Raw genomic sequence first — 104,428 nt, 5'->3', positions numbered from 1 at the left:
GGGAGCGGAACTCGTCGACGACCTCTTCGGTCAACGAGGGACGCTGAGCAATCAGCATGTGTGGATCAGATCCTTCATTCGTGGACGCCCGCTATCTGACGCCGTGGTCCCCGAAGGGTACGGGTGGTGCGGGCCTCCTGCGAAGCCGAACCGCCCGGCCTCGCCCGTCTGCGGGCCGGACGGCCCGCAGGCTCGGCGCCTGCCGGAGTGGAATTCACCGACCAGGGAGGTAGCCACCAGCCCCGTTCGTAGGCGCATACTGGGGGCGATGACAAAGCCTGCTGCACCGAAGCGACACTTGCCCACCAGCCCCTTCAAAGCTCCGGCCACGCCGGCTCCCAAGCACTTCGCCGTGGGTGACCAGGTCACACACGACGTGTACGGCCTCGGCCGGGTGATCGGCATCGAGGACGGAATCGCGGTACTCGTGGATTTCGGCTCGGAGCAAATGCGGATCTTGAGCCCGTACGCCAAGATGACCAAGCTGTAGTACCACTGCGCCCGGTCCCGGCGCGCCAGTAGCGCGGTGACGTGCGAGCTGTCGAGTCGGACCATGGCGCTGCGGCGCTGCGGCGGTGTGGGACAGCGCGACTCCCCCTGCGGCCCGGCCCCCTGCGAGGGGTCGGCGTGGCGGGATTCCGCACGTCCACCGCGGACCGCGTCGACCTCGGCGTGGTCCCGCGTCCGGCGGTCGCTGTGGCCTGCGGCCTCGGCGTGGTCCCGTATCCGGCGGTCGCTGTGGCCTGCGGCCTCGGCGTGGTCCCGTATCCGGCGGTCGCTGTGGCCTGCGACCTCGGCGACGGGCCGTTCGCCGTCGACGACGGCACGGGCCGGCGGCAGAGCGGCAGTGTGGTCGTCGGACTCGCGCCGCCCTGCACTGCGACGAGCACGGACCGGAGAACATGTGGCCGCAGCCGCGGCAGGTGCGACCGTCGTGACCGGCAGGGCGGTGGAACCCCCTGGGGGCAGGGAGGCGCCGCCCGCGACCAGCAGGACCGTGGACGGCGCCAGCAGAGCCAGGCGGCGGGCGGTAGGCGACGCCCCGCGGGCTGCTTCCCGGCCGGCGCGGCCGGTCGGGGATGGCGTGCGCTCGGGAATTGCTCAGGGTACGTCGTCGCTGGGGCGGTGGGCTGCACGGCTTTGCCCGCCGTGCCGGAACTTGCGGCGCCATGATCACTCGCGTCGGAGCGGCTCCAGACCGGAGCGGCTCCAGACCGGAGCCGGTGCGCCGGAGGGCGCCGCTGCACCGGAGGGCGCCGGTGCCCTTTGCGGAGGGCGCCCGACCCCGTACTCCTGGTGAGTCGTACCGGCAGCGGTTCTGCGCGAGGGGGAATGTCAGGAATAGCCTGTAAAAGGCTACTTCGGGGTGGGATGGACCCTCACGAAGTGTTCCCATCGCCGAGGAGGATGCGAAACAGGGAGGAACCATGCCCTGGAATCTGAGCGGCACGTACTTGGAGAGCTGCAACTGCGACGTGGTGTGCCCCTGCACCACCTCTGGCCTCACCGCGCCGGCCGACCACGAACGCTGCCAGGTGACCTTCGCGTTCCACGTGGACAACGGGAGCGTGGACGGCGTGGACGTCTCCGACCGCAGCGTCGCCGTCTTCGTCGACGGACCCCGGGTGATGGCCGAAGGCGGCTGGCAGGTGGCGCTCTACGTCGATGCCTCGGCCGACGACAGTCAGGCGGAGGCGCTGGGCAAGGTCTTCTCCGGGCAGGCCGGCGGGCCGATGGCGGCGCTCACTCCGCTCATCGGCGAGGTCCTCGGCGTGGAGCGCGTCCCCATCGCATACCGTGACGACGGCCGCCGCCACGCCGCGCGGGTGGGCGACGCCATCGACATCGAGATCGAGGACCAGGTCGCCCCGCAGTTCGGCGAGGACGGTCCGGTGATGGGACTGACCGGCATGTTCCACCCGGCGAACAGCACCTTGACGATCGCCCGGTCCACGCGGGCGACGGGCGACAGCGTGTACGGCCGGTCCTGGAACTTCGCCGGCGGTAACGGGCACTCGGCGCCCTTCACGTGGTCCGCATGACCGATGGGCCGGTCACCGGCCGCCGCAGGGCGCGCCCCGCCGTGCTCCTGCTGGTCGCCGCGGCCGTCGCCTGGGGCTGGATGGTGACGGGCTGGGGCGGTATGCGGACGACGACCGCCACCATGGGCCTCGGACTGCCCGCTTTCCTGGTCGTGTGGACGCTGATGATGGCCGCGATGATGCTGCCCTCCACGGCGCCCGTCGCCGCGCTGTACGCGCGCACCATCACCGTGCGCCGGTCGAGGCGCATGGTCGTTTTCACTGTTGCCTACCTGCTCGTCTGGGCCGTGGCCGGGCTGCCGGCGTACGTGCTGGCCGTGGGCCTGGGCCGGGTGGCGGCCCTCCCCGCCGAGGCAGGGGCGGCAGTGGCCGCGGCCGTGTTCGCGGTCAGCGGCGTCTACCAGCTCACGCCCCTCAAGGACCGCTGTCTGGCGAGGTGCCGCTCGCCGGTCGGGCTGATGCTGCGCTACGCCTCGTACCCGGGGCCCTCCCGGGATCTGCGTGCCGGAGCCCACCACGGTGCCTTCTGCCTGGGCTGCTGCTGGTCGCTGATGCTGCTGCTGGCGGCGTTCGGTCTGATGAACCTGTGGGCCATGGTGGCACTGGCCGCCGTGATCACCGCCGAGAAGATCGCTCCGGCCGGCCGCCTGGTGGCCCGTACGGTGGGTGTCGCCTCGATCGCTCTGGCCGTCGCCGTCTTCTGGGTCCCGGCGCTGGCTCCGGGGCTCACCGGTGGCGGTATGGCCGGTATGTAAGGAATTCTGCTCGCTGCGGCGGGATGACACGTCCTGCGGGGTCTGTCCGCCTTCCCGGCACCGGACCGGCGTGCAGGTGAAGACCCGGAGCAACCGGTGCGGTGCAACCTCGGGCCGGGGGAGATCATTTGCCGGGCGTCGTGGCGGCACGGGGGCGTGTGGCCCGGTCCTGGTCGCGGTACGGAGCCAGGAACGGGGTCAGCGCCGCGAGCACTTCCTGGCGAGCCTCCTCGGCCACCCAGTGGCCGGTGCCGGGAATGACTTCGCTCAGCACCAGCGTGACGACGCAGGCGTGCACCAGCGTGACGACGGTGCCCTGCACCACCTCAGGGAGGTGCCGGCGTGCTCGGTCCAGTTCGGCACGGACCTGACGTCGTCCGCGCCCGGTTCGGGCAAGGGGTGTCTGATCGTCTCCGACATCGAGGCCGCCCGTACCGCGATGGTCGGCGCCGGCATCGAGGTGAGTGCGGTCTTTCACCTCGGGCCGGACGGTCCGGTCGAGGGCCTGGACCCGGAGCGGCGCAGCTACTTCTCGCGCGCCACGTTCGCAGATCCCGACGGCAACACCTGGCTGTTGCAGGAGGTCACGACCCGGCTCCCCGGGCGCGTCGATCCCGGGCCGACGTCCTTCGGCTCCACGACCGATCTGGCGAGTGCGCTGCGACGTGCGGCCGCCGCCCACGGTGAACACGAGAAGCGCATCGGCCAGGAGGATCCGGACTGGCCCGACTGGTACGCCCAGTACATGGTCGGCGAGCAGACCGGCGCCGAACCGCCCGAGTAGGGCCGGTGCAGGGAGGAGCCATGGCGGAGACCTACGATCCCCGCCGCACGGCCGTTCTGCTGATCGACCCCTACAACGACTTCCTCGCGGAGGGCGGCAAGGTCTGGCCGCGGCTGGAGCCCGTGGCCGGCAAGGTCGGTCTGCTGGACCATCTGCGTGCTGTGATCGCCTCGGCCCGTGCGATCGGTGTGCGGGTGGTGTTCGTGCCGCACCGTCGCTGGGAGCCGGGTGACTACGAGACGTGGGACCATCCGACCCCCTCGCAGCAAAAGATCCAGGAGTTCCACCACTTCGCCAGGGGTTCCTGGGGCGGGGAGTTCCACCCCGACTTCCAGCCGCAGCCGGGCGAGTCGTCGCGCAGGAGCACTGGGGGTCGAGCGGGTTCGCCAACACGGACCTGGACATGCAGCTCAAGCAGCACGGCATCACCCATGTGGTTCTCGTCGGCGTGCTGGCCAGCACCTGCGTCGAGGCCACCGCCCGTTTCGCCATGGAGCTCGGCTACCACGTGACGCTGGTCCGCGACGCCACTGCTGCTCTCAGTGCGGAGATGATGCACGCCGCTCACGAACTCAACGGCCCCACCTACGCCCAGGCCATCGTCACCACCGACCAACTTGTCGCCGCTTTCCACGGATCCCGGCGATGACAGCCCGGACGGCCCACCGGCTGCCTGCGACGGGGGAGCGGGTCCGAGGCCGGTCCGGCGCTTCTGGCTGCCTGCGTTGCCAGTTGAGCCCCTTCCCTGGCTTGGGAAGGGGCTCAGAAGTCCGTGGTGAGCCGGAGCCGTGGGCGGGTCAGGGCAGCAGGACGGCCTTGCCGCGGTTGCGGTGGGCTTCCAGGTCGGTGTGCGCCTGTGCTGCTTCCGCCAGGAGGTAGGTGCGCCAGATGGGCAGGGTGAGCTTGCCGGCTGCGGCCAGCCGGACCAGTTCCGGCAGGGAGTCGGCGGCCTGCTCGGCGCTGCCGGCGCTGAAGCGGACGCCGTGTTGCGCGGCGGACATGTCGGCGATGGTGATGACGTGTGAGCTGTCACCGGTCAGAGCGACGGAGTCGGCGAGCACCCCGGCGCCGGAGGCGTCGAAGACGAAGTCGACCCCCTGCGGAGCCCGGGCCTTCACCCGCTCCGTCCAGCCGTCGCCGTAGCGCACCGCGGTGGCTCCGAGTGCGGTGACCCGCTCGAGGTCGTGCTCACCGGCCGTTGCGACGACGGTGATCCCCCGGGCGGCGGCCAGTTGCACCGCGATGGTGCCCACGCTGCCGCCCGCGCCGTGGACGAGCAGGGTCCGGCCCGCCTGCACGCCCAGCTCGTCAAGGACACGGAACGCGGTCTGGCCGACGGTGACCAGCGAGGCGGCGGCTTCCCACGACAGGTCCTCGGGCTTGGCCACCGGCCGCTCCAGCAGGGCGTACTCGCTGTAGCTGCCGCCGACGGCGAAACCGAGGACCTCGTCCCCCACGGCCGCGGCCGCTCCCTCGCCGACGGCGTCGACGACACCGGCGGCGTCCAGGCCGGGGGTCACGGGGAAGCGGGCGGGGATGGCGCGGGCCATCAGACCGGACCGGACCTTCACGTCGAGAGGGTTCACGGAGGCGGCCCGTACCCGGATCCGGACCTGGCCCGGGCCGGGCTCCGGCGCGGTGACCTCCGTCAGCCGCAGCACCTCGGGCGCGCCGTACTCGGAGAATGTGATTGCTTGGGACATCGGGAACTCCCTGGTGGAGGCGGGTGAAGAAGGGGACCGCGGGGGGCTCTGACTCAGCGTGCGGTCATGGCGGCGGCTTCGCCGCTCAGGCGGTGAGGGCGGGGTAGTCGGTGTAGCCACGGTGGTCGCCGCCGTAGAAGGTGGCCTGGTCCGGGGCGTTGAACGGACCGCCGGCGGCCAGGCGCCGGGGCAGGTCGGGGTTGGCCAGGAACAGCGCCCCGTAGGCGATCATGTCCGCGCTGCCGTCCTCGATCAGCTTGAGCGCGTCGGGGCCGGTGACGTCGGGGTGGGTGAACGGGTTGAGGACGAAGGTGCCGGGCCATGCCCTGCGCAGCTTTGCGGTCAGGTCGCGGTCCGGGCCCTCCAGCAGGTGCAGGTAGGCCAGTTCCAGGTCTACGAGCCGCTCCAGCAGCGCCTCGTAGACCTCGCCCGGGTTGTCCTCGGAGATGTCGTTGTACGGGTTTCCGGGCGAGATCCGCAGGCCGACCCGGTGGCTGCCGATCGCCTCGGCCACGGCCGTGACGACCTCCGCCGCGAAGCGGATCCTGCCCTCGGTGGTGTCGCCCCAGGCGTCGGTGCGCCGGTTGGTGCCGGGGGCCAGGAACTGGTGGATCAGATAGCCGTTGGCGCCGTGGATCTCCACGCCGTCGAACCCGGCGTCGACGGCGTTGCGGGCCGCGTCCGCGAAGTCGGCGATCGTCTGCCGGATCTCCGCCTCGCTCAGCTCCTTCGGCGTGACGAAGTCCTTCGGCCCCTCGTGGGTGAAGACCTGGCCCTGGGCGGCCACCGCCGACGGGCCCACCGGTACCAGACCGTCGGGCAGCAGGCTGGGGTGGCTGATCCGGCCGGTGTGCATCAGCTGGGCGAAGATCGCGCCGCCCTCGCGGTGCACGGCATCGGTCACCGTCCGCCATGCCCGGACCTGCCCGGGCGTGTGCAGGCCGGGGGTGTCGGGGTAGCCCTGGCCGACCGGTGAGGGCTGGATCCCCTCGGTGACGATCAGCCCGGCGCCGGCGCGCTGCGCGTAGTACGTCGCCATCAGCTCGGTCGGCTCGGCGCCGGGCCCGAAGGCACGGCTGCGGGTCATCGGCGCCATCGCGACGCGGTTGGCCAGGCGCCGGCCGCCCAGGTCGATCGGATCGAAAGCAGTGGTCATGGCTTCTTCCTCTGGATGAGTGCGGCCGAGCGGCCCGGGCGCCCCATGGCCCGTATCCGCGATTGCCTGTCCGAACAAGTAAATCACCTGTCCGAACAGGTAAATCCGGTGTACTCATTCCCGAGGGTCGATGTGAACCACGTCACATGCTCCGGCCTGGCGTTCTCTCTGTTGATGTCGGACGACCGGCCCGGCCGGCCTACTGAGAGGTAGGATTAAGTTGCTCGGGCAGGGAAGTGAGGAAGAGATGACGCAGTCCACACCGGAAGCCGGATGGGGTCCCACGGGGCAGGAGGTCCCGGTGCCCGCCGCGGCCGGTGCCGGTCCGATCAGCCACGCGATCTTCCGCCTGGCCCGCCTGCACCGCATGTTCGCGGGCCAGCTGCTGCGCCGCATCGGCCTTCACCCGGGCCAGGAGCTGGTCATGATGCACCTGTGGGAACTCGGCCCCCAGCGGCAGGCCGACCTGGTGCGGCTGATGGACTCCGACGCTGCCACCATGACCCGCACCGTCCGCCGCCTGGAACAGGCCGGCTTCGTCCGCCGCCGCCCCTCACCCACCGACAGGCGCGCATCCCTCATCGAACCCACGGCGGCCAGCCACGCCCTGCGCCGCGAGGTCGAGCGCGTCTGGAGTCAGCTGGAGGACATCTCGACGGCGGGCCTCTCGGGCGACGAATGTGCCGCGGCCCTGCGCACTCTGGAGCGCCTGGAGCAGAACCTCGTGCAGGCGGCCGCCGGTTGCGCGGGTGCGGGCCCGGAGTGGTGACGCCTGCTCCCGGGGGGCGACGAGTCCGCGGTCTCTTCGGTAACGGCGGTAGTCGCTGCCGGTGGTGGGGTGCGGCGCTGCGAGTCCGGGGCCGAGGGGTGGTCCTCGGACCTCCCGCCGAGTTGCGGGATCCGCTTCGTTCGAGTCGCAGAGTGCTCCGCCTCGTTCAAGATCTGCATGCGGCGCAGGCGCACATCGCCATGTAATCGCCTAGATTGATGCGATTAGTATGTGCGTGTCGGATGTAGACCGCCGCAGGTCCACATCCGATCGCATGGCCCAGCGGGTGCCCGGGCGGTGAGCGGAGGTGACGGTCGGCAGTGGTGAATGCCAGAGGCGACGAAGTGGACACCGCCAAACCTTCCAGGCCCCACGCCCCCGGTCCGCTGCATCAGCCGCAGGGCCTGGGGACCATACGGACCGCACAGCCCCTGGAGCGGCACCGCATGCGGATGCGGCTGCTCGACGCCGTGGACGAGGACCGGCGCGATGTCGAGGTGTTGCTGACCGCGCTCCAGCAGGCGGTGGCCGAGGTGCACGGCCTGGGCGGCATGGTCCATCTCCCGGGCGGCGGCATGAGCGGCATCCTCTACCTGGTCGCCGACAGCGGCCTGCCGGAGTCGATGACCCGCCCCTGGCTGATCATCCCGGTGCGGGGCACGGCGCCGCCCAGCAGGGCCGCCCACGGCGACACCGTCACCTGGCAGCCCGACCTGGCTCCGCCCGACCCGGTGCCCGGCCGGGACCCCGCCGCCCTGTGGCCCTCCCGGCTCCCCTCCGGCATCGGTCACCTGGCCGTTCCCATTCCGGGCGGTGGCGGGCGGCGCGGCGCTCTCTCCGTCCTCTTCGCCCCGGGTGCCGAGCCCGGCGCGCCGGAGCACGCGTTCCTGAACGAGGTGGCGGTCTGGATGTCCGGGAGGCTCAAGTCGTCCGGGATCCTCAATCCGTCCCCCACCCTGCTGCGCGCCCTGGAGAACGGGCCGGGACCGGGGGACGCCGCCCCCCTGTGGGACGTGGACGGGGCGCCGTCCCTCACGTACACCTGGGACCTGCGCACCGGTGGGCTGACCTCCGACCGGTCCGTCGAGGAGGTGCTGGCCGGCATCGATCCGCAGGTGATGAGCGGCGGCATCGAGGCGTGGGCAGCGCTGATCCACCCGGACGACCTGCCCGCGGCGGTGGCCGGCTTCGACACGGGCATCCAGCTGCGCGGCGGCTTCCAGAGCGAGTACCGGATCCGGCGTCAGGACGGCACGTACCTCTGGATCGAGGCCCGGGCCCGGACGATCACGGACGACGAGGGAACGCCGGTGCAGGTGATGGGCACCCTCCGGGACAGCAGCGAGACGCATGCCGCCGCCGAGTCGGTGGGGCGCGCGCTGCGACACATGAGCGACGGCTTCGTCTCCCTGGACGCGGACTGGCGCATCGGATTTCTCAATCAGGCCGCCGAGCGGCTCCTGGGCCCGGCGGGAGACGTGGCCGGATCGCTGCTGTGGAACATTCCCGCAGTGCGTGCCGTGCCGGAGCTGGAGCACCAGTGCCGGGCCACGGCGGCCGAGGGCCGGCCGGCCGAATTCGACGTACCGGGGCCGGACGGGACCTCCTGGTACCACCTGCGGCTGGTACCGGTGCCGAAGGGCCTCACCCTCTACATCACCGACACCACCGAGCGGCATCTGCGGGAGGCCGAGCGGGCCGCCGCGGAGCGGGCGGGCGCGGAGCGGGCGGCTCTGGTGCAGCGGATCACGCGGGAGCTGGCCGAGGCCGTCACGGCCCAGGACGTGATGGCGGCGGTGGCCGCCGGTGTGATGACACCCCTCGGAGCCACCGGACTCATCATGCTCGGCGTGGTCGGCGACCGGCTGGCCGTGGTCGGCTCCCGGGGATACGCGGAGCACTTCACCCGGCTGCTGGACGGGCGCTGGACGGTGCGGGACACCCGGAACCCGGTGGGAGACGCCCTGCACACCCGCACTCCCCTGTGCATCTCCTCCCCGGAGGAGTTCCTGGGGCGGTACCCGGGGACCGAGGACCTGATCCGGACGAGCGGCAAGCAGGCATGGGCCTTTCTGCCGCTGGCTGTGTCGGGGCGCGAGATCGGCGCGGCGGTGATCTCCTTCGGCCGGCCGTGGGTGCTGGACGACGACGAACGAACGCTGCTGACCGCGCTCAGCGGACTGATCGCGCAGGCCCTGGAGCGGGCCGGGCTCTACGACGAGGCGACGACCCGGGCCCGCACCCTCCAGCACAGCCTGCTGCCGCAGGCACTGCCCGAGCTGCCCGAGGTGACGACGGCGGCGCGCTACCAGCCGGCCACGCAGGGAGCCGACGTCGGCGGCGACTGGTACGACGTGATCCCGCTCTCCGCGGCCCGAGTGGCGCTCGTAATCGGAGACGTCATGGGTCACGGCATGGCCGAGGCCGCCACCATGGGCGGGCTCCGCACCGCCGTCCGCACCCTCTCGGAGCTGGAGCTGCCGCCCGACGAGATCCTCGGCCACCTCAACGAGATCGTCGGCGAGCTGGGCACCGACGCCTTCGCAACCTGTTTCTACGGCATCTACGACCCGGTGAGCCGACGGCTGTCGTACGCCAGCGCAGGTCAGCCGCCCCCGGCGGTGGCCCACCCCGACGGCACCGTCACCTTCCTGCCCATGGCTCCGGACCCGCCGCTGGGGGTGGCCGCGCCGCCCTTCGAAACCCTGGAGACCCTGCTGCCCGCCGACAGCCTGCTCGCCCTCTACAGCGACGGCCTGGTCGAGAGCAAGGACAGGGATGTCACCGCCGGTATGAACCGCCTCGCCGAGCTCCTCCTCCAGTCCGTGAACGCGATGCCGGCCTCACCGGCCGACGCGTCCGGCCTGGACGACCTCTGCGCCACCCTCACCTCCGCCCTGCTTCCCGCCCACGGCGCGCTGACCGACGACGCCGCCCTGCTGCTGGCCCGCATCCACCCGCTGGGCGCGGAGAACGTCGCCGAGTGGCCGTTGCCGGAGGACCCGGTGGCGGCGGGCCGGGCCCGCGACCTGGTCCGGACCCAGCTCGCCGACTGGGGCCTGGCCGACGAGGACCTGGTCATGACCACCGAACTCCTGGTCAGCGAGCTGGTCGGGAACGTCGTGCGGCATGCCTGCGGTCCGATCCGGCTGCGCATGCTCCGCAGCCGCGCACTGATCTGCGAGGTCTCCGACGCCAGCCCGACCACGCCGCACATCCGCCACACCTCCGCCACCGACGAGGGCGGCCGCGGCCTGCAGCTCATCTCCGCACTCTGCCAGCGCTGGGGCACCCGCCACACCCGCACCGGCAAGTCGATCTGGACCGAGCAGCCTCTCCCCGCCGCCGCGGCCTGATCCTCGGCCTCGCACGTCACGGTGCCTGCGGGTGAGCGCCAGGACCGGCCGCGCGGTCGTCACGTCGCGATGTGCCATCCGGGTTCCAGGGCGTCCAGGAGGGCCCGGAAGGTCTGGTCGGCCCGGTCCCAGTCGCCGTCCGCCAGCGGGGCGATCAGGAGGCCGAGGGAGGCGTCGGTCAGCAGGTCGGCCTGTGTCCGCGCCCGGTCCTCGGTCATGCCGAGGTCCCGGAAGACGGAGGTGAGCAGGGTCGTCCACTCGGTGACGATGTCGCGCATGACGGGCCCGTAGCGGTCCGGGTGCAGCACGCTGGCGCTCATGATCTCGAAGAAGAGGGGGAGCGTGGCGCGTACGCCGGGGTCGCTGAACCGTCGCCATGTCCCTTCCATGAAGCGGCGCAGGCCCGCGGGGTCCGTGGGTGGTCCGATGGTCTCCAGCAGTTCGCGGGCGTGCAGGAGGGGCCGGCGCTCGTAGATGTCGAGGGCCTCGGCGACCATCCGTTCCTTGGCGCCGAAGTAGTACAGGAGCATGCGGTCACTGGTGCCCAGGGACTTGGCCAGCGGGCGCAGGGACAGGTCCGCGAGGCCGTTGCGCATCACGTACTCGCGGATCCGGTCGAGAAGATCGCGTCGCTTGGCCGGATCGGGCGGGCGAGGCATGGGGGCTCCTCGGTGCATGAGGTTCCAGGACTCCGACTCCCGGCTGTGAGTCCCGGCTGTCCGTAAAGTCTGTTTTGGTCGGGTCTTTACCGTAGCAGTTGTTACATCTATATTTGAGGTGTAGCAACTGCTACGCACAAGGGGCCTGGCGCGTGCCGGGCGCGCTCGCGGCGGATCGCACGACCGCCCGCTCGGAAGGGACTGATCCCCATGGCCACCCAGGCCATCGGCCACTCCGTCGCCCATCGCCGTGGAGGTCGGTTCGCCCGTGCCACCGGGCCCTCCTGGTTCGCCAGGCAGTGGGCTCTGTGGTCCCGCATGCTCGCGCCGCTGCGACCGCTGGACGCGCCGCGCGGCCGGGTCACCGCCTGGGACGCCTCCTGGCCCCTGGAGCGGGAGCTGACCTCGGTGCGCCGGGCCCGGCGCCTGGTGACCGCACAGCTGGGCGAGTGGGCTCTGGAGGACCTGGTCGACACCGCGGAACTGCTGGTCAGTGAACTGGTCACCAATGCCCTGCGGCACACGCGCGGCCCGCTCAGGCTCAACCTGCGACTGCTCCATTCGCAGCTGCTGTGCGAGGTCGAGGACACCGAGCCCGCCTGCCCCTCGCGCAACGCCGTGGACGCGGACGCGGAGAGCGGCCGGGGCATCGAGCTCCTCGACCTGCTCGCCGACGCCTGGGGCGGCACACGGACGGCCACCGGCAAGACCATGTGGTTCGAGCTGCGGGCCGAGGCCCACGCGCAGGGGGCGCAGACGCCGCGGACGCCGTGACGGCTGCCGTGCAGGGGCGGGGTGAGCGGGACCGCTCGCCCCGCGGGATCGCGAAAGCCGCAGGTCTCGGCGCTACCGTGGAGCCACGTGTCGACTGCCTGACCGTACCGAGGAGCAAGTGGCATGGAGATCGTGACGTCGCAGAAGATCACCACGTTCCTGATGTTCGAGGGCAACGCCGAAGAAGCCATGACCTTCTACGTCTCGCTCTTCGACGACGCCGAGATCGTCAGCATCACCCACTACGGCTCCGACGGTCCCGGCGAGGAGGGCAGCGTGCAGCACGCGACGTTCTCGCTCGCCGGCGGGCACTACATGTGCATCGACAGCCCTGCGAAACACGGCTTCACCTTCACACCCGCGATCTCGTTCTTCGTGCAGTGCGACAACGAGGCCGAGATCGACCGCCTCTACACGGCCCTCGTCGATCGGGGCACGGAACTCATGCCGCTCGGGGAGTACGGCTTCAGCCCCAGGTTCGGCTGGGTCAACGACCGGTTCGGGGTCTCCTGGCAACTGAACCTGCCCGCGTGACCCGGAAAGCCGACGAGGCCTACGCCGGCCGCTGCGGTCGGCGCGGGCCGCAGTGGTCGGCGCGGGCCTCAGTGCAGTACGGACTCGCCGCTGCGGACGGCACGCATGGCCCGCTCGACGGTTTCCCGGTTCTCGCCGACCGGAGCCACGTAGTCGACGACTGCGCGGGCGGCATCCTCCCCGAGCGTGCGGGTGATCACCCACGCGGCGAGATACTGGGACGCAAGGCAGCCGCCCGCCGTGGCGATGTTCCCCTCGGCATGGAACGGCGCGTCCAGCACGGTGACGTCGCAGGCCTCGACGAAGGGCCGGCTCTTCCTGTCCGTGCAGGCGGGCATGCCGTCCAGCAGCCCGAGCCGGGCAAGCACCAGCGCGCCGGAGCACTGCGCACCGATCAGCTGTCGCGACGGGTCCAGCGTCAGCCTGGAGATCAGCCGGTCGTCGGCGACCACGTCGCGCGTCCGCACCCCGCTGCCGACCAGCACGACGTCGGCCTCGGTCACGAACTCCATCGGGCGCTGCCCGGTCACCTCGACGCCGTTCATGGACGTGACCACCGGCGCGGGCGTCGTGATGAACGCCTCCAGGCCGTCCTTCCGGCACCGGTTGATCAGCGAGGAGGCGATGAAGCTGTCGAGTTCGTTGAATCCGTCGAAGGTGAGCACCGCTACCTGCATGGGATCTCCTCACAACACGGCACCAGGGGTCCTCACACCAATGGCACCGGGGTTCCCACGACACGGCACCAGGGATCGGAGTGTCCCAGACGCGCTGTGCCCGGGGCGATGGCCAATCCATGAGCGGTGGCTCATCGGTCGGCGCACCCGGAGACCCCGGTGGCGACGTCGTCCGCCGTCCGGGACGAGGAGGGCCTGCCGCACCGGCACGGCAGGCCCGGGCGGTCGGCTGCCCGGGGTGTCAGTCGAGCAGGTTGGCCGTATCGCGCAGGGCGGCCAGGACCGAGGCGTAGGCGCGTGCCTTGATGGTGCCCAGGGTGTCGCCGGCCTTGCTCGTCTGCGCCTCGGCGATCTCCACGGCCCTGGAGCGTACGGCCTCCTGGTCCACCGCCCGGTCGACGATGCCGACGGCCGCGGCGTCCGACCCGCCGTAGCGACGGGCGGTGACCATGGCCTCGTGCGCGGTCTGCGGCGACAGCCGGGACCTGATCAGGGCGGCCATGCCGGGCGTGAACGGGATGCCGATGTCGGCCTCGGGCAGACAGAGGAAGCCGCGGTCGGCGCGCATGACGCGGAAGTCGTGCGCGAGGGAGAGCATCGCGCCGGCGGCGAAGGTGTGCCCCTGCAGGGCGGCCACGGTGATCATCGGCAGGGACAGCACACGGGCGAAGAGTTCGTGGACGGAGCGGCGATAACTCCGGCGCTGGTCGCCGTGGGAGCCCAGCCACTCCAGGTCGAGGCCGTTGGAGAAGAACTTGCCCGTCGCGGCGGTCACCAGGGCGCGCGGCCCCTCTGCCTTCTCCACCTCGTCCAGTGCCGCGTCGACCGCGGCGATCCAGTCGGGGTGGAAGCGGTTCTCACCGTCTCCGAGATCGAGCACGAAGACGTTGTCCTGGCGGTCGAGGGTAGGCATGTGCACTCCCGGGAGTCGTGCTGTCCATCCGGGTACGGGTGGACCTCGACTCATTCGGCGACGGCCACCTGGGCCGGTGCGGAGCCGGACCGGCAGGGTCCCGACGGTGTTGCCGGCGGCGGGACATCGCCGGGCCGTGGCAGGCACCCACTCCTCCACTGTGGCACCGCACCGGCGAGCGCTCGACAGCAGGAGTCCGGGCCCGCACGCCTGCGGCCTCGCCGGACGCGTTCCGCGAGGCGAAGGAGCGGCGCACAGCGGCCGGGAGCAGGCTGGACAGTGGAGGTGGGTTGCCGTGGCGGAAAACGAAGTCGCCTCACACGCCGGCGACGCTGCAGTACTCGAAGCCCTGTTCCACCAGTCCCCTACGAACCTGCTGGTCCTGGACACGGAACTGCGGATCCTGCGGATCAGCCTCGCCGGGCCGGTCCTGTACGAAGCGCCCCCCGAACGGATCGCGGGCCGGCACATCACCGAGGTGTTCGACCTTTCCGCACCCGGTGAGGTGGAGGCCATGCTGGAGAGCGTGCTGGAGAGCGGCGCTCCCGCACGGGGGCAGCTGGTGGGGGTCCGTGCGAAAGGGACGCCGGGGCCCGAGTACCGGTTCTCCGTCTCGGCATCCCGGCTGCAGGGCACGCAGGGCAAGGTGTGGGGGGTTCTCGCGGAAATGCTCGATGTCACCGAACGCGAAAAGGTGGACGCGCGTCTGCGCATCCTCGGCGCGGTGCGCAACAACGTGGGACAGACCCTCGACGTGGTGGCCACCTGCGAGGAACTCGTGCGGGAGGTGGTGCCCTGCCTCGCCGACATCGCCGTGGTGGAGGTGGTGGACGCAGTGGTACGCGGCGATAACCCCCCACCGAGCCCGCTGGGGCCCGAGGTGCCGCTGCGCCGGGCCGCCTTCGGCCACAGCGGCGGCGAGGGGCAGGTCGAGGCCCATCCGCTGGGTGACGTGCGCGCCCTGCCCTTCACGACGCCCTACGCCCAGTCGCTGGCCGACCTCAAACCCCGCCTCGTCGCCCTGGGCCCCGACACACCCTGGCTGGCGGCCGACCCGCCGCGCGGCGAGGCGATCCGCGCATCCGGTGCCCACAGCCTGATCACCGCACCGCTGACACTGCGCGGCACCGTACTGGGACTGCTGAGCCTGTACCGCACCGACCACGCGGACGCCTACGACAGCGGCGATGTCACCCTCGCCCTCTCGGTGGCCGCTCACACCGCGCTGTGCATCGACAACGCCCGCCGCTTCACCCGTGAACACACCATCGCCCTGACCATCCAGCGCCACGTGCTGCTGCCCCGCCCCGCGACCCGGACCACCGTGGAGACCGCGCACCTGCACATTCCCTCCGAGGCGGGCGGAGGCGGCGGGTTCGACACCTTCGCCCTGTCCGGCGCCCGCACCGCACTGACGGTCGGCGAAGTCGCCGGCGAGGGCATCCACGCGGCCACCACCCTGGGACAGATACGGACCGCGACCCACTCCCTGGCCGCCTTCGACCTGGAACCCGACGAACTGCTCGCGCGCCTCAACGACACCGCCATCAGCCTGGCCCAGGAACGCGCGGCTCTGCCGCCCGGCGACCCCATGCCGCTCACGGGAAGCTGCGTGTACGCGGTCTGCGATCCGCTCGCCCAGACCTGCACCGTCGCCCTGGCCGGACATCCCCCGCCCGTCATCGCCCATCCCGACGGGAGGACGGAGATCCTCCACCTGCCCGCCGGACCTCCGCTCGGCAGCGCCGAGGGCCCTCCCTTCGCCGCCACCACCTTCTCCGTCGCCGACGGCAGCGTCCTCGCCTTCTACACCTCGTCCCTCCTGCGCACCTCCCCGTCCCCGGACACCCTCCAGAGCGTGCTGGCCCAGCCCGGCCGGCCCCTGCAGGATCTCTGCGACGACATGCTCTACCGGCTGCGGAACACCACCCACCGCGGCGACATCCTCTTGCTGCTGGCCCGTACCCGCACGTTCCCCGCCGACCAGGTCGCCGTGTGGCCGCTCGACCGCCATCCCAAGGCTGTCGCCGCCGCACGCACGCGCGCCCAGCATCAGCTGACCCGTTGGGGAGTGGACGAGGAGACCGCCTACACCACCGAGATGATCGTCAGCGAACTGGTCACCAACGCCGTCCGTTACGGCGCCCCGCCCCTGCAGCTGAAACTCATCAAGGACTGCACACTCACCTGCGAGGTCCACGACGGCAATGCCCTCGCGCCGCGCCTGCGCCACGCGAAGACCGTCGACGAAGGAGGGCGGGGGCTGTTCATCGTCGCCCAACTCGCACAGAACTGGGGCGTCCGCTACTCCCTGGGCGGCAAGACCGTCTGGGCCGAGCAGGCTCTGCCGGCCGCAGCCTTGCCCGGACGGTCCGGCGGCCCGGCGGACACGCCGTTCAGGGCGAGGACGTGAACCCGTCGGACCGGTCGAGGCGGAACGGAGAGCCCAAGGCCGCCGGCGTCCAGCCCCTGCCGAGAGCGAACTCGATGGCACCGGCAACGTCGGCCGGCCGTACGGGCTCGGCTTCGTGTCCGAGCCAGTTGCCCGGATGCGGCCGGCCGGTGGTGACCACGAGCGTCGTTATTTCAACCACCCTTCAGCACGCCTGAGTTCATCTGAATTCGGGTGAACGGCCCCGCGCGGCGCTCGATACTCCTGCCGACAGTGGCACGCCCGAGGCGCAGCTCAAAAAGGTCCATGCGGACATTCGGAGGAAACTTGCTGCCGTGGGGAGGGAACTGGACCCCGGCGCATCGTATTGCCTCCCTCGCACGGAGTGCTCCCATCCCGCACGGTGTCGCCCCGGCAGTGCCGAGCAGGACCGGCCCGTGGTGTCCGGGCCGCCGTTCGTGCAGTGGCGTGCTCCGTGTGCGCGCCGTGGACACGCCTGCTCCACGGTGCGCGGGACGACGGCGTACGGGATGGGAGCTGGGGGGTGGGGGACCGCTTGGCCTAGCCGGCGAAGTGGTCGATCACGTTGCCGTTTCCGCACTTGTTGGCGGAGACGGGGAAGTAGGCGCTCAGGATGGGAACCCCGAGCGATCCCGAAAGGCAGGCGGGCGCCGGTGAGAAGGTCCAGTTGTTCCCGCCGGTGACGCCGCCGCCGAAGTTGGTGCCGGTGTCGGCGTTTGCGGGAGCGGCCATGGCCATGGTGGCCAAAGCGACCGCGGCAGTGATGATGATCTTTCGCATGTTCGCTGTAACGACCGGAATGATCAAAGGGTGCGCCCGGTCATAGCCATGTCCCCCGCTTGACCGAAGAAATGAGCACCAACGGGGAAGGGGGAACCGAGAAGGGGGAACCGAGAACGGGGAACCGAGAACGAGGGGCCTGAAGGGGAGCGAGAAGCGGCCGCCCTGCGGATATCGGCGGCCTTCCCGATGGGAATTCCCTGAATTCCGGCTGTTTTCGACGCGGTTCCGGCCGCGGCCGGAACATTCGTTGCGATTTCCTCGGGTAGTCGTGCGAGTGCCGTGGGTGCCCGCATCGGGTTGCGGCGCACGGACGGAGAGTCGCGGACGGAGACCAGGGGGAGGACCATCGAAGGCACGGAGGCAAGGTGGTGGCTATGGGGACACCTGCGACGCTGTTCAGCGAGAGTCCGGAGGATCCGTTCGCCCTCGGGCACGGCGGTTCGGCCGTCCTCGACGATCACGGCACCGTGGTCGGCTGGAGCACACGGGCGCAGGAACTCCTGGGCTATCCGGCCAAGGAAGTGATCGGACGGGCGTGGCCGGACCTCCTGATCGACGCGCGTGACCTGCCTCTCGCACGAGCCGCCGTCGCCGTCGCCATGAGGACCGGGGGCTGGTTCGGGGTCCTGCCCGTCCGGCACCGGGACGGGCGGCGTGTGGAGCTGGGCTTCCGGGCCCGTGCGATCACCCGGGAAGGAGAGCACCGGGAGTGGGTCCTGGTCGGTGCCCCCGCCGCGGACGTCGTCGCCTGGCAGCGGGACCGTGCGCTGCTGGACGGCCTGTACCGAAGGTCTCCGATCGGTCTGGTCATCCACGGACCGGACAGAAGGGTGATCCGGATCAATCGTGCGGTGGAGAAGGCGAGCGGCGTCCCGGCCGATCTGCCGGTGGGCCACCGGCCCGGCGAATTCCTGGTCGACGAGGACGCGGGCCCGGCGGAGGAGCGGGTGCGGCACGTCCTGGAGACCGGAGAGCCGTTGATCTTCACGGAGCAGTCCGCCCGGGCGCGCCACGATCCGGGCCGGGAGCGAATGGTGTCCGTCTCGGCGTTCCGCATGGAGGACGCGGCGGGGCGGGTCCTCGGGGTGGCCGAGACGATCGAGGACGTCACCGCCCGCTACCAGGCCCAACGTCGGCTAGCCCTGCTGAACGAGGCGAGCGCCAGGATCGGAACCTCACTGGACGTGAGGCAGACCGCGCACGAACTCGCCGATGTCGGCGTCCACGGCCTGGCCGACTACTGCTCGGTGGACCTTCTGCGGCCGGTCACGCTCGGTGACGAACCGGCTCCCGGTGCTTCAGGCCCACTGATCCGCGTGGCCTTCTCGCCCCCGGAACGACGGATCCCCTTCCACGAGGGCGAGGTGATTCCCCTCCTTCCGGAATCTCCGCAGGCGCGGTGCCTGGCCGAGTGCCGTCCGATCGCCGAACGGCGGCTGTCCCTGCGCCCCGAGTGGTACGCCATGGACCGGCGGCGGGTCGAGATCGCCCTGGGCCTCGGCGTCCATTCGCTGATCGTGCTGCCCCTGGTGGCGCGCGGCCTGGTGCTGGGCATCGTGAGCCTGTGGCGGGCGCGCCATTCGGAGCCCTTCGAGGAGGACGACGTCGCGGTGGCCCAGGAGTTCTCCTCGCGTGCGGCCGTCTGCATCGACAACGCGCGCCGCTTCACCCAGCAGCAGAACGCCGCTCTGACGCTGCAGCGCAGCCTGCTGCCGGGCGTGGCCTCCGACCTGCCGGCCGTCGACGTGGCCTGCCGCTACTTTCCGGCCAGCGGTGAGCCGGGCATAGGCGGTGACTGGTTCGACGTGATCCCGTTGTCCGGGGCCCGGGTCGCCCTCGTGGTGGGGGACGTCGTCGGCCACGGGATCCATGCCGCTGCCTCGATGGGCCGTCTGCGCGCGGCCGTACGCACCCTGGCCAGCCTCGATCTCGAACCCGACGAGATCGTGGCCCGGCTGGACGACCTGGTCAGCCTGCTGGCCGGCGAGCTGGAGGCGACCGCCGACGACAACGAGTCCACGGTCGAGCAGGTGCTCGGGGCCACCTGCCTCTACGCGGTCTACGATCCGGTCTCCCGGCACTGCTCCATGGCACGCGCCGGTCACCCGGCACCGGTGGTCTCCACGCGGGACGGTCAGGTGGACGTGGTCGACCTGCCCGCAGGGCCACCGCTCGGCCTGGGCGGTCTGCCGTTCGAGACGTACGACCTCGACCTCCCCGAGGGCAGCCTGCTCACGCTCTACACCAATGGCCTCCTGGAGGCACGCGACGGTGACATCGACGTCGCGCTGGAGAGTCTGCGCGCATGTCTCGCCCGCCCCGAAGACTCCCTCGACAGCACCTGTCACGCCGTGGTCGAGGCGCTGCTGCCCAAGGACTATCTCCCCAGCGACGACGTCGCGCTGCTCGTCGCCCGTACCCGGGTGCTGCCGCCGGAGAACGTCGCCTCGTGGCAGCTGCCCCTGGAGCCGACCGCCGCCGCCCGCGCCAGGGAGCTGACCACGGCGAAGCTGGCGGAATGGGGTCTGACGGACCTGGCCTTCACCACCGAGCTGGTCGCCAGCGAACTCGTCACCAACGCCTACCGGTACGCGGCCGGCCCCGTCGTCCTGCGCCTCATCCGTACGCACTGCCTGATCTGCGAGGTCTCCGACTCCAGCCACACGTCCCCGCATCTGCGGCGGGCCCTGACCACGGACGAGGGCGGGCGCGGGCTCTTTCTGGTCGCGCAGCTCACGGAGCGCTGGGGCACCCGCTACAGCCACGACGGCAAGACCGTGTGGACGGAACAGGCTCTGCCGTCCGCGTGACCTCTCGGGCGAATCCCTGCCGCCCGCGTGCCTCCTTGGGCAATGTGCGCCTCGGGCGACGCGTTCCTCGGTTGATGCGTTCCTCGGGCGATGCACTCCTCGGGCGATGTGCGCCTCAGGTGATGCGCGGGGCCTCCTGGCGTGTGCCGGTGCCCCTGGGCTGCGCCATGCACAGCGCCCAGACGACGACTCCCGAGAACGCGATCATCAGGGTGGACCACACGGGGGAGTACGGCAGGGACAGGAAGTTGGCGATGATGACCAGCCCGGCGATGACGATGCCGGCAACCCGTGCCCACTTCGCCGTCTGGAACAGGCCCAGGCTCACCAGCACGGCGACCGCGCCCAGGATCAGGTTGACCCAGCCCCAGCCGGTCAGGTCGAACTGGAAGATGTAGCCGTGTGTCACGAGGAACACGTCGTCCTGGGCGATTCCCATGATGCCGCGGAAGATGTCGATCACCCCGGCGACCAACAGCATGACGGCGCCGAAGAGCATCAGCCCGCTCGCCCACTGCTGTTTGCGGGTGCGTGTCGTGTGTGTCGTGGTCATCTCTCTGCCTCGATCGGTTGTCTCCGACGGACGGTCGTCTCCGATGAACAGCGGTTTCGTCCGATGAACGGCGAGAGCCCGGTGGGGCGGGGCTCGGTGGGGCGGGGCCCAGTGGGCGGGGCGCCGCGAGGGTGGTCAGGTGTGGGGGACCGAGGCGGCACGGCCCACGGGGGCGTTGTCGGTCAGGACCAGGTTCTTCGCCCTCTGGAACTCCTCCTGGGTGATCTCGCCGCGGGCCCGCATCTCGGACAGTCTGACCAGTTCGTCGGTGGGGCTGGGGCGACCGCCGCCGCTCGCCGTCTCACGGACGTAGGAGTCGAACATCTGCTGCCGCGCCCGGACCTGTTCCGCGTCTCGGCGGCCCATGTCCTTGCCGCGGGCGATCAGATAGACGAGGACCCCGAGGAACGGCAGCACGATCACGAACAGCAGCCAGCCGGTCTTGCCCCAGCCGCTGAGAGAGTCGTCGCGGAAGATATCGAAGACGATCTTGAAGAGCAGGAAGAACCACATGACCCACAGGAAGATCCACAACATGGTCCAGAAGGCGCTCAGCAGGGGATAGTCGTACGCGAGAGGCATCTGCGTCTTCCCTTCTTCTCCCTCCCGGGCCCACACCCGGACGGCGTTCTGCCTCCACTGTGCGCAGGGCGGGGGCGGGCCGCCTCACACGGTCCGGGTGAGCTTGCGGGCGATGGGCGGACGCGCGCACGAGCGGCGCGGAGGAAGCGGCGGGCACACCTGCCCCGGTCCGGCGACGGGCGTGCCCGGTCCGGTGACGGCGTGCCCGGCCCGGCCGTCCGGCTCGACGCGCGCCACCGGCCGAGCGCCCCTACGCTTGACTGGCAACCGCCGTACACGCAGGGGGATTCCGCGTTCAGCGGGTGGCGGTTCGCTCCCTACCGCACCGGAAGGCGGACCCATCATGGCCACTGCATCCGACGCTCCCGTGCTCGAGACGATCGCCGCCATGACCATCGACTCCATCGAGCACTGTCACATGGACGAGCGGACGCTCATCCTCACCCGCATCGCCGCGCTGGTGGCCATGGACGCACCGTCGATCTCCTATCTGGCGCACATCAACCCCGCGATCAAGGCCGACTTCACGGTCGAGCAGCTGCAGGACCTCCTGGTCGCCATCGCCCCCGTCGTGGGCACCGCGCGGGTCATGTCCGCCGCAGGCCACATCGCCCAGGCGTTCGGCGTCGCGATCGCACTCGCCGACAGCGAGGCGGTGGCCATCGCCCAGGCCGAGGCCGAGAGCCGCAGCACCTCCTGAGCACCCGCCCTGCCGGCCGGGGAGGGCCCGCGGGCGCGAGGCTCCTCCCCGGCCGGGTGACCGGCTGCTCCGGTGCCGCGGCCGCGCTGTTGCGGAGGGGAGTGGCCCCGCGTTGGAATCAAGTGTGAGGCACTTTGGCGGCGCCGTGACTGCCGACCGTCCCGCTCCAGGAACGGGGCCCGGCCGGAAAGGGCTCAAGAACAACGCCCTGGGCATGTTCTCCTCGGTCGCCATGGGGCTGGCCTCCACCGGCCCGGCGTACAGCCTCGCCGCCACGCTGGGCATCATCGTGGCCGGGGTCGGACTGCAGGCCCCGATCGTCACCATGCTGGCGTTCATCCCGATGCTGCTGGTCGCGTACGCCTTCCGGGAGCTCAACGCGAGCAACGCCGACTGCGGGACCACCTTCACCTGGGCCACCCGCGCCTTCGGACCGCGCACCGGCTGGATGGGCGGCTGGGGCCTCATCGTCGCCAACATCATCGTCATGGTGAGCCTCGCCCAGATCGCCGCCTCCTACGGCTTCCGGCTGGTCGGCCAGGTCGGTCTGGCGGAGAGCCGGCTGTGGACCACCGTGGCGGGCGTCGTCTGGATCGTCCTGCTGACCGTGATCTGCTACGTCGGCATCGAGTTCTCGGCCGCCGTCCAGCGCTGGCTGCTGTGCCTGGAAGTGCTGATGCTGGTCGTTTTCGCCGTCGCCGCGCTGGTCAGGGTCTACACCGACCCGCCCCCGACGGCGATCCACGTCTCCGCCTCCTGGTTCAACCCCTTCGAGGTGCCCTCGGTGAACGCTCTGACCTCGGGCGTCCTCGCGGGGGTCTTCATCTACTGGGGCTGGGACACGGCGTTCTCGGTCAACGAGGAGACCGTCGACAGCACGTGCGTCCCCGGGCGTGCCGCGATCCTTTCCACCGTGCTGCTCCTGGTCATGTACGGGCTGGTGTCCACCTCGGCGCAGGCCTTCGCGGGAGTCGGCGCCTCGGGCATCGGGCTCGGCAACACGAACAACTCCGACAATGTGTTCTCCGGGCTGGGCGAAGCCGTGTTCGGGGCCGACCAGACGGGGCTGGTCCTGTCGAGACTGCTGATCCTGATGGTGCTGACCTCCGCGCTGGCCTCCGCCGAGACGACCATCCTGCCCATGGCCAGGACCGTCTTCTCCATGGCGGTCCACAAGGCCCTCCCCTCCCGGTTCGCCCGGGTCCACCGCAGGTTCCTCACCCCGACCTGGGGGACGGTGGGCATGGGAGTGGCCTCGATCGCCCTGTTCCTCCTGCTGACGTCGTTCAGCCGGAACGTCCTGGCCGACTCGATCGACTCGGTCGGTCTCGCGATCGCCTTCCAGTACGGACTGGCCGGCTTCGCCTGCGTCTGGTACCACCGCAAGGTCCTCACCCGCAGCACCAGGGACCTGGTCTTCAAGGGCGTGCTGCCGGGGCTCGGCGGGTTGTTCATGCTCCTGCTGTTCCTCTACGCCACCTTCGTCGTCTACGCGAACCCCAACTACGGCACGACCAGCGTCGACCTGCCGCTGATCGGAAGGACGGGCGGGGTCACCGTCCTGGGCCTGGGAGCCCTGCTGATCGGTCTCCTGCTGATGCCGGTGGTCACCCGTGGCCACAGCGTGGCCCTCAAGCTCCAGCGGAGCCTGCTGCCGGGCCGCCTGCCGCCGCACGCCGCCGTCTACTCGGCGAGCCGCTACATGCCCGCCGACAGCGGGTCCGGGGTGGGCGGCGACTGGTACGACGTCATCCCCCTGTCGGGCACCCGGGTCGGCCTGGTCGTCGGGGACGTGCTCGGGCACGGACTGCGCGCCGCGGCCACGATGGGAAGCCTGCGCACGGGGGTGCGCGTCCTGGCCCGGCTGGACCTGAGCCCCGACGAACTGCTGTCCCGCCTGGACGACCTGGTCGAGCACACCGCGAACGAGGGACGGGTCGGCCACGGCCCGGGCCGCAGGAAGCCGCGGGCCGACGAGGCGCTGGGGGTGACCTGCCTGTACGCGGTGTACGACCCCGTCTCGGGCAGATGCAGCCTGGCCCGGGCCGGGGAGCCGGTGCTGGCTGTCGTCGAACCGCACACGGGCGTCGTCGACTATCCGGAGCTGCCCACCGGGCCGCCGCTGGGCATCGGCGGCCCGCCCTACCAGAGCATGGAGCTGGAGCTCGCGCCGGGCAGTCTCCTCGCCCTCTTCACGGGGGGCCTCCTGCAGGCGACCGACGGCCGTGACGCCGGGCTCGCACAGCTGTCCCAGGTCCTCGCCGGCGACCGGAGCTCTCTGGAGGACCTGTGCGACCGGGCGGTGACCAGGCTGCTGCCCGGCCCGGTGGACGTGGACGCGACGCTGCTCGTGGTCCGCACACGCCTGCTCGACCAGAACCAGTTCGCCGAGTGGGCGCTGCTCCCCGACCCGGCGGCGGTGGCCACCATCCGCTCCGCCGTCAGCAAGCAGCTGCACGAGTGGGGCGTGGACGACCTGTCCTTCACCAGCGAGCTCATCGTCAGCGAACTGGTCACCAACGCCATCCGCTACGTCGGTGGCCCGATCCAAGTGCGCCTGATCCGCGACCGGACCTTGATCTGCGAGGTCTCCGACACCGGCCACACCACACCCAACCTGCGGCACGCCGCGAGCGACGACGAGGGCGGCCGGGGCCTGTTCATCATCGCCCAGATGACCCACCACTGGGGTACGCGCTACACCTCCACCGGCAAGACCATCTGGACCGAGCAGGACCTGCCGCCGCCGGACGGCGGGTAGGAGCTCCCGTGCGGTCAGGAGCTGCGGAGGGCGGAGGTGGTCTTGCCGGTGCGGTCGCGCAGCAGCACGCGCAGGGTGTTGGCATGCTCGTAACCGACTTTCCGGGAGATCGTCTCCAGCGACAGGCCGGTGGTGCGCAGCAGGTGGGCGGCGTGTTCGACCCTCAGGTCCTGGACGAAGCGGACGGGGGAGGTGCCGAGCACGCGCTGGACGGTGCGTTGCAGGGTCCGCTCGCTGACGCCGAGGGCCTTGGCCGCTTCCGGGATGCTGATCGGCTCGGCCAGGTGCGCACGCACCCAGCGCTCGAAGGCCGCGACGGTCGGGTCGCTCTGCGCCAGCGCGCTCGGGATGGTGTAGGCGGACTGCGAGGGGCGTTCGTCGACGACCAGGTAGCGGGCGATCAGGTCGGCCAGGGCGGGACTGCTCGCGCGCACGATCGCCAGGGCGAGGTCGACATGACCGAAGGCCGCGCCCGCCGTGGTGATGTCGCCGCAGGCGACGACCATCCTGCTCTGGTCGAGCTCGACCGCCGGATACCGGGTGCGGAAGACCGGCGCCAGCCACCAACTGGTGGTCGCCCGGCGGCCGTTCAGTGCTCCCGCCTCGGCGAGCAGGAACGTGCCGGTGCACGCCGAGGCGATCGGAGTGCCGCGTGCGCACGTCCTGGCGATCAGCTCCCGCACGGGAAGCGACGCCTCCCCGGCGACGTGGTCGACGAGGGCCTCGGGCCGGCGTTCGGCCAGCGCGGGAACGATCAGCAGATCCGCCGAACGCGCACGGTCGGCCGGCCGGGCCGTCACGAGATGCCCGGCTCCCGTGCGGATCTGCGGGCGGAAGCCGACCTTCGTCACGTTCCAGGTCGGCGGGTGGGCGATCTCCCCGCTCATCGCGTTCGCGCCTTCGAGCACGTCGAGGATGGCCGAGAGCCCGGAGTCGAACACTCCGTCGTACACGAGAACCGCAACGTCCATGACGGAAACCATATCAATGGAGTCGTTTCTGCCACTGATGGGCTGATCGGCCGACGGCATACGTTCGCCGTGTGCCGGAAGCCCGGCACTTCGCGACCAGAGGAGTCATCACGATGAAGATCGGTCTGTTGGCGCGCATCGAGGCCAAGGCGGAACACGCCGACGAGGTCGAGGCGATGCTGCGCGGCGCGGTGAAGCTGGCCGAGGAGGAACAGCACACGGTCACCTGGTTCGCCTTCCGCCAGGACGCCACCACCTTCGGTGTCTTCGACACCTTCGAGGACGAGGCGGGACGTGAGGCGCATCTGCACGGTCGGATCGCCGCGGCGCTCAGGGGCGCCGCGGAGACCCTGCTCAGCTCGCCTCCCGTCATCACGCCCGTGGAACTGCTCGGCGCCAAGGTCTCCTGACGGGGCCGGCCCGAGCGGTCGGAGACAGAAGGACGAAGAGAGGGAGAACCGACGTGACAGCGACCACGGACCCCCACGACATACGCTCCCGCACCCACACCTGGCGGCGGCCGGTCCCCTGGGCCGAGGCCGGCGACGCGTCCGGTCTGGAACTGCTCCAGAAGATCCTCAAGGGTGAGCTGCCCGATCCGCCCATCGGGGGGACGCTCGGCTTCCGCCTGGTGGAGGCCGACGAGGGACGGGCGGTGTTCGAGGGTGATCCCGGCGAGCATCTGCTGAACCCGATGGGGACCGTGCACGGCGGGTTCGTGGCCACGCTGCTCGACTCCGCCCTGGGCAGTGCGATCGCGGCCGCCCTGCCCAGGGGCCGCGTCTACACCACGATGCAGCTCAACATCCACCTGGTCCGGCCGGTCTTCGCAGGAACGCCGGCACTGCGCTGCGAGGGCCGCACCGTCCATGTGGGCCGCACGACGGCCACAGCCGAGGCCCGCGTCGTGGGCACGGCCGACGGCAAGCTCTACGCCCACGGCACCACCACGTGCGCGGTCATGGGACCCGGGCGCACGGGCCCGCCCTCGGCGACCGGCGGCCCGACGCCGCAGGAGGAGGCAGGCGGGGAGGGGGAGGGGAGCGCGCCGCAGGGGAGGGGAGCGGCGGAGGGGGCGGCGGAGGGGGAGGGGATCACACCGTCTTGACCTGGCCGCCGTCGATCGTGAACTCGGCCCCCGTGATGTTCCCGGCGAGCGGGGAGGCGAGGAAGAGGGCCAGATCGGCGACTTCACGGGCTTCGGTGACCCGCCCGGTGGAGATGCCCATGCTCTGCGGCACGACCACGTCGATGGCTTCCTGCGCGGTGGTGCCGGCCTGGGCCGCCGTCGCATCGGCGAAGCCGCCGGGAGCCGTCCAGAAAGGGGTGCGGACCGGGCCCGGGGCGATCGAGTTGACCCGGACGCCCCGCGGTGCGAACTCCTCGGACAGCGACTTGGTCAGGCTGGTCAGCCCGGCCTTGGCCGCGGAGTAGTCCACGACCATGGGGAAGGGAAGACGGGCGTTGATGGAGCTGATGTTGACGATGGCACCGCCGTCCCCGTCCAGCAGGTGGGGCAGCGCCGCGCGACTGCTCCGCACCGCGCTGAACAGGGTCATGTCGAAGATCCGCTGCCACTCGGCGTCGTCGACGTCCAGGAAGCTCGGCCGGGACGTCGCGGTGCCCAGGTTGTTGACCAGGACGTCGACCCTGCCGTACTGCTCCACGGCGAGCCGGACGAGCGTGTCCGGCCCCTCGGGGGTGGACAGGTCGACCGGGACCGCGGTGACGCCGTGGTCCGCGTGGAGCGCCTCCAGTTCGGCAGTGATGCTCCGGCTGCCGGTGACGACCCGTGCGCCTTCGCGGGCGAACGCGTCGGCGATGGCGAGGCCGATGCCCTTGCTCGCCCCGGTGACGACGGCGACCCGGTCGGTGAGCTGGAGGTCCATGGCGCCCCTTTTCGTCGTTGATCACCGGATATGTCGAGCGTACGCGGAGCCGGTGACTCCGGCTCAGGGAGCAGGACGGCCGCCCACGGCCGGCCCCGGAGGGTGCATCCGTTCACCGGTGGGCGAGTTGGACCGCCGGGACCGAGGCGATCTCCTAGGCTGAGCAGGCCGTTTTGGGACAGGGACAGTCAAGGAAAGGACCCGCGCCGTGTCGGCTCAGCTCTCGGACGACCTCAAGGCTCTCCTCGACGACCATCCGCTCTTCGTGTGCCTGGCCACCGTCCAGCCCGACGGCAGTCCCCAGCAGACGATCACCTGGGTCAAGCGCGACGGCGACGACCTGCTCGTCTCCACGACCGTCGGACGCCGCAAGGAGAAGAACCTCCGCCGGGACCCCCGCGTGACCGTCATGATCAACCCGCCGGACGCGCCGTACACCTACGCCGAGATCCGGGGCACGGCCACCATGACCACCGAGGGCGGCCCGCAGCTGATCGACGAGCTGTCCCGCAAGTACACGGGCAAGGCCTACGCGGAGTTCAACCCGGCGTCGAAGGACGACGCGGAACGAGTCGTCGTCCGCATCACCCCGCGCAAGGTCGTCGGTTCCCTCTGAGGCGCACCCGAGACCGGTCGGCCCGCCGTGAGCGGCCCCCGTGCGGCCGGAGTGAGGGCCGAGGTGCCCCGGCCGGGTCAGCCCAGGATCGCGCGCTTCTGGGCGGCGAACTCCTCGTCCGTCAGGATGCCCTGGGCACGGAGGTCGCCCAGCTCCTTCAGCTGGTTGATCTTGGCGGTCATGTCGTCCTCGGTGGACGGCGGCGGGGGCGGCGGTGCGGGTGGCGGCGGGGCCTCCTGGGACGGGGCCGGCTGGTAAGCGGCCTGTTGTTCGGCCTGGGCGGCCCAGCGGCCGGCCTGACGGCGTGAGACGCGGTTGGACACGGCCGTGGCCGTTCCCGCGACGACCGCGGTACGGGCGACACCGCGCAGCAGTCCGGGCATGTTCTCACCTCCTGGGTGACGCCGGCGTGTGCTCGGCGTTGCGGGACTCGACGGCTTCCAGGGACGCGAGCAGCGCCTGCACCGGTATGCGGCCGGCCGCCACGAGCTGGGCGCCACCGCGTCGCAGGGCGACCGCCAGGGGAGCCGCCCAGAGGTTCTCGTAGACGATGATCGCGGCGGAGTTGCCGGGCTCCAGTGCCGTACCGGCGTCGTCGATGTCGGACTGGTCCAGCAGCCCGGAGGAGGCGCCCTCGAACACGGTCAGGTCGACGTCTCCCTCCAGATCGCCCAGGTCCAGCGCGATGACCGTGCCGTCGCTGTCCTTGCGCACGAACAGGAGGTCGAGGACGCGGATGATCCCGCGGTCGACCAGATCCAGGAGCAGCGGGAAGCCCTCGCCCGTCAGGCGGTGGCCCGGGAACTCCACGACCAGGTAGTCGACGGGCCCCATCTCGTCCAGGTTTTCGCTGTGTTCGCTCATGGCTGTCAACTCGCTAGGGGTGGGTGGTGGTGGACGTGCCCGGTGGGCAACCGGCCGGTTCGGTGTCCGTCTTCGGCAGGCGGGCCGCGGCGGCGAGCCCCAGGAGCCCGATGACCGCCAGGGTGATCATCGCCGCGGCGTAGGCGCCGGTGGTGAGGCCGGAGACGAGGATGGTGCCGGCGATGGCGGTGCCGAAGGAGGAGCCGAGGTTCGACACGCTGCGGGACAGGCCCGAGATCTCGCCCTGCCGTTGTTCGGGGAAGCTCGACTGGACCACGTTGACCGACGGGGTGAGCATCACGCCCAGGCCCAGTCCGATCAGGAGCAGCCCGGGGACGAAGGCCCAGCCGGACGAGAAGGCCGCGACCAGGGCGATCAGTACCACCACGCCCGCGTCGGCGGCGACGAAGCCCGTCATGATCAGCGTCCGCTGGGAGCGGCGCGCGGCGAGGCGGGCGGCGACCAGTGACGTGGCGAGCAGCCCGAGGGTCGCCGCCGTGAAGACGACGCCGGTCTCGATGGCGTCGTAGTGCCGCACGACCTGCAGATAGGCCGCCACGGTGAACGACGTGCCCATGAGCATCAGCCACTGGACGTTCTGGGTGACGAGCCCGAGGTTCGAGGTGCGGTTGCGGAAGAGGCTCAGCGAGAGCAGCGGCTCCTCGCCACAGGCCTCCTTCGCGCGCGCCGAACGCAGGAACCACACGAGCACGAGCACACCGAGGGCGAGCAGGACGACCGTCAGCCACAGGCTGTTGTCGGCCGCGAGGATGCCCATGACGACGAGCACGAGGCCGACCGCCGACAGGATCGCTCCGCCGGTGTCGAAGGAGCGGTCCGGATCGGGGGGCAGCGGGTCCTCGATGCGCCGGCTGAGCATGACGATCACCGCGATGACCAGGGCCTGGAACACGAAGGCCGCCCGCCAGCTGATGCCCGTCGTGATGAGTCCGCCGATCAGCGGTCCCGCGGCCGCCCCGATGCCGCCCAGCGCCATGATGATCCCGAACGCGCGGGCCCGTGCGGTCAGGTCGGTGAACATCAGCGTGGTGAGGATGTAGACGGGCGGGATGAGCAGGGCCGTGCCGACGCCCTCCAGGATCGAGTTGCCGAGGATGAGGACCCCGAGCCCCGGGGCCGCCGCGCTCAGCAGGGCGCCGACGGCGTAGACGACCAGGCCGGTCAGGAAGCAGCGCTTGCGGCCGTAACGGTCGGTCAGTTTGCCGCCGGGGATCATCAGGGCCGCCATCACCAGCAGGAAGACCGTGATCGCCACCTGTACGCCCTGGACGGTGGTGTCCAGGTCCCGGCTGATGTCGTTGATCATCACGTTCATGTTGGAGCCGGCGAAGCTGCAGATGAACTGGGCGAGGGCCAGGGCCGCCAGCGCTCGTCGCGTTCCCGGCGGCTCGGCCGAAGCGGTCCGCTCAGCCACCGTCACGCCTGCCCAGCTCCTCGTCGAGGGCCATGGCCGCGGTGACCAGCGCGAGATGGGTGAACGCCTGCGGGAAGTTGCCGAGCTGCTCGCCCGAGGGCCCGATCTCCTCGGCGAACAGGCCCACGGGGTTGGCGTAGGTGAGCATCTTGTCGAAGGCGTACCGGGCCTGGTTGAGCCGGCCGGCGCGGGCGAGCGCCTCGACATAGAGGAAGCTGCACAGGTTGAAGGTGCCCTCGGAGCCGCGCAGTCCGTCGGGGGAGGCCGCCGGGTCGTACCGGTAGACGAGGCTGTCGCTGACCAGTTCCTCGTCCATGGCGTCGAGGGTGCTGATCCAGTCCGGGTCGTGCGGGGACAGGAAGCCGACACGCGGCATGAGCAGCAGCGAGGCGTCCAGGACGTCGGTGTCGTAGTGCTGCACGAAGGCCTGGCGCTTGTCGTGCCAGCCGCGTTCGACGATCTGCTGGAAGACGGCGTCCCGGGCGGCGGTCCAGCGCGCGACGTCCGCGGGGCGGGCGAAGCGGGTGGCCGCGCGGACGCCGCGCTCGAACGCCACCCAGGTCATCAGCCGGCTGTAGGTGAAGTTCTGCCGGCCTCCGCGGGTCTCCCAGATGCCCTCGTCCGGCTCGTCCCAGTGGTCGGCGAGCCAGTCCAGCACTTTGGACAGCGCCTTCCAGCCGCGGAGCGCGCCGATGTCCCCGCCGACCAGCAGCGCGTCGGAGGCCTCGCCGTAGATGTCCAGCTGGAGCTGGTCGGCGGCGGCGTTGCCGGCGCGCACCGGCCGTGAACCGGCGTAGCCCTCCAGGTGGTCGAGGATCTCCTCGGTGAGATGGGGTTCGCCGTCGACGCGGTACATGATCTGCAGGGGGTCCCCGGAGGCGGTTCCGCCGGCCTCGACGCGTTCGCGCAGCCAGTGCCGGAAGGCGTGCGCCTCCTCCGCGAAACCGAGGTCGATGAGCACGCGGACGGACAGCGAGGCGTCGCGGACCCAGGTGTACCGGTAGTCCCAGTTGCGCTCGCCGCCGATCTGTTCGGGCAGCCCCATGGTGGCGGCGGCGACGGGGGCTCCGGTGGGCGCGTAGGTGAGGAGCTTGAGGGTGATCGCCGACCGGTTGACCATGTCCTGCCAGCGTCCGCGGTAGTTGCTGGACCTCAGCCACGACTGCCAGAAGTCCCGGCATCTCTCCCCTGCGTCGTAGATGTCCGCCATGGAGGGCTGCGGCGCAACGGCCGAGCCGCTCGCCGCGCTGGTCAGCGTCATGGCGGCCATCTGCCCGGCGGTCAGGGTGAAGCGCGCGGTGACGTCGTCGCCGTCGGGCCGCAGCACCACGTCGTCGGTGGTCTGCAGGTGGAGGTCGGTGCCGGGACCCTGGAAGACGGCGGTGTGGCCGTCGGGCAGGTCCAGGGTGTGCCGGGCCCGTCCGTAGTCGAACCGCGGCCGGCAGGTCAGGGCGAAGGGCAGGCTGCCCCGCACGACCCGGGCGATCCTCGTCAGACGGTGCCGGTCCGTCGGGGTCCGTGCGGTGAGGGGTTCCATGAAGTCGGCGACCTCGCCGACGCCGTCGGGGGTCATGAACCGGGTGACCAGGATGGCCGTGTCGGACAGATAGAGCTGCCGGACCGTCACCCCGCTCCCGTCCGGCATGTCCGCCGCCACCTGCCAGTGTCCGCCGCGCTCGGCGTCGAGCAGCGAGGCGAAGACGCTCGGGCTGTCGAAGCGGGGGGTGCACCACCAGTCGACGGTGCCGTCGGACGAGACGAGCGCGGCCGTCTGCAGATCGCCGATCATGCCGTGCTCTGCGATCGCTGGGTACCGGGTCACGGGAACTCCCTCCGCCGCACCGGGGGGCCGGGACATGCCGGATGCCGCACCTGTGCCCGTCCACGCTCGCCGAAACGGCACCCCCGGGGCCTCACCCGGAGTGGGTGACATCCGGGGCGACGTCCGGGCTGACATCGGGGGGACATACGGGGCCCCACCCGGACGGGACGACTCACTCCTTCAGGGACAGCTTCAGGGCGACGATCAGCAGTCCGAGCAGGAGGTTGACCGCATCGCTGAGGATCACCTGGGACCGGGTGGCGCCCGCGCGCAACGCGGCGGCCGTCGACCAGCCCACCTGGCCGGCCAGGGCGACGGCGAGGGCGAGCCAGGCCGCGCCCGCGGCGTCGAGCCCCAGCAACGGGCTGACGAGCACCGCGACCGCGGGCGGAACGGCCGCCTCCACGATCGGCCACTCCTCGCGGCACACCTCCACCACGACCCCGCGATCCAGGGCGCGCTGCGCCATGCGCGCACCGAACAGCTGGGCATGCACGTGCGCGAGCCAGAAGATCACCCCGGTCGCCAGCAGCAACAGCGCCAGTTCCAGCCGGGGGAAGGGGCCGTGCGCACCCGCTCCGACCACGACGGAGGCGGCCAGGAGCGAGCCGTACAGCCCCCCGGTGTAGTCCGCGTGGGCCCGGCGCGCAGACCGGCGCGCGCGTGCCTGTGTCCGGGTCTGCTTCGGCATCCTCGCTCCAGGGGCCCTCGGGGCGTTCCGCGCCCGCCCCTCCAGGCTGTGCCGCCGGGCGGCGGGACGCCTCGCCTGCTCCGGGTGACCCGGGTACGGCGCAGCCCGGGCCGGGGGAGTGACGCGGGCTCGGGCCGGGGAGTCGCACGGGCTCGGGCCGGGGGAGTCACGCAGGCCTGGGACGCAGGAGCGACGCCGGGCCGCGCTCCGCTCAGCGGTCGTTCTGGTCCTCGGCCCGGTGCCGGGACACCTGCTGCCGTACGGTGCGCCAGCGCGACCGGGTCTGCTCGACCAGGTCGTCCCACTGACGGCGCACCTCGTCGTCCGGGGTGCGCTGTCCCCGGGCGATCCGGTACAGCTCGTCCTGCACCTCGCGCCCCAGCGCGGCGGACCCGACGACGATGAGCATGACGCCGAACAGCGCCGAGATCATCGCGAAGACCGCGCCGACCACTCCGTACCGCTCGGCGGAGGTGTTGAACAGATGCGGCAGATAGACGGACGCGGCCACGGAGTAGACCGCCGTCACCACGGCCGTCGTGACGCCGAAGGGGATCAGGTCCCGCCAGGCGATCCTGCGGGCGGACAGCAGATGACCGCTCCAGACCAGGAAGACGGCGCTGACCGGTACCTCGCAGACCACGGCGGCAAGGCCGGTCCTGCCCCCGCCGAGGAGGGCGCTCAGCCACCCGCTGACCAGCGCGTAGCCGAGGCCGGACAGCAGCCACCACAGGCCGTTGCGTGTGTTGCGCACGCTGAGGGGCTTGAGTTCCCAGACCTGTTCGAACAGGCGCTGCAGGGTCCGGGTGAAGCTCAGGGCCGAGATCGCCAGGAACAGCACACCGAACACGCTCACGCTCGTGCTGCCGCCCTCGGCGGGCGAGAAGAGGGCACTCACCGCCTCGGCCCCCGCCCCGCTGAGGCCGTACCGCTTGATGATCCGCTGCGCGGCGTCGTACGAGGTGAGGCTGCCCAGCAGGGTGCCGCCCAGGATCGCGGCCGGGACCAGCGCGGTCAGGGCGCTGGACGCCAGGGCCATCGAGCGGTCGAACCCCGCGACCCGCTGGAAGCGGTTGAGTGCCCGCAGCGCGAAGGTGGGACGCAGCCAGAACGTCAGCGCTCTGACCAGGTGCCGACGACTGATCTCCGCCGTTGTGCCCTCCTGACGGCCGTTCAGGACGCTGGTGAAGACTGGTGGATATGCGAGGAAAGCTGGTGAAGTGACCCTATCCGACCTGGGGATGGAGCGGCGAAGAGGCCCGCCGGGGAACCCCGGCGGGCCTCTCGGGACGTGCCGCGGGCTCAGACGGCCGGCGCGTACTTCGGGTTGGGGCCGTGCTGGTTCGGCTCCGCCTTGCCCTCGCTGGCGAGGAAGACGATGAGGATGATCGTGCCGATCAGGGGGATCAGCGCGATGAGGATCCACCAGCCGGTCCGGTCGGTGTCGTGCAACCGGCGGACGGCGACACCGAGCCCGGGCAGCAGGGTGGCGAGGCCGTAGAGGATGCCCAGGATGCTGGATCCGATGGCGTAGTCGACGATCGCCAGCACGATGCTGATGATCAGGTTGAACAGGAAGAACATCCAGTATTCCTGCCGACGTGCGCGGCCGGTGAACACCGCGTACTTCTTCAGCACGTCCACGTACCAGTGCATGCGCCCCCCAAGGGTTGTGATGTACGTCACCCCATCGAATCAGTAGGCGTGGCCGGAAGCCATCACTCTGGCGTGCACAGTTCAAGGCGTTACCGTCCTGCGGCCGTTCGGTGACCAGGACGTCCCACAGCAGCACCATCCGGCGCCTGCGACGGGGTGCGCCCCAGGCGGTATGCGGCCCGCGCCGGCCGGCAGGACGATGGGAGGGGGCGGCCGCGACACCCGACGGGAGGCGCGCCCATGGCTCAGCAGGCGAAGGCGACGGCCCAGGCCCGGAAAGCCGTCAGCACGGGAAGCGTGTTCTTCTCCTTCGCCCCGTGGATCGTCTTCGGAGTGGTCGCCAGTCCCAGCACCTGGGAGTACGCGGCGCTCGCCGCGCTGATCGCCGCCATCGCCCTGTCGGGCCAGGACCTCCTGCACGGAAAGCTCCGCATCCTCGACATGACCGGCATCGTGTTCTTCGCCGTCCTCTCGGTCCTCGCCCTGGCCGTGCACCGCGGACAGCTCGTCTGGGTGGAGACGTACGCGCAGGTCATCTCCAACGGGCTGGTCGCCGCCGTGGCGCTCGGATCACTGTTCTTCGACCCCTTCACCGCGCAGTACGCGCGGGAGTCGACGCCGCCGGACGTCTGGGACACACCCGTCTTCACACACATCAACAAGGTGCTGACCGCCGTGTGGGGCGGGGCCTTCGCCCTGATGACCCTGTCGACCTACCTGGCCATCCGCTTCCCGTCCCAGGACGACTGGTTCAACTGGGTCGTCCCCATCGCCCTGCTGGTGTGGGCCGTGAAGTTCACCCAGCGCTATCCGGAGTCGTACAAGGCGCGCGCGGTCTGACCGGACCCGAAGGGACGGCCGGGGCGTCTACCCCGGTATGGATCTGGACAAGCCGCAACCAGAGGTGGGGGCGGCCCTCGGGCATGCCTGGCGGATCGCCGGGCGGATCTCGCGAGCCGTCGGCCGCGGGCTCGGCACCCTCTTGCGATGGATCTTCGTGGAGCCGCTGCGCCGGGTGTACCGGACCGTCCTCACCCCGGTCGGACACGTCGTGCGGGACGCCGTCCTGCGGCCCGTCGCCGAGGCCGCACGCCTCGCGGGGCGGGCCGTGGGGCCGATACTGGCCGCCGGCCGCGACGCCGTACGGCAGGCCCGCGCCGACCTCCGGCGGATGTTCCTGGGCGAGCCCCGGCCGCCGGTCGCGGTGGACCGCCGGGAACCCGCGGGCCGCGACACACGTACTCTTGGTAGCAGTACGACCGCTCTCACGAAGGACTAGGACACTGGGCAAGCGACAGCCCGAAGGCCCGCCGCCCGCACCCGCGGTGCAGCGCATCCGACTGCGCTACACCAAGCGCGGCCGCCTCCGGTTCACCAGCCACCGTGACTTCCAGCGCGCCTTCGAGCGTGCGCTGCGCCGAGCCGAGGTGCCCATGGCGTACTCGGCGGGGTTCACGCCACACCCGAAGGTGTCGTACGCCAATGCCGCACCCACCGGCACGGGCAGTGAGGCGGAGTACCTGGAGATCGCGCTGACCGCGCCGCGCGACCCCGAGACCCTGCGCGCCCTGCTCGACGAGTCCCTGCCCACCGGGCTGGACATCGTCGACGCGGTCGAGGCACGGACCTCGGGACTCGCCGACCGGCTCACGGCCTCCGTCTGGGAGCTGCGGCTGGACGGCGTCGACCCCCTCGACGCCGAGCGTGCGGCCGAGGCCTTCACCAAGGCCGACACCGTCGAGGTGCAGCGCATGACCAAGAACGGCGTGCGCACCTTCGACGCGCGCCCCGCCGTCGTTCAACTGGAAACGCACAGTTCGTCGGCTGATAGGCCGACCGACCAGCCCTGTGCGATACTGCGGCTGGTTGTTCGGCACGTGACGCCTGCCGTACGACCCGACGACGTCCTGTCCGGTCTCCGCGCCGTGGCCGACCTGGCGCCGCCGGTCCCCGCAGCGGTGACCAGGCTGGCGCAGGGGCTGTTCGATGAAGAGACCGGCACGGTGACCGACCCGCTCGCGCCCGACCGCGAGGCAGCCGAGGCCCTGACGGCCCAACCGGCTGCCGCCGCGACGGCGCCGACGCCGGAAGGTTCCGCGTAAGGACGGACGTCGAAGCGTCGCCCTCGTACTCGGGAGCCACCTGGGTCGGGCAGCGCACCGACCAGAAGACTTTCGCCAGGCCGTACCGACAAGGCGTACGGAACCGGCGAGACAGGACACAGAGTGCTCCCGTGCGGCGCCCGCGCCCCGGACGGCGGTCATCGCGCATCGCGCGGGCCGCGGACGTCAACGGCGGACGGTCCATCGAGACCGACGCCGGACCAGGCGCGGCGCCCGGGAGCCTGACGGGAGAAACGCCCGCATGCTCGAGCCGATCGAACCCCATGAGGGTTCCGAACTGAACACCCCCAGCGACACCCTGCCTCCGCGCAGGCGTCGCCGTGCCGCCTCCCGCCCGGCGGGCCCGCCCGTTGCGGGCGAGGCCCTCGCCGAGGTCACCGTGCCGGCCATACCGGCCGTGGAGACCGACGAGGTGGCCGAGGCGGAGGAGAAGGCCGCGGCCGAGGCCGCACCGCAGGCCGCAACCGAGGCCGCACAGCCCGTCGCCGCCGGCGAGGAGCCCGCGTCCGCAGGACGCCCCCGGCGCCGTGCCACCCGCCGTGCCTCCGCCCCCGTCGGATCGCCCGCGTCCGCGGAGGCCGTCGAGACGGTCGTACCGGCTGCCACGACGACGGTTGCCGAGACCACTGGGACCACCGTGACGGCCGAGGCCGTCGCGTCCCCGCAGGCCGCCGAGGAGCCGGCGCCCGCCGGCCGTACCCGGCGCCGTGCCACCCGTCGATCGTCCGCGCCCGCCGGAACGCCGGCGGAGTCCGAGGCGCCCGCCGCCGCGTCCGCTGTGCCGGCCGCCGCCGGTGCCGCCGGGACCGAGACCCCCGCCGAGGGCGGGACCGAGGCCGACGAGAAGGCTGCGGCGGAGGCCGTGGCGGAGACCGCCGAGGCCGAGCCCGCTGCCCGGCCGCGCCGCCGCGCCGCCCGGCGTGCCTCCGCCCCCGCCGGTGCGCCGAAGCCCGTCGAGACCCCCGCGGCCGAGCCCGCCCCGGTCGCCGAGGCCGCGCCTGCTGCGGACCTCGCGCCCGCTGCCGAGGCCGCTCCCGTCGCCGAGGAGTCCGAGGCCGCTGCCGAGGAGGCGGCGCCGCGTCGTACGCGTCGTCGTGCGACCCGTCGGGTGTCCACGCCCGCCGGTGCCCCCGTCGCGGAGGAGACCGTCGTGACCGCTGCCGAAGCCGCCCCGCCCGTCGAGGAGGCCGAGGCCGCCGAGACCATCCCTGTCACCGAGGCTCCCGTCGCCGAGGAGCCCGTGGCCGCTGCCGAGGAGGCGGCGCCGCGTCGTACGCGTCGTCGTGCGACCCGCCGGGTGTCCACGCCCGCCGGTGCCCCCGCGGAGGAGGCCGCCGAGGCCGCCCTGCCCGCCGAGGAGACCGAGGCCGTGGCCGTGCAGGCCGCCGAGCCCGTCGTCGCTGAGACCCCCGCCGCCGAGGCCCCGCAGGCCCCCGCAGCCGAGGCCCCCGCCGAGGAGGCGGCCCCGCGCCGTCGCCGTCGCGTCGTGCGGCAGGCCGCGGCCGGGTTCACCGCGCCCGCGCAGTCCCCGGCCGAGTCCGCAGAGGCCGAGGGAACGCGCCGGCCGGCCCGGCCCGCCGTGGCCGTGTTCCAGGCGCCGGTGTTCGCCGAGCCGAGGTTCCAGACCCCGGAGCGGGCGGCCGCCGCGGCCGCTGCCGAGGCCGCCGAGGCGGACGAGGCGGACGAGACCGAGGAGTACACGGAGGAGCGCGCCGAGGCCGCCGCCCCGCGCGGCCGCCGCCGTCGGCGCCGGGGCGCCGCCGAGGAGACGCAGGCCGTGGAGGCCGTCACCGAGGAAGAAGAGCCCGCTGAGGGCGAGGAGCCCGAGGACCTCGCCGAGGCCGAGACGGACGCCGACGCCGACGCCGAGGAGGCGGAGGGCGCCGAGGGCTCGGACGGCTACGAGGAGTCCGGCTCGCGCCGCCGTCGCCGCCGGGGCGGCCGTCGCCGTCGCCGCGGTGACAGCGCGGACGGCGAGGGCGCCGACGCCGAAGAACTCGCCGCCGAGCAGGCCGCGCAGGACGCCGAGGACACCGCCGAGCAGGAGGAAGAGGACGCCGACGAGGCTCGTGACGACGACTCGGACGGTTCCAGCTCCAGCCGTCGCCGTCGTCGCCGTCGCCGCCGGGCCGGAGACAGCGCCGGCGACAACGAGCCGTCCGACGGCGACCCGGAGCGCACGGTCGTCAAGGTCCGCGAGCCGCGCAAGCCCGCCGAGCCGTCCGACGAGGTGCAGTCCATCAAGGGCTCGACCCGTCTGGAGGCGAAGAAGCAGCGCCGCCGCGAGGGCCGCGAGCAGGGCCGCCGGCGTGTGCCGATCATCACCGAGGCCGAGTTCCTGGCCCGCCGCGAGGCCGTCGAGCGCGTGATGGTCGTCCGCCAGCACGGCGAGCGCACCCAGATCGGCGTGCTCGAGGACGGCGTGCTCGTCGAGCACTACGTCAACAAGGAGCAGTCGACCTCCTACGTCGGCAACGTCTACCTGGGCAAGGTCCAGAACGTGCTGCCGTCGATGGAGGCCGCCTTCATCGACATCGGCAAGGGCCGCAACGCCGTCCTGTACGCCGGTGAGGTCAACTTCGAGGCGCTCGGCATGGCCAACGGGCCGCGCCGCATCGAGGCCGCCCTGAAGTCCGGCCAGTCCGTCCTCGTCCAGGTGACGAAGGACCCGATCGGGCACAAGGGCGCCCGTCTGACCAGCCAGGTCTCCCTTCCGGGCCGCTACCTCGTGTACGTCCCCGAGGGCTCGATGACCGGCATCAGCCGCAAGCTGCCCGACACCGAGCGGGCCCGCCTGAAGACCATCCTCAAGAAGATCGTCCCCGAGGACGCGGGCGTCATCGTGCGCACCGCCGCCGAGGGCGCGAGCGAGGAGGAGCTGCGCCGCGACGTCGAGCGGCTGCAGGCGCAGTGGGAGGACATCCAGAAGAAGGCCAAGAGCGGCAACGCGCCGACGCTGCTCTACGGTGAGCCGGACATGACCGTCCGGGTCGTCCGCGACATCTTCAACGAGGACTTCTCCAAGGTCGTCGTCAGCGGCGACGAGGCCTGGTCGACCATCCACGGATACGTCTCGCACGTCGCCCCGGACCTGGCCGAGCGGCTCTCGAAGTGGACCTCCGAGGTCGACGCCTTCGCCACGTACCGGATCGACGAGCAGCTCGCCAAGGCGCTGGACCGCAAGGTCTGGCTGCCCAGCGGCGGCTCGCTGGTGATCGACCGGACCGAGGCGATGGTCGTCGTCGACGTGAACACCGGCAAGTTCACCGGCCAGGGCGGCAACCTGGAGGAGACGGTCACCAGGAACAACCTGGAGGCGGCCGAGGAGATCGTGCGCCAGCTGCGGCTGCGCGACCTCGGCGGCATCATCGTCATCGACTTCATCGACATGGTCCTGGAGTCCAACCGGGACCTGGTGCTGCGGCGCCTGCTGGAGTGCCTGGGCCGCGACCGCACGAAGCACCAGGTGGCCGAGGTGACCTCGCTGGGCCTGGTGCAGATGACCCGCAAGCGGGTCGGCCAGGGCCTGCTGGAGTCCTTCTCCGAGACCTGCGTCCACTGCAACGGCCGTGGCGTCATCGTGCACATGGAGCAGCCGGCCGTCGCCGCAGGCGGTGGCGGCGGCAAGCGCAAGAAGCGCGGACGCGGCGGTGACGTGCACGAGCACGAGACCGCCGCCGTGGCCGCGGAGACCGGCGAGGCCGTCGAGCCGGAGACCGAGACGCCCGCCGAGGTGGCCGCCGAGGTCGCCGAGCCGGTCGCCCTGCCCGCTCCGGAGTTCGCGCCGGACGAGGAGCTGTACAGCAGCGTCGCCGAGGCGGAGGCGGCGGCCACCCGTGGCCGTGCCCGCCGCCGCGCGAGCCGCCGCGCCTCGGCTCCGGCCGGTGCGCCGAAGGCGGGGAGCCCGAAGGCCGCGCAGTCCGCCGAGGTGCCGACGGCCCAGGCCGTCACTCCCGCCGAGGAGGCCGCGCAGCCCGTGCAGCCGGTGCCGGCCGCCGAGGCGCTCGCCGGGCCGGTCGCCGTCGAGGAGCCGGTGGTGGCCCAGGAGCCGGCCGCCGAGGAGGCCGCGCCCAAGGGCCGTACGCGTCGCCGCGCGACCCGGAAGGTGTCGGCACCGGCCGGTTCCCCCGCGGGTGCGGAGGCGGCCGTGGTGACGGTCGCCGAGCCCGCGCCGGCGGCCGAGCAGCCCGAGCCCGCGGCTCCGGCCCCGGCCGAGGAGGCGCCCGCCGAGAGCGCCGCCCCGGCCCGCCCGCGCCGTCGTGCCGTGCGCAAGGCCACCGCGCCGACCACGTCCGAGGAGACGGCCGTCCTGGTCGTGCCGGCCACCGCGCCGGAGCCGGCCGCCGAGGCGCCCGCCGCCGAGCAGACGGCCCAGACGGCGGAGGAGGCCGTGCCGGCCAAGAAGACCGCCCGCAAGGCGGCCAAGAAGGCCACGGCGAAGAAGGCGGCCACCAAGAAGACCGCGGCCAAGAAGACGGCCGCCAAGAAGACGACGGCCAAGAAGGCGGCCAAGACCGCCAAGACGGCCGCCGCGAAGTCGACCGCGAAGAAGACCACCACGGTCTCCGCCGCAGGCGACGAGGGCTGAGAAGGCCCGACGGGGTGTGCGGCCGTACATGTGACCGGCCGCACACCCCGGGGGCCCGGCCCGGTTTGACCCCTTCGGCGCTGGCCCCGTAACCTAGACCGTCGGCGTGTCCACTGAACACGCCACATCCCCGTAAACCTCTTCCTCCCGGGCACACGGTTGGCCGGGAGAGGTTGTCCGTGCTGTTCCCGGACGGCTGGCCTGCGGGGGTGCCGTTCTTCGAGCGAAAGAGAGATCCGCGTGTACGCCATCGTGCGCAGCGGTGGTCGCCAGCACAAGGTTGCTGTCGGCGACATCGTTGAGGTTGACAAGATTTCCACTGCCCAGGTTGGCGACACGGTCGAGCTCTCGACCCTGCTCGTTGTCGACGGCGACGCTGTGACCAGCGACCCGTGGGTGCTGGCCGGCATCAAGGTCCAGGCCGAGGTCGTGGACCACCACAAGGGCCAGAAGATCGACATTCTGCGCTACAAGAACAAGACCGGCTACCGCCGTCGTCAGGGCCACCGCCAGCAGTACACGGCGATCAAGGTCACGTCGATCCCCACGGCTGCGAAGTAAGGGACTGAGGAGACATGGCACACAAGAAGGGCGCATCGTCCACCCGGAACGGTCGCGACTCCAATGCCCAGCGGCTCGGCGTGAAGCGCTTCGGCGGTCAGGTCGTCAACGCTGGTGAGATCCTGGTCCGTCAGCGCGGCACCCACTTCCACCCGGGCGCCGGCGTCGGCCGTGGCGGCGACGACACGCTGTTCGCGCTGCAGGCCGGTGCGGTGGAGTTCGGCACCCACCGTGGCCGCAAGGTCGTGAACATCGTTCCGGTCGCCTGAATCGCCTGATTCACGGCTTCGACCGAACGACTCGTTCGTTTCGCGAGGCGGACCTCACTTCCCGGTCGGGAAGGCGGGTCCGCCTTTCGCGTGTTACGTAGTAGACATTCCCGTAATCCTCCAGCCTTCGGCCGGGGGGACTCCCAGGAGGCACTGAACCATGACCACCTTCGTGGACCGCGTCGAGCTGCACGTCGCCGCGGGTAACGGGGGCCACGGCTGTGCCTCCGTCCACCGTGAGAAGTTCAAGCCGCTCGGCGGCCCGGACGGCGGCAACGGCGGCCGCGGCGGTGACATCATCCTGACCGTGGACCAGTCGGTCACCACGCTGCTCGACTACCACCACTCCCCGCACCGCAAGGCCACCAACGGCAAGCCCGGCGAGGGCGGCAACCGCTCCGGCAAGGACGGCGAGGACCTGGTCCTGCCGGTTCCGGACGGCACGGTCGTCCTGGACAAGGCCGGCAACGTGCTCGCCGACCTGGTCGGCCACGGCACCTCGTACGTCGCCGCCCAGGGCGGCCGCGGCGGCCTCGGCAACGCGGCGCTGGCGAGCGCCCGCCGCAAGGCGCCCGGCTTCGCGCTGCTGGGCGTGCCCGGGGACGTGCAGGACATCGTCCTGGAGCTGAAGACGGTCGCCGACGTGGCACTGGTGGGCTACCCGAGCGCCGGCAAGTCCTCGCTGATCTCCGTGCTCAGCGCGGCCAAGCCGAAGATCGCCGACTACCCGTTCACGACGCTCGTGCCCAACCTGGGCGTGGTGACGGCCGGATCGACCGTCTACACCATCGCCGACGTGCCCGGTCTGATCCCGGGCGCCAGCCAGGGCAGGGGGCTTGGCCTGGAGTTCCTGCGGCACGTGGAGCGGTGCAGTGTGCTGGTGCACGTACTGGACACCGCGACCCTGGAGTCCGACCGCGACCCGGTCTCCGACCTCGACATCATCGAGGAGGAGCTGCGGCAGTACGGCGGCCTCGACAACCGTCCCCGGATCGTCGTCCTGAACAAGGTCGACGTGCCGGACGGCAAGGACCTCGCCGAGATGGTCCGGCCCGACCTGGAGGAGCGCGGCTACCGCGTCTTCGAGGTGTCGGCGGTGGCCCACATCGGTCTGAAGGAGCTGTCGTACGGGCTCGGTGAGCTGGTGGCCGGTGCACGCGCCGCGAAGCCGAAGGAGGAGGCGACGCGGATCGTCATCCGCCCGAAGGCCGTGGACGACGCGGGCTTCACGGTCACCCGCGAGGAGGTCGGCGGCGAGGCGCTGTTCCGGGTGCGCGGCGAGAAGCCGGAGCGCTGGGTGCGGCAGACCGACTTCAACAACGACGAGGCCGTCGGCTACCTCGCCGACCGGCTCAACCGCCTCGGTGTCGAGGACCGGTTGATGAAGGCGGGTGCCCGGGCCGGCGACGGCGTCGCCATCGGGCCCGAGGAGAACGCGGTCGTCTTCGACTGGGAGCCGACGGTCATGGCGGGCGCCGAGATGCTCGGCCGCCGTGGCGAGGACCACCGCTTGGACGCGGAGCGGCCCGCGGCGCAGCGCCGACGGGAAAAGCAGGCCGCGCGGGACGAGTCGCAGCAGGCGTACGACGAGTTCGACCCGTTCGAGTAGCCGGGCCGGGATTTCCCGAGGGCCCGGGGGCTGCCGCCCCCGGGCCCTCGTGCGTTCACGGCGGCCGGTGTGGACGGTGATGTCGTACACCGCTGTGCACGGAATGGCCGGATAGATTCGGGATTCACCTACTCACCACCCGATACCGTAAACATCCCCTGACACTCGGTAAGACCCGTTGTGGCAAGATCACGTATTTTCCTGTGGTTCCGGTGCCGCAACGGGTCTTCTGCTGTCTGCCGGTTTGTCATGCACACGAGAGCTCCCGTTCAGCGGCGGACCGGCCGGCCGTGGGAGCTTCCGAAGGTCCGCGAGAGAAGTCCAAGAGGCCCCCGTGGCAAGGGAGTTGGCGAATGACCGGATTAGTGACCCCCGACCGACGCCGCTTTCTGGCCGCCGGCGCCGCCGTCCTCGGCGCCGCGGCCACCGCTCAGCTCTGGCTGCCGGCCACCGCTCGGGCCGCCGAAGCCCCGCTGCCCGACGGCGTGTTCACCCTCGGTGTCGCGTCCGGCGACCCGCTGCCCGACGGCATCGTGCTGTGGACCCGGCTCGCCCCGGACCCGCTGGCGGGCGGCGGCATGCCCGACGCGGTGTTCTCCGTGGAGTGGGAGATCGCCGAGGACGACCGGTTCGGACGGGGCGTCCGCTCGGGCACCGCCGAGGCCCGGCCCGAGTACGGACACAGCGTGCACGTCGATGTACGGGGGCTGCGCCCGGACCGCTCCTACTGGTACCGCTTCCGGGCGGGCGGCCAGCTCTCGCCCACCGGCCGCACCCGCACCGCCCCCCACCCGCACCGCAGGGGCGGCTCGCTGCGCGTCGCCCTCGCCTCGTGCCAGAACTGGCAGCACGGCTACTTCACGCCGTACGCCGACATGCTCGCCCAGGACCCCGACTTCGTGCTCTTCGTCGGCGACTACATCTACGAGTCCGCGCCCACCGCGTCGTCCGTGCGGCGCCACGAGGGCAAGGGGGAGCCGTACACCCTCGTCCAGTACCGCAACCGCTACGCCCAGTACCGCACCGACCCCGACCTCGCCGCGATGCACGCGCACGCCCCCTGGGTGGTCACCTTCGACGACCACGAGGTCGACAACGACTGGGCGGGCGAGATCCCGCAGGACCCCGACAAGCAGTCGCACGACGCGTTCGTGGCCCGGCTGACGGCGGCCTTCCAGGCGTACTACGAGCACATGCCGGTCCGCGCCACCGCGATCCCCGACGGCCCGCACATCCAGATGTACCGGCGGCTGGAGTTCGGGCGGCTGGCCCGGCTCAATGTGCTCGACACCCGGCAGTTCCGCACCGACCAGGCCACCACCCAGGCCGGCGCCGAGGACCCGTCGATGACCATGCTCGGCGCCGCGCAGAAGCAGTGGCTGCTGGACGGGCTCCGCGACTCGCCGGCCCGCTGGAACCTGATCGCCTCGCAGATCATGATGGCCGAGACCGACCTGCTGCTCGGCGAGGGCAAGCTCTGGTTCTACGACGCCTGGGACGGCTACCAGGCCGAGCGCAACGCCCTGCTGGAGGAGTTCGCCGGGATCCGCAATCCGGTCGTGCTCAGCGGCGACCGGCATCTGACGATGATCAGCGACCTCAAGGAGGACTTCGCCGACGCGGACTCCGACGTCGTCGGCGCGGAGTTCGTCGGCACCTCCATCTCCAGCAACGGCGACCAGGACCAGGCCGCCTTCCACGCCCAGTGGGACCCGTTGATGGCGGACAACCCGCACTGGAAGGTGATCGACGCCCACCGCGGGTACCACCTCTTCGACATCCGCCGCGACTGCATCGACGCCCAGGTCCGGGTCGTCGACACGGTCCTCGGGCCGCAGGCCACCGCGAGCACGCTGGCGCGGCTGCGGGTGGAGTCCGACGAACCGGGCGTCCAGGTCGTGTGACGTCGGCGCGAAAGGGGCCCGGGACTCGTCCGAGTCCCGGGCTCTCCTCGTGTGCGGAGCCTGTCCGAGTGCCGGGTCTCTCTCGCTCGTGGGGCTTGTCCGAGTCGCCTTCGTGTCCGGGATGTCGCTCTCCGGCCAAGGCTGAAATGGTGCGGAATGCCGATGCGGAATTCCGTGGCAATGCGCTGCCTGTGGCGAGCCCTATTCCCGGCTCGTCCGCACCGGTGCCGTGCTGCATATGAAGTCCGTACCGGTGGCGTGCCGCATATGAAGAACGCGTGCAGCCCCGCGACCCGGGACGTGAAGATCCCGCCGTCCCGTCCGTGCGCCCCGCGCCCGCGGCGGCGTCCGCCTCGCCCCCGCCGTCCCACGCGACCCGGGCGGCACCGAACGACACCGAACGACACCTGTGGACTTACTCACAGCAATTCCACAGGGGTTCACGGGAGCCGCACCCAATCACCCGGAGTGCTAGGTGAATGACAGGTTGCGGGCACATATGCATGGGACGTCACTCACCTTGCACTGCGGTTACCCGAAGTGGGACCATTTCACGGTTCCCTGTCGCCCCAAGGTAGGTCAGCCTGTGTCACAGCACATAGCCAAGCCCCGAACCACCGCAGTGATCCTGGCCGGTGGCACCGGCCAGCGGGTGGGTCTGTCGATCCCCAAGCAGCTGCTGAAGATCGCCGGCAAGGCAGTCATCGAGCACACCCTGACCACTTTCGAGAACGCCGACTCGATCGACGACGTCATCGTCCTGATGGCGCCCGGCTACGTGCCGGACATCGAGAAGATCGTCGCCAAGGCCGGGTTCAAGAAGGTCAAGAAGGTCATCGAGGGCGGCTCGACGCGGAACGAGACCACCGAGCGCGCCATCGCGGCCCTCCGCGAGGGCCTGGCCGAGGGCGAGGACCTCAACGTCCTCTTCCACGACGCCGTGCGCCCCCTGCTCTCGCGGCGCGTCATCGACGACTGCGTGACCGCGCTGGAGCGCTACCAGGCCGTCGACGTCGCCATCCCGTCCGCGGACACCATCATCGTGACGCGCACCCACGGCGAGGACGGCGAGTTCATCACCGAGATCCCGGACCGCTCCCGGCTGCGCCGCGGCCAGACCCCGCAGGCCTTCAAGCTGTCCACGATCCGCCGTGCCTACGACGTCGCCGCCGGCGACCCCAACTTCCAGGCCACGGACGACTGCTCGGTGGTCCTCAAGTACCTGCCCGACGTGCCGATCCACGTGGTCGCGGGCGACGAGTACAACATGAAGGTGACCCAGCCGGTCGACGTCTTCATCGCCGACAAGCTCTTCCAGCTCGCCTCCACCGCCGCGCCCGAGCAGAACGGCGAGGAGGCCTACCGCGAGCTCCTCACCGGCAAGACGATCGTGATCTTCGGCGGCTCGTACGGCATCGGCAAGGACATCGCCGAACTCGCCGAGTCCTACGGCGCCCACGTCTACGCACTCGGCCGCTCCACCACCGGCACCCACGTGGAGAACCCGGAGGAGGTCGACGACGCCCTGTCCAAGGCGTACGCGGACACCGGCCGGATCGACTACGTCGTCAACACCGCGGGTGTGCTGCGCATCGGCAGGCTCGCCGAGACCGACAACGCCACCATCGAGGAGGCGCTGAAGGTCAACTACCTGGCGCCGGTGCAGATCGCCCGTTCGTCGTACAAGTACCTGGCCGAGACCAAGGGACAGCTGCTGCTCTACACCTCCAGCAGCTACACCCGCGGCCGCGCCGAGTACAGCCTCTACTCCTCCACCAAGGCCGCCATGGTGAACCTCACCCAGGCCCTGTCCGACGAGTGGGCCGGCGACGGCATCCGCGTCAACTGCATCAACCCCGAGCGCACCGCCACCCCGATGCGTACCAAGGCCTTCGGCCAGGAGCCGGCCGGCTCGCTGCTCTCCTCCGAGGCCGTGGCCCGGACCTCGCTGGACGTGCTGCTCTCGGAGCTGACCGGCCATGTGATCGACGTCCGCCAGCAGGACCCGACGGCACCCGCGGGCCAGGCCTCCGGCTTCGAGCAGGCCTTGGCCAGTGTTCTGGACCGCCAGGACGGCGTGGCATAATCAACATCAAATAGGTATCGGTTATTCAGGCCTCTGTGGCTGCGCGTATGCGGAGCATTCACAGAGGCCTGAATCCGTAAGACTCCCAGATCGCCCGCAAGGTCTACATTCCGGCCTCTTTGTCAGCAAAAGGTTATCCGTGATATCCACCGCTATTCGCGTCGCCCGGGTGGGCAGCGCGGCCGAGCTGGCCGCGGCGGCCCTCATGATCCTGGGCTTCCCGGCGCTCATGCTGGCCGCGCTCGTCCCGAGCATTCCCGCCTTCGCGGCCGCGGCCGCCGTGACGTACCTGGCGGATCACTATCTGCACCGCAAGGGCAGCTACCTGATCAACCGCCTCAGCAAGGTCCGGGCCGGACTCTCGATCCGCTTCCTGATCCGGCAGCTGATGCTGATCCTGCTGCTGGCCCGCCTGTCCCACGCGGACGACCTGATCTTCTACGGCGCGATCGCCTGCTTCATCGCCTTCTACGGTCTCCAGGCCCCGCACGGCGCCCTGGTCACCTTCATCCGCAGCCGTCGCCGGATGCCGGTCGCCACCCGCAACATCGACCTGAAGTCCCGCATCCGCATCCCGGACGCCCCGCCGCGCGGCCTGCTGCACCGCTCCACGGAGAAGATCCTCCACCTCGACCTGTTCGCCGTCGTCGGCATCCTGGTCTCCGCGGTCATGGACCCGGACGTCGCGGGCTTCGTGGGGATCGGCCTCACCGTCGGCCTCGGCTGCCTGTACGTCGCGCTGCTGCTGCCGTACGTGCGCGGCAGCAAGACCCCGCCGAAGGCCGATGTCGTCCTCGCCTCCGTCGACGACTGGCTGGCCGCCTACCGGCCGGAGACGGTCCTGTACTTCTCCGGCTCCAAGGACTCCGCGTACCAGGTCAACATGTGGCTGGAGACGATGGAGCAGCTGGACACCCGGCCGCTGATCATCCTCCGCGAGCGCGCGATCCTGAACAACCTCGCGCCGACCACGGTCCCGGTCATCTGCGTGCCCGGAGGCGTGCACCTGATGAACCTGGACCTGTCGACCGTGCGGGTCGCCCTGTACGCGGCCAACGTCGGCAAGAACATCCACATGCTGCGCGTGCCCACCATGAAGCACGTCTTCATCGGCCACGGCGACAGCGACAAGCTGGCCAGCGTCAACCCGTACAGCAAGGTCTACGACGAGGTGTGGACCGCCGGCCGCGCGGGCCGCGACCGCTACGCCATCGCCGACGTCGGTGTCCGCGACGAAGACATCGTCGAGGTCGGCCGCCCGCAGCTGGCGCCCATCCAGAGCCGGCAGGCCGTGCCGGCCGGCCCCCGCGGCGAAGCCGCCGACGGACGCTGCCCGACCGTGCTGTACGCGCCCACCTGGGAGGGCTGGGACGGCAACCCCGGCAACACCTCGATCGTGCTGGCCGGCGAGAACATCGTGAACGCGCTGGTCAAGGCCGACCCACCGGTCCGCGTCCTGTACAAGCCGCACCCCTTCACCGGCACCGTCAGCAAGGAGGCCGGGGCCGCGCACCAGCGGATCACGGCCCTGGTCGAGAAGGCCGCTGCCGAGCGCGCCGCCGACCCGCGCTTCGCCACCGACGCGGCCGCCGAGGCCCGGGCGAAGGCGGACCTGGCCCGCATCGAGGCCCGGATCGCCGAGCTGACCGGCACCGGCGGCGACCGGGGCGACGAGGCCGAGGCCACCCGCGAGGGGATCGTCGACGTCCACAAGCACGAGGAGATCGCCCGCCTGCGTGCCGAGTGGGACGACGCCTACTGGCGCTCCTTCCCGACGTACGAGCACCGGGTCATCAAGGGTGCCGCGCCGCGCCTGTACGACTGCTTCAACGTCTCCGACGCGATGGTCTCCGACATCTCCTCCGTCGTCTCCGACTTCATCGCGAGCGGCAAGCCGTACGCGGTCACCGACTCCGCCGAGGTCGGCGTCGAGGAGTTCAAGCAGCAGAACACGGCGGTGCGTGCCGCGGTGATCCTGTCCAACAGCGCCGCCGAGCTGGGCGGACTGCTGGACGCCGTGCGCGACCCCTCCCGCGACTCGCTGGCCGAGGACCGCGGCGAGCTCAAGCGCTATCTGCTGGGTCCGGACGAGCCCAAGTCCATCGACCAGTTCAACACCGCGGTGGCGAACCTCGGGCTCAAGGCCGAGGCCCGCAACGTCGGCCAGCAGTCGCGGCTGGGTGCGGCGGGCGCCGACCCCGCCCAGCTGACCAACGCGGTGCCGGGGCAGCGCGGGGCGTCCGCCGGTGAGACGGACGGCGTGAGCGCGGGCTGACCCACCCTGCCGTGCCAGGGCCGGCCCCCGGGAGCGATCCCGGGGGCCGGCCCTTTTCCGGCTCTGCGCCCCCGTTCGGGTTCCTCCCCGGTTCAGGTTTCTTACCAGGCACTCTTACCCGTGCCGCTCGCCGACGGTGAGAAGCTCTTACCCACCGTGCGTACTGTCGGTTGTCATCCGCCGCGGCCTCGTTGCGCCGCGCCTTTGTGTGACGTCTGCCACTCATCACCCTGCGTGGGGCAACCGCTTCCTTCGGGAGTCCGTCTAACAAATTGCGATTGAGGCGATACGGGGTAAATATTCCGTTGACAAGGGGGAAACGTGACCGTCGTGACGCAGCCTGATGTGAGTGTGATCATCGGGGCGTACGAAGCGATGCCGTACCTGGTCGAGTGCCTGGCCTCCGTCGAGGCGCAGACCATCGACGCGGCCCGCCTGGAGGTCATCGCGGTCGACGACGGCTCGACGGACGGTACGGGGGAGTACCTGGAGGAGTTCGCGGCCCGCGCCCCCATGCCGGTCACCGTCATCCGCCAGAAGAACTCCGGGGGCCCCAGCGGCCCCCGCAACGTCGGCATCGGCAAGGCCGCCGGGCGCTACGTCTTCTTCCTCGACGCCGACGACCGGCTCGGGCCCGAGGCCCTGGAGCGCATGGTCGCCATGGGCGACAAGAACGGCACCGACGTGGTGCTCGGCAAGGTCGAGGGCATCAACCGCACCGCGCCGAAGTCGATGTGGGGCAAGACGCTGGACCGTACCGACGTCTTCTCCTCCAACATCAAGTTCACCCTCAGCGCCCAGAAGCTGTTCCGCCGCGCGCTGCTGGAGAAGCACGGCATGCGCTTCGACGAGTCCCTGTGGACCGGCGAGGACGCGCTGTTCACGCTGGAGGCCTATCTGCGGGCCGACGGCGTCTCCGTGGTCGCCGACTACCCCTGCTACTACCTGGTCGGCCGCGACGACGGCAAGCACGTGACGAAGACCGGCAGTTACACGCTCCGCTTCGACTCCGCGCGCGCCCTGATGAAGCTGATCGAGGACATGGTCCCGGCCGGGCCGAAGCGCGACACCCTCATGATCCGGCCCTTCCTCATCACCCTGCTGCCGCAGTTCGGGCCCAAGTTCCTCACGGACAGCGAAGAGGTCCGCCGGCACAAGTTCGAGCTGGCCAAGCCGCTGATGGACGCCTACTGGACGCCCGGGGTGGCCCGTGGCCTGAAGGTCCACGAACGGCTCCGGCTGCACCTGGTGGCGCTGCAGCGGGCCGACCTGCTGCTGGACGTCGTGAAGTTCGTCAAGTCCAAGAAGCAGGCAGCCGCCATCCTGGAGAAGCGCGGCACCCGCGTCTACCTCGTCTACCCGCACTTCCGGTCCAAGCAGGCCGGCATCCCCGACGACATCTACCTCGCCGAGCCCCGCGAGGCCCGCACCTTCCACGGGTACCGCGAGGCCGCCGCCAACTCCTTCCTGCGCCGGGCCCTGCGCAAGGCCCGCCGGACGCTGTCGGCCAGGAAGTTCAAGGCGGCGGCGGCCTGATCGCCCGCGACAACGGCGGCTCGGCCGCCCGGCACAGCTGCGGTCCGACGGCTCGCCGCTGTCCGGGGGCTCACTGTCTGCCCGACTGCAGGGCCCGCCGCAGCGGCCGGCCCACCACCCGGCGGGCGCGCCGGTAGACGGAGGCGGCGGGCGCCGGGAGGGCGTCCTTGGCCTTCCTGGCCCGCGCCAGCTCCCGCTTCAGCCGGGCGTTGTCCTGCGTCAGTCCACCGACCTGGCTGTGCAGCCAGCCGAACCGGCTGCTGAGAGAGGCCAGGTCGGTGTCGTTCCACGGGCGCACACCCGGCGGGAACGGCAGCGACCGCATCCGCTCCTCGAAGGCCGCGCCGCCGTCGCCGTGCGTGAAGGTGTTCGGCAGGCCGTTCTCGTCCAGGAAGGCCGTGAACCGCTCGAAGCGCTCCGCATGACCGCCCGTCAGCCCCCCGAGGTCCGCCTGCTCGTACAGCCGCGCCGGGTCCGCCGCCTCGGGGTCCCTCGCGACCCGGTCGAGGCGCAGATGCGGGATCTCGAAGTAGCGGCACAGCTCCAGCGTGCGCGAGTCGCCGCACAGCACCGTCGCGGGCGTTCCCGCGAGCAGCGCCGCGATGTTGCCGTGGATGCGGGAGCCGAAGGAGAAGTCGAAGGAGCGCAGGTCGTCGATCCAGGTGACCGGGTCGACGTACACCCGCACCTTGCCCTCCCGGTACATCGGGTGGTCCGGGTGCGTCGGCATCGCGGTCACCCGGGCGTTCGGGTCCGTCAGGTCCCGCCAGTGCAGCTGCCGTGCGTCGCTGAGGTTCTGGCCGATGAAGTGCAGGTCCGGGTAGCGCTCGCGGGTACGGGCGATGATCTTGCCGAGCCCCTGCTTCTGCACCGCGCCGTGCGAGCCGTTGACCGCGATCCGGGACCCGGCCGTCACCCCGGGCACCCGCTTGCGCACGGCCAGGACACGGCCGTGCAGGAACAGCGACGGGCAGCCGATGACCTCCACGTCCCGGAATCCGAGGTCCTTCAGGTACTGCTCGGTGAACTCGCCCCGCACGCCGATCGAGGCGCTGCGGTCCAGCACCGCCGAGCAGAACGCGCGCACGGACTCCTCCATGGGCCTCAGCCGTGCCGGGTCGTGGTTCACGCCGGTCTGCGCGCCGACGCCCGGCACCACCACGGGGATCCGCAGCCTGCCGATCAGCCGGGTCAGCCGCTTCAGCCCGCCCTCGAACGACGGGCGGAAGGCGTTGGCCAGCGGGACGACGAACGCGTCGTACTCCTCGTTGATCCGCGCGACCGCGGTCACGTCCGCGGCCATGCCGTTCGAGACGACCTCGGTGCCCGGTGTCTCAAGGATCTTGTGCGCGGCATCACTGAAGACCAGATTGCCCGCGTTCGTGGCGATGACGTCCCGGTGCAGAGCATCTTCGATCGTCAGGACGTCGTAGGGGCTCTTGCCGGATCTGAGCAGAATGCGCTTCACGGGGCGAACGGCAGGAGACACAAAATTCAACTTGTATTTAGCAGAGTTTTACTTCCCATAAGCAACCAACGCAACCTTTTTGCCATACGCGAACCGTGAGCAAACGACTACGCCTCGCTTGTCCGGGAGATGGACCGGCGCGCACCGCACGGCCCACTTCGCGTAGATTGCCGCACAGGCAGCCGGATGCGCGTGAGGGGACTTCAGGCAAGGTGGCAAGGGCAAGGCAGGCCGTGGGCGAGGCCCGCAGGATCGTCGTCAAGGTGGGCTCCTCGTCGCTGACCACCGCCGCGGGCGGCCTGGACGCCGACCGCGTCGACGCGCTGGTCGACGGCCTCGCCAAGATCCGCAGCGGCGGGGAGAGGGAGATCGTCCTCGTCTCCTCGGGCGCCATCGCGGCCGGACTCGCCCCGCTGGGCCTGCGCCGCCGCCCCAAGGACCTGGCCCGCCAGCAGGCCGCCGCCAGCGTCGGCCAGGGCCTGCTCGTGGCCCGCTACACCGCCTCCTTCGCCCGCTACGGCGTCCGCGTCGGCCAAGTCCTGCTCACCAGCGACGACATGAGCCGCCGCGCCCACCACCGCAACGCCTCCCGCACCCTCGACAAGCTGCTCGCGATGGGCGCCTTCCCCATCGTCAACGAGAACGACACCGTCGCCACCGACGAGATCCGCTTCGGCGACAACGACCGCCTCGCCTCCCTCGTCGCCCACCTCGTCCATGCCGACCTGCTGGTCCTCCTGTCCGACATCGACGGCGTCTACGACGGCGACCCCGGCAAGCCGGGCACCTCCCGGATAGCCGAGGTGCGCGGCCCCGAGGACCTCGCCGGGGTCGAGATCGGCAGCGCGGGCAAGGCCGGCGTCGGCACCGGCGGCATGGTCACCAAGGTCGAGGCCGCCCGGATCGCGGCCGCCGCGGGCATCCCGGTGGTGCTCACCAGCGCCGTCCATGCGGCGGAGGCGCTCTCCGGCGGGGACACGGGCACCTACTTCCACCCCACCGGCAAGCGTTCCGCCGACCGGCTGCTGTGGCTCCAGCACGCCTCGACACCGCAGGGCTCCCTCACCCTGGACGACGGCGCCGTCCGCGCGGTCGTCCAGCGGCGCACCTCGCTGCTGCCCGCCGGGATCGCCGCGGTGGAGGGCGAGTTCAGCGCCGGCGACCCCGTCGAGCTGCGCGACAGCACCGGACGTGCGGTCGCCCGCGGGCTCGTCAACTTCGATGCCAAGGAGATCCCCCAGCTGATCGGGCGTTCGACCCGGGAGCTGGCACGCGAGCTGGGCCCCGCGTACGAACGCGAGGTCGTACACAGGGACGACCTGGTACTCCTGCACCCGTAACTCCCGTCAAACCGACGGTAAATCGGGGCGTATGGAGCGCCCCGGTGGGGGACGTTCCGTAAAACCGCCACGCGGAACCCTGCGGCCTGCTCAACTTTGAGTCAGAGCATGTTGCCGGGACACGCTCCGTCAAGGGGCGTTGCGTGAAGGAGGCCGTCGTGAGACGAGTGCGCCCTGGGGCGGCGTCCCGCGGTGCTCTGACGAGCGTCGCGGCCGGGGACACCTACCAGGACTACGAGGAGCCCAAGGACCTGCCCCGCCTGTGGCACGTCACCCTCAGCGTCTCCGGCCAGAAGGTCGCGCTGCCGGACCTGCGGCGCGCCCTGGAACAGCTCGCCCACGACCACCCCTTCCTGCTGACCAGCAGATACGCGAGCGACCACGCGGAGATCCGGTACTGGGAAGAGGCCCGCGACCTGCACGACGCCGCCGCCGTCGCGCTGCGCCTGTGGGGCGAGCACCGGCAGAGCGCCGGACTGCCGCCCTGGGAGATCGTCGGCCTGGAGGTCATCGACCGCGAGACCTACCACCAGCGCATCGCCGACGGCTACGGCCCCGCGCCCGCGACACCCGTGGGCGTGCATCCGTTCTGAAACCGCAAGGCTGCGTCCTTTCCGCCGGGGGCATGTCTCTGATTCCTGCCGGAGTGCGCCTCTGGTTCTGGCTGGAGCGCGCCTCTGGCTCTGGCCGGGGTCTGCCTCTGGCTCCGGCCGGGGCGAGCTCTGATTCCGGCCGGGGCGAGCTCTGATTCCGACCGGGGCGATCGTTCGGATGCACAGCGGCAGGGATCCGTCCCTTTTGCCCCGTCTCGCGGTGTGGGACGACGGCTGAACCGCCCCGCACCGCGCACTACCCTTCCCCCATGACCACGCTCTCGCCGTACGACTCGATGTCCCCGGTCACCCAGGCCGCCTACCGGGCCAAGGCCGCAGCCGCCGACCTCGCGCCGCTCCCGCGCGCCGTGAAGGACGACGCGCTGCTCGCCATCGCGGACGCCCTGGAGGTCCGGACCGTCGAGATCGTCGAGGCCAACGCCAAGGACGTGGCCAAGGCCCGGGCGGCCGGCACCAGCGAGGCCATCGTCGACCGGCTCACCCTCACCCCCGAGCGGGTCCGCGCCATCGCCTCCGACGTCCGCGACGTCGTGAAGCTGCCCGACCCGGTCGGCGAGGTCGTCCGCGGCTCCACCCTCCCCAACGGCATCGACCTGCGTCAGGTCCGCGTCCCGCTCGGCGTGGTCGGCATCATCTACGAGGCCCGCCCGAACGTGACGGTGGACGCCGCCGCCCTCTGCCTGAAGTCCGGGAACGCGGTGCTGCTGCGCGGCTCGGCCTCCGCGTACGAGTCGAACACCGCGCTGGTCCGGGTGATCCGGGACGCGGTGGGCGGGGCCGGGCTGCCTGCCGACGCCGTGCAGCTGGTGCCGGGGGAGAGCCGCGAGTCCGTGCGCGAGCTGATGCGTGCCCGCGGCCTGGTCGACGTCCTCATCCCGCGCGGCGGCGCCTCCCTGATCCGGACCGTGGTCAGCGAGTCCACCGTCCCCGTCATCGAGACCGGCACCGGCAACTGCCACGTCTACGTCGACGCGGCGGCCGACCTCGACATGGCGATCGACATCCTGATCAACTCCAAGGCGCAGCGGGTCAGCGTCTGCAACGCCGCCGAGACCCTCCTGGTCCACCAGGACATCGCCCCCGAGTTCCTGCCGCGCGCCCTCGACGCCCTCGCCGAGGCCGGGGTGACCGTGCACGCCGACGAGCGGGTCCTCGCCCACGCCAAGGACTCCAAGGCCACCGTGGTCGAGGCGACCCCGGAGGACTGGGAGACCGAGTACCTCTCCCACGACATCGCCGCCGCGGTCGTCGACTCGCTGGACAAGGCGGTCGAGCACATCCGGCTGTGGACCTCCGGCCACACCGAGGCCATCGTCACCACCTCCCAGCAGGCCGCCCGCCGCTTCACCCAGCTGGTCGACTCCACCACCGTCGCCGTGAACGCCTCCACCCGCTTCACCGACGGCGGCCAGTTCGGCTTCGGCGCCGAGATCGGCATCTCCACCCAGAAGCTGCACGCCCGCGGCCCCATGGGCCTGCCGGAGCTGACCAGCACGAAGTACATCGTCACCGGCGACGGGCACGTACGCCGCTGAATCACCCGTTCGGGCCAGCGGCCCCCGCCTGGCCGGTTCGTCCGAAAAGGCGTCTCACCTGACGGATGAATTTCCATACCGTCTGCCCAAATTGACCCCTCAGGTCTACTCTGGATCCGTGCCGGAGGACGTGGGGGGCACGCCGTTCCCTGACGGCTGGGAGCCCGACGACGACCACGACCGCGGGGTGTCGGACGAAGAGTTCGCCTCCGTGGTCTTCGACGAGGCCTTCGTGCGTGCGGCCGTGGTGCACGAGCCGACCGCGGTCGAACGCCTCCTGGCCGCCGCGCAGGCCAGGGCCGAGGCCTCCGAGGCAGAGGCCCGCCGCGCCCGCGCCCGAGGCGAGCACTACGACGACGGGTACGTCCCCGAGGGAACCGGTTTTGGCCAAGATCGGGACGACGACGAGCTGGACGACACCTACGCCCTCGACGACCACCGCGGCCCCTTCGGGCCCTACGGCAAACAGGTCCGCTGGCACCGGCCCGTCGCCTGGGTGCTCGCCGTCGTGATGGGGATCGGCATGGTCGCGCTGGCCTTCGCAGCCGTCTACCGGGGCACCTCCTCGGGCACCCGCGACCGGGTTCCCGCCCCCGCCTCGACGGGCCTGGAACAGGGCACTGTCGCAGCCCCCTCCGTTTCCGCCGACACGTCCCAGCCGGCGGTCTCCGCGACACCGAGAACGCCCTGAACGCCCCAGCGCACTTCTGGTGAGAACCTGTCAGAAGTTGTCGGGTAGCGGGGCGTTTACCTGAGGCCTGCGAGACCTACTCTGAAAGTATGGGCGGGCCTGGAGACCCACCGGAGGGGACACCCGAGGGCGGCCCCGGTGGTGCGGAGGACGAGTACCGATCCGTCGTGTTCGACGAATCGTTCGTCCGCGCTGCCCGGCTCCAGGAGTTCTCCGCGCAGGAGCGCATGGCCGACCACACGCCCGCCGTCCGCCGTCGCCCGCCCCTGCACCGGGGGCTGACCCGGCAGCTCCTGATCCTCGCCGTGCTGATCGCCGTCGCCTTCGGCACCGCGATCTACATGGGCGTGCGCCACCCCTACGGCTCCCCGCAGGCCCGGCGCTCCGCGGAGCCGCTGCGGATGAGCGTCATCCCGCTCGCCCCGCAGGGCAGGGTGCCCGGATCCACCGACGCCGAGTCCCTGTACGCGCACAGCCCCGCCGCCGAGTTCGAGGTGGGCGCCGCGGGCATTCCCCTGCCCGCCACCCGCAGCACCGCGCACTTCTCCGACAGCCAGGTCACGTCCGCCCTGAGCAGCGCCAGGAACTATCTCGTCCGCTCCTCCCTCGACCCCGACGTGCTCGCCGGACGCCAGGTCCGCTCCGCCCGGTCCCTGATCGATGCCGACCAGCTCGACCAGTTCGACCAGAGCTTTGACCGCCCGGCGGCGGACGGCCGGCACAGCGCCACCGGCTGGGTGGTCCGCCTCGACCCCTCCCGCGCCCGGCTGGCCGACGACAGGATCCGGGTCCAGGGCACCCTGCAGGCCACCGAGACCGACTCGGCCACGCTGGAGGTCAGCGCCGACACGATCTTCGTCTACGCGCTGCGCCCGGCCGGCGCCACCGCCGACGCCCCGGTGTCCCTGTTCACCGTCCGCCGTCGGCTGACCTTCCGCTTCGACCGCGACAACCTGCGCGTGGGCCAGCTCCAGCTGGCCGGCTCGTACGCCCAGGCGGGCCCCCTGTCCTGCTCCGAGGACGCCACGTCCTACCTCCGCCCCCTCCTCTTCGGCCAGACGGCCCGCACCGGCGCCCCCGCCGGCACCAACCCCTTCGCGACGGACAGCGCGGCGTCCCTGTGCGGGACGCTCTCCACCGACGCCCAGCCGACGGGGTGAGAGCCGATGCTCAGCCGCCCGGGTGTGAGCCGAAGCCCGGCGATCGGGTGAGAGCCGGCGCCCGGCCGACAGGGTGATTGCGCCGGGCGCTGGGTCGGGCAGCCGGTTCCGGCGGTGGGCGGCTCGGCCGAGTGCGTGAGAGGCCCGCCGTACCGCTCCTGGTGGGACGACGGCGCGCTCTGCGGCCCCTTGCGGCCCGGGGTGACTCGGACGGCGCGGACAGGCGCCTCGGGCGGGCTGGAGGCGTGCGCCGGGCGGCTCTGGCGGGCTGGGGGATGGGACGGGCGGCTCCGGCGGGCTGAGGGCGTGGGGCGGTGGTGTCCCGCCCGCAGCCCGCCGTCGGCCTCTACTCCTCGTCGTCCCGGTGCTCCGTGTCCTGGGACTCCGCGTCCCGGGGACCGTCCTTCGGGGGAGCCGGGCTGGTGAAGCCGTTGAAGCCGCGGCGGACCCGGCCGCCCAGGCCTCCGGCGCCCCCCGCTATGTCCGTGACCAGCTTCATCAGCGGGTCCTTGGAGCTCTTCACATCGGTGGCATAGCTCGAGGCGGACTCGCGGAAGGAGTCGCCGACCGAGGTGTCCTTGTCCTCGCTGCGCCGCGGGTAGTGCCCGTCCATGATCCGCTGGAAGTCCCGGGACTCGGACCACTTCTTCAGCTCGGCCGCCCGGACGGTGGTGAAGGGGTGCGAACGGGGCAGCACGTTCAGGATCTTCAGCACGGAGTCCCGCAGGTCGCCGCCGGAGTCGTACTCCTCGGCCTGCTCCAGGAAGGCGTCCACGTTCATCTCGTGCAGGTGGTTGCCGCCCGCGATCTTCATCAGCCCTCGCATCGAGGCCTGGACGTCCTGCCCCACCAGCAGCCCCGCCCGGTCCGCGGACAGCTCCGACTTGCGGAACCACTCCCGCAGCGCCGCCACGAGCGCCATGATCGCGAAATTGCCGAGCGGAATCCAGGCGACCTTCAGCGCCAGGGTGGTCAGGAACAGCAGGATGGTGCGGTACACCGCGTGCCCGGACAGGGCGTGTCCCACCTCGTGCCCGACGACCGCCCGCATCTCCTCCTCGTCGAGCAGCTCGACCAGCCCCGTGGTGACCACGATGATCGGCTCGTCCAGGCCGATGCACATCGCGTTCGGCTGCGGATCCTGCGTGACGTACATCGGCGGGACCTTCTCCAGGTCCAGGATGTAACAGGCGTCCCGCAGCATGTCGTTCAGGTGCGAGAACTGCCGCTCCGAGACCCTCACCGAGTCGGACAGGAACAGCAGCCTCAGGCTCCGCTCCGGAAGCAACCCGCTCAGCGCCTTGAAGACGGTGTCGAATCCGCTCAGCTTGCGCAGCGCCACCAGGGCCGACCGGTCGGCCGGGTGCTCGTACGCGCGCGAGGAGATCCCCGGGAAGCGCCTGCGCTGCCTGCTCGGCACGCGCTCGTGCCCGGTCTGCTCGCGGCCGTCGTCGGACATGTCTTCCCCCATGTGCGTGTGAGTGCCACTGTGCCCCCGAGACAGGGGCCAGCCTAGGCGGAGATACCGTGGACGGGCAGTACAGCCGAAGGAGTCCACGCCATGGAGCACCACCCCCCAGCCACCTGGCTGACCGAGGCCGCCACGAGTGCCGTCCAGCAGCACGGGGCGGGAAACCTGCTCCGCATCGTCCTGATCGTGATGTTCCTTGGGTGCGCACTGACCGCATGGTTCCTGCTGCGCGGCTACAAGCAGAAGGACGACTGACGGGGAGGGAAAGTTCCCCGTCCCCGGCCGTCACGCGGTCCGCGCCCGCCCCAACGGCGGAGTCGGCGTGATCGCCGCGGGGCCGCCCGCATACGATGAGCCGACGTCTTTATCCCGCCCTCACGCGATAGGTCCTGCCGAAGATGAGCTTCCACAGCGCCGCTGCCCAGTTGGTCACCCTCGCCGCCGAGGGCGAGGAACACGGCGGCCACCACAACAGCCTGAACCCGGCCATCACCGGCGGCAGCGCCTTCGTCATCCTGCTGCTGCTCCTGTGGATCACCACCCGCTTCAACCGCGACCGCTGACCCCTGACCCCGTCCCCGGCCGGGGCCCTCAGACCGGGCCGGTAGGGTCTGCATGCATGGGAGAGCAGGACATGCCTACCGGTCCGGCGAACGAGACGGCCGCACACGCCGCCGACGCCGCTCACTTGGCCGACCCGGCGGCCGGCACGGCGCGCACGCCGGTGTACGGACCGGGCAGCGGCCCCGCCCACCTGGGCAAGCGCCGCCTCGGCGTCATGGGCGGCACGTTCGACCCGATCCACCACGGGCACCTCGTGGCGGCCAGTGAGGTCGCCGCGCAGTTCCAGCTGGACGAGGTGGTCTTCGTGCCCACCGGCCAGCCGTGGCAGAAGTCCCACCGCAAGGTCTCCCCGGCCGAGGACCGGTACCTGATGACGGTCATCGCGACCGCCGAGAACCCGCAGTTCTCCGTCAGCCGCATCGACATCGACCGCGGCGGCCCCACCTACACCGTGGACACCCTGCGCGACCTGCGCGCCCTCAACCCCGACACGGACCTCTTCTTCATCACCGGTGCCGACGCCCTCGCCCAGCTGCTGACCTGGCGGGACTCGGAGGAGCTGTTCTCCCTGGCGCACTTCATCGGCGTCACGCGCCCCGGCCACCACCTGACCGACCCCGGCCTGCCGGAAGGCGGCGTCTCGCCCGTCGAGGTGCCGGCGCTCGCCATCTCCTCCACGGACTGCCGTGCGAGAGTCGCCAAGGGCGAGCCCATCTGGTACATGGTGCCGGACGGAGTCGTGCGCTACATCGACAAGCGCGAGCTGTACCGCGGCGAGTGAGCCGAGAGGGGCTACCGGTGAACGACCGATACGACGCGGGGTACGGGAACGACCAGTACGAACTCGTCGGCTACGACGAGTACGGACAGCCCGTGTACCGGCAGGTACCTGCCCAGCAGCCGCAGCAGCAGACATACGACCCGTACACCCAGCAGGGCTACGGCTACGACCCGTACGCCACGGGCGGGCAGCAGACCACGCCGTCCTACGACCCCTACGACACGGGCCAACAGCCTCCCGCCGCGCCCCCGTACGACTCCTACGGCTCCCAGGCCCCCTACGACCCGTACGGCACCGGCACCCAGGGCACGTCCGCCGCGTACGACCCCTACGGCCAGACGGCCACCAGTGGCCGGCAGCCGCGGGTCGCCGAGCAGACCGCCCACATCCCCCAGCAGGCCGGTCCGGCCGAGGAGGCCCGGTCCCCGCAGGAGCCCGGGGAGGAGGCGGCCCCGGGCGACCGGGACTACCACACCGAGCAGTTCGCGTTCGTGGAGGAGCCGGACGGCGACTCCGAGGACGTCATCGACTGGCTGAAGTTCACCGAGAACCGCACCGAGCGCCGCGAAGAGGCACGCCGCCGCGCCCGCAGCCGGATCATCGCCCTCCTCGTCGTCCTCGCGCTCGTCGCCGTCGGCGGCGTCGGCTACCTCTGGTACGCCGGGAAGCTGCCCGGCCTGTCCTCCTCCGGATCCAAGCAGGGCACGGCGGCATCGGGAGGCGCCCAGAAGCGCGATGTGATCGTCGTCCACCTGCACAACACCGGCAAGGGCGGCACCTCGACGGCGCTGCTGGTCGACAACACGACCACCAAGCAGGGCACGACGGTCCTGCTGCCCAACTCTCTCGCGCTGAGCGACGACGACGGCTCCACCACGACCCTCGCCAAGTCGGTCGACGGCGACGGCGCCTCCGGCACCCGCGACCAGCTGGACACCGTCCTCGGCACCAACATCCAGGGCACCTGGCGGCTGGACACCCCGTACCTGCAGAACCTCGTCGACATCGTCGGCAACATCGACGTCGACACCAACGCCGACGTCCCCGACCCGGACGCCAAGAAGAAGGGCTCCTCCCCGCTCGTCCACCAGGGCAAGGCCCAGACCCTCAGCGGCAAGATGGCCGTCGCCTACGCCACCTACCGCGCCGCCGGCGAGTCCCAGAACGCGCAGCTGGAGCGGTTCGGCCAGGTCATGCAGGGCGTGCTGCGCAAGGTCTCCTCCAGTGCCGCGGACGCCACGGTCACCGTCCAGACCCTCGCGCAGATCCTCGACCCGCCGCTGACCGACAAGGACCTCGGCGCCTTCCTCGCCAGGCTCGCCGACCTCGCCAAGGGCGGCGAGTACAAGACGGCCCTGCTGCCGGTGGGGTCCGACGGCACACTGAGCGCGAAGACGAGCGACAGCGTGGTCAAGGACATCCTCGGCGGCACCGCCAAGAGCCCCGACGCGGGCTCCGCGGTCCGGGTCTCCGTCCAGAACGCCACCGGTGTGAAAGACGACACAGAGAAGGCCCGCGTGGTGCTCCTCAACGGCGGCTTCACCTTCCTGGAGGGCGGCACCGCGCCCGGCGCCCGGGCCACCTCCCAGGTGCTGTACTCCGATGCCGCCGCCAAGGCGAACGCCGCCGAGGTCGCCAAGACCCTGGGCCTGCCTGCCGCCGCCGTGACCAAGGGCACCGTCTCCTCCGGGGCCGATGTGTCGGTCGTCCTCGGCCGTGACTACAGGCCCTCGTCCTGACAGCGTTCCGGGCACCCCACGTGCTGCCGTAATCACGTGGGGTGCGCCGGGCGGTCCGTGAGACCCTTGTCGTCAAGTGACCGCCTGACGGAAAGCCATGTAGTGACCGCCACTGACCGTTCCCTTGAGCTCATCAACTCCGCCGCCCAGGCAGCGGCCGACAAGCTCGCCCACGACGTCATCGCCTACGACGTCAGCGACGTGCTGTCGATCACGGACGCATTCCTGCTGGCCTCGGCGCCGAACGACCGCCAGGTCAAGGCGATCGTCGACGAGATCGAGGAGCGCCTGCAGAAGGACCTGGGCGCCAAGCCGGTACGCCGCGAGGGCGACCGCGACTCCCGCTGGATCCTGCTCGACTACGTCGACATCGTCGTGCACGTCCAGCACAGCGAGGAGCGGGTCTTCTACGCCCTGGAGCGGCTGTGGAAGGACTGCCCCGAGATCGAACTGCCCGCCGAGGCCAAGGCCACCCGCGGCAAGGCCGAGGAGCACGCCAAGCTGCAGGCCGCCGAGGCCGCCGACGAGCCGGGCGGGGAGTGGTGATGTGCCCCACCGGTGAGGTGAGCGACCGCAGTGGCCGGGGCCGCCGCGTCATCCTGTGGCGGCACGGCCAGACCTCGTGGAACGTGGAGCGCCGCTTCCAGGGCACCACGGACGTCGAGCTGACCGAGACCGGTATCGGCCAGGCCCGCCGGGCCGCGCGCCTGCTGGCCTCCCTGGGCCCCGACGCGATCGTCTCCTCGGACCTCCAGCGGGCGGCGCACACGGCCGCCGAGCTGGCCGCCCTCACCGGTCTCGACATCGTCCGCGAGGAGGGGCTGCGCGAGACCTACGCGGGCGTCTGGCAGGGGCTGACCCACGAGGAGATCATCGCCCGCTACGGCGAGCAGTACGCCGCCTGGAAGCGCGGCGAGGCGGTCCGCCGCGGCGGCGGCGAACTGGAGACCGAGGTCGCCGACCGAGCCGCTCCCGTCGTGCTGCGGCACGCCGAGAAGCTGCCCGAGGACGGCACCCTCGTGGTGGTCAGCCACGGCGGCACCATCCGCACCACGATCGGCCGTCTCCTCGGCCTGGAGGCCGGCCACTGGGAGAGCCTCGGCGGCCTCTCCAACTGCTGCTGGTCCGTGCTCGGCGAGGGCGCCCGCGGCTGGCGCCTGCTGGAGCACAACGCGGGCACCCTCCCGGAGCCCGTCCTCGGCGACGACGACTGAGCCACCGAAGCGCCCGCCGTTTCCGGCCACGGGACCCGGATTTCACTTTCCGGCAGGTCACAGGCTAAAGTTCTTCTTGTTCGCCCCGCTGAGCGGGAAGAACACCAGGGGCTATAGCTCAGTTGGTAGAGCGCCTGCATGGCATGCAGGAGGTCAGGAGTTCAATTCTCCTTAGCTCCACTGGTCGACACTCTGTTGAGTTGTCAAAGATCGGTGATGAAGATCCCGTCCCCTCAGGGGGCGGGATTTTCTGCATTCCATTGCCGGACGACCTCCGCCGCCGCCTCCTCCTCCTCCTCCTCCGGCGGCCACAGGCGCTGTCTCCGCCCCCTCCCTCAGCGACGCGACCTTCATGCGCGCGTCCTCGTCCGCCGGTATGCAGACGACGATCCGGCACTCGGGCATCCCGTCGATGGACAGCGACTGCGAGGTCATCCGCAACTCGCCCAGCAGAAAGGCGGCCAGCTCCGGCCTGCGGCGTTGTGTCGTCGTCCCCATCGTCGTCTCCCCCGTACCCCGTCGTCCCGTCCCCATCGTCGGCAGCGGGACCCGGCTCTGCCAGGTGCTGCCGCTACCAGCATCGGCGGGCACTCGGCGCCCGTACCGAACCGTCGTCAGGCTCGGCGCCATGACGACGACACCCCGAACCGGGCCGAGTCCCGCACCCGTTCCGAACCCTGCGATCAGTGAAGCACTCGCCACTGACAGTGAGGAATCCACCGTCGGCAGTGAGGCATCCGCTACCGGCGGGGGATAATTCCCGCCACAGGCAGCGCTCCCGGTGTCACTCACAGTGAAACACCCGCCACTGACATCAAGCCCCGGTTGCTGCTCGGGGTCCTGCTCGCCGCCCTGTTCATGGCCGCCCTCGACGTCTTCATCGTGAACGTCGCGGCCCCGACCATCGGTTCCGGTGCGGTGTCCGCGGCCGTGGTGGGCCTCGCCTTCCACGGCGGCGGCGACAGGGGAGCGCTGCTGTACGCGGGGTACGCCGGTGTGGGGATCGGGCTCGCGCTCGCCTTCAGCCCGACGCTCACCGGGACGCTGGGCACCGTGCGGCCCGAGGACGCGGCGGACGCCAGCGGGCTGCTGGCAACGGTCGTCCAGCTCGGTCAGCTGATCGGCGTGGCTGCATTCGGCACACTGTTCCTGAACCGGCTTGAGTCACTGGGCGCCCTGCGGGCGTATACCTCTGCGGAGGCGTTCTCGGTGTGCGCCTGGGCACTGGCCGGAACGGCCGCAGCGGGGGCCGTGTCCGGACTGGTACTGAGGCGTCGCTGACCGTATTGGTCCAGCCGTGGCAGAATCAAACGGCCGGAAGGGGGCGCGGCCCGACGGGAGGAGTAGCGATGCCTGCGAGCATCCTTGAGGAGGGCGGCCACCTCCTCGGTGCGGCGTTGATACGGGACACGGCGACCCGGCTCAGCTGCCCTTCCTGCGGTTCCGCGCATGTGGCCCAGGTCCTCGGTGACAACGGCGGAATTTCCTACGTGTGCACGGCCTGCGGCCACAGCTGGAGCTGATCGATGGGTGCACACAGGCGAAAGTGCGACTGGTGCGGGAGTGGTACGCCGATCGTCCGTGACATGGAGCCGATCAATCCCGACTATCAGTACTGGTGCGAGGAATGCGCGCGGGCGCTGATCATAAAGGGCGACCCGATCGAGACCTACCGTGAGCTGGAGGGCGAGCCGATCTACGGTCGCCTGCTCGAAGAGCACTGCACGCTCAAGAGGTTCTACTCCTTCGTCACTGCTTGATCCGGTCCTGACCGCTGCCCGGGTCCGGCAACGATGTCCGAGCCAGCACGAGGAACAGCGCGGCGGCCGCCCCGTAGAGAGCCGACACGGTCAACTGACCGCCGTTCTCGTGCAGTTCGGGCTGCCCGCTGCCGTGCGGCACCCACCAGGGGGCGTACGAGGAGAAGACCAGCGCCGTGGCCAGGGCGGCCGCCCGGTATCCGCGTGTCCACAGAAGCAGCACCAGGGGCACGCACCACACCCAGTGGTGGGTCCACGACACCGGACTGACCAGCAGTGCGGTGACCGCACAGGCGCACACGGCCCAGGGCCGCCGCCCCCGCAGCTCCGCCGCCACCGCCACGGCGAGCCCCAGGGCGGCCACCACGGCCGCGGAAGCCGCCCAAAGGGCTCCCGGGTCGGGCGTGTGCAGCGCGCGGGCCAGGACGCCGCGCAGGGCCTGGTTGGCGGTGCCCTCGGCGTGCCCGGCCCGGTCGGCCCGGAACACCATGCCCGTCCAGAACCGCCACGAGTCGTCCGGCAGGACGGCCGCCGCCAGCAGCGTCGCCGCGGTGAACGCCGTGGCCGCCCCGCGCGCGTGCCGCAGCCACGGCCCCGCGTCCCCGCCCCGCAGGCGGGCCGTGACGCCCGCGGCGAGCAGGAACACCGGGAACAGGGCGGGCGTCAGCTTGACCGCAGCGGCGAGGCCCAGCCCCGCCCCGGCCCAGCGGTCGCACCCCGGGGCGGGCCGGCGGGACAGGTCCCACAGCACGAGAGCGGCCACCAGCAGGTTGACCTGGCCGTAGCGCAGGGTCGTCCACACCGGCTCGCACCACACGGACACCGCCGCGACCCACCAGACGGTCTCCACGCGCGCGTGGCCGACGAGTTTCAGCGACAGCCGTACGAACACCACCAGGAGGGCGAGGTTCCCGGCCGTCGCCAGCAATCGCAGGGCCACGATGCCCGGCAGGGTCAGCACGGTGAACAGCAGGGCGGCGAACGGCGGGTAGGTCGTGGGCAGGTGCGCGGTGGTCGCCCGCAGGGCGTACAGGTCGCCTCCCGCCCGGACGGTGGCCCCCTCGGCCCGGTACACCATCAGGTCGATCATCGACACGTGCGCGGCCCGCTGCGCCAGCCAGAACACCATGAACGACACCAGGCACGCACCCAGGGCCACGGACACCCGGCGCCGGGCTCCGGAGAACGCGATCACGGTCACGAAAGCCGACATTAGTGCCCGTATGAGAGCAGAGCGGAAACCGATTTGGTGAAGCACCCCTGGGACCGTGTAATGTTGGCGTCGCCGCCGGGGAAACCGGGCGGAACAGGGAGCAAGCGGTTCGGCCGCTTGATCGCGAGGGGCTATAGCTCAGTTGGTAGAGCGCCTGCATGGCATGCAGGAGGTCAGGAGTTCAATTCTCCTTAGCTCCACACAAATCGAGGGCGGACCATCCGAATGGATGGTCCGCCCTCGACGTGTTTCCAGGGAGTGTGGCCCCGATGCGTCCGGGCGACGGCGGGTCACCCGTGCCCGGGTGACCCGCCGTCGTGGGCGTCGTGGGCTCAGCGTCCGAGCGCGCGGCGGCCGCGGCCCTGGGAGACGACCGGAAGGTTGCGCGACGGCGCCTGTCCGCGCGTGTCCTCCTCGATGCGCAGCGCGAGCGCCGGGCAGCGGCGCACCGCGCGCAGCGCCTTCGCCTCCGCGTAGCGCGGCACCTGTGCCTGCGCCACGGTCGGGAAGCCGTCCGCGCCGAGTTCGAAGACCTCCGGGAGGATGTCCGCGCACAGGCCGTGGCCCCGGCACAGCGTCCAGTCGACGTAGATCTTCTGGCGGCTGGAGCCGGTCTCCTCGGACTCCTGGCCGCCCGCGATGCCCGCGGGGGACCTGCCTCCCTCGAAGAGCGGCAGAACGCCCTCCACGGGCCGTCCGCAGCCGTTTCCGAGGACATGGGCGGCCAGGTCGTCGGTGAACGCCTTGATGGTCGACTCCAGGAACATCGCGGAGCCGTCGGGGTGTGAACACGCCCCCCGTCGCTTCACGTTCTTCGCGACCTGCTTGAGCGCCTCCAGGGCGGCCGGTCCGCCGCCGTTGAGGATGTCTTCCATGCCGCGCGCGGCGGCGGGCAGTCCGAGGTAGCAGGGGCCGCACTGGCCGGCGCTCTCCTCGGCCAGCCACTGCGCCACCCGCAGCGACTCGCCCAGCGGGCAGGTCTCCTGAGTGATCGGCAGGATCGCGCCCGCGCCGAGCGAGCCGCCCACCGCGTCCAGGGAGTTGCGGGAGACGATCGCCTCGTTGACCGTGGCCGCGTCGATCCACTTGCCGTGGTAGCCGCCGGTCAGCACGCCCTGCGGCACCGGCGGCGCGCCGGCCAGCTGCAGGACGTAGCGCAGCGGCACGCCCGTGGGGACCTCCAGCACCATCGGACGGGCGACCGCGCCGGAGACCGTCAGCATGACGGTCCCCGGCTCGTCGTACAGACCGGTGTTGCCGTACCGCTCGGGGCCGATGCGGGCAGCGATGGCCAGCTGGGCGAAGGTCTCCGCGTTCGACAGCAGCGTGGGCGCCCCGCCGACCCCGCTCTGCGACGCGCTGATCTTGCGGCCGGGCGGGATCGCCGGGCCGCCGTCGACCGAGCGGATCAGCGATGCGGCGGCGCCGGTGACCATGCGCACGGGGTTGCGCTGCACCCATGCGCGCAGCGCCGACCTGCGGCTGTTGCTCAGGCCCCGCTCGGCGAGCGCGGCCTCCATGGAGCGCTGGGTGGACTCCCGGGTGACCCCGATGACGAGCGTGCGGGCACCGAGGGCCTCGGCGCACAGCAGGGCGCCGTCCAGGATGAGGTGCGGGGCACGGTTGATGAGCACCGTGTCCTTGCGGCAGGCCGGTTCGTCCTCACTGCCGTTGACGACGACGACCGGCCGGACCCCGCGCTTGATCGCGGACTCGGCGACCGAGCGCAGCTTCTTGTGGAAGGGGAAGCCGGCGCCGCCGCGACCCTTGAGGTTGATGGCTTCTGCCAGCTGGGCGAGCTGTTCGCCGCCCAGCGGATCGAGCGGCCCGTGCACCTTCAGGTGCATCGGCAGGTCGAGCCGCTCCACAAGGTCGAAACCCGACGTGAGCTGAGGAAGTCCGACCACGCGGACTTCCGGGACGTCGGGCAGGGCCTCGTTCACCTATAGCCTCCGGAAGGCATGTTCCAAGGTTCGCCCGAACCCGGCGCGTCGAACGAGGCGCCGGGGGATGGTTCAGTGGCGGGACCGCTGTTGAACGTGTCACCCGAGTTGTACGACCCGTAGAGGGGGTTCGTCTCACCGGTGTCGTACATGTCACTCCCGCCGTACCCGCCGGCGCCCGAATTGCCATAGACGGGGATGTTGTATCCGGTGTCCTGGAGCGGGTCGTACGCCGACGGCGGGGCCTCGCCGACCGGCGGCGGGGAGGGGATCGGCCAGCTGCCCGAGGTGCTGGAGGTGCCGTCCACGCGCGGCACGGCCTCCGTCGCCTGCAGATCGAACGGCATGTCCATGCGCGCGGTCTGGCCGGCCGCGAACGGCTGCTGGGGGCGGCCCGGAGTGGACACCGCCCGGTAGGCCGCCGCGAAGCCGCTCGCGGGCTCGGCCGCCGCGGGCGTGTCGTACGAGGCTGCTGCGGGCGTGTCGTACGAGGCTGTCGCGGGGGACGCCGCCCCGTTCGCGAACGACGGCTCGGCGGAGCGGCGGCTCTCGAAGCCCGGCAGCGCGGACGAGGTCTCCGCCCGCCGGGCCCGGCTCGCGTCCAGGTCCTCCAGGCCCTGCCGCTCCTCGGTGCCGATGATCGCGACGATCCGGTCGGCGACCTTGCGCTTGAACGGGCGCGGCGCGGCCCGCAGGGCGAGCGCGGCCATGATTCCGACCAGGCACAGCTCGTAGGACACCATGAAGAACGTCTTCGCCGGGCGCCCCGCGAACAGGCCGTGGACCAGCGCCGCGCACAGGGCCGGGTAGGCCAGCATGTGCATGGCACGCCAGCGCGCCGCCACCGGTGCCGGGGAGGCGAACTGGTTGCGCAGCGCGCCGGTGACACCCACGAAGATCATGAGCAGGCCGGCCAGCGAGCCGAGGCCGATCAGTCCTGCGCTGCCCTTGACACCGAGGCTGAAGGGGATCAGCGCGGCGATCAGGACGGTGTGCCCCAGTGCCACCTTGATCGTGATGTGTACCAGGAGGAAGGCGATCGAGGCCACGGCGAGCACCCGGTGGATGCCCTGGGCGACGATCCGCTGACGGGTGTTGAGGATGAGCCGGTCCTGGGTGACCAGACCCCAGATCACCGAGCTGGTGAGGCTGACGAGCGACAGGACGCCCGCACCGAAGTTCAGGAAGTCCTGCAGCCAGCCGCCTCCGTACACCACCACCACGGGTATGAGCAGCAGGACGACAGCGGTCACCACTCCATAGGCCGAGCGGCCCGGTTTGGGGAGTGAGCTGTTACTACGACGAGGGTTCATGGGGGCAACTCCGAGCAGTTTCGGGAAAGCGGTCCCGCTGCCGAACTCTAGGTGGAGCCATACCGATCAGTACGAGGTTTGAGTTATTGCGTTGTTATCAAAGGACAATCCGACTGAGTCCATGTCCCTTAGTGGCTGTTACGCGAAGTAATCTTTGACCTTCGTTCAGTTCTGGTCGGGTTCGTGGCATGTCCACAAGGCATACGGAAGCGCGTCGCGGCTTGCTCAAGGCCCACGGGAGCGCGTCCCGGCTTTGTTCAGGGCCCACGGAAGTGCGTCGCGGCTGGCGCGAGGCCTGCGGTACCCTATCGCCATGCGTGCCGTACGCCTTCTGCTTAGCGGGCCGCGCTGATCAGTCCCGACCACCGGTTCCGGCCGGGTGGTCGGCATCGGCGCGGCGTCCCCTCCTGTGTGAGGGGCTTTTTCATTTCCGCAGGCAGAGACGATCGATGGAGCTTTGAGGATCATGAGCGAGACGAACCCCGCTGCCAGCGCCGAGGTGGCCGCGCCGCACCGCTACACGGCCGCCATGGCCGCCGAGATCGAGGCACGCTGGCAGGACTTCTGGGACGCCGACGGCACCTACGCCGCCCCGAATCCGAAGGGTGACCTGGCCGGCGACCCCGAGCTGGTCGCGAAGCCCAAGAAGTTCATCATGGACATGTTCCCGTACCCCTCGGGCGCGGGCCTGCACGTCGGCCACCCGCTGGGCTACATCGCCACGGACGTCTACGCCCGGTTCCAGCGCATGACCGGCCACAACGTCCTGCACACCCTGGGCTTCGACGCCTTCGGCCTGCCCGCCGAGCAGTACGCGGTGCAGACCGGCACGCACCCGCGGGTGTCCACCGAGGCCAACATCGAGAACATGAAGTCCCAGCTGCGCCGGCTGGGCCTGGGCCACGACAAGCGCCGGTCGTTCGCCACGATCGACCCGGACTACTACAAGTGGACCCAGTGGATCTTCCTGCAGATCTTCAATTCCTGGTACGACGGCGAGGCGAAGAAGGCCCGCCCGATCTCCGAGCTGATCGCACAGTTCGAGTCCGGTGAGCGGGCGGTTCCGGGCGTCACGCGCGCGTGGAGCGAGCTGAGCGGCGCCGAGCGCGCCGAGGTCCTGGGCGAGTACCGCCTGGCCTACGCCTCCGACGCGCCGGTCAACTGGTGCCCCGGCCTGGGCACCGTGCTGGCCAACGAGGAGGTCACCGCCGACGGTCGCTCCGAGCGCGGCAACTACCCGGTCTTCAAGGCCAAGCTGCGCCAGTGGAACATGCGCATCACCGCCTACGCCGACCGGCTGCTGGACGACCTGGAGGCGCTGGACTGGCCCGAGGCCATCAAGCTGCAGCAGCGCAACTGGATCGGCCGCTCCGAGGGCGCCCGCGTCGACTTCCCGATCGACGGTGAGCGCATCACGGTCTTCACCACGCGTCCGGACACGCTGTTCGGCGCGACCTACATGGTGCTGGCCCCCGAGCACCCGCTGGTCGAGAAGTTCACCCCGACCGCCTGGCCGGAGGGCACCCACGAGGTGTGGACCGGCGGTCACGCGACCCCGGCCGACGCCGTCGCCGCCTACCGCGCGCAGGCCGCCTCCAAGTCGGACGTGGAGCGCCAGGCCGAGGCCAAGGACAAGACCGGCGTCTTCATCGGCGCGTACGCCACCAACCCGGTCAACGGCGAGAAGGTCCCGGTCTTCATCGCCGACTACGTCCTGATGGGCTACGGCACCGGTGCCATCATGGCCGTCCCGGCGGGCGACCAGCGCGACTTCGAGTTCGCGCGCGCCTTCGAGCTGCCGATCCACTGCATCGTCGAGCCGACCGACGGCCGGGGCACCGACACGTCCACCTGGGAGGACGCCTTCGCGTCGTACGACGCGAAGATCATCAACTCGTCCAACGACGACATCTCCCTGGACGGCCTGGGCGTCGCCGAGGCAAAGGCCCGCATCACCGAGTGGCTGCAGAGCAAGGGCATCGGCGAGGGCACCGTCAACTTCCGGCTGCGCGACTGGCTGTTCAGCCGCCAGCGCTACTGGGGCGAGCCCTTCCCCATCGTCTACGACGAGGAGGGCGTCGCCCACGCGCTGCCCGAGTCGATGCTGCCGCTGGAGCTGCCGGAGGTCGAGGACTACAGCCCCCGCACCTTCGACCCGGACGACGCGAACACCCAGCCCGAGACCCCCCTGTCGCGCAACGAGGACTGGGTCGACGTCACCCTGGACCTGGGCGACGGGCCGAAGAAGTACCGCCGCGAGACCAACACCATGCCCAACTGGGCCGGGTCCTGCTGGTACGAGCTGCGCTACCTGGACCCGCACAACGGCGAGAAGCTGGTCGACCCCGAGATCGAGCAGTACTGGATGGGCCCGCGCGAGGGCCAGCCGCACGGCGGTGTCGACCTGTACGTCGGCGGCGCCGAGCACGCCGTGCTGCACCTGCTGTACGCGCGCTTCTGGTCCAAGGTCCTGTACGACCTGGGACACGTCTCCTCCGCGGAGCCGTTCCACAAGCTGTTCAACCAGGGCATGATCCAGGCCTACGTCTACCGCGACAGCCGTGGCATCGCGGTGCCGGCCGCCGAGGTGGAGGAGCGCGACGGCGCCTACTACTACCAGGGCGAGAAGGTCACCCGTCTGCTGGGGAAGATGGGCAAGTCCCTGAAGAACGCGGTCACTCCGGACGAGATCGCCGCCGAGTACGGTGCCGACACGCTGCGCCTGTACGAGATGGCGATGGGCCCGCTGGACGTCTCCCGGCCCTGGGACACGCGCGCGGTGGTCGGCCAGTTCCGGCTGCTGCAGCGGCTGTGGCGCAACACCGTCGACGAGAGCACCGGCGAGGTCACCGTCACCGATGCCGAGCCCGACGAGGAGACGCTGCGTGCCCTGCACAAGGCGATCGACGGGGTGCGTCAGGACCTGGAAGGCCTGCGCTTCAACACCGCGATCGCCAAGGTCACCGAGCTGAACAACCACCTGACCAAGGCCGGTGGAGCGGTGTCGCGCCCGGTCGCCGAGGCGCTGGTGCTGATGGTCGCCCCGCTGGCCCCGCACATCGCCGAGGAACTGTGGCGCAGGCTGGGCCACACCGACTCCGTCGTCCACCGGGACTTCCCGGTCGCGGACCCGCAGTACGTGGTGGACGAGACCGTGACCTGTGTCGTGCAGATCAAGGGCAAGGTCAAGGCCCGGCTGGAGGTGCCGCCGGCGATCTCCGAGGAGGAGCTGGAGAAGGTGGCGCTGGCCGACGAGAAGGTCGTCGCGGCGCTGGACGGCGCGGGCATCCGCAAGGTGATCGTGCGGGCGCCGAAGCTGGTGAACATCGTTCCGGCGTAAGCACGGCAACGCTTCGGGGCGCCGGGGTCACCCCGCGTCGGGGTAGTCCCCTACGGGCAGGTTCGGGGTTTTTCTGGAACCCCGGGCCTGCCCGCCGCGTTTACTGTGGAGAGCGCGGCGGCAGCGTCGCGCCGGCCGGAGGAGAAGCGTCATGGAAACGGTGATCACGGTGTTCGCCCTGCTCTTCCTGATCTTCATCGGCCTTGGCGCGTACATCACGGTGAAGGCGGTCGGCGCCGCCAAGCGCGGCGTGGACCGCACGATCGCGCAGGCCCGCCGCACGGTCGAGGACCACACCCTGCGCGCCAAGTCCTTCGCCCAGCCAGGACCGGCCGGCGAGGTCGCCCAGCTGCGCCTGAACCTGCGCACCTCGATGCGCGCCACCCAGGACGCGCTGCATGCGGGCACGGCCGACGACGAGTCGCTGAAGGAGTCCCTCAGCCTCTTCCGGCGGCTCAGCGCACACGGGCACGAACTGGATGCCGAGCTCAAGCGCCTGGAGTCCGATCCGGACCGGTCCACGCTCGCCGCGCAGCTGCCCGAGCTGCGTCAACGCACCGAGCGCATCACCAAGTCCGCCGACTCGCTGCGGTGGGCGGCCCGGGACCGGGCCCGCCGCTTCGCCGACGACGATCTGGACATGCTCAGCGCCCAGATAGACGTCGAGGCGGGAGCCCTGCGGCACTGGACGCAGGCCGATCCCCGGCCGGAGCCCTCGCCGTGGCCCGGCGCCCCGGCCGCTTCCGATCCGGCGGTCGAGCAGCAGACCTGGCCACCGGCCCCGGGTTCCCGTCCGGCCGAGGAGCCGGCGGCACCCGCGATCACCCCGCCCAAGCGGAGCCAGCCCTACCCCTGGCAGAAGAGGCCGCGCCCCGAGAGCACCACATGACCGGTCCGTTCCCGGTCCGGACAGCGGGGGCCGGGCTGCCGCGCCGGCACTACGGCAGGTAACCTCCAGCTCATGTCCCGCCATGTCGCGATCGTCACCGATTCAACGGCCTACCTGCCGCCGCGGACGATGGAGCGCCACGGCATCACAGCGGTACCCCTGACCGTGGTCCTCGGCGACCAGGCGCTCGAAGAGGGTACCGAGATCTCGACCCGTTCCCTGGCCCAGGCACTGCAGAAGCGGCGGCCGGTCACCACCTCCCGCCCCAGTCCCCAGGTGTTCGCGGAGACCTACCGCAGGGTCGCCGAGTCCGGAGCGAGCGGCATCGTCTCCCTGCACCTGTCCGCGGAGCTGTCCGGCACCTACGACGCCGCGGTCCTCGCGGCGCGCGAGGCGCCGGTTCCGGTGCGGGTGGTCGACACCGGGATGGTCGCGATGGCCCTGGGCTTCTGCGCGCTCGCCGCGGCCGAAGTGACGGAGGCCGGCGGGACGATGGACGAAGCCGTCACGGCCGCCGAGAAACGGGCCGCGGGCACGACCGCCCATTTCTACGTCGACACGCTCGACTATCTGCGCCGCGGGGGCCGTATCGGTGCGGCACAGGCCCTGCTCGGCTCCGCGCTGGCCGTCAAGCCGCTGCTTCAGCTGGAGGGCGGCCGCATCGAACTCCTCGAAAAGGTCCGCACGGCGTCCAAGGCCATCGCCCGCCTGGAGGAGATCGCCGTCGACCGGGCGGGCGGAGCCGAGGTCGACATCGCCGTGCACCACCTCGCGGCCCCCGAGAGAGCCTCCGCCCTCGCCGACCGGCTGCGGGCACGGGTGCCCGGACTGGCCGACCTGCACGTGAGCGAGGTCGGTGCGGTGATCGGGGCACACACCGGGCCTGGGCTCCTGGGAGCGGTGGTCTCCCCGCGCTGACGCCCGGCTTCTCGGCCTCGCTTCACTCGTGTGAGTGGCGGAGTTTTCCACAACCGGGCGGTAGTCCCCGGGAATTGACCAAGATCATCGTGGTGCGGCGGGATCCCCGATCCTCGTCGTATGGCATTTCGATCACGCTCCCGCACAGCGACCCCGACCAGCGGGCCGGGCCGTGGCCCCGCTTCCGACGGCCGCGTCCGCCGACGGCCCGTCGGCCGCGCCCGCCACCGGCAGCCCGCCCCGGCGGAGGAACTGCGCCGCCGTGCGGAATTCCTCTTCGGAGAACAGGCCGTGCAATGGCGCGAGTCGGGCAACGCCCCGCCACATGGACACACCCCCGCGCCCACGGCGACCGTGACGGGGCCGGCGCCCGGGTTGAGCACGACGGCGACGGCGACGACGATGGCGACGACGACCAGGGCGGTGCCCTGGCCGAGTACGGCATGTACGTCGGCACCTGGGTCGAGTACGGCAAGGTCGCCGCAAGAGCCCGGGCCGAGTGCGGCAAGCACGTTGCCAGAGCCTGGGCCGAGTGCGGCAAGCACGTTGCCAGAGCCTGGGCCGAGTGCGGCAAGCGCGCTGCCGGAATCCGGGTCGAGTACGGCAAGCACGTTGCCACCCTGGCCGAGTACGGCATGCGCCATGCCACCTCGATCGGGCCGGGCGCGCGGCACGGCCACCGAGCTCCGCCCCGCGGCCGTGGCAGCCCGGTCCCGGCCTGTGGCTTCAGCAGGCGGTGCGGAGCCGCCGGAGTCTCCCGCTACCGGACCCGACCCCCTGGCCATGGCCTCCCAGTTCCGCCCGGCGGTTCCAGCGGGCGATTCGGAGCCGCTGGAGTCTCCTGCAGCGGGCCTTCGGGAGCGGGCCGGGCTCGCGCTGCGGGAGCGGTTGCCGGTCTGGCTGCAGACCCGCTGCGCAATGGAGCGGCGGGGAGTGATCGCGCTCGCCGTGGTGCTCGTCGCATCAGCCGTCTTCGCCGTCCAGCACTTCTGGGCCGGCCGCACGCAGACCGTGAGCGCTCCTCAAGTGGTGCGCGCGCAGGCGCCGTACACCAAGAAGGGCGGTGACGCGAGGTCCCGCGGCCCCGCGAGCACAGGGGCGACCACGGGCGGCGAGATCGTCGTGGACGTCGGCGGCAAGGTTCGCAAGCCGGGGATCCGGCGGTTGCCGGCCGGTTCACGCGTGGCCGACGCGCTGCGCGCCGCGGGCGGCGTGCGGCCGGGTGCGAGCACCGACGGCCTCAACCGGGCCCGCTTCCTGGTCGACGGCGAGCAGGTCGTCGTCGGAGGGCCGCCGGGCGCGGCGGCCGTTGCTCCCGGTGCCGCTGGGGCCGCTGCCGGACCGGGCTCCGCCGCGGCGGGAGCGGGACCCGCGGCCCCGGTCTCCCTCAACACGGCGACCGCGGATCAACTGGACACCCTTCCCGGAGTCGGCCCCGTGCTGGCCCAGCACATCATCGACTACCGCACCCGGCACGGCGGTTTCCGCTCGGTGGACGAACTGCGCCAGGTCAACGGCATCGGCGACCGCCGCTACTCCGACCTGCGCACTCTGGTGCGCCCATGAGCACCGCAGTGCACGGCGCAGTGCAGGGCGAGCCGCCGGGACGCGCAGGAGCCGGAGCAGCCGGGGGGAGCCCCACCGGCCGGAGGACACCGGCCCCGCTCGACCTGCGCCTGGTGCCGCCCGCGCTCGCCGCCTGGGGGACGGCGGCGCTGACCGTCGACGCGGCACCGGGCTGGAGTGTCGTCATCACGCTGGTCTGCCTGGTCGCCGGAATCGCGCTGCTGTCGGCATGGTGGCCGGGGTGGCCGAGAGGGATGAGGGGGCCGAGAGGGGCGAGGGGGCCGAGGGTTCGGCCCGGCAGGCTCCGCGCTCCGATCGCCGCCGTGCTGCTCTGCGTCGCAGCGGCCGCTGCCTCGGCGGGGTTGCACGGGGCGGACATACGACGCGGACCGGTGCCCGAGCTGGCCCGGCGATTCGCCACGGTGACCGTCGAGGTCGAGCTGACCGGGGACCCCTGGCTGAGCAGGCCCCGGGTGCTCGGGGACCACGCGGCGCCGATCGCGGTGCTGGCCCGGGCGGAGGTACGGCGGGTGGACGAGGGCCACGGAGCAGGCGTGCGCACGCGGACGCCGGTACTGGTGGTCGTCGACGCCGATGTCCCGGCGCCACGGCTCCCACCCTCCGGATTCGGGGGCGGGAGAGAGACGCGGGCCACGGGCCCGGCGGACGCGCCCACTGATCGGATCACGCGCGGTGCACGTCCGGCCTGGCTCGGGCTGCTGCCGTCCACTCGGCTGCGAGTGGAAGCCCGGCTGGCGCCCGCCCTGACCGGCGGCGACCGGGCCGCGGCCGTACTGCGTGTGCGGCGCGAGCCGGTGCCGGAGATCGTCGCGGGCCCGAGCGCGCCGCAGCGCCTGGCGGGCCGGCTCAGGGCCGGGCTGAGGGAAGCGACCGACGGGCTGCCGGGAGACGCCCGGGCGCTGCTTCCCGGGCTGGTGGTCGGCGACACCTCGCGGATCACACCCGAACTCGACGACGCCTTCAAGGAGACGGACCTGGCACACACGCTCGCCGTTTCGGGCAGCAACCTCACGATCCTGCTCGCCCTGCTCATCGGGCCGCCCGGCCTGGCCCAGCGCGTCGAGCGTCGCGGACTCGCCCCGCGCCTGGGACTGTCGCTGCGGGCGACCGCGCTGGCCGCGGGAGCGCTGACACTCGGCTTCGTGATCGTGTGCCGGCCCGACCCCAGCGTGCTGCGGGCCGCGGCCTGCGGCGCGGTCGCCCTGCTCGCCCTGGCGACAGGCCGCCGCAGATCCCTGATCCCGGCGCTCGCCACGGCAGTACTCCTGCTGGTCCTGTACGACCCTTGGCTGGCTCGCAGTTACGGCTTTCTGCTCTCCGTGCTGGCGACCGGAGCGCTGCTCGTGCTGGCGCCCGGCTGGAGCGAGGCGCTGCGGCGGCGCCGGGTGCCGGCCCGGCTCGCCGAAGCGCTGGCAGCGGCTGCCGCCGCGCAGGCCGTGTGCGCACCGGTCGTGGTGGTGCTGTCGGCCCGGGTGAGCCTGGTGGCGGTGCCCTGCAATCTGCTCGCCGAGGCGGCGGTCGCTCCGGCGACGGTGCTGGGGTTCGCGGCGCTGGCGACCGCACCGGTGGCGATGCCCGTCGCCAAGGTCCTGGCCTGGGGTGCGAGCTGGCCCGCCGGATGGATCGCCCGGGTCGCCCGGGCCGGTGCGTCGCTGCCCGGAGGCGGCATGGACTGGCCGGGGAGCTGGGCCGGGGCGCTGTTGCTCGCGGTGGTCACCGTGGCCGTGGTCCTGGCCGGACGCCGACTGCTGCGCCACCCCTGGTGGTCCGGCGCCGTCGGTGTGCTGCTCGTACTGGCGGTGGTGCGGCCGGTGCCGCTGACCCGGGTCATCACGGGGTGGCCGCCGCCGGGCTGGCGGTTCGCGATGTGCGACGTGGGACAGGGCGACGCGACGGTGCTGGCAGCCGGCGAGGGGACGGGGGTGGTCGTGGACGCGGGACCCGATCCCGACCTGGTGGACCACTGCCTGCGGGAGTTGGGCATCACCCGCATCCCTCTGGTCGTCCTGACCCACTTCCACGCCGACCACGTCGCGGGTCTGCCCGGTGTTCTGCGAGGCCGGTCGGTGGCCGCGATCGAGACCACAGGCTTCGAAGAGCCTGCGGACCAGGCCGAGTTCGTACGAAAGGAGGCGGCCCAACGCCACATCCCGCTCACCCGGGCCGCGGCCGGGGAGGAACGGCGCACCGGACCGCTTGCCTGGCAGGTGCTGTGGCCGCGTGCGGCCCCACTTCCCGGCGAGGGTCCCGCACCGGAGCCGGACGGCCCGAACGACGCCAGCGTCGCCCTGCTCGTACGGTCCGGCGGACTGCGGCTGCTGTTGCTGGGAGACCTCGAACCCCCGGCCCAGCAGGAGCTGTTGCGGTCACCGGCGGCCGCCGAGCTGGCCCGCGTGGACGTCCTGAAGGTGGCCCACCATGGCTCGGCCTATCAGGATCCGGACCTGATACGGCTGGCGGCTCCCCGGGTGGCGCTCATCTCCTGCGGAGTCGACAACCCCTACGGCCACCCGGCACCGGCGACCGTGGCCGCGCTGCGGGCCGACGGCGCGATGGTGCTGCGCACGGACCGAGACGGAGCGCTTGCCGTGGGCGGGACCGGAGGAGCGGGAGGGGAGGTGCGGGTGGCCAAGGACTGAGGGAGACGAGACGGTCGTCCGTCCGTCCGCGGGTCCGCCCGCCCGCCCGTCCGTCCGCGGGTGCGCGGGTCCGCCCGGTCCGCCCGGTCAAGCGGACGGGCGGACCGGCCCCGAAAACAGAGGAAGGGACGGGCCGAATACTGGACGAAGAGAGCAGCGACCGGCTTGCCCGGAGGGGCTGGGCCTAGGCCGCAGCCGAGCCACAGCCCTGCACGGACAGCCGGAGTTCCAGGTGGGCAGTCCGAGTTCCGGGTGAGCGGACCGAGTCCCGGTTGGTCAGCCGGGCACAGACTGGGGGTATGAACACAGCACAGATCGACGCCTATCTCCGTCGGCTCGGGGCCGTGCGCCCCCAGCAGCCCACCGCTGAGGCATTGCGCGAGCTGCACCTGCGCCATCTGCTGACCATCCCCTTCGAGAACCTGTCGATACACCTCGGTGAGGAGATCGTGCTGGAGGAGAAGCGCCTGCTGGACAAGCTGGTCGAGGCGAGGCGGGGCGGATTCTGCTACGAACTCAACGGAGTGTTCGGGGCGTTGCTCGCCGCCCTCGGTTACGAGGTCGAGTTGCTCGCGGGGCGGGTGTACGGGGATGAAGGACGGCTCGGGATCCCGTACGACCATCTCGCGCTGCGCGTGCGGACGGCCGATGGCGGTGACTGGCTGGCCGATGTCGGGTTCGGGGCGCACAGTCACTTTCCGCTGGCGTTCGCGGAACGCGGGGAGCAGGCGGATCCCGGTGGGACCTTCCGGGTGGCGCAGGCCGGACCGGACGCCGCAGGGGCGAGCGGCGACGAGGTGAGCGGCGACGGGGTGAGCGGCGACGGGGCGAGCGGCGCCAGGACGAGCAGTGGCGGGGAGGGCCCGGCGGGGTTCGCGGACCTGGATGTCCTGCGGAACGGTACGCCGCAGTACCGGCTGGAGCGGCGGCCCAGGGTGCTCGGGGACTTCGTTGCCGGGTCCTGGTGGCAGAGCACCTCGCCGCAGTCGCACTTCACACAGTCCCTGGTGTGTTCACGGGTGACCGAGGACGGTGGGCGGATCACCCTCAGCGGGCGGAAGCTGACCACGACGACCGCTGACGGAGAGAGGGGGACACGGGAACTGGGCACCGACGAGGAGGTGCTGGCGGTGTACCGGAAGCGGTTCGGGATCGCCCTGGGCTCGGTGCCGACCCTACGGATCCGGAACCAGAACCGGAACGACATGCCCTGACCCGTCCGTTCCCGCCCCGTCCGTTTCCGCCTCGCGAGGTCCCGCCCCCACCTGGTCCCGCCCCACATGGTCCCGCCCCGTCAGATCCCGACCCGCCCGGGTCCGGACACGACGCGACCGGACACGACGCGACCGGACACGACGCGACCGGACACGATGCGACCGGACACGACGCGTACCGACGAGTTCTGACCCGGCAGGTCCCGCCCGGGAGACGACCTGGTGCCCGGGCGATGAGGGGTGCCGGAGAATAGGCCCGTGAGCGATGTGAGACATGTGCTGGTGCTGCCGGATCGCGATGCAGCCGAGGCGGCGGCCGAGGCGCTCGGCGGGCGGTTCGGCCTCGACGAGGAGCCCCGGCTCGTCCGTGATGCCCTGGCCGGTGAGGACGACGCGGAGGACGCCCAGTGGCTGGTCGTCCTGCACGACGCGGACGACCGCCTGGACCCCGCCGAGCTGGACGCCTTCGCGGGGGAGTGGGACGGCTGGCGCGAGGAGCCGTGACCCCGAGGCCGACTCGGGGTGCGGTCGGGGACCGCTCCGGGTGCGCGGCCGCTTCGCTGTCAGTGCCGCGTGGGATGCTGTAGGCGATGGCCAGGAAGACTGCGAATGACGACCCTCTCGCCCCGGTGACTCTCGCCGTGGGCCAGGAGGACCTCCTGCTCGACCGTGCCGTGCAGGAGGTGGTGGCTGCCGCCAGGGCCGCCGACTCCGACACGGACGTACGGGACCTGACCCCGGACCAGCTGCAGCCCGGCACGCTCGCCGAGCTGACCAGCCCTTCGCTCTTCGCCGAGCGCAAGGTCGTGGTCGTACGCAACGCCCAGGACCTGTCCGCGGACACGATCAAGGATGTGAAGGCCTACCTGGGGTCCCCTGCCGAGGAGATCACCCTCGTGCTGCTGCACGCGGGCGGAGCCAAGGGCAAGGGTCTGCTGGACGCCGCGCGCAAGGCGGGCGCACGCGAGGTGGCCTGCCCGAAGATGACCAAGCCGGCGGACCGGCTGGCGTTCGTGAGGGGGGAGTTCCGCTCCTTCGGCCGGTCGGCCACGCCCGAGGCCTGCCAGGTCCTGGTCGATGCGATCGGGAGCGACCTGCGGGAGCTGGCATCGGCGGCGGCACAACTCGTCGCCGACGTCGAGGGGACGATCGACGAGGCCGTCGTCGGGCGGTACTACACCGGACGGGCGGAGGCCTCCAGCTTCACGGTCGCCGACCGGGCCGTGGAGGGGCGTACGGCGGAGGCGCTGGAGGCGCTCAGATGGTCGCTGGCGACCGGCGTCGCGCCGGTGCTGATCACCAGCGCGCTCGCGCAGGGCGTGCGGGCGATCGGCAAGCTGTCCTCGGCGCGCGGCGGCCGGCCCGCCGACCTCGCGCGGGAGCTGGGCATGCCGCCCTGGAAGATCGACCGGGTGCGGCAGCAGATGCGGGGCTGGACACCCGACGGGGTGGCGGTGGCACTCAGAGCCGTCGCGGAGGCCGACGCAGGGGTGAAGGGCGGCGGTGACGACCCCGAGTACGCCCTGGAGAAGGCGGTCGTGACCATCGCGAGGGCCGCCCGGTCACGGGGGCGCGGCTAGCCGCGGCTTCCTGCCCGGCGGATCATGCCGTGATCGCAGGGGCTCACTCGCTCGTCCGAGCTGGTGAGCCAGTCGCCCGGCAGGGAGCTGCGAGGAGAATCGCAGCTATCAGCGGTACGTCTCTCGGCAGTGCGTCTTCCAGCCGCACACCCCTCACCGCGGAGCGCGAGGGCAGGCGGTATCACGAGGACGGATGCCTCGTCCTCCGGATCGTCGAGGACAAGATCACCGACGTCGACGAGTGCGTACCCGACGTCGACGAGTGCGTACCCGACATCGACGAGTGCGTACCCGACATCGATCTGGAGAGCGCCTTCTGGTCGTGACGCAGGGGCCCCTCGGGGCGGCGGTCATGCCGAAGGCCCCGGTGCCCGCCCTGGGGAAGGGAGGGAGCCGGGGCCTTCGGATGAAGCTTGCGAGCCCGTCCCCGCGTGGCGAACGCAGGCCGCGAACAGGCTCTGGGGTGCCGGACGGGAGCGGATGAGAGAGGGCCCGCTCTGGGTCCTTCCGGCGGTCAGATCAGAAGGAGGTTCAGCCCTTGAGGGACGCGACCTTGGAAGCAAGCGCCGACTTCTTGTTGGCGGCCTGGTTCTTGTGGATGACGCCCTTCGAGACGGCCTTGTCGAGCGCACGCGCGGCAGCGCGCTGCAGCTCGACGGCCTTCTCGGCGTCACCCGCGGTTGCGGCCTCACGGGCCTTGCGGATCGCGGTCTTCAGGGAGGACTTGACGGCCTTGTTGCGCAGCCGAGCCTTCTCGTTGGTCTTGATCCGCTTGATCTGGGACTTGATGTTCGCCACGAAGGAGCCTTTTCAGGTTCTGGTACGGGGCCGTGGAGGTCCCGTACCGGTGATCCAAAATTTCTCTGACGTGCCTCGTGCTGAGAGGGCATGAGGCACAGCCATCTACAGTACCAGTGGCCCTCCGGGCGGCCCAAAACGGCCCACGGTCCCTCCGCGTGGGACCATGGAGACTACGTATCGATCCGACCCGAGGCATAAGGCGCCTCAAGAGACAGGACCCTGCGTGCCCGCGACCCCTAACCATGTGCCCGAGCCGAGCCGTACCGACCCGGCTCTGATCCGCAATTTCTGCATCATCGCGCACATCGACCACGGCAAGTCCACCCTCGCCGACCGGATGCTCCAGCTGACCGGTGTGGTCGAGCAGCGGCAGATGCGTGCTCAGTACCTCGACCGGATGGACATCGAGCGCGAGCGCGGCATCACGATCAAGTCCCAGGCGGTGCGTCTGCCCTGGGCCCCGACCGAGGGCCCCGACCAGGGCAGGACGCACATCCTCAACATGATCGACACTCCGGGGCACGTCGACTTCACCTACGAGGTCTCGCGGTCGCTGGCCGCTTGTGAGGGGACCGTCCTCCTCGTCGACGCCGCCCAGGGCATCGAGGCGCAGACCCTCGCCAACCTGTACCTGGCGATGGAGAACGACCTCACGATCATCCCCGTACTGAACAAGATCGACCTGCCGGCCGCACAGCCGGAGAAGTTCGCCGAGGAGCTGGCGAACCTGGTCGGCTGCGACCCGTCGGACGTGCTGAAGGTCTCCGCCAAGACGGGTCTCGGCGTCGACGCGCTGCTGGACAGGGTCGTCAAGGAGATCCCGGCGCCGGTCGGGGTCGCCGACGCGCCCGCCCGCGCGATGATCTTCGACTCGGTCTACGACTCCTACCGCGGTGTCGTGACGTACGTGCGTGTCATCGACGGTCAGCTCAACAAGCGCGAGCGCATCCGGATGATGTCGACCGGCGCGACGCACGAGCTGCTGGAGATCGGCGTCAGCTCGCCCGAGATGCTCCCGGCGGACGGTCTCGGCGTCGGTGAGGTGGGTTACCTCATCACCGGTGTGAAGGACGTGCGCCAGTCCAAGGTCGGTGACACCGTCACCAGCCAGGCCAAGGGCGCCACCGAGGCCCTCGGCGGCTACAAGGACCCGAAGCCCATGGTCTTCTCGGGTCTGTATCCGCTCGACGGCTCCGACTACCCGGAGCTGCGCGAGGCTCTCGACAAGCTGCAGCTCAACGACGCCGCGCTGGTCTACGAGCCGGAGACGTCCGCCGCTCTCGGCTTCGGTTTCCGCGTCGGCTTCCTCGGCCTGCTGCACCTGGACGTGATCCGTGAGCGGCTGGAGCGCGAGTTCGGCCTCGACCTGATCGCCACCGCCCCCAACGTGGTCTACCGCGTGGTCATGGAGGACGGCAGCGAGCACACGGTCACCAACCCGAGCGAGTTCCCCGAGGGCAAGATCGGCGAGGTCTACGAGCCGGTCGTGCGGGCCACGGTCCTCGCGCCCACCGAGTTCATCGGCTCGATCATGGAGCTGTGCCAGACCCGGCGCGGCACCCTGCTGGGCATGGACTACCTGTCCGAGGACCGCGTCGAGATCCGCTACACGCTGCCGCTCGCGGAGATCGTCTTCGACTTCTTCGACCAGCTGAAGTCCAAGACCCGCGGGTACGCGTCCCTCGACTACGAGCCCACCGGCGAGCAGACCTCCAGCCTGGTCAAGGTCGACATCCTGCTGCACGGCGACAAGGTGGACGCCTTCTCGGCGATCACCCACAAGGACCAGGCGTACGCGTACGGCGTACGGCTCGTCGCCAAGCTCAAGGAGCTCATCCCGCGCCAGGCCTTCGAGGTGCCGGTCCAGGCCGCCATCGGCTCCCGCGTCATCGCCCGCGAGACCATCCGCGCCATCCGCAAGGACGTCCTCGCCAAGTGCTACGGCGGTGACATCTCCCGTAAGCGGAAGCTGCTGGAGAAGCAGAAGGAAGGCAAGAAGCGGATGAAGATGGTGGGTTCCGTGGAGGTTCCGCAGGAGGCCTTCATCGCGGTCCTGTCCAGCGATGACAGCACGGGTTCGGCCAAGAGCAAGAAGTAACCGCGGGTAACTGCGGCTTGCGTCCGCAAACCGGGTGCAACGGGGGCTCGTCGTGCGAAAGTGCGGCGGGCCCCTACGCGTGCGTAGTGTCGCTCAGCGTGGAAAGTGACAGGCCGAAGCCCCTTACGCAGCGGCCGGTCGCGGCTTACTCTGATGCCTGCCCGATAGTTACTCGCGAGTTAAACAAGCGCGAACCCCCACAGTGAGTCAACCCAGCCGCACCTGAGTCAGCCGCACCGTCGCGGGCCCGGAGGATGTCGTGACCGACACACAGACCCTGATCGAGAACCGTGCGCCGTCCGTGGCGGCCCTCTTCCTGGAGCGCGTGGCGGCCACACCGGACGCCGAGGCCTACCGCTACCCCGTCCCGCCGGCATCCGGGCAGGGCCCGGACGACTGGAAGTCGCTGAGCTGGGGCCAGGCGGCACGGCGGGTCTACGCGATCGCGGCCGGTCTCATCGAACTGGGCGTGCAGCCGGAGCAGCGGGTGGCGCTCGCCTCCTCGACCCGGGTCGAGTGGATCCTCGCCGACCTCGGCATCATGTGCGCCGGCGGCGCCACCACGACCGTCTACCCGCAGACCAACGCCGACGAGTCGGCGTTCATCCTCTCGGACTCCGAGAGCCGGGTGCTGATCGCCGAGGACGCCGCCCAGCTCGCCAAGGCGGTGCAGAAGCGCGGCGAGCTGCCCGCGCTGACCAAGGTCGTGGTGATCGACCCGGCCGGCGTCGAGTCGGACGACTGGGTCATCACCCTCACCGAGCTGGAGCAGCGTGGCGCCGCTTACCTGGAGAAGCACCCCGAGCTGATCAAGGAGCGGGTCGGCGCGATCACCAGGGACCAGCTCGCCACCCTCATCTACACCTCCGGCACCACCGGCCGCCCCAAGGGCGTGCGCCTGCCGCACGACAACTGGGCGTACATGGCCAAGGCCATCGCCGCGACCGGCCTGGTCACCGGCGAGGACGTGCAGTACCTGTGGCTGCCGCTCGCCCACGTCTTCGGCAAGGTGCTCACCTCCGGCCAGATCGAGGTCGGCCACGTCACCGCCGTCGACGGCCGCGTCGACAAGATCATCGAGAACCTTCCGGTGGTGCAGCCGACGTACATGGCGGCCGTGCCGCGCATCTTCGAGAAGGTCTACAACGGTGTCGCGGCCAAGGCCCGCGAGGGCGGCGCGGCCAAGTACAAGATCTTCCAGTGGGCCTCCGAGGTCGCCCGCGAGTACGCCAAGGCCAGCCAGGACAACTTCCGCCGCACCGGCACCGCCGCCGTGCCCTTCGGCCTGGCCGCCAAGCACAAGGCCGCCGACGCGCTCGTCTACTCCAAGCTGCGGGCGGCCTTCGGCGGTCGGCTGCGCGCCTGCGTCTCGGGCGCCTCAGCCCTCGCCCCCGAGATCGGCTACTTCTTCTCCGGCGCCGGCATCCACATCCTGGAGGGCTACGGCCTCACCGAGACCTCGGCGGCCTCCTTCGTCAACCCCGGTGAGGCCTACCGCACCGGCACCGTCGGCAAGCCGCTGCCCGGCTGCGAGGTGCGCATCGCCGACGACGGCGAGATCCTGCTGCGCGGCCCCGGCATCATGGAGGGCTACCACCAGCAGCCCGAGAAGACCGTCGAGGTGCTGGAGTCCGACGGCTGGTTCCACACCGGCGACATCGGCGAACTCTCGCCCGACGGCTACCTGCGCATCACCGACCGCAAGAAGGACCTCATCAAGACCTCCGGCGGCAAGTACGTCGCCCCCGCCGAGGTCGAGGGCCAGTTCAAGGCCGTGTGCCCCTACGTCTCCAACATCCTGGTGCACGGCGCCGACCGGAACTACTGCACCGCCCTCATCGCCCTGGACGAGATCGCGATCCTCCAGTGGGCGAAGGACAACGGCCTGGCGGGCAAGTCGTACGCCGAGGTCGTCGCCGCGCCGCAGACGGTGGAGCTGGTCGACGGCTATGTCAAGGAGCTCAACGCCGGGCTCCAGCGCTGGCAGACGATCAAGAAGTTCCGACTGCTGCCGCGGGACCTGGACGTGGAGCACGGCGAGATCACGCCGAGCCTGAAGCTGAAGCGGCCGGCCGTCGAGCGGGCGTACAAGCAGCTGATCGACGAGATGTACGCGGGGGCGCGGGAGGCGTAGGAGCGAGGGGAACTGCGGGCCGGTCGTCAGCTGCGGCGGCGTCGTGGCCGGGCGCGCAGTTCCCCGCCCCCCTTGAGGGGGCTGCGCTCAGCCCCGCTCAAAACCATCGGTCTTCTGATGCTCTCTTAGCACAGTTTTCGCACACCGCTGTCCACTTCGGTAACTCTGCGCTTATCCCTGGGGTCGGTCTGTCACCCTGGCCGCATGGACATGGCGGCCATACCGACGCAACGGGAGAACGAAGCCCGGGCCAGCACGGCCCAGGGCCACACCACCCTGCCCGGAAGCCCCCTCGCGCCCGGCTCCGCCCGTGCCCTGGTGCGCGCCGCACTGTCCGAGGTCCCCGGAGTCCGCCCACGCCTGGTCGACGACGCCATGGCCGTCGTCAGCGAACTCGTCACCAATGCCGTCGTCCACGCCGGGACGGACGTGGAGATCGACTGGCGCATGGAGGACAGCGGTGCGTTCGTCGTCGAGGTCCGCGACCACCACCCCTCCCGCGCCCCGCGCGACTGCGCCCGTACGGAGGGGCCGTACGAGGTGTCCGAGCAGGGGCGGGGCCTGCGCCTGGTCGCCACCCTCGCCGAGTCCTGGGGCGTCACCTACCGCACCGGTACGAAGACGGTGTGGGCGCGGCTGCCGCCCGGCGGCCGGGACGAGCCGCAGGGCGCCGCCCCGGTGCCCGCGCTGGAGGCCGCCGAGACCCTCGCCCCGCAGCCGCTGCGCCCCGGGGCCGACCGGGACTGGCTCGGCCGGGGCGCGCTGTCCTTCCTCGCCGAGGCCTCCGACCTGCTCGCCGGGCAGCTGGACGAGAACCTGGTCGCCGCCCTCACCGGGCAGCTGATCGTGCCCCGGCTCGCCGACTGGTGCGCGGTGTGGCTGGAGGACGAGGCGAGCGTGCGCGGCGGCGACGGCGGCGCGCCCGCACGCGTGTGGCACGCCAGCGAGAACTGCATCGAGGAGCTGACCCGCGCCCTGGAGAAGGACCCGCCCTGCCCGCGCGACGGACTGCGGTCGGGGCCCGAGCCCTACCCCTGGCCCGGCGACGCGCTCGGCCCGCAGGGCACCGACGGCACCGCACTCGCCTACCGGCTGATCGCGGGCGGCCGTCCGCTGGGCACGCTGGTCATCGGGCGCTGCGGGCCGCACCGGTTCCCCGACGAGGTCACCGGGCTCGTCGAGGACCTCAGCCGCCGGGTGGCCCTCGCCATCGGCGCGGCCCGCCAGTACGCCCGGCAGGCCACCATCAGCGCCGTCCTGCAGCGCGGCCTGCTGCCCGGCGCGGTCGCCGAGATCCCCGGGCTGCACAGCGCGCTCGTCTACGAGCCCTGCGACAAGGGCGGCCCGAGCGGCGACTTCTACGACCTCTTCCCGGCGGGCGACGGCCGCTGGTGCTTCGCGGTCGGTGACGTCCAGGGCAAGGGTCCCGAGGCGGCGGTCGTGATCGGGCTCGCCCGCCCCTGGCTGCGCCTGCTCGCCCGCGAGGGCTACCGGGTCGCCGACGTCCTGGACCGCCTCAACCAGCTCCTCCTGGACGACGCCACCGAGGCCGCCGACGCGGCCGCCCGCGCCCTGGTCGCCGCCGGCGGCCGGCCCGTGGCGCCCGGGGACGGCCCGCAGACCCGTTTCCTGTCCCTCCTCTACGGCGAGCTGACCCCGCACGACGACGGCGTCCGCTGCACCCTCGCCTCGGCCGGGCATCCGCTGCCGCTGGTCCTCCGGCCCGACGGCGAGGTGCGCACCGTCGCCCGGCCGCAGACCCTCCTCGGGGTGGTCGAGGACGAGACCTACACCAGCGAGACCTTCGACCTGCGGCCCGGCGACAGCCTGCTCTGCGTCACCGACGGGGTGACCGAGCGGCGCTCGGGCTCGCGCCAGTTCGACGACGGCGACGGGCTCGCGCGGGCCCTGTCCGGCTGTGCGGGCCTGGGCGCCGAGCTGATCGCGGAAAGGATCCGCCGCCTGGTCCACGAGTTCGGCGGCGGCCAGCCGGAGGACGACCTCGCCCTCCTCGTGCTCCAGGCGGAGTGACAGCCGTCGTCCGGGAGAGCGGGGTGACGGCCGTCGTGCGGGGCAGCCGCGGGACTGCCAATGCGCGGGGCGGGGGAGTGCCGGCCGTCGTACGGAGAGTGGGGTGACGGCTGTCGTACAGGACAGCGGCGCAGCGCCGGCCGTCGTGCGGGGCAGCCGAGGGACTGCCATGTGCGGGGCAGCCGCGGGACTGCCATTGCGCGGGGCGGCGGAGTGACCGTCGTCGTACGGGACAATGGAGGACATGCCTTCCGCACTCCCCGACGGCGAGCCCGTACCCGACGACGGCGCGCTGCCCGCATCCGCGCTCGCCGGCGCCACCGAGCGACCCCTCGGGTTCTACCTGCACGTCCCGTACTGCGCGACCCGCTGCGGCTACTGCGACTTCAACACCTACACCGCGACCGAGCTGCGCGGCACCGGCGGAGTGCTCGCCTCCAGGGACAACTACGCGGACACCCTGACCGACGAGGTCCGCCTGGCCCGCAAGGTGCTCGGCGACGACCCGCGCGCGGTCCGTACGGTGTTCGTCGGCGGCGGCACGCCGACGCTGCTGGCCGCGGACGACCTGGTACGGATGCTGGGCGCGATCCGCGACGAGTTCTCTCTCGCGCCGGACGCGGAGATCACGACGGAGGCCAACCCGGAGTCGGTCGACCCGGCCTATCTCGCGACGCTGCGCGAGGGCGGCTTCAACCGGATCTCCTTCGGTATGCAGAGCGCCAGACAGCATGTGCTGCGCGTGCTCGACCGCACGCACACCCCGGGGCGTCCCGAGGCCTGCGTGGCGGAGGCCAGGGCCGCGGGCTTCGAGCACGTGAACCTGGACCTGATCTACGGCACCCCCGGCGAGTCGGACGACGACTGGCGGGCGTCGCTGGACGCGGCGATCGGCGCGGGACCGGACCACGTCAGCGCCTACGCGCTGATCGTCGAGGAGGGCACCCAGCTGGCGCGCCGCATCCGCCGGGGCGAGGTCCCGATGACCGACGACGACGTCCACGCCGACCGCTACCTGATCGCCGAGGAGATGCTGTCCGCGGCGGGCTTCGACTGGTACGAGGTCTCCAACTGGGCCACCTCCGAGTCGGGGCGCTGCCTGCACAACGAGCTGTACTGGCGCGGCGCCGACTGGTGGGGCGCGGGCCCCGGGGCGCACTCGCACGTGGGCGGGGTGCGCTGGTGGAACGTCAAGCACCCGGGTGCGTACGCGGCGGCCCTCGCCTCCGGCCGCTCACCGGGCGCGGGCCGTGAGCTGCTGTCCGACGAGGACCGCCGGGTGGAGCGCATCCTGCTGGAACTGCGGCTGCGCGAGGGGGTGCCGCTGTCGCTGCTGAAGGAGGAGGGGCTCGCGGCGTCCCGGCGGGCACTGGCGGACGGGCTCCTCCAGGAGAGGCCGTACGAGGAGGGACGCGCCGTGCTGACGCTGCGGGGGCGGCTGCTGGCGGACGCGGTGGTACGGGACCTGGTGGACTGATCACTCGGCGGAGTGAATCACTGCGGAACGCCGGTTCGGTCCCTAACCTGGTTCGTAGGCTGCCGCTGACAGTACGCGGCGGATGCGGAGGGCCACGGAGATGACCGCTGTGGATGATCGCCGGGTGCATGAGGCGTTCGAGAACCTTGTGGTTCCCGAGGGTTTCAAGGCTGAGCTCATCCGGGGGGAAATCGTGATGATGGCCGGGCCTGACAAGGTCCACAACCGCATCGTGCAGTCTGTGCAGGACCAGATCCCCTCGGACCGGTGGGAGCGTCTCCAGACCCAGGACGTGGCCATTCCCGGTGAAAACAGTGAGCCCCAGCCTGATCTGCTGGTGATGGAGATCGGTGCCGACGACAGCCCGGGACGACTCGTACCCGCCCCTGCTGTGACGATGCTGGTCGAGGTCGTTTCCAAGACCAGCGTGCACCGGGACTATGTGGAGAAGCGGTCGATCTATGCGGCCGGTGCCGTGCCGGTATACCTGATCATCGATCCGTTCGAGGCGAAGTGCCTGGTGCTGACAGAACCGGTCGGCACAGGGCTTGCGGCGGACTATCAGACCAAGCGGACTCGTAAGTTCGGTGACCCGGTGCAGCTGCCGATGGTGGGCATCGACCTGGATACGAGCCGGTTCGGCACTCTTCCACCGCTGACCGCTACGCCGTGACGAAATCGATCAGCTCCTCCACCCTCCCCAGCAACTCCGGCTCCAGGTCCTTGTAGGACCCCACCCGCTTCAGAATCGCCTGCCACACGGCCCCGGTGTTCTCCGAAGGCCAGCCCAGCGCCCGGCACACCCCCGTCTTCCAGTCCTGCCCCCGCGGCACTGACGGCCAGGCCGCGATCCCCAGCGACGCCGGCTTCACGGCCTCCCAGATGTCGATGTAGGGGTGGCCGACGACCAGCGCGTGTTCGCTGGTCACCGACTCCGCGATGCGCCACTCCTTCGTGCCCGGGACGAGGTGGTCCACCAGCACGCCCAGCCGTGCGTCCGGGCCCGGCGCGAAGGACGACACGATCGACGGCAGGTCGTCGACGCCCTCCAGGTACTCCACGACCACGCCCTCGATGCGCAGGTCGTCGCCCCACACCTTCTCGACCAGCTCGGCGTCGTGCCGGCCCTCGACGTAGATGCGGCCGGCCCGGGCCACGCGGGCGCGGGCGCCGGGGACGGAGACCGAACCGGAGGCCGTACGCGTCGGGCGGACCGGGCCGCCGGACGACGGCCGTACGAGGGTCACCACCCGCCCCTCCAGCAGGAAGCCGCGCGGCTCCAGCGGGAACACCCGGTGCTTGCCGAAGCGGTCCTCCAGGGTCACCGTGCCCGCCTCGCAGCGGATCACCGCCCCGCAGAACCCGGTACCCGGCTCCTCCACCACCAGCCCCGGCTCGGCCGGCACCTCCGGCACGGGCTTGGACTTCTTCCACGGAGGGGTCAGGTCGGCGGAGTACACACGAGGGCGCGGACCCGAAGGGCCCTCGTCGGCGGGGCGGCGGCGGGAGACGGGTGGGCGCATTCGGATGACGATAGGAGAACCGGGGGGTTCGTCCTTACGACACGCCGAAACGTGCTGCCAGCTCGTCGCGTTGCCGCCGTACGAACGCCGCGTCCACCACCGCTCCGTGACCGGGCACGTACAGTGCGTCCTCGCCGCCCAGGGCGAGCAGCCGGTCCAGGGCGTCGGGCCAGCGGGCCGGTACGGCGTCCGGGCCCGCCTGGGGTTCGCCGGACTCCTCCACCAGGTCCCCGCAGAAGACGATCTCCGGCCCGCCGGGGACCGATCCGGGGACGAGCACCGCGAGGTCGTGGGCCGTGTGGCCGGGCCCCACGTTGGCCAGCAGTGCCTGCCGGCCGCCGCCCAGGTCCAGCGTCCACTCGCCGGAGACCAGGTGGCGGGGCGCGGCGAGGGCGTCCACCGCCTCGTCCGCGTCCGCCGCCGGCAGGCCGTTGCCGACCGCGTCCCGGCGCAGCTCCTCGCGCGCGTGGGCGAACACCGCGTCGATGCCCACCGCCCCGTACACCTCCGCGCCGGCGAAGGCGGGCGCGCCGAAGACATGGTCGAAGTGGGGGTGGGTGAGCGCGAGATGGGTCACATCGCGGCCCGCGAGCCGCTGCGCGCGCTCGCGCACCCGCGCGCCCTCGGCCAGGCTCGATCCGGCGTCCACCACCAGCGCCGTGCCCTCGCCGAGGACCAGGCCCGCGGTGCAGTCCCAGCCGGGAAGCCGGCACCGCCCGACCCCGGCGGCCAGCCGCTCCCACCCGACCTCTTCCCAAGTCACCGTCATACCGCGACGCTAGCCGTTCAACCAGGTAAGGCGGCAGCGACCTTGCCCAGTCAGTACCCCACGGCCGTACACTGGGCCGGGGAAGTCTGGCACTCGCAAAGGCAGAGTGCCAGGAGACGACCGAAGAGCCGAGAGACGACGTACGGGAGGTGCGCGCGGATGCTGAGTGAACGCAGGCTTCAGGTACTGCGCGCCATCGTCCAGGACTACGTGGGCACCGAGGAGCCGGTGGGGTCGAAGGCACTCACCGAGCGGCACAACCTCGGCGTCTCCCCGGCGACCGTGCGCAACGACATGGCCGCCCTGGAGGACGAGGGGTTCATCGCCCAGCCGCACACCAGTGCCGGGCGCATCCCCACGGACAAGGGCTACCGGCTCTTCGTGGACAAGCTCGCGGGCGTCAAGCCGATGTCGGCGCCCGAGCGGCGGGCCATCCAGAACTTCCTGGACGGCGCCGTCGACCTCGACGACGTGGTGGCACGGACCGTACGGCTGCTCGCGCAGCTGACCCGGCAGGTCGCCGTCGTGCAGTACCCGTCCCTGACCCGGTCCACCGTGCGCCATGTGGAGCTGCTCTCACTCGCGCCCGCGCGCGTGATGCTCGTGCTGATCACGGACACCGGCCGGGTCGAGCAGCGGATGGTCGACTGCCCGGCGCCGTTCGGCGAGGCGTCCCTGGCCGATCTGCGGGCACGGCTGAACAGCCGGGTCGCGGGCCGCCGGTTCGCCGATGTGCCGAAGCTGGTCGAGGACCTGCCCGACGCCTTCGAGGCCGAGGACCGCGGTACGGTCTCCACGGTGCTCTCCACCCTTCTGGAGACACTGGTCGAGGAGAACGAGGAGCGGCTGATGATCGGCGGCACCGCCAATCTCACCCGCTTCGGACATGACTTCCCTCTCACGATCCGGCCCGTCCTGGAGGCCCTTGAGGAGCAGGTCGTGCTCCTCAAACTCCTGGGTGAGGCCAAGGATCCGGGCATGACCGTGCGTATCGGGCACGAGATCGCCCATGAAGGACTCAACTCCACCTCTGTCGTGTCGGTCGGTTACGGTTCGGGCGGCGAGGCGGTTGCCAAGCTCGGCGTGGTCGGACCGACCCGCATGGACTACCCGGGAACGATGGGAGCGGTACGCGCAGTGGCACGGTACGTCGGACAGATCCTGGCGGAGTCGTAAGTGGCCACGGACTACTACGCCGTTCTCGGCGTGCGCCGCGACGCGTCGCAGGATGAGATCAAGAAGGCGTTCCGCAGGCTCGCGCGCGAGCTGCATCCGGACGTCAACCCGGATCCGAAGACCCAGGAGCGGTTCAAGGAGATCAACGCCGCTTACGAGGTGCTGTCGGACCCGCAGAAGAAGCAGGTCTACGACCTCGGCGGCGACCCGCTCTCCCAGTCGGGCGGCGCCGGTGCGGGCGGTTTCGGAGCCGGTGGCTTCGGCAACTTCTCCGACATCATGGACGCGTTCTTCGGCACGGCGTCGCAGCGCGGACCGCGCTCGCGCACCCGCCGCGGCCAGGACGCCATGATCCGCATCGAGATCGAGCTGGACGAGGCGGCCTTCGGGACGACCAAGGACATCCAGGTCGACACGGCCGTCGTCTGCAACACCTGCAACGGCGAAGGCGCGGCGCCGGGCACCTCCGCCCAGACGTGTGACATGTGCCGAGGCCGCGGTGAGGTCTCGCAGGTCACCCGGTCCTTCCTGGGCCAGGTCATGACCTCACGGCCCTGCCCGCAGTGCCAGGGCTTCGGCACGGTCGTGCCCACGCCGTGCCCGGAGTGCGCGGGCGACGGCCGCGTACGGTCGCGTCGCACGCTCACGGTGAAGATCCCGGCCGGTGTCGACAACGGCACCCGCATCCAGCTCGCCGGCGAGGGCGAGGTCGGGCCGGGCGGCGGTCCTGCCGGTGACCTCTACGTCGAGATCCACGAGCTGCCGCACCCGACCTTCCAGCGGCGCGGCGACGATCTGCACTGCACGGTCACCATCCCGATGACCGCGGCGGCTCTCGGCACCAAGGTGCCGCTGGAGACGCTGGACGGGATGGAGGAGGTCGACATCCGGCCCGGTACGCAGTCCGGGCAGTCGATCCCGCTGCACAACCGCGGTGTCACGCATCTGCGGGGCGGCGGCCGCGGTGACCTGATCGTGCACGTCGAGGTCATGACGCCGACCAAGCTGGACCCCGAGCAGGAGCGAGTGCTGCGCGAGCTGGCGAAGCTGCGCGGCGAGGAGCGCCCGCAGGGGCAGTTCCAGCCCGGTCAGCAGGGGCTGTTCTCCCGCCTGAAGGACGCGTTCAACGGGCGCTGATCTCCGCCGCCTGTCCGGGGGCCGGCCCCCGGACAGGCCCGGTCGGCAGGGGCTGTTCTCCCGGCCGAAGGACGCGTTCGACGGGCGCTGAGGAGCCGTCCGCGGGGTGCTCCGGCACCCCGTATGCCGATGGCCTATGCCGTGGGAAGCCCCGATTCGGACTTGTTCAGTGGACGTGACAACATGCCGTCATGTCCTCCCCGCTGACCGGTCTCGTCCCCCACCCGATCGTGCAGGCACCCATGGCGGGCGGCGTCTCCGTCCCGCAGCTCGCCGCCGCCGTCTCCGAGGCCGGCGGTCTCGGGTTCCTCGCCGCCGGATACAAGACCGCCGACGGCATGTATCAGGAGATCAAGCAGTTGCGGGGCCTCACGAGCCGGCCCTTCGGCGTGAACGTGCTCATGCCCCAGCCCGAGTACGCCGAGTCGGGTGCCGTCGAGGTCTACGCCCACCAGCTGGCCGGTGAGGCCGCCTGGTACGAGACCGAGCTGGGGGACCCCGACAGCGGCCGGGACGACGGCTACGACGCCAAACTCGCCGTGCTGCTCGACAACCCGGTGCCGGTGGTCTCCTTCCACTTCGGCGTCCCGGGCCGCGAGGTCATCGACTCCCTGCGCCGCGCCGGAACCCTCACCCTGGTCACCGCCACCACCGCCGAGGAGGCCCGCGCGGTCGAGCAGGCGGGGGCCGACGCGGTGATCGCACAGGGCGTGGAGGCCGGCGGCCACCAGGGCACCCACCGGGACGTCCCGGACAGCGACGGCTCCGGCACGGGCCTGCTCGCGCTGATCGCGCAGATCCGGGAGACCGTGGGCATCCCGGTCGTCGCCGCCGGCGGCATCATGCGGGGCAGCCAGATCGCCGCCGTCCTCGCCGCGGGCGCGAGCGCGGCCCAGCTGGGCACGGCGTTCCTCGCCACCCCCGAGTCCGGCGCCGCCGCCGTGCACAAACAGGCGCTCACCGACCCCCTGTTCGTGCGTACCGCGCTGACCCGCGCCTTCTCCGGCCGCCCGGCCCGCGGCCTGGTCAACCGCTTCCTGCGCGAACACGGCCCCTACGCCCCCCCGGCCTACCCCGAGATCCACCACCTGACCTCGCCGCTGCGCAAGGCCGCCGCCAAGGCCGGGGACGCGCAGGGCATGGCCCTGTGGGCGGGACAGGGGCACCGGCTGGCCCGGGAGCTTCCGGCCGGCCGGCTGGTGGAGGTACTGGCGGGCGAACTCGCCGACGCCCGGACAGCGTTGTCGGCCGGGGGTGATGCGCGATGACGGCCCCGGTCTTCGTCGTCGATCACCTCTCCCCGGACGGCGACCGCTACGTCCTGGAGGGGCCCGAGGGGCGGCACGCCGTCTCCGTGAAGCGGCTGCAGCCCGGCGAGGAGGTCGTCCTCACCGACGGCGCCGGGCGCTACGCGGTGTGCGAGGTGACCGGCACCGAGGGCAAGGACCGGCTGATCGTCCACATGTCCTCGGTCTCCGAGGAGCCGGAGCCCGCCCCGCGCATCACCGTCGTCCAGGCCCTGCCGAAGGGCGACCGGGGCGAAGTCGCCGTCGAGACCATGACCGAGGTCGGCGTCGACGCGATCGTGCCCTGGCAGGCGGCCCGCTGCATCACCCAGTGGAAGGGCGACCGCGGGCTGAAGGCCCTCGGCAAGTGGCGGGCCACCGCCCGCGAGGCCGGCAAGCAGTCCCGCCGCGTCCGCTTCCCCGAGGTCGCGGACGCAGCGACGACCAAGCAGGTTGCCGCGCTTCTGGCCAAAGCGGACTTCGCCGCGGTCCTGCACTCCGACTTCGAGCACGGCAGCACCCCGCTCGCCACCGCCGAACTCCCCGCCGAGGGCGAGATCGTGCTGGTCGTCGGGCCCGAAGGCGGTGTCTCCCGGGACGAGCTGGCACTCTTCGAGGAGGCGGGCGCACGGGCCTTCGTGCTCGGCCCCACCGTGTTGCGCACATCCACCGCCGGCACCGCCGCCGCGGCCCTGCTGCTGGGCCGCACCGGCCGCTGGTCCTGACACCAGGGGTGATCACCGTGGAACTCGCCCAAGTCCGGCTGCTCGTCACCGACTTCACCGCCTGCTACCGCTTCTACGCCGAAGTCCTCGGCCTCAAGCCGCAGTCCGGGGCGACCGAGGGCCCCTACGAGAAGTTCAGCCCGCACACCGGGTCTGCCGGGATCGCACTGCAGGACCGCGCGATGATGGCCGAAGTCCTGGGCGAGCTGGGCGAGAGCGCCTGCGGGCACCGCTCCCTGGTCGTCCTGCGCGTCGACGACCTCGACGCCTACTGCGCGCAGATCACCTCCCGCGGTGCCACCCTGCTGCACGGCCCCGCCCCTCTGACCGACCGCATGCGCGTGGCCCACCTCAAGGACCCGGAGGGCAATCTGGTGGAGCTTCAGGAGTGGCTTCTGCTGCGCGCCTGACGACGATGGCCGGCAGCAGCTCCCAGCCGTCCACGTCACCGGCCGCGAGCCCGCGCAGCAGCACCTCGTCCACGAAGGCGCGTACGACACGGGGCTCGTGCAGATTGACCGAGCGTCCCTGCTCGTCGACCACGAGCCCGGAGTGGGCGTAGCCCCCGTCGGCGACCACGCGGCCGGGCCCGCCCCGGAAGACCACCCGCACCACCACCCCGTTCCGGGACAGCGTCAGCACCTCCTGGCAGGGCCCTTCGCGGGCGTGCCGGTGCCGGACGGTCCACCGCCACTCGTCCCCCTCGCCCACGACCAGCCGCCGGATCCTGCGTTCACCGCGCATCGAACCAGCGTACGGGCCGGCAGGGGCGGAGCGCAGGTTCAAGTCACGTGGCCGTTTCGGGTCTACCGCCCGGTCCGGTGCCGGTGGGACGCTGCCGTGCATGGGGCCTTTGAAGCGCAGTGGGCAGCGGACGCGGCGGGCGCGCGGGACTCGGGTGGCGGCCGGGGCAGGGCTCGCGGTGGTGGCCCTCGGCACCGTGGTGGCCTGCGACCCGGGCGGACTCAACTCGGCCACGGTCGCGTACACCACCGACCGGACCGCGACGGACGCACTCAAACACCATGACGTGAGCGTGAGTTGGCTCACCTGCACCGGGCACTCCGACGACGGCTCCGGGAAGACCGGTGCCCCGTCGGCGACGAAGACCGTCGTCTCCGTCGACTGCCAGGGGCAGACCACGGACAAGCGCAGGATCACCGTCACCGGCAGGGTGACCCGGGCCGTCGACGGGGCCTGTGTGCGCGGGGACCTGACGGCCAAGGTCGGGGGCAGGCAGGTGTTCCACGTCAGCGGGCTCGGCAACTGCGACGCCGCGCCCCACGTGACGTACAAGCCGCCCTCCCCCTACCACCCCACCCACCGGCAGCCCGGACCCACCGTCACCGTCACCCGGACCATCTGGTGCAAGGGCGATCCCACTTGCTGGCCCGTGCAGGGCAAGTGATCAAAACGGGAGCGCGGACGGGCCGCCGCTGCGTAAGGTGACGGGGTGACTCAGGGCGCTTCGACGGGATCCGCGGCATCTTCCGGCTATCTCCGATTCCCGCATCTGCAGGGCGACTTGGTGACCTTCGTCGCCGAGGACGACGTATGGCTCGCGCCCCTCGACGGCGGCCGGGCCTGGCGGGTCAGTGCCGACAACATGCCGGCGACGCTGCCCCGGATCTCGCCCGACGGCACGGCCCTCGCCTGGACCTCCACCCGGGACGGCGCACCCGAGGTGCATCTCGCCCCGGTGGCGGGCGGCCCCGCCGAGCGGCTGACCCACTGGGGCGACCGGCGTACCGAGGTGCGCGGCTGGACCCCGGACGGGCAGGTGCTCGCGCTCAGCGCGCAGGGCCGCGCCAGCACCGACCGGACCTGGGCGCACACGGTCCCGCTCGACGGAGGGCCGGCCACCGTCCTGCCCTACGGTCCCGTCGGAGGCGTGGCGTTCGGGCCCGCCACCGTGCTGCTGTCCGCGCCGATGGGCCGGGAGGCCGCGCACTGGAAGCGCTACCGGGGCGGTACGGCCGGCAAGCTGTGGATCGACCGCGCCGGCGACGGAGCGTTCGAGCGGCTGCACGCGGACCTCGACGGGAACATCGAATGCCCGGTGTGGGCGGGGGACCGCATCGCCTTCCTCAGCGACCACGAGGGCACGGGCGCGCTGTACTCCTCGCTCGCCGACGGCTCCGACCTGCGCCGGCACACCCCGGTCGGCGGCTTCTACGCCCGGCACGCGGCCGGTGACGGCACCCGCGTCGTCTACAGCTCGGCCGGTGAACTGTGGCTGCTGGAGGACCTGGAGGACGCCGAGCCGCGCCGGCTGGAGGTGCGCCTGGGCGGGCCGCGGCTGGACCTGCGGCCGTATCCGGTGAACGCGGCGGGGTGGTTCGGCACCGCGGCGCCCGACCACACCGCGCGCGGGAGCGCCGTCAGCGTGCGCGGCGGCGTGCACTGGGTCACCCATCGCTCCGGGCCCGCCCGCGCCCTCGCGGCCACCCCCGGCGTCCGGGCCCGGCTGCCGCGCACCTTCCGGGCCGAGGGCGAGGAGTGGGTGGTGTGGGTGACGGACGCCGAGGGCGACGACGCCCTGGAGTTCGCCCCCGCGACCGGCCTCGCCCCGGGGACGACCGCGCGGCGGCTCGCCGCCGGCCGGCTCGGCCGGGTCCTGGAGCTGGCCGTGGCGCCCGACGGCAGCCGGGTCGCCGTCGCCGCGCACGACGGGCGGCTGCTGCTCGTCGAGCGGGAGAGCGGCGAGGTGCGCGAAGTGGACCGCAGCGGCGACGGCGAGGTCTCCGGCCTCGCCTTCTCCCCCGACTCCGGCTGGCTCGCCTGGGCCCACCCCGGGCCCCGCCCGCTGACCCAGCTGCGGATCGCCCACACCACCGACCTGTCGGTCACCGAGGCGACCCCGCTGCGCTTCCAGGACTACGCGCCCGCCTTCACCCTGGACGGCAAGCACCTCGCCTTCCTCTCCAACCGCGCCTTCGACCCGGTCTACGACGAGCACGTCTTCGATCTCGCGTTCGTGGTCGGCGCCCGCCCGCACCTGATCACCCTGGCGGCCACCACCCCCTCGCCCTTCGGACCGCAGCGGCATGGCCGCCCCTTCGAGGCACCCGACAAGGACGAGACCCCCGACAGCGAGGGCGCCCCCGTCACCCGCATCGACCTGGACGGCCTCGCCGACCGGATCGTGCCCTTCCCCGTCGAGGCCGGCCGCTACTCCGGCCTGCGCGCCGCCAAGGACGGCGTGCTCTGGCTGCGGCACCCCGTGCACGGCGTCCTCGGCGCCTCCCGCGCCCAGCCCGAGGACCCCGGCCCGCACTCCGATCTGGAACGCTACGACCTCGCCCAGCGCCGCCTGGAACACCTCGCCGCCGACGCCGACCACTTCGAGGTCAGCGGCGACGGAAAGCGGGTCCTGCTGTGGAGCGAGGGCCGGCTCCGGGTCGTGCCCAGCGACCGCCGCACCGGCTCCGACGACGACGGCGACAGCAGCGTCACCGTCGACCTCGCCCGCGTGAGGCAGACCGTCGAACCGGTGGCCGAGTGGCGGCAGATGTACGACGAGACCGGCCGCCTCATGCGCGACCACTTCTGGCGGCCCGACCTCTCCGGCGTCGACTGGGACGGCGTCCTGGACCGCTACCGCCCGCTGCTGGACCGCCTCGCCACCCACAGCGACCTCGTCGACCTGCTCTGGGAGGTGCACGGCGAACTCGGCACCTCGCACGCCTATGTCAGCCCGGCCGGCGGCGGGGGCGGCGGCCCGCGGCAGGGCCTGCTCGGCGCCGACATCTCCCGCCACGAGGACGGCGGCTGGCGCATCGACCGCATCCTCCCGGCGGAGACCTCCGACCCGGACGCCCGCTCCCCGCTCGCCGCACCCGGCGTCGCCGTACGCCCCGGGGACGCGATCGTCGCCGTCGCCGGCCATCCGGTCGACCCGGTGCGAGGCCCAGGACCGCTGCTCGTGGGCACGGCAGGACAGCCCGTCGAGCTGACCGTCGCACCTGCCGACGGGGGCGAGCCGCGGCACACGGTCGTCGTCCCGCTCGCCGACGAGGCGCCGCTGCGCTACCACGCCTGGGTCGCCGGCCGGCGCGCCCACGTCCACCGGGCCTCCGGTGGCCGGCTCGGCTACCTCCACGTCCCGGACATGCAGGCCCCCGGCTGGGCGCAGATCCACCGCGACCTGCGCGTCGAGGTGGCCCGGGAGGGACTCGTGGTCGACGTCCGGGCCAACCGCGGCGGGCACACCTCCCAGCTCGTGGTGGAGAAGCTCGCCCGCCGCATCATCGGCTGGGACGTCCCGCGCGGCATGCGGGCCACCAGCTATCCGCTGGACGCCCCGCGGGGCCCGGTCGTCGCCGTCACCAACGAGTTCTCCGGCTCCGACGGCGACATCGTCAACGCGGCGATCAAGGCCCTCGGCATCGGCCCGGTCGTCGGCACCCGCACCTGGGGCGGGGTGATCGGCATCGACAGCCGCTACCACCTGGTCGACGGCACGCTCATCACCCAGCCCAAGTACGCGATCTGGCTGGAGGGGTACGGCTGGGACGTGGAGAACCACGGGGTGGACCCGGACGTGGAGGTCGTCCAGCGACCGCAGGACTGGGCCGAGGGCAGGGACGCCCAACTGGACGAGGCCGTCCGGCTCGCCCTCGAAGCGCTGGAGTCGGTACCGGCGAAAACACCGCCGGGCCTGCCGACTTGAGGGACGCGGGGCCGTGCCGAGGTGCGGCCGCGCCGCGTGGGTGCGAGCGGCCACCGGCAGCCCGCACCCGAACGACTACGATGCCTCCTGAGTGATCACCGGCGAAAGAAGGAGGGCACAGGCGATGCCAGGCGAACCGCAGGACGACTGTCTGTTCTGCAAGATCGTCGCGGGCCAGATCCCGGCGACCGTCGTACGCGAGACCGAGACCACCGTGGCCTTCCGGGACATAAACCCCCAGGCGCCCACCCACATTCTGGTGATTCCCAAGGCCCACTACAAGAACGCCGCCGAGCTGGCCGCGGCCGCGCCGGCGCTCGCCGCCGACGTGCTCGTCGAGACCCGGGCCGTGGCCGACGAGGAAAAGCTGGAGAGCTACCGGATCGTCTTCAACACCGGCAGCGGCGCCGGCCAGACCGTCTGGCACGCCCACGCGCACGTCCTCGGCGGCCGCGGCATGGAATGGCCCCCGGGATAAACCGCCATGTCCGTCCGTGAATTGGTGGTCCTCGGCACCGCCAGCCAGGTCCCGACCCGGCACCGCAACCACAACGGCTACCTGCTGCGCTGGGACGGCGAGGGCATCCTGTTCGACCCCGGCGAGGGTACCCAGCGGCAGATGCTGCGCGCCGGGGTCGCCGCCCACGACCTGAACCGGATCTGCATCACGCACTTCCACGGCGACCACTCCCTCGGCCTCGCCGGAGTCATCCAGCGGATCAACCTCGACCAGGTCCCGCACGAGGTCACCGCGCACTACCCGCACTCCGGGCAGCGCTTCTTCGACCGGCTGCGGTACGCCACCGCCTACCGGGAGACGGTCCGCCTCACCCAGGCGCCGGTCGCCGCGGACGGCCCCCTCGCGCGGACGGCGTCGTACACCCTGGAGGCCCGTAGGCTCTCCCACCCCGTCGAGTCCTACGGCTACCGGCTGACCGAACCCGACGGGCGCCGTATGCTGCCCGGCCGGCTCGCCGCGCACGGGATCAAGGGGCCGGACGTCGGCCGCATCCAGCGCGAGGGGCGGCTCGGGGACGTCACGCTGGACGACGTCAGCGAGGTGCGGCGCGGACAGCGGTTCGCGTTCGTCATGGACACCCGGCTGTGCGAGGGGGTGCATGCGCTCGCCGAGGGCTGCGACCTGCTGGTCATCGAGTCCACGTTCCTCGACGAGGACGTCACGCTCGCCGAGGACCACGGCCATCTGACGGCCGGTCAGGCGGCGGCCGCCGCACGGGACGCCGGGGTGCGCCACCTCGTCCTCACCCACTTCAGCCAGCGCTACGCGGACCCGGAGGAGTTCGAGCGGCAGGCGCGTGCCGCCGGTTTCGAGGGGGAGCTGACCGTGGCGCACGACCTGCAGCGGGTGCCGGTCCCCAAGCGTCGCTGAAAGGGCAGGTGGGAGGGGGGTCGTACGATGCTTCGATGCCCCTCCCGAAAGCAGAACTGCACCTCCACGTCGAAGGCACCCTGGAGCCCGAGCTGGCGTTCGAGCTGGCTGCGCGCAACGGCGTCGAGCTGCCCTACGCCGACACCGACGAGCTGCGCAAGGCGTACCAGTTCGAGGACCTGCAGTCCTTCCTGAACCTGTACTACGAGCTGATGGCCGTCCTGCGCACCGAGCAGGACTTCGCCGATCTGGCCGACGCCTACCTCGCCCGCGCGGCCGCGCAGGGCGTGCGGCACGCGGAGATCTTCTTCGACCCGCAGGCCCATCTGGCCCGGGGCGTGAGCATGGGCACGGTCGTGGAGGGGCTGTGGCGGGCGCTGGGCCGCAGCGAGCAGAACCACGGCGTCTCCACCCGGCTCATCATGTGCTTCCTGCGCGACGAGTCCGCCGAGTCGGCGCTCGGGACGCTTCAGGCGGCCCGGCCGTACCTGGACCGGATCACCGGCATCGGCCTCGACTCGGCCGAGGTCGGGCACCCGCCGGTGAAGTTCCGGGAGGTGTACGAGGCCGCGGCCGGGCTCGGGCTGCGGCGCGTGGCGCACGCCGGGGAGGAAGGG

General features: G+C 71.5%; 89 protein-coding genes, 2 tRNA genes and 3 pseudogenes (1 of these 94 running past the window's edge). 67 read left to right on the top strand and 27 right to left on the bottom strand.

The annotated features are described in order from the left end of the window. The first annotated feature begins 268 nt into the window (after positions 1-268). The 3 genes from ACFZCP_RS19845 to ACFZCP_RS19835 all read left to right on the top strand — a co-directional run bounded on the left by ACFZCP_RS19845 (position 269) and on the right by ACFZCP_RS19835 (position 2,797). A complete protein-coding gene (locus tag ACFZCP_RS19845; RefSeq protein WP_391428316.1) occupies positions 269-490 on the top strand; it encodes a hypothetical protein in 222 nt (73 codons plus the stop codon). A gap of 937 nt (positions 491-1,427) precedes the next feature. Continuing rightward, positions 1,428-2,042, top strand: coding sequence for a DUF1326 domain-containing protein (locus ACFZCP_RS19840; RefSeq protein WP_362697696.1), 615 nt, complete (start codon positions 1,428-1,430; stop codon positions 2,040-2,042). Next, a complete protein-coding gene (locus ACFZCP_RS19835; RefSeq protein ID WP_391428315.1) occupies positions 2,039-2,797 on the top strand; it encodes a DUF2182 domain-containing protein in 759 nt (252 codons plus the stop codon). Before ACFZCP_RS19840 ends, ACFZCP_RS19835 begins: the two co-directional genes overlap by 4 nt. 124 nt (positions 2,798-2,921) lie before the next feature. Here the strand turns inward: ACFZCP_RS19835 and ACFZCP_RS19830 are convergent, their stop codons facing one another. After that, positions 2,922-3,119: a hypothetical protein gene (locus ACFZCP_RS19830; protein WP_391428314.1), complete on the bottom strand. Its 198-nt coding sequence runs from the start codon at positions 3,117-3,119 to the stop codon at positions 2,922-2,924. Between ACFZCP_RS19830 and ACFZCP_RS19825 the strand changes: the two genes are divergently transcribed. Then, the gene (locus ACFZCP_RS19825) at positions 3,090-3,581 is read left to right on the top strand and encodes a VOC family protein (RefSeq protein WP_391428313.1); all 492 of its coding nucleotides are present in this window, start codon (positions 3,090-3,092) and stop codon (positions 3,579-3,581) included. The genes ACFZCP_RS19830 and ACFZCP_RS19825 overlap by 30 nt on opposite strands. Positions 3,582-3,601: 20 nt before the next feature. After that, a pseudogene (locus ACFZCP_RS19820) lies at positions 3,602-4,230 on the top strand (isochorismatase family cysteine hydrolase). A gap of 148 nt (positions 4,231-4,378) precedes the next feature. Here ACFZCP_RS19820 and ACFZCP_RS19815 read toward each other — a convergent pair. Together ACFZCP_RS19815 and ACFZCP_RS19810 are read right to left on the bottom strand one after the other, a co-directional pair. Further along, the gene (locus ACFZCP_RS19815) at positions 4,379-5,284 is read right to left on the bottom strand and encodes a zinc-binding dehydrogenase (RefSeq protein ID WP_391428312.1); all 906 of its coding nucleotides are present in this window, start codon (positions 5,282-5,284) and stop codon (positions 4,379-4,381) included. A gap of 85 nt (positions 5,285-5,369) precedes the next feature. Next, entirely contained in the window at positions 5,370-6,440 is a 1,071-nt protein-coding gene (locus ACFZCP_RS19810) for an alkene reductase (RefSeq protein WP_391428311.1), read from the bottom strand. Between the two features lie 247 nt (positions 6,441-6,687). Here ACFZCP_RS19810 and ACFZCP_RS19805 point away from each other — a divergent pair, with 247 nt between their 5' ends. Both ACFZCP_RS19805 and ACFZCP_RS19800 read left to right on the top strand, forming a co-directional pair. Continuing rightward, positions 6,688-7,209 carry a MarR family transcriptional regulator gene (locus ACFZCP_RS19805; RefSeq protein ID WP_391428310.1) on the top strand — a complete coding sequence of 174 codons (522 nt, stop codon included), beginning with the start codon at positions 6,688-6,690 and terminating at the stop codon, positions 7,207-7,209. A 446-nt stretch (positions 7,210-7,655) separates the two neighbouring features. Further along, positions 7,656-10,565: a SpoIIE family protein phosphatase gene (locus tag ACFZCP_RS19800; protein ID WP_391428309.1), complete on the top strand. Its 2,910-nt coding sequence runs from the start codon at positions 7,656-7,658 to the stop codon at positions 10,563-10,565. A 59-nt stretch (positions 10,566-10,624) separates the two neighbouring features. On the opposite strand, the gene ACFZCP_RS19795 is transcribed toward ACFZCP_RS19800, so the two are convergent. Beyond that, positions 10,625-11,224, bottom strand: a complete 600-nt coding sequence (locus ACFZCP_RS19795; protein ID WP_391428308.1) for a TetR/AcrR family transcriptional regulator — start codon at positions 11,222-11,224, stop codon at positions 10,625-10,627. A gap of 210 nt (positions 11,225-11,434) precedes the next feature. On the opposite strand from ACFZCP_RS19795, the gene ACFZCP_RS19790 reads away from it, so the two are divergent. Both ACFZCP_RS19790 and ACFZCP_RS19785 read left to right on the top strand, forming a co-directional pair. Then, the gene (locus ACFZCP_RS19790) at positions 11,435-11,998 is read left to right on the top strand and encodes an ATP-binding protein (RefSeq protein WP_391428307.1); all 564 of its coding nucleotides are present in this window, start codon (positions 11,435-11,437) and stop codon (positions 11,996-11,998) included. 123 nt (positions 11,999-12,121) lie between these two features. Next, positions 12,122-12,532 (top strand): VOC family protein, encoded by a 411-nt coding sequence (locus ACFZCP_RS19785; RefSeq protein WP_391428306.1) that lies wholly within the window; start codon positions 12,122-12,124, stop codon positions 12,530-12,532. Positions 12,533-12,600: 68 nt separating this feature from the next. Here the strand turns inward: ACFZCP_RS19785 and ACFZCP_RS19780 are convergent, their stop codons facing one another. Continuing rightward, on the bottom strand, positions 12,601-13,209 hold the full coding sequence (locus tag ACFZCP_RS19780) for a DJ-1/PfpI family protein (RefSeq protein WP_391428305.1): 609 nt from the start codon (positions 13,207-13,209) through the stop codon (positions 12,601-12,603). Positions 13,210-13,450: 241 nt separating this feature from the next. Continuing rightward, positions 13,451-14,122, bottom strand: coding sequence for an enoyl-CoA hydratase-related protein (locus ACFZCP_RS19775; RefSeq protein ID WP_391428304.1), 672 nt, complete (start codon positions 14,120-14,122; stop codon positions 13,451-13,453). A 295-nt stretch (positions 14,123-14,417) separates the two neighbouring features. On the opposite strand from ACFZCP_RS19775, the gene ACFZCP_RS19770 reads away from it, so the two are divergent. Then, the gene (locus tag ACFZCP_RS19770) at positions 14,418-16,535 is read left to right on the top strand and encodes a SpoIIE family protein phosphatase (RefSeq protein ID WP_391428303.1); all 2,118 of its coding nucleotides are present in this window, start codon (positions 14,418-14,420) and stop codon (positions 16,533-16,535) included. Positions 16,536-17,075: 540 nt separating this feature from the next. Here ACFZCP_RS19770 and ACFZCP_RS19765 read toward each other — a convergent pair. Further along, entirely contained in the window at positions 17,076-17,315 is a 240-nt protein-coding gene (locus tag ACFZCP_RS19765) for a hypothetical protein (RefSeq protein ID WP_391428302.1), read from the bottom strand. A 377-nt stretch (positions 17,316-17,692) separates the two neighbouring features. On the opposite strand from ACFZCP_RS19765, the gene ACFZCP_RS19760 reads away from it, so the two are divergent. Further along, the gene (locus ACFZCP_RS19760) at positions 17,693-20,128 is read left to right on the top strand and encodes a SpoIIE family protein phosphatase (RefSeq protein ID WP_391428301.1); all 2,436 of its coding nucleotides are present in this window, start codon (positions 17,693-17,695) and stop codon (positions 20,126-20,128) included. 115 nt (positions 20,129-20,243) lie between these two features. On the opposite strand, the gene ACFZCP_RS19755 is transcribed toward ACFZCP_RS19760, so the two are convergent. After that, positions 20,244-20,681, bottom strand: a complete 438-nt coding sequence (locus ACFZCP_RS19755; RefSeq protein WP_391428300.1) for a hypothetical protein — start codon at positions 20,679-20,681, stop codon at positions 20,244-20,246. A gap of 135 nt (positions 20,682-20,816) precedes the next feature. Beyond that, positions 20,817-21,263 carry an SHOCT domain-containing protein gene (locus ACFZCP_RS19750; protein ID WP_391428299.1) on the bottom strand — a complete coding sequence of 149 codons (447 nt, stop codon included), beginning with the start codon at positions 21,261-21,263 and terminating at the stop codon, positions 20,817-20,819. 343 nt (positions 21,264-21,606) lie between these two features. Between ACFZCP_RS19750 and ACFZCP_RS19745 the strand changes: the two genes are divergently transcribed. Together ACFZCP_RS19745 and ACFZCP_RS19740 are read left to right on the top strand one after the other, a co-directional pair. Next, positions 21,607-21,963, top strand: coding sequence for a carboxymuconolactone decarboxylase (locus ACFZCP_RS19745; protein WP_391428298.1), 357 nt, complete (start codon positions 21,607-21,609; stop codon positions 21,961-21,963). 214 nt (positions 21,964-22,177) lie between these two features. Further along, complete coding sequence (locus ACFZCP_RS19740) at positions 22,178-24,724, top strand: amino acid permease (protein ID WP_391428332.1); 2,547 nt, start codon at positions 22,178-22,180, stop codon at positions 24,722-24,724. A gap of 14 nt (positions 24,725-24,738) precedes the next feature. Here the strand turns inward: ACFZCP_RS19740 and ACFZCP_RS19735 are convergent, their stop codons facing one another. After that, positions 24,739-25,695: a helix-turn-helix domain-containing protein gene (locus tag ACFZCP_RS19735; protein ID WP_391428297.1), complete on the bottom strand. Its 957-nt coding sequence runs from the start codon at positions 25,693-25,695 to the stop codon at positions 24,739-24,741. Between the two features lie 113 nt (positions 25,696-25,808). On the opposite strand from ACFZCP_RS19735, the gene ACFZCP_RS19730 reads away from it, so the two are divergent. Then, entirely contained in the window at positions 25,809-26,105 is a 297-nt protein-coding gene (locus tag ACFZCP_RS19730) for a putative quinol monooxygenase (protein ID WP_391428296.1), read from the top strand. A gap of 53 nt (positions 26,106-26,158) precedes the next feature. Further along, a complete protein-coding gene (locus ACFZCP_RS19725) occupies positions 26,159-26,803 on the top strand; it encodes a hotdog fold thioesterase (RefSeq protein ID WP_391428295.1) in 645 nt (214 codons plus the stop codon). Here the strand turns inward: ACFZCP_RS19725 and ACFZCP_RS19720 are convergent. Further along, a complete protein-coding gene (locus tag ACFZCP_RS19720) occupies positions 26,790-27,584 on the bottom strand; it encodes an oxidoreductase (RefSeq protein WP_391428294.1) in 795 nt (264 codons plus the stop codon). The two genes, ACFZCP_RS19725 and ACFZCP_RS19720, sit on opposite strands and share 14 nt — an antisense overlap. A 208-nt stretch (positions 27,585-27,792) precedes the next feature. On the opposite strand from ACFZCP_RS19720, the gene ACFZCP_RS19715 reads away from it, so the two are divergent. Continuing rightward, positions 27,793-28,200 carry a PPOX class F420-dependent oxidoreductase gene (locus tag ACFZCP_RS19715; RefSeq protein ID WP_362697621.1) on the top strand — a complete coding sequence of 136 codons (408 nt, stop codon included), beginning with the start codon at positions 27,793-27,795 and terminating at the stop codon, positions 28,198-28,200. Positions 28,201-28,277: 77 nt separating this feature from the next. On the opposite strand, the gene ACFZCP_RS19710 is transcribed toward ACFZCP_RS19715, so the two are convergent. From ACFZCP_RS19710 to ACFZCP_RS19680, 7 genes are all read right to left on the bottom strand, one after another. After that, a complete protein-coding gene (locus tag ACFZCP_RS19710; RefSeq protein ID WP_391428293.1) occupies positions 28,278-28,583 on the bottom strand; it encodes an SHOCT domain-containing protein in 306 nt (101 codons plus the stop codon). A 4-nt stretch (positions 28,584-28,587) separates the two neighbouring features. Continuing rightward, entirely contained in the window at positions 28,588-29,064 is a 477-nt protein-coding gene (locus ACFZCP_RS19705) for a DUF6325 family protein (RefSeq protein WP_362697615.1), read from the bottom strand. Between the two features lie 13 nt (positions 29,065-29,077). Further along, positions 29,078-30,505, bottom strand: a complete 1,428-nt coding sequence (locus ACFZCP_RS19700) for an MFS transporter (RefSeq protein WP_391428292.1) — start codon at positions 30,503-30,505, stop codon at positions 29,078-29,080. Next, positions 30,492-32,321 carry a glycoside hydrolase family 15 protein gene (locus tag ACFZCP_RS19695; protein WP_391428291.1) on the bottom strand — a complete coding sequence of 610 codons (1,830 nt, stop codon included), beginning with the start codon at positions 32,319-32,321 and terminating at the stop codon, positions 30,492-30,494. Before ACFZCP_RS19695 ends, ACFZCP_RS19700 begins: the two co-directional genes overlap by 14 nt. 172 nt (positions 32,322-32,493) lie before the next feature. Next, on the bottom strand, positions 32,494-33,012 hold the full coding sequence (locus ACFZCP_RS19690; protein ID WP_391428290.1) for a hypothetical protein: 519 nt from the start codon (positions 33,010-33,012) through the stop codon (positions 32,494-32,496). A gap of 211 nt (positions 33,013-33,223) precedes the next feature. Next, positions 33,224-34,051, bottom strand: coding sequence for a hypothetical protein (locus tag ACFZCP_RS19685; protein WP_391428289.1), 828 nt, complete (start codon positions 34,049-34,051; stop codon positions 33,224-33,226). Positions 34,052-34,314: 263 nt separating this feature from the next. Continuing rightward, complete coding sequence (locus ACFZCP_RS19680; protein ID WP_391428288.1) at positions 34,315-34,668, bottom strand: DUF805 domain-containing protein; 354 nt, start codon at positions 34,666-34,668, stop codon at positions 34,315-34,317. A 240-nt stretch (positions 34,669-34,908) separates the two neighbouring features. Between ACFZCP_RS19680 and ACFZCP_RS19675 the strand changes: the two genes are divergently transcribed. The 11 genes and pseudogenes from ACFZCP_RS19675 (at position 34,909) to ACFZCP_RS19625 (ending at position 51,619) form a co-directional block, all read left to right on the top strand. Then, complete coding sequence (locus ACFZCP_RS19675; RefSeq protein WP_391428287.1) at positions 34,909-35,508, top strand: hypothetical protein; 600 nt, start codon at positions 34,909-34,911, stop codon at positions 35,506-35,508. Positions 35,509-35,569: 61 nt separating this feature from the next. Next, a pseudogene (locus tag ACFZCP_RS19670) lies at positions 35,570-35,947 on the top strand (hypothetical protein); the annotation flags it as partial. A 46-nt stretch (positions 35,948-35,993) separates the two neighbouring features. Continuing rightward, positions 35,994-36,770, top strand: coding sequence for a TIGR03936 family radical SAM-associated protein (locus ACFZCP_RS19665; RefSeq protein WP_391428286.1), 777 nt, complete (start codon positions 35,994-35,996; stop codon positions 36,768-36,770). Positions 36,771-37,032: 262 nt separating this feature from the next. After that, positions 37,033-41,379 (top strand): Rne/Rng family ribonuclease, encoded by a 4,347-nt coding sequence (locus ACFZCP_RS19660; RefSeq protein ID WP_391428285.1) that lies wholly within the window; start codon positions 37,033-37,035, stop codon positions 41,377-41,379. Positions 41,380-41,619: 240 nt separating this feature from the next. After that, a complete protein-coding gene (rplU, locus tag ACFZCP_RS19655; protein WP_164583905.1) occupies positions 41,620-41,940 on the top strand; it encodes a 50S ribosomal protein L21 in 321 nt (106 codons plus the stop codon). A 14-nt stretch (positions 41,941-41,954) separates the two neighbouring features. Beyond that, positions 41,955-42,209, top strand: a complete 255-nt coding sequence (gene rpmA, locus ACFZCP_RS19650) for a 50S ribosomal protein L27 (protein ID WP_023550764.1) — start codon at positions 41,955-41,957, stop codon at positions 42,207-42,209. Between the two features lie 160 nt (positions 42,210-42,369). Further along, positions 42,370-43,818 carry a GTPase ObgE gene (gene obgE / locus ACFZCP_RS19645; RefSeq protein WP_391428284.1) on the top strand — a complete coding sequence of 483 codons (1,449 nt, stop codon included), beginning with the start codon at positions 42,370-42,372 and terminating at the stop codon, positions 43,816-43,818. A 353-nt stretch (positions 43,819-44,171) separates the two neighbouring features. After that, complete coding sequence (locus tag ACFZCP_RS19640) at positions 44,172-45,722, top strand: alkaline phosphatase D family protein (protein WP_391428283.1); 1,551 nt, start codon at positions 44,172-44,174, stop codon at positions 45,720-45,722. Positions 45,723-46,308: 586 nt separating this feature from the next. Continuing rightward, on the top strand, positions 46,309-47,808 hold the full coding sequence (locus tag ACFZCP_RS19635) for a D-ribitol-5-phosphate cytidylyltransferase (RefSeq protein WP_391428282.1): 1,500 nt from the start codon (positions 46,309-46,311) through the stop codon (positions 47,806-47,808). A gap of 169 nt (positions 47,809-47,977) precedes the next feature. After that, positions 47,978-50,083 (top strand): hypothetical protein, encoded by a 2,106-nt coding sequence (locus ACFZCP_RS19630; RefSeq protein WP_391428331.1) that lies wholly within the window; start codon positions 47,978-47,980, stop codon positions 50,081-50,083. A 375-nt stretch (positions 50,084-50,458) separates the two neighbouring features. Continuing rightward, a complete protein-coding gene (locus ACFZCP_RS19625) occupies positions 50,459-51,619 on the top strand; it encodes a glycosyltransferase (RefSeq protein ID WP_391428330.1) in 1,161 nt (386 codons plus the stop codon). A gap of 70 nt (positions 51,620-51,689) precedes the next feature. Here ACFZCP_RS19625 and ACFZCP_RS19620 read toward each other — a convergent pair whose 3' ends face one another. Next, on the bottom strand, positions 51,690-53,087 hold the full coding sequence (locus ACFZCP_RS19620) for a polysaccharide pyruvyl transferase family protein (RefSeq protein ID WP_391428281.1): 1,398 nt from the start codon (positions 53,085-53,087) through the stop codon (positions 51,690-51,692). 233 nt (positions 53,088-53,320) lie between these two features. On the opposite strand from ACFZCP_RS19620, the gene proB reads away from it, so the two are divergent. From proB to ACFZCP_RS19595, 5 genes are all read left to right on the top strand, one after another. Next, positions 53,321-54,427: a glutamate 5-kinase gene (gene proB / locus ACFZCP_RS19615; protein ID WP_391428329.1), complete on the top strand. Its 1,107-nt coding sequence runs from the start codon at positions 53,321-53,323 to the stop codon at positions 54,425-54,427. A 158-nt stretch (positions 54,428-54,585) separates the two neighbouring features. Next, positions 54,586-55,020, top strand: coding sequence for a hypothetical protein (locus ACFZCP_RS19610; protein ID WP_361130753.1), 435 nt, complete (start codon positions 54,586-54,588; stop codon positions 55,018-55,020). A gap of 269 nt (positions 55,021-55,289) precedes the next feature. Then, positions 55,290-56,576, top strand: a complete 1,287-nt coding sequence (locus ACFZCP_RS19605) for a glutamate-5-semialdehyde dehydrogenase (RefSeq protein ID WP_391428280.1) — start codon at positions 55,290-55,292, stop codon at positions 56,574-56,576. A gap of 118 nt (positions 56,577-56,694) precedes the next feature. Continuing rightward, positions 56,695-57,267, top strand: a complete 573-nt coding sequence (locus tag ACFZCP_RS19600) for a hypothetical protein (RefSeq protein WP_391428279.1) — start codon at positions 56,695-56,697, stop codon at positions 57,265-57,267. A gap of 89 nt (positions 57,268-57,356) precedes the next feature. Then, positions 57,357-58,427 carry a hypothetical protein gene (locus ACFZCP_RS19595; RefSeq protein WP_391428278.1) on the top strand — a complete coding sequence of 357 codons (1,071 nt, stop codon included), beginning with the start codon at positions 57,357-57,359 and terminating at the stop codon, positions 58,425-58,427. A gap of 346 nt (positions 58,428-58,773) precedes the next feature. Here the strand turns inward: ACFZCP_RS19595 and ACFZCP_RS19590 are convergent, their stop codons facing one another. Next, complete coding sequence (locus tag ACFZCP_RS19590; RefSeq protein ID WP_391428277.1) at positions 58,774-59,886, bottom strand: M48 family metalloprotease; 1,113 nt, start codon at positions 59,884-59,886, stop codon at positions 58,774-58,776. A gap of 102 nt (positions 59,887-59,988) precedes the next feature. Between ACFZCP_RS19590 and ACFZCP_RS19585 the strand changes: the two genes are divergently transcribed. The 10 genes and pseudogenes from ACFZCP_RS19585 (at position 59,989) to ACFZCP_RS19540 (ending at position 65,956) form a co-directional block, all read left to right on the top strand. After that, positions 59,989-60,153, top strand: coding sequence for a hypothetical protein (locus ACFZCP_RS19585; protein WP_362697557.1), 165 nt, complete (start codon positions 59,989-59,991; stop codon positions 60,151-60,153). Positions 60,154-60,296: 143 nt separating this feature from the next. Continuing rightward, positions 60,297-60,461, top strand: a complete 165-nt coding sequence (locus tag ACFZCP_RS19580) for a hypothetical protein (RefSeq protein ID WP_362697554.1) — start codon at positions 60,297-60,299, stop codon at positions 60,459-60,461. Positions 60,462-60,517: 56 nt separating this feature from the next. Continuing rightward, positions 60,518-61,243: a nicotinate-nucleotide adenylyltransferase gene (gene nadD / locus ACFZCP_RS19575; protein WP_391428276.1), complete on the top strand. Its 726-nt coding sequence runs from the start codon at positions 60,518-60,520 to the stop codon at positions 61,241-61,243. Between the two features lie 17 nt (positions 61,244-61,260). Then, on the top strand, positions 61,261-62,982 hold the full coding sequence (locus tag ACFZCP_RS19570; RefSeq protein WP_391428275.1) for a LytR C-terminal domain-containing protein: 1,722 nt from the start codon (positions 61,261-61,263) through the stop codon (positions 62,980-62,982). Positions 62,983-63,084: 102 nt separating this feature from the next. Beyond that, positions 63,085-63,528, top strand: a complete 444-nt coding sequence (rsfS, locus tag ACFZCP_RS19565; protein WP_391428274.1) for a ribosome silencing factor — start codon at positions 63,085-63,087, stop codon at positions 63,526-63,528. Beyond that, positions 63,528-64,196, top strand: a complete 669-nt coding sequence (locus tag ACFZCP_RS19560) for a histidine phosphatase family protein (protein WP_391428273.1) — start codon at positions 63,528-63,530, stop codon at positions 64,194-64,196. Before rsfS ends, ACFZCP_RS19560 begins: the two co-directional genes overlap by 1 nt. Before the next feature lie 107 nt (positions 64,197-64,303). Then, positions 64,304-64,376, top strand: a tRNA-Ala gene (locus ACFZCP_RS19555). Between the two features lie 750 nt (positions 64,377-65,126). Next, positions 65,127-65,477, top strand: a pseudogene (locus tag ACFZCP_RS19550) (MFS transporter); the annotation flags it as partial. A 68-nt stretch (positions 65,478-65,545) separates the two neighbouring features. Then, positions 65,546-65,719 carry a hypothetical protein gene (locus ACFZCP_RS19545; RefSeq protein ID WP_107407407.1) on the top strand — a complete coding sequence of 58 codons (174 nt, stop codon included), beginning with the start codon at positions 65,546-65,548 and terminating at the stop codon, positions 65,717-65,719. A 3-nt stretch (positions 65,720-65,722) separates the two neighbouring features. Beyond that, positions 65,723-65,956: a hypothetical protein gene (locus ACFZCP_RS19540; protein WP_006136074.1), complete on the top strand. Its 234-nt coding sequence runs from the start codon at positions 65,723-65,725 to the stop codon at positions 65,954-65,956. Here the strand turns inward: ACFZCP_RS19540 and ACFZCP_RS19535 are convergent. Next, a complete protein-coding gene (locus ACFZCP_RS19535; protein ID WP_391428272.1) occupies positions 65,946-67,157 on the bottom strand; it encodes a glycosyltransferase 87 family protein in 1,212 nt (403 codons plus the stop codon). The two genes, ACFZCP_RS19540 and ACFZCP_RS19535, sit on opposite strands and share 11 nt — an antisense overlap. Positions 67,158-67,296: 139 nt before the next feature. Here ACFZCP_RS19535 and ACFZCP_RS19530 point away from each other — a divergent pair. Then, a tRNA-Ala gene (locus ACFZCP_RS19530) sits at positions 67,297-67,369 on the top strand. 132 nt (positions 67,370-67,501) lie between these two features. Here ACFZCP_RS19530 and ACFZCP_RS19525 read toward each other — a convergent pair. After that, positions 67,502-69,112, bottom strand: coding sequence for an NADH-ubiquinone oxidoreductase-F iron-sulfur binding region domain-containing protein (locus ACFZCP_RS19525; protein ID WP_391428271.1), 1,611 nt, complete (start codon positions 69,110-69,112; stop codon positions 67,502-67,504). Further along, positions 69,109-70,368 carry a cytochrome b/b6 domain-containing protein gene (locus ACFZCP_RS19520; RefSeq protein ID WP_391428328.1) on the bottom strand — a complete coding sequence of 420 codons (1,260 nt, stop codon included), beginning with the start codon at positions 70,366-70,368 and terminating at the stop codon, positions 69,109-69,111. Before ACFZCP_RS19520 ends, ACFZCP_RS19525 begins: the two co-directional genes overlap by 4 nt. A gap of 523 nt (positions 70,369-70,891) precedes the next feature. Between ACFZCP_RS19520 and leuS the strand changes: the two genes are divergently transcribed. The 9 genes from leuS (at position 70,892) to ACFZCP_RS19475 (ending at position 82,918) form a co-directional block, all read left to right on the top strand. After that, complete coding sequence (leuS, locus tag ACFZCP_RS19515) at positions 70,892-73,765, top strand: leucine--tRNA ligase (RefSeq protein ID WP_391428270.1); 2,874 nt, start codon at positions 70,892-70,894, stop codon at positions 73,763-73,765. A gap of 151 nt (positions 73,766-73,916) precedes the next feature. Next, a complete protein-coding gene (locus tag ACFZCP_RS19510; protein ID WP_391428269.1) occupies positions 73,917-74,654 on the top strand; it encodes a hypothetical protein in 738 nt (245 codons plus the stop codon). A 72-nt stretch (positions 74,655-74,726) separates the two neighbouring features. Continuing rightward, a complete protein-coding gene (locus ACFZCP_RS19505) occupies positions 74,727-75,572 on the top strand; it encodes a DegV family protein (RefSeq protein WP_391428268.1) in 846 nt (281 codons plus the stop codon). A gap of 783 nt (positions 75,573-76,355) precedes the next feature. Continuing rightward, positions 76,356-77,138, top strand: coding sequence for a helix-hairpin-helix domain-containing protein (locus tag ACFZCP_RS19500; protein WP_391428267.1), 783 nt, complete (start codon positions 76,356-76,358; stop codon positions 77,136-77,138). Continuing rightward, on the top strand, positions 77,135-79,798 hold the full coding sequence (locus ACFZCP_RS19495) for a ComEC/Rec2 family competence protein (protein ID WP_391428266.1): 2,664 nt from the start codon (positions 77,135-77,137) through the stop codon (positions 79,796-79,798). Before ACFZCP_RS19500 ends, ACFZCP_RS19495 begins: the two co-directional genes overlap by 4 nt. A gap of 299 nt (positions 79,799-80,097) precedes the next feature. Beyond that, entirely contained in the window at positions 80,098-81,012 is a 915-nt protein-coding gene (locus tag ACFZCP_RS19490; protein ID WP_391428265.1) for an arylamine N-acetyltransferase, read from the top strand. 258 nt (positions 81,013-81,270) lie between these two features. Continuing rightward, positions 81,271-81,516: a hypothetical protein gene (locus ACFZCP_RS19485; protein WP_391428264.1), complete on the top strand. Its 246-nt coding sequence runs from the start codon at positions 81,271-81,273 to the stop codon at positions 81,514-81,516. Between the two features lie 86 nt (positions 81,517-81,602). Beyond that, positions 81,603-82,592, top strand: a complete 990-nt coding sequence (holA, locus tag ACFZCP_RS19480) for a DNA polymerase III subunit delta (RefSeq protein WP_362697510.1) — start codon at positions 81,603-81,605, stop codon at positions 82,590-82,592. Between the two features lie 29 nt (positions 82,593-82,621). Next, the gene (locus ACFZCP_RS19475; protein ID WP_391428263.1) at positions 82,622-82,918 is read left to right on the top strand and encodes a hypothetical protein; all 297 of its coding nucleotides are present in this window, start codon (positions 82,622-82,624) and stop codon (positions 82,916-82,918) included. Between the two features lie 205 nt (positions 82,919-83,123). Here the strand turns inward: ACFZCP_RS19475 and rpsT are convergent, their stop codons facing one another. Continuing rightward, the gene (rpsT, locus tag ACFZCP_RS19470) at positions 83,124-83,390 is read right to left on the bottom strand and encodes a 30S ribosomal protein S20 (protein WP_362697507.1); all 267 of its coding nucleotides are present in this window, start codon (positions 83,388-83,390) and stop codon (positions 83,124-83,126) included. 226 nt (positions 83,391-83,616) lie between these two features. Between rpsT and lepA the strand changes: the two genes are divergently transcribed. The 5 genes from lepA (at position 83,617) to ACFZCP_RS19445 (ending at position 91,806) form a co-directional block, all read left to right on the top strand. Next, positions 83,617-85,491 carry a translation elongation factor 4 gene (lepA, locus tag ACFZCP_RS19465; protein WP_391428262.1) on the top strand — a complete coding sequence of 625 codons (1,875 nt, stop codon included), beginning with the start codon at positions 83,617-83,619 and terminating at the stop codon, positions 85,489-85,491. Positions 85,492-85,750: 259 nt separating this feature from the next. Beyond that, complete coding sequence (locus tag ACFZCP_RS19460) at positions 85,751-87,625, top strand: AMP-binding protein (RefSeq protein WP_391428261.1); 1,875 nt, start codon at positions 85,751-85,753, stop codon at positions 87,623-87,625. Positions 87,626-87,835: 210 nt separating this feature from the next. Beyond that, positions 87,836-89,656 (top strand): SpoIIE family protein phosphatase, encoded by a 1,821-nt coding sequence (locus ACFZCP_RS19455; RefSeq protein ID WP_391428327.1) that lies wholly within the window; start codon positions 87,836-87,838, stop codon positions 89,654-89,656. Between the two features lie 244 nt (positions 89,657-89,900). Continuing rightward, complete coding sequence (gene hemW / locus ACFZCP_RS19450) at positions 89,901-91,133, top strand: radical SAM family heme chaperone HemW (protein ID WP_391428260.1); 1,233 nt, start codon at positions 89,901-89,903, stop codon at positions 91,131-91,133. 100 nt (positions 91,134-91,233) lie between these two features. Continuing rightward, a complete protein-coding gene (locus ACFZCP_RS19445; RefSeq protein ID WP_391428259.1) occupies positions 91,234-91,806 on the top strand; it encodes a Uma2 family endonuclease in 573 nt (190 codons plus the stop codon). Here ACFZCP_RS19445 and ACFZCP_RS19440 read toward each other — a convergent pair. Further along, on the bottom strand, positions 91,796-92,656 hold the full coding sequence (locus tag ACFZCP_RS19440; RefSeq protein ID WP_391428258.1) for a DUF3097 family protein: 861 nt from the start codon (positions 92,654-92,656) through the stop codon (positions 91,796-91,798). The two genes, ACFZCP_RS19445 and ACFZCP_RS19440, sit on opposite strands and share 11 nt — an antisense overlap. 34 nt (positions 92,657-92,690) lie before the next feature. Further along, positions 92,691-93,425, bottom strand: a complete 735-nt coding sequence (locus ACFZCP_RS19435; RefSeq protein ID WP_391428257.1) for an MBL fold metallo-hydrolase — start codon at positions 93,423-93,425, stop codon at positions 92,691-92,693. 159 nt (positions 93,426-93,584) lie between these two features. Between ACFZCP_RS19435 and hrcA the strand changes: the two genes are divergently transcribed. The 5 genes from hrcA (at position 93,585) to ACFZCP_RS19410 (ending at position 98,159) form a co-directional block, all read left to right on the top strand. After that, on the top strand, positions 93,585-94,601 hold the full coding sequence (gene hrcA, locus ACFZCP_RS19430) for a heat-inducible transcriptional repressor HrcA (RefSeq protein WP_362697487.1): 1,017 nt from the start codon (positions 93,585-93,587) through the stop codon (positions 94,599-94,601). Next, complete coding sequence (dnaJ, locus tag ACFZCP_RS19425; RefSeq protein WP_391428256.1) at positions 94,602-95,738, top strand: molecular chaperone DnaJ; 1,137 nt, start codon at positions 94,602-94,604, stop codon at positions 95,736-95,738. A gap of 191 nt (positions 95,739-95,929) precedes the next feature. After that, positions 95,930-97,006: a nitronate monooxygenase gene (locus ACFZCP_RS19420; RefSeq protein ID WP_391428255.1), complete on the top strand. Its 1,077-nt coding sequence runs from the start codon at positions 95,930-95,932 to the stop codon at positions 97,004-97,006. After that, complete coding sequence (locus tag ACFZCP_RS19415; RefSeq protein WP_391428254.1) at positions 97,003-97,749, top strand: 16S rRNA (uracil(1498)-N(3))-methyltransferase; 747 nt, start codon at positions 97,003-97,005, stop codon at positions 97,747-97,749. The genes ACFZCP_RS19420 and ACFZCP_RS19415 overlap by 4 nt, the downstream gene beginning before the upstream one ends. Before the next feature lie 17 nt (positions 97,750-97,766). Beyond that, entirely contained in the window at positions 97,767-98,159 is a 393-nt protein-coding gene (locus ACFZCP_RS19410) for a VOC family protein (RefSeq protein WP_391428253.1), read from the top strand. Here ACFZCP_RS19410 and ACFZCP_RS19405 read toward each other — a convergent pair. Beyond that, on the bottom strand, positions 98,101-98,493 hold the full coding sequence (locus tag ACFZCP_RS19405) for a hypothetical protein (protein WP_391428252.1): 393 nt from the start codon (positions 98,491-98,493) through the stop codon (positions 98,101-98,103). The two genes, ACFZCP_RS19410 and ACFZCP_RS19405, sit on opposite strands and share 59 nt — an antisense overlap. A gap of 100 nt (positions 98,494-98,593) precedes the next feature. Here ACFZCP_RS19405 and ACFZCP_RS19400 point away from each other — a divergent pair, with 100 nt between their 5' ends. From ACFZCP_RS19400 to ACFZCP_RS19380, 5 genes are all read left to right on the top strand, one after another. Further along, positions 98,594-99,157: a hypothetical protein gene (locus ACFZCP_RS19400; protein WP_391428251.1), complete on the top strand. Its 564-nt coding sequence runs from the start codon at positions 98,594-98,596 to the stop codon at positions 99,155-99,157. 117 nt (positions 99,158-99,274) lie between these two features. Beyond that, the gene (locus ACFZCP_RS19395) at positions 99,275-102,421 is read left to right on the top strand and encodes a S41 family peptidase (protein ID WP_391428326.1); all 3,147 of its coding nucleotides are present in this window, start codon (positions 99,275-99,277) and stop codon (positions 102,419-102,421) included. Between the two features lie 124 nt (positions 102,422-102,545). Then, the gene (locus ACFZCP_RS19390; RefSeq protein WP_391428250.1) at positions 102,546-102,899 is read left to right on the top strand and encodes an HIT domain-containing protein; all 354 of its coding nucleotides are present in this window, start codon (positions 102,546-102,548) and stop codon (positions 102,897-102,899) included. A gap of 6 nt (positions 102,900-102,905) precedes the next feature. Beyond that, positions 102,906-103,811, top strand: a complete 906-nt coding sequence (locus ACFZCP_RS19385; RefSeq protein WP_391428249.1) for a ribonuclease Z — start codon at positions 102,906-102,908, stop codon at positions 103,809-103,811. 35 nt (positions 103,812-103,846) lie between these two features. Further along, a protein-coding gene (locus ACFZCP_RS19380) for an adenosine deaminase (RefSeq protein WP_391428248.1) crosses the window boundary here: on the top strand, positions 103,847-104,428 show its 5' portion. The gene runs 411 nt beyond the window's last position; 582 of the gene's 993 nt are visible here — the first part of the coding sequence; it begins with the start codon at positions 103,847-103,849; its stop codon lies off the right edge, out of view.

Source organism: Streptomyces sp. NPDC007971 (genome assembly GCF_042958635.1).
GTDB lineage: Bacteria > Actinomycetota > Actinomycetes > Streptomycetales > Streptomycetaceae > Streptomyces.
This window is presented reverse-complemented; position numbering and strand designations above follow the sequence as displayed.

What these genes read in the sequence shown, in the direction of transcription:
- ACFZCP_RS19845 (WP_391428316.1), top strand. Translation starts at nt 269, where the DNA reads ATGACAAAGCCTGCTGCACCGAAGCGACACTTGCCCACCAGCCCCTTC.
- ACFZCP_RS19840 (WP_362697696.1), top strand. Translation starts at nt 1,428, where the DNA reads ATGCCCTGGAATCTGAGCGGCACGTACTTGGAGAGCTGCAACTGCGAC.
- ACFZCP_RS19835 (WP_391428315.1), top strand. Translation starts at nt 2,039, where the DNA reads ATGACCGATGGGCCGGTCACCGGCCGCCGCAGGGCGCGCCCCGCCGTG.
- ACFZCP_RS19815 (WP_391428312.1), bottom strand. Translation starts at nt 5,284, where the DNA reads ATGTCCCAAGCAATCACATTCTCCGAGTACGGCGCGCCCGAGGTGCTG.
- ACFZCP_RS19810 (WP_391428311.1), bottom strand. Translation starts at nt 6,440, where the DNA reads ATGACCACTGCTTTCGATCCGATCGACCTGGGCGGCCGGCGCCTGGCC.
- ACFZCP_RS19805 (WP_391428310.1), top strand. Translation starts at nt 6,688, where the DNA reads ATGACGCAGTCCACACCGGAAGCCGGATGGGGTCCCACGGGGCAGGAG.
- ACFZCP_RS19800 (WP_391428309.1), top strand. Translation starts at nt 7,656, where the DNA reads ATGCGGATGCGGCTGCTCGACGCCGTGGACGAGGACCGGCGCGATGTC.
- ACFZCP_RS19795 (WP_391428308.1), bottom strand. Translation starts at nt 11,224, where the DNA reads ATGCCTCGCCCGCCCGATCCGGCCAAGCGACGCGATCTTCTCGACCGG.
- ACFZCP_RS19790 (WP_391428307.1), top strand. Translation starts at nt 11,435, where the DNA reads ATGGCCACCCAGGCCATCGGCCACTCCGTCGCCCATCGCCGTGGAGGT.
- ACFZCP_RS19785 (WP_391428306.1), top strand. Translation starts at nt 12,122, where the DNA reads ATGGAGATCGTGACGTCGCAGAAGATCACCACGTTCCTGATGTTCGAG.
- ACFZCP_RS19780 (WP_391428305.1), bottom strand. Translation starts at nt 13,209, where the DNA reads ATGCAGGTAGCGGTGCTCACCTTCGACGGATTCAACGAACTCGACAGC.
- ACFZCP_RS19775 (WP_391428304.1), bottom strand. Translation starts at nt 14,122, where the DNA reads ATGCCTACCCTCGACCGCCAGGACAACGTCTTCGTGCTCGATCTCGGA.
- ACFZCP_RS19765 (WP_391428302.1), bottom strand. Translation starts at nt 17,315, where the DNA reads ATGCGAAAGATCATCATCACTGCCGCGGTCGCTTTGGCCACCATGGCC.
- ACFZCP_RS19760 (WP_391428301.1), top strand. Translation starts at nt 17,693, where the DNA reads ATGGGGACACCTGCGACGCTGTTCAGCGAGAGTCCGGAGGATCCGTTC.
- ACFZCP_RS19755 (WP_391428300.1), bottom strand. Translation starts at nt 20,681, where the DNA reads ATGACCACGACACACACGACACGCACCCGCAAACAGCAGTGGGCGAGC.
- ACFZCP_RS19750 (WP_391428299.1), bottom strand. Translation starts at nt 21,263, where the DNA reads ATGCCTCTCGCGTACGACTATCCCCTGCTGAGCGCCTTCTGGACCATG.
- ACFZCP_RS19745 (WP_391428298.1), top strand. Translation starts at nt 21,607, where the DNA reads ATGGCCACTGCATCCGACGCTCCCGTGCTCGAGACGATCGCCGCCATG.
- ACFZCP_RS19740 (WP_391428332.1), top strand. Translation starts at nt 22,178, where the DNA reads ATGTTCTCCTCGGTCGCCATGGGGCTGGCCTCCACCGGCCCGGCGTAC.
- ACFZCP_RS19735 (WP_391428297.1), bottom strand. Translation starts at nt 25,695, where the DNA reads ATGGACGTTGCGGTTCTCGTGTACGACGGAGTGTTCGACTCCGGGCTC.
- ACFZCP_RS19730 (WP_391428296.1), top strand. Translation starts at nt 25,809, where the DNA reads ATGAAGATCGGTCTGTTGGCGCGCATCGAGGCCAAGGCGGAACACGCC.
- ACFZCP_RS19720 (WP_391428294.1), bottom strand. Translation starts at nt 27,584, where the DNA reads ATGGACCTCCAGCTCACCGACCGGGTCGCCGTCGTCACCGGGGCGAGC.
- ACFZCP_RS19710 (WP_391428293.1), bottom strand. Translation starts at nt 28,583, where the DNA reads ATGCCCGGACTGCTGCGCGGTGTCGCCCGTACCGCGGTCGTCGCGGGA.
- ACFZCP_RS19705 (WP_362697615.1), bottom strand. Translation starts at nt 29,064, where the DNA reads ATGAGCGAACACAGCGAAAACCTGGACGAGATGGGGCCCGTCGACTAC.
- ACFZCP_RS19690 (WP_391428290.1), bottom strand. Translation starts at nt 33,012, where the DNA reads ATGCCGAAGCAGACCCGGACACAGGCACGCGCGCGCCGGTCTGCGCGC.
- ACFZCP_RS19685 (WP_391428289.1), bottom strand. Translation starts at nt 34,051, where the DNA reads ATGGCCCTGGCGTCCAGCGCCCTGACCGCGCTGGTCCCGGCCGCGATC.
- ACFZCP_RS19680 (WP_391428288.1), bottom strand. Translation starts at nt 34,668, where the DNA reads ATGCACTGGTACGTGGACGTGCTGAAGAAGTACGCGGTGTTCACCGGC.
- ACFZCP_RS19675 (WP_391428287.1), top strand. Translation starts at nt 34,909, where the DNA reads ATGGCTCAGCAGGCGAAGGCGACGGCCCAGGCCCGGAAAGCCGTCAGC.
- ACFZCP_RS19660 (WP_391428285.1), top strand. Translation starts at nt 37,033, where the DNA reads ATGCTCGAGCCGATCGAACCCCATGAGGGTTCCGAACTGAACACCCCC.
- rpmA (WP_023550764.1), top strand. Translation starts at nt 41,955, where the DNA reads ATGGCACACAAGAAGGGCGCATCGTCCACCCGGAACGGTCGCGACTCC.
- obgE (WP_391428284.1), top strand. Translation starts at nt 42,370, where the DNA reads ATGACCACCTTCGTGGACCGCGTCGAGCTGCACGTCGCCGCGGGTAAC.
- ACFZCP_RS19640 (WP_391428283.1), top strand. Translation starts at nt 44,172, where the DNA reads ATGACCGGATTAGTGACCCCCGACCGACGCCGCTTTCTGGCCGCCGGC.
- ACFZCP_RS19625 (WP_391428330.1), top strand. Translation starts at nt 50,459, where the DNA reads ATGCCGTACCTGGTCGAGTGCCTGGCCTCCGTCGAGGCGCAGACCATC.
- ACFZCP_RS19605 (WP_391428280.1), top strand. Translation starts at nt 55,290, where the DNA reads ATGACCACGCTCTCGCCGTACGACTCGATGTCCCCGGTCACCCAGGCC.
- ACFZCP_RS19595 (WP_391428278.1), top strand. Translation starts at nt 57,357, where the DNA reads ATGGGCGGGCCTGGAGACCCACCGGAGGGGACACCCGAGGGCGGCCCC.
- ACFZCP_RS19590 (WP_391428277.1), bottom strand. Translation starts at nt 59,886, where the DNA reads ATGTCCGACGACGGCCGCGAGCAGACCGGGCACGAGCGCGTGCCGAGC.
- ACFZCP_RS19585 (WP_362697557.1), top strand. Translation starts at nt 59,989, where the DNA reads ATGGAGCACCACCCCCCAGCCACCTGGCTGACCGAGGCCGCCACGAGT.
- ACFZCP_RS19580 (WP_362697554.1), top strand. Translation starts at nt 60,297, where the DNA reads ATGAGCTTCCACAGCGCCGCTGCCCAGTTGGTCACCCTCGCCGCCGAG.
- nadD (WP_391428276.1), top strand. Translation starts at nt 60,518, where the DNA reads ATGGGAGAGCAGGACATGCCTACCGGTCCGGCGAACGAGACGGCCGCA.
- ACFZCP_RS19560 (WP_391428273.1), top strand. Translation starts at nt 63,528, where the DNA reads ATGTGCCCCACCGGTGAGGTGAGCGACCGCAGTGGCCGGGGCCGCCGC.
- ACFZCP_RS19545 (WP_107407407.1), top strand. Translation starts at nt 65,546, where the DNA reads ATGCCTGCGAGCATCCTTGAGGAGGGCGGCCACCTCCTCGGTGCGGCG.
- ACFZCP_RS19540 (WP_006136074.1), top strand. Translation starts at nt 65,723, where the DNA reads ATGGGTGCACACAGGCGAAAGTGCGACTGGTGCGGGAGTGGTACGCCG.
- leuS (WP_391428270.1), top strand. Translation starts at nt 70,892, where the DNA reads ATGAGCGAGACGAACCCCGCTGCCAGCGCCGAGGTGGCCGCGCCGCAC.
- ACFZCP_RS19510 (WP_391428269.1), top strand. Translation starts at nt 73,917, where the DNA reads ATGGAAACGGTGATCACGGTGTTCGCCCTGCTCTTCCTGATCTTCATC.
- ACFZCP_RS19505 (WP_391428268.1), top strand. Translation starts at nt 74,727, where the DNA reads ATGTCCCGCCATGTCGCGATCGTCACCGATTCAACGGCCTACCTGCCG.
- ACFZCP_RS19500 (WP_391428267.1), top strand. Translation starts at nt 76,356, where the DNA reads ATGGCCTCCCAGTTCCGCCCGGCGGTTCCAGCGGGCGATTCGGAGCCG.
- ACFZCP_RS19495 (WP_391428266.1), top strand. Translation starts at nt 77,135, where the DNA reads ATGAGCACCGCAGTGCACGGCGCAGTGCAGGGCGAGCCGCCGGGACGC.
- ACFZCP_RS19490 (WP_391428265.1), top strand. Translation starts at nt 80,098, where the DNA reads ATGAACACAGCACAGATCGACGCCTATCTCCGTCGGCTCGGGGCCGTG.
- holA (WP_362697510.1), top strand. Translation starts at nt 81,603, where the DNA reads ATGGCCAGGAAGACTGCGAATGACGACCCTCTCGCCCCGGTGACTCTC.
- ACFZCP_RS19455 (WP_391428327.1), top strand. Translation starts at nt 87,836, where the DNA reads ATGGCGGCCATACCGACGCAACGGGAGAACGAAGCCCGGGCCAGCACG.
- hemW (WP_391428260.1), top strand. Translation starts at nt 89,901, where the DNA reads ATGCCTTCCGCACTCCCCGACGGCGAGCCCGTACCCGACGACGGCGCG.
- ACFZCP_RS19445 (WP_391428259.1), top strand. Translation starts at nt 91,234, where the DNA reads ATGACCGCTGTGGATGATCGCCGGGTGCATGAGGCGTTCGAGAACCTT.
- ACFZCP_RS19440 (WP_391428258.1), bottom strand. Translation starts at nt 92,656, where the DNA reads ATGCGCCCACCCGTCTCCCGCCGCCGCCCCGCCGACGAGGGCCCTTCG.
- ACFZCP_RS19435 (WP_391428257.1), bottom strand. Translation starts at nt 93,425, where the DNA reads ATGACGGTGACTTGGGAAGAGGTCGGGTGGGAGCGGCTGGCCGCCGGG.
- hrcA (WP_362697487.1), top strand. Translation starts at nt 93,585, where the DNA reads ATGCTGAGTGAACGCAGGCTTCAGGTACTGCGCGCCATCGTCCAGGAC.
- ACFZCP_RS19420 (WP_391428255.1), top strand. Translation starts at nt 95,930, where the DNA reads ATGTCCTCCCCGCTGACCGGTCTCGTCCCCCACCCGATCGTGCAGGCA.
- ACFZCP_RS19415 (WP_391428254.1), top strand. Translation starts at nt 97,003, where the DNA reads ATGACGGCCCCGGTCTTCGTCGTCGATCACCTCTCCCCGGACGGCGAC.
- ACFZCP_RS19405 (WP_391428252.1), bottom strand. Translation starts at nt 98,493, where the DNA reads ATGCGCGGTGAACGCAGGATCCGGCGGCTGGTCGTGGGCGAGGGGGAC.
- ACFZCP_RS19400 (WP_391428251.1), top strand. Translation starts at nt 98,594, where the DNA reads ATGGGGCCTTTGAAGCGCAGTGGGCAGCGGACGCGGCGGGCGCGCGGG.
- ACFZCP_RS19390 (WP_391428250.1), top strand. Translation starts at nt 102,546, where the DNA reads ATGCCAGGCGAACCGCAGGACGACTGTCTGTTCTGCAAGATCGTCGCG.
- ACFZCP_RS19385 (WP_391428249.1), top strand. Translation starts at nt 102,906, where the DNA reads ATGTCCGTCCGTGAATTGGTGGTCCTCGGCACCGCCAGCCAGGTCCCG.